At 69.1% G+C, this 112,900-nt stretch carries 103 protein-coding genes, 1 tRNA gene and 2 pseudogenes (1 of these 106 cut by a window edge); 68 read left to right on the top strand and 38 right to left on the bottom strand.

The genetic code is table 11. The features are described 5' to 3' along the window. The 3 genes from bzdO to bzdQ all read left to right on the top strand — a co-directional run. Positions 1–317, top strand: partial view of a benzoyl-CoA reductase, bzd-type, subunit O gene (gene bzdO, locus GO615_RS01615; protein WP_169125294.1) — the final stretch only. Its footprint begins 994 nt before the window's first position; only the last 317 of its 1,311 coding nucleotides appear in the window; its start codon lies off the left edge, out of view; its stop codon occupies positions 315–317. Between the two features lie 151 nt (positions 318–468). Then, positions 469–1,272 (top strand): acyl-CoA dehydratase activase, encoded by an 804-nt coding sequence (locus GO615_RS01610; protein WP_169125293.1) that lies wholly within the window; start codon positions 469–471, stop codon positions 1,270–1,272. 31 nt (positions 1,273–1,303) lie between these two features. Continuing rightward, complete coding sequence (gene bzdQ / locus GO615_RS01605; RefSeq protein ID WP_169125292.1) at positions 1,304–2,215, top strand: benzoyl-CoA reductase, bzd-type, subunit Q; 912 nt, start codon at positions 1,304–1,306, stop codon at positions 2,213–2,215. 37 nt (positions 2,216–2,252) lie between these two features. On the opposite strand, the gene GO615_RS01600 is transcribed toward bzdQ, so the two are convergent. Next, positions 2,253–3,212 carry a LysR substrate-binding domain-containing protein gene (locus GO615_RS01600; protein ID WP_211166900.1) on the bottom strand — a complete coding sequence of 320 codons (960 nt, stop codon included), beginning with the start codon at positions 3,210–3,212 and terminating at the stop codon, positions 2,253–2,255. A gap of 105 nt (positions 3,213–3,317) precedes the next feature. On the opposite strand from GO615_RS01600, the gene dsdA reads away from it, so the two are divergent. From dsdA to hbdR, 12 genes and pseudogenes are all read left to right on the top strand, one after another. Continuing rightward, positions 3,318–4,631, top strand: coding sequence for a D-serine ammonia-lyase (dsdA, locus tag GO615_RS01595; RefSeq protein ID WP_169125291.1), 1,314 nt, complete (start codon positions 3,318–3,320; stop codon positions 4,629–4,631). A 185-nt stretch (positions 4,632–4,816) separates the two neighbouring features. After that, positions 4,817–5,620, top strand: a complete 804-nt coding sequence (locus GO615_RS01590) for an SDR family NAD(P)-dependent oxidoreductase (RefSeq protein WP_169125290.1) — start codon at positions 4,817–4,819, stop codon at positions 5,618–5,620. An 89-nt stretch (positions 5,621–5,709) separates the two neighbouring features. Beyond that, positions 5,710–6,888, top strand: coding sequence for an acyl-CoA dehydrogenase family protein (locus GO615_RS01585; protein ID WP_169125289.1), 1,179 nt, complete (start codon positions 5,710–5,712; stop codon positions 6,886–6,888). Positions 6,889–7,001: 113 nt separating this feature from the next. Then, positions 7,002–7,661 carry a TRAP transporter small permease gene (locus GO615_RS01580; RefSeq protein WP_169125288.1) on the top strand — a complete coding sequence of 220 codons (660 nt, stop codon included), beginning with the start codon at positions 7,002–7,004 and terminating at the stop codon, positions 7,659–7,661. Beyond that, positions 7,658–8,989 (top strand): TRAP transporter large permease, encoded by a 1,332-nt coding sequence (locus GO615_RS01575; RefSeq protein WP_169125287.1) that lies wholly within the window; start codon positions 7,658–7,660, stop codon positions 8,987–8,989. Before GO615_RS01580 ends, GO615_RS01575 begins: the two co-directional genes overlap by 4 nt. Before the next feature lie 39 nt (positions 8,990–9,028). Further along, on the top strand, positions 9,029–10,060 hold the full coding sequence (locus GO615_RS01570; protein ID WP_169125286.1) for a TRAP transporter substrate-binding protein: 1,032 nt from the start codon (positions 9,029–9,031) through the stop codon (positions 10,058–10,060). Positions 10,061–10,127: 67 nt separating this feature from the next. Beyond that, positions 10,128–10,475 (top strand): annotated as a pseudogene (locus GO615_RS29345) (AMP-binding protein); the annotation flags it as partial. Positions 10,476–10,479: 4 nt separating this feature from the next. Next, entirely contained in the window at positions 10,480–11,697 is a 1,218-nt protein-coding gene (locus GO615_RS29160; protein ID WP_281358685.1) for an AMP-binding protein, read from the top strand. A gap of 388 nt (positions 11,698–12,085) precedes the next feature. Next, the gene (locus GO615_RS01560; protein WP_169125285.1) at positions 12,086–12,832 is read left to right on the top strand and encodes an SDR family NAD(P)-dependent oxidoreductase; all 747 of its coding nucleotides are present in this window, start codon (positions 12,086–12,088) and stop codon (positions 12,830–12,832) included. A gap of 48 nt (positions 12,833–12,880) precedes the next feature. Further along, positions 12,881–13,699: an enoyl-CoA hydratase family protein gene (locus GO615_RS01555; RefSeq protein ID WP_169125284.1), complete on the top strand. Its 819-nt coding sequence runs from the start codon at positions 12,881–12,883 to the stop codon at positions 13,697–13,699. A gap of 288 nt (positions 13,700–13,987) precedes the next feature. Beyond that, entirely contained in the window at positions 13,988–14,743 is a 756-nt protein-coding gene (locus GO615_RS01550; RefSeq protein WP_169125283.1) for an enoyl-CoA hydratase/isomerase family protein, read from the top strand. 105 nt (positions 14,744–14,848) lie between these two features. Then, on the top strand, positions 14,849–15,532 hold the full coding sequence (gene hbdR, locus GO615_RS01545; RefSeq protein ID WP_169125282.1) for an HTH-type transcriptional regulator HbdR: 684 nt from the start codon (positions 14,849–14,851) through the stop codon (positions 15,530–15,532). Positions 15,533–15,565: 33 nt separating this feature from the next. On the opposite strand, the gene GO615_RS01540 is transcribed toward hbdR, so the two are convergent. The 10 genes from GO615_RS01540 to gpmI all read right to left on the bottom strand — a co-directional run bounded on the left by GO615_RS01540 (position 15,566) and on the right by gpmI (position 25,955). Beyond that, positions 15,566–16,948 (bottom strand): alkaline phosphatase D family protein, encoded by a 1,383-nt coding sequence (locus GO615_RS01540; protein ID WP_169125281.1) that lies wholly within the window; start codon positions 16,946–16,948, stop codon positions 15,566–15,568. A 95-nt stretch (positions 16,949–17,043) separates the two neighbouring features. Beyond that, positions 17,044–18,240, bottom strand: coding sequence for an efflux RND transporter periplasmic adaptor subunit (locus tag GO615_RS01535; RefSeq protein ID WP_169125280.1), 1,197 nt, complete (start codon positions 18,238–18,240; stop codon positions 17,044–17,046). A gap of 4 nt (positions 18,241–18,244) precedes the next feature. Continuing rightward, positions 18,245–20,608, bottom strand: a complete 2,364-nt coding sequence (locus GO615_RS01530) for an ABC transporter permease (protein ID WP_169125279.1) — start codon at positions 20,606–20,608, stop codon at positions 18,245–18,247. 4 nt (positions 20,609–20,612) lie between these two features. Continuing rightward, positions 20,613–21,359 carry an ABC transporter ATP-binding protein gene (locus tag GO615_RS01525; protein WP_169125278.1) on the bottom strand — a complete coding sequence of 249 codons (747 nt, stop codon included), beginning with the start codon at positions 21,357–21,359 and terminating at the stop codon, positions 20,613–20,615. Positions 21,360–21,440: 81 nt separating this feature from the next. Then, on the bottom strand, positions 21,441–22,037 hold the full coding sequence (locus GO615_RS01520; protein ID WP_339380056.1) for a lipocalin family protein: 597 nt from the start codon (positions 22,035–22,037) through the stop codon (positions 21,441–21,443). Next, a complete protein-coding gene (tmpT, locus tag GO615_RS01515) occupies positions 22,016–22,654 on the bottom strand; it encodes a thiopurine S-methyltransferase (protein ID WP_169125277.1) in 639 nt (212 codons plus the stop codon). Before tmpT ends, GO615_RS01520 begins: the two co-directional genes overlap by 22 nt. A gap of 33 nt (positions 22,655–22,687) precedes the next feature. Beyond that, positions 22,688–23,359 (bottom strand): transglutaminase-like domain-containing protein, encoded by a 672-nt coding sequence (locus tag GO615_RS01510; protein ID WP_169125276.1) that lies wholly within the window; start codon positions 23,357–23,359, stop codon positions 22,688–22,690. 169 nt (positions 23,360–23,528) lie between these two features. Further along, on the bottom strand, positions 23,529–23,891 hold the full coding sequence (locus GO615_RS01505) for a cupin domain-containing protein (protein WP_169125275.1): 363 nt from the start codon (positions 23,889–23,891) through the stop codon (positions 23,529–23,531). Positions 23,892–23,947: 56 nt separating this feature from the next. Next, positions 23,948–24,211 carry a KTSC domain-containing protein gene (locus GO615_RS01500; protein ID WP_169125274.1) on the bottom strand — a complete coding sequence of 88 codons (264 nt, stop codon included), beginning with the start codon at positions 24,209–24,211 and terminating at the stop codon, positions 23,948–23,950. A 100-nt stretch (positions 24,212–24,311) separates the two neighbouring features. Further along, the gene (gene gpmI, locus GO615_RS01495; RefSeq protein WP_169125273.1) at positions 24,312–25,955 is read right to left on the bottom strand and encodes a 2,3-bisphosphoglycerate-independent phosphoglycerate mutase; all 1,644 of its coding nucleotides are present in this window, start codon (positions 25,953–25,955) and stop codon (positions 24,312–24,314) included. Positions 25,956–26,358: 403 nt separating this feature from the next. On the opposite strand from gpmI, the gene GO615_RS01490 reads away from it, so the two are divergent. Together GO615_RS01490 and GO615_RS01485 are read left to right on the top strand one after the other, a co-directional pair. Further along, positions 26,359–27,324, top strand: a complete 966-nt coding sequence (locus GO615_RS01490; RefSeq protein WP_339380055.1) for a DmsE family decaheme c-type cytochrome — start codon at positions 26,359–26,361, stop codon at positions 27,322–27,324. 18 nt (positions 27,325–27,342) lie between these two features. Further along, positions 27,343–29,946: an MtrB/PioB family decaheme-associated outer membrane protein gene (locus GO615_RS01485; RefSeq protein ID WP_169125271.1), complete on the top strand. Its 2,604-nt coding sequence runs from the start codon at positions 27,343–27,345 to the stop codon at positions 29,944–29,946. A gap of 9 nt (positions 29,947–29,955) precedes the next feature. On the opposite strand, the gene GO615_RS01480 is transcribed toward GO615_RS01485, so the two are convergent. Next, on the bottom strand, positions 29,956–30,858 hold the full coding sequence (locus GO615_RS01480; protein ID WP_169125270.1) for a LysR family transcriptional regulator: 903 nt from the start codon (positions 30,856–30,858) through the stop codon (positions 29,956–29,958). A gap of 228 nt (positions 30,859–31,086) precedes the next feature. On the opposite strand from GO615_RS01480, the gene GO615_RS01475 reads away from it, so the two are divergent. The 4 genes from GO615_RS01475 (at position 31,087) to GO615_RS01460 (ending at position 37,581) form a co-directional block, all read left to right on the top strand. After that, a complete protein-coding gene (locus tag GO615_RS01475) occupies positions 31,087–31,986 on the top strand; it encodes a LysR substrate-binding domain-containing protein (protein WP_169125269.1) in 900 nt (299 codons plus the stop codon). A gap of 177 nt (positions 31,987–32,163) precedes the next feature. Next, the gene (locus GO615_RS01470; RefSeq protein WP_339380054.1) at positions 32,164–33,951 is read left to right on the top strand and encodes an NADH-ubiquinone oxidoreductase-F iron-sulfur binding region domain-containing protein; all 1,788 of its coding nucleotides are present in this window, start codon (positions 32,164–32,166) and stop codon (positions 33,949–33,951) included. Further along, positions 33,948–36,755, top strand: a complete 2,808-nt coding sequence (gene fdhF, locus GO615_RS01465) for a formate dehydrogenase subunit alpha (protein WP_169125268.1) — start codon at positions 33,948–33,950, stop codon at positions 36,753–36,755. Before GO615_RS01470 ends, fdhF begins: the two co-directional genes overlap by 4 nt. A gap of 346 nt (positions 36,756–37,101) precedes the next feature. Next, entirely contained in the window at positions 37,102–37,581 is a 480-nt protein-coding gene (locus tag GO615_RS01460; protein WP_169125267.1) for a ProQ/FINO family protein, read from the top strand. Between the two features lie 40 nt (positions 37,582–37,621). On the opposite strand, the gene GO615_RS01455 is transcribed toward GO615_RS01460, so the two are convergent. Further along, the gene (locus GO615_RS01455; protein WP_169125266.1) at positions 37,622–39,259 is read right to left on the bottom strand and encodes an ATP-binding domain-containing protein; all 1,638 of its coding nucleotides are present in this window, start codon (positions 39,257–39,259) and stop codon (positions 37,622–37,624) included. A 295-nt stretch (positions 39,260–39,554) separates the two neighbouring features. Between GO615_RS01455 and GO615_RS01450 the strand changes: the two genes are divergently transcribed. The 6 genes from GO615_RS01450 to GO615_RS01425 all read left to right on the top strand — a co-directional run bounded on the left by GO615_RS01450 (position 39,555) and on the right by GO615_RS01425 (position 45,388). Further along, positions 39,555–41,162, top strand: coding sequence for a methyl-accepting chemotaxis protein (locus tag GO615_RS01450; RefSeq protein ID WP_169125265.1), 1,608 nt, complete (start codon positions 39,555–39,557; stop codon positions 41,160–41,162). A gap of 270 nt (positions 41,163–41,432) precedes the next feature. Further along, positions 41,433–41,813 carry a hypothetical protein gene (locus GO615_RS01445; protein ID WP_339380053.1) on the top strand — a complete coding sequence of 127 codons (381 nt, stop codon included), beginning with the start codon at positions 41,433–41,435 and terminating at the stop codon, positions 41,811–41,813. 224 nt (positions 41,814–42,037) lie between these two features. Then, positions 42,038–42,793 (top strand): molybdate ABC transporter substrate-binding protein, encoded by a 756-nt coding sequence (gene modA / locus GO615_RS01440; protein WP_169125264.1) that lies wholly within the window; start codon positions 42,038–42,040, stop codon positions 42,791–42,793. Between the two features lie 13 nt (positions 42,794–42,806). Beyond that, on the top strand, positions 42,807–43,478 hold the full coding sequence (gene modB / locus GO615_RS01435) for a molybdate ABC transporter permease subunit (protein WP_169125263.1): 672 nt from the start codon (positions 42,807–42,809) through the stop codon (positions 43,476–43,478). Continuing rightward, on the top strand, positions 43,475–44,581 hold the full coding sequence (gene modC, locus GO615_RS01430) for a molybdenum ABC transporter ATP-binding protein (RefSeq protein ID WP_169125262.1): 1,107 nt from the start codon (positions 43,475–43,477) through the stop codon (positions 44,579–44,581). The genes modB and modC overlap by 4 nt, the downstream gene beginning before the upstream one ends. A gap of 165 nt (positions 44,582–44,746) precedes the next feature. Further along, positions 44,747–45,388 carry an MBL fold metallo-hydrolase gene (locus GO615_RS01425; protein ID WP_169125261.1) on the top strand — a complete coding sequence of 214 codons (642 nt, stop codon included), beginning with the start codon at positions 44,747–44,749 and terminating at the stop codon, positions 45,386–45,388. Between the two features lie 154 nt (positions 45,389–45,542). Here GO615_RS01425 and mscL read toward each other — a convergent pair whose 3' ends face one another. Further along, the gene (gene mscL / locus GO615_RS01420) at positions 45,543–45,971 is read right to left on the bottom strand and encodes a large conductance mechanosensitive channel protein MscL (RefSeq protein WP_169125260.1); all 429 of its coding nucleotides are present in this window, start codon (positions 45,969–45,971) and stop codon (positions 45,543–45,545) included. Positions 45,972–46,112: 141 nt separating this feature from the next. Then, positions 46,113–46,733, bottom strand: a complete 621-nt coding sequence (locus tag GO615_RS01415; RefSeq protein WP_169125259.1) for a trimeric intracellular cation channel family protein — start codon at positions 46,731–46,733, stop codon at positions 46,113–46,115. A 163-nt stretch (positions 46,734–46,896) separates the two neighbouring features. On the opposite strand from GO615_RS01415, the gene GO615_RS01410 reads away from it, so the two are divergent. The 6 genes from GO615_RS01410 to GO615_RS01385 all read left to right on the top strand — a co-directional run bounded on the left by GO615_RS01410 (position 46,897) and on the right by GO615_RS01385 (position 54,808). Continuing rightward, complete coding sequence (locus tag GO615_RS01410; protein WP_169125258.1) at positions 46,897–47,778, top strand: branched-chain amino acid ABC transporter permease; 882 nt, start codon at positions 46,897–46,899, stop codon at positions 47,776–47,778. A gap of 74 nt (positions 47,779–47,852) precedes the next feature. Next, entirely contained in the window at positions 47,853–48,755 is a 903-nt protein-coding gene (locus tag GO615_RS01405) for a branched-chain amino acid ABC transporter permease (protein WP_211166905.1), read from the top strand. A 200-nt stretch (positions 48,756–48,955) separates the two neighbouring features. Then, positions 48,956–52,303: a bifunctional diguanylate cyclase/phosphodiesterase gene (locus GO615_RS01400; protein WP_169125257.1), complete on the top strand. Its 3,348-nt coding sequence runs from the start codon at positions 48,956–48,958 to the stop codon at positions 52,301–52,303. Between the two features lie 75 nt (positions 52,304–52,378). Further along, positions 52,379–53,539 carry an ABC transporter substrate-binding protein gene (locus GO615_RS01395; RefSeq protein ID WP_169125256.1) on the top strand — a complete coding sequence of 387 codons (1,161 nt, stop codon included), beginning with the start codon at positions 52,379–52,381 and terminating at the stop codon, positions 53,537–53,539. 13 nt (positions 53,540–53,552) lie between these two features. Next, positions 53,553–54,185 (top strand): flavin prenyltransferase UbiX, encoded by a 633-nt coding sequence (locus GO615_RS01390; protein ID WP_169125255.1) that lies wholly within the window; start codon positions 53,553–53,555, stop codon positions 54,183–54,185. Beyond that, positions 54,185–54,808 carry an LON peptidase substrate-binding domain-containing protein gene (locus GO615_RS01385; protein ID WP_169125254.1) on the top strand — a complete coding sequence of 208 codons (624 nt, stop codon included), beginning with the start codon at positions 54,185–54,187 and terminating at the stop codon, positions 54,806–54,808. Before GO615_RS01390 ends, GO615_RS01385 begins: the two co-directional genes overlap by 1 nt. A 97-nt stretch (positions 54,809–54,905) precedes the next feature. Here the strand turns inward: GO615_RS01385 and mutY are convergent, their stop codons facing one another. Then, the gene (gene mutY / locus GO615_RS01380) at positions 54,906–56,000 is read right to left on the bottom strand and encodes an A/G-specific adenine glycosylase (protein WP_169125253.1); all 1,095 of its coding nucleotides are present in this window, start codon (positions 55,998–56,000) and stop codon (positions 54,906–54,908) included. Positions 56,001–56,132: 132 nt separating this feature from the next. Here mutY and GO615_RS01375 point away from each other — a divergent pair, with 132 nt between their 5' ends. The 7 genes from GO615_RS01375 (at position 56,133) to GO615_RS01345 (ending at position 61,962) form a co-directional block, all read left to right on the top strand. Next, positions 56,133–56,633, top strand: coding sequence for a flavin reductase family protein (locus tag GO615_RS01375; RefSeq protein WP_169125252.1), 501 nt, complete (start codon positions 56,133–56,135; stop codon positions 56,631–56,633). Between the two features lie 135 nt (positions 56,634–56,768). Then, entirely contained in the window at positions 56,769–57,293 is a 525-nt protein-coding gene (locus GO615_RS01370; RefSeq protein ID WP_169125251.1) for a hypothetical protein, read from the top strand. Further along, positions 57,290–58,663, top strand: coding sequence for a GAF domain-containing protein (locus GO615_RS01365; protein WP_169125250.1), 1,374 nt, complete (start codon positions 57,290–57,292; stop codon positions 58,661–58,663). Before GO615_RS01370 ends, GO615_RS01365 begins: the two co-directional genes overlap by 4 nt. Before the next feature lie 127 nt (positions 58,664–58,790). Then, on the top strand, positions 58,791–59,756 hold the full coding sequence (locus tag GO615_RS01360) for a thiamine pyrophosphate-dependent dehydrogenase E1 component subunit alpha (RefSeq protein ID WP_169125249.1): 966 nt from the start codon (positions 58,791–58,793) through the stop codon (positions 59,754–59,756). Between the two features lie 10 nt (positions 59,757–59,766). Further along, positions 59,767–60,738, top strand: coding sequence for an alpha-ketoacid dehydrogenase subunit beta (locus tag GO615_RS01355; RefSeq protein ID WP_169125248.1), 972 nt, complete (start codon positions 59,767–59,769; stop codon positions 60,736–60,738). An 85-nt stretch (positions 60,739–60,823) separates the two neighbouring features. Further along, positions 60,824–61,327, top strand: a complete 504-nt coding sequence (locus GO615_RS01350) for a cytochrome C (protein ID WP_169125247.1) — start codon at positions 60,824–60,826, stop codon at positions 61,325–61,327. A 104-nt stretch (positions 61,328–61,431) separates the two neighbouring features. Next, positions 61,432–61,962 (top strand): superoxide dismutase family protein, encoded by a 531-nt coding sequence (locus GO615_RS01345; protein ID WP_169125246.1) that lies wholly within the window; start codon positions 61,432–61,434, stop codon positions 61,960–61,962. Positions 61,963–62,023: 61 nt separating this feature from the next. Here the strand turns inward: GO615_RS01345 and GO615_RS01340 are convergent. Further along, positions 62,024–62,097: transfer RNA gene (locus GO615_RS01340), tRNA-Gly, on the bottom strand. A 127-nt stretch (positions 62,098–62,224) separates the two neighbouring features. On the opposite strand from GO615_RS01340, the gene thiS reads away from it, so the two are divergent. The 4 genes from thiS (at position 62,225) to sppA (ending at position 66,091) form a co-directional block, all read left to right on the top strand. Further along, entirely contained in the window at positions 62,225–62,428 is a 204-nt protein-coding gene (gene thiS, locus GO615_RS01335) for a sulfur carrier protein ThiS (RefSeq protein WP_169125245.1), read from the top strand. A 60-nt stretch (positions 62,429–62,488) separates the two neighbouring features. After that, on the top strand, positions 62,489–63,274 hold the full coding sequence (locus tag GO615_RS01330; protein WP_169125244.1) for a thiazole synthase: 786 nt from the start codon (positions 62,489–62,491) through the stop codon (positions 63,272–63,274). A 113-nt stretch (positions 63,275–63,387) separates the two neighbouring features. Continuing rightward, positions 63,388–64,158 (top strand): tRNA (guanosine(46)-N7)-methyltransferase TrmB, encoded by a 771-nt coding sequence (trmB, locus tag GO615_RS01325; protein ID WP_169125243.1) that lies wholly within the window; start codon positions 63,388–63,390, stop codon positions 64,156–64,158. A gap of 121 nt (positions 64,159–64,279) precedes the next feature. Then, the gene (gene sppA, locus GO615_RS01320; protein WP_169125242.1) at positions 64,280–66,091 is read left to right on the top strand and encodes a signal peptide peptidase SppA; all 1,812 of its coding nucleotides are present in this window, start codon (positions 64,280–64,282) and stop codon (positions 66,089–66,091) included. Between the two features lie 302 nt (positions 66,092–66,393). On the opposite strand, the gene hemW is transcribed toward sppA, so the two are convergent. Genes hemW through GO615_RS01295 form a run of 5 tightly spaced genes read right to left on the bottom strand, consistent with a single transcriptional unit; the run spans position 66,394 to position 70,833 of the window. Further along, on the bottom strand, positions 66,394–67,620 hold the full coding sequence (gene hemW / locus GO615_RS01315; protein ID WP_169125241.1) for a radical SAM family heme chaperone HemW: 1,227 nt from the start codon (positions 67,618–67,620) through the stop codon (positions 66,394–66,396). After that, entirely contained in the window at positions 67,617–68,213 is a 597-nt protein-coding gene (gene rdgB / locus GO615_RS01310; protein WP_169125240.1) for an RdgB/HAM1 family non-canonical purine NTP pyrophosphatase, read from the bottom strand. Before rdgB ends, hemW begins: the two co-directional genes overlap by 4 nt. Before the next feature lie 4 nt (positions 68,214–68,217). Continuing rightward, on the bottom strand, positions 68,218–68,937 hold the full coding sequence (gene rph, locus GO615_RS01305) for a ribonuclease PH (protein ID WP_169125239.1): 720 nt from the start codon (positions 68,935–68,937) through the stop codon (positions 68,218–68,220). Between the two features lie 9 nt (positions 68,938–68,946). After that, positions 68,947–69,864, bottom strand: coding sequence for a protein phosphatase 2C domain-containing protein (locus GO615_RS01300; protein WP_169125238.1), 918 nt, complete (start codon positions 69,862–69,864; stop codon positions 68,947–68,949). Positions 69,865–69,882: 18 nt separating this feature from the next. Continuing rightward, the gene (locus tag GO615_RS01295; protein WP_169125237.1) at positions 69,883–70,833 is read right to left on the bottom strand and encodes a serine/threonine protein kinase; all 951 of its coding nucleotides are present in this window, start codon (positions 70,831–70,833) and stop codon (positions 69,883–69,885) included. 93 nt (positions 70,834–70,926) lie between these two features. On the opposite strand from GO615_RS01295, the gene GO615_RS01290 reads away from it, so the two are divergent. Further along, positions 70,927–71,793, top strand: coding sequence for a YicC/YloC family endoribonuclease (locus GO615_RS01290; protein WP_169125236.1), 867 nt, complete (start codon positions 70,927–70,929; stop codon positions 71,791–71,793). A gap of 45 nt (positions 71,794–71,838) precedes the next feature. Here the strand turns inward: GO615_RS01290 and GO615_RS01285 are convergent, their stop codons facing one another. Further along, a complete protein-coding gene (locus tag GO615_RS01285) occupies positions 71,839–72,312 on the bottom strand; it encodes a C-GCAxxG-C-C family protein (protein WP_169125235.1) in 474 nt (157 codons plus the stop codon). Positions 72,313–72,520: 208 nt separating this feature from the next. Here GO615_RS01285 and GO615_RS01280 point away from each other — a divergent pair, with 208 nt between their 5' ends. Beyond that, positions 72,521–73,660 carry a S8 family serine peptidase gene (locus GO615_RS01280; protein ID WP_169125234.1) on the top strand — a complete coding sequence of 380 codons (1,140 nt, stop codon included), beginning with the start codon at positions 72,521–72,523 and terminating at the stop codon, positions 73,658–73,660. Between the two features lie 52 nt (positions 73,661–73,712). Here GO615_RS01280 and GO615_RS01275 read toward each other — a convergent pair whose 3' ends face one another. The 3 genes from GO615_RS01275 to GO615_RS01265 all read right to left on the bottom strand — a co-directional run bounded on the left by GO615_RS01275 (position 73,713) and on the right by GO615_RS01265 (position 75,785). Next, entirely contained in the window at positions 73,713–74,138 is a 426-nt protein-coding gene (locus tag GO615_RS01275) for a DUF488 domain-containing protein (RefSeq protein ID WP_169125233.1), read from the bottom strand. A 54-nt stretch (positions 74,139–74,192) separates the two neighbouring features. Then, positions 74,193–74,984 carry an EcsC family protein gene (locus GO615_RS01270; protein WP_169125232.1) on the bottom strand — a complete coding sequence of 264 codons (792 nt, stop codon included), beginning with the start codon at positions 74,982–74,984 and terminating at the stop codon, positions 74,193–74,195. A gap of 144 nt (positions 74,985–75,128) precedes the next feature. After that, positions 75,129–75,785: a PEP-CTERM sorting domain-containing protein gene (locus tag GO615_RS01265; protein ID WP_169125231.1), complete on the bottom strand. Its 657-nt coding sequence runs from the start codon at positions 75,783–75,785 to the stop codon at positions 75,129–75,131. Between the two features lie 321 nt (positions 75,786–76,106). Here GO615_RS01265 and GO615_RS01260 point away from each other — a divergent pair, with 321 nt between their 5' ends. The 6 genes from GO615_RS01260 (at position 76,107) to GO615_RS01235 (ending at position 82,324) form a co-directional block, all read left to right on the top strand. After that, positions 76,107–77,330, top strand: coding sequence for an Eco57I restriction-modification methylase domain-containing protein (locus GO615_RS01260; protein WP_169125230.1), 1,224 nt, complete (start codon positions 76,107–76,109; stop codon positions 77,328–77,330). An 89-nt stretch (positions 77,331–77,419) separates the two neighbouring features. Further along, positions 77,420–78,712, top strand: a complete 1,293-nt coding sequence (gshA, locus tag GO615_RS01255; protein ID WP_169125229.1) for a glutamate--cysteine ligase — start codon at positions 77,420–77,422, stop codon at positions 78,710–78,712. 9 nt (positions 78,713–78,721) lie between these two features. Then, positions 78,722–79,678: a glutathione synthase gene (gene gshB, locus GO615_RS01250; RefSeq protein WP_169125228.1), complete on the top strand. Its 957-nt coding sequence runs from the start codon at positions 78,722–78,724 to the stop codon at positions 79,676–79,678. Further along, positions 79,675–80,730 carry an FAD:protein FMN transferase gene (locus tag GO615_RS01245; protein ID WP_211166899.1) on the top strand — a complete coding sequence of 352 codons (1,056 nt, stop codon included), beginning with the start codon at positions 79,675–79,677 and terminating at the stop codon, positions 80,728–80,730. Before gshB ends, GO615_RS01245 begins: the two co-directional genes overlap by 4 nt. Continuing rightward, the gene (locus tag GO615_RS01240; protein ID WP_169125227.1) at positions 80,730–81,629 is read left to right on the top strand and encodes a DMT family transporter; all 900 of its coding nucleotides are present in this window, start codon (positions 80,730–80,732) and stop codon (positions 81,627–81,629) included. Before GO615_RS01245 ends, GO615_RS01240 begins: the two co-directional genes overlap by 1 nt. 92 nt (positions 81,630–81,721) lie before the next feature. Beyond that, a complete protein-coding gene (locus GO615_RS01235; RefSeq protein WP_169125226.1) occupies positions 81,722–82,324 on the top strand; it encodes a 2-hydroxychromene-2-carboxylate isomerase in 603 nt (200 codons plus the stop codon). Positions 82,325–82,409: 85 nt separating this feature from the next. Here the strand turns inward: GO615_RS01235 and GO615_RS01230 are convergent, their stop codons facing one another. After that, positions 82,410–83,051 (bottom strand): hypothetical protein, encoded by a 642-nt coding sequence (locus GO615_RS01230; RefSeq protein ID WP_339380052.1) that lies wholly within the window; start codon positions 83,049–83,051, stop codon positions 82,410–82,412. Positions 83,052–83,116: 65 nt separating this feature from the next. Between GO615_RS01230 and GO615_RS01225 the strand changes: the two genes are divergently transcribed. Next, positions 83,117–85,048, top strand: coding sequence for an ATP-binding cassette domain-containing protein (locus GO615_RS01225; protein ID WP_169125225.1), 1,932 nt, complete (start codon positions 83,117–83,119; stop codon positions 85,046–85,048). 145 nt (positions 85,049–85,193) lie between these two features. Here the strand turns inward: GO615_RS01225 and GO615_RS01220 are convergent, their stop codons facing one another. After that, positions 85,194–86,402, bottom strand: a complete 1,209-nt coding sequence (locus GO615_RS01220; RefSeq protein ID WP_169125224.1) for an HD-GYP domain-containing protein — start codon at positions 86,400–86,402, stop codon at positions 85,194–85,196. 194 nt (positions 86,403–86,596) lie between these two features. On the opposite strand from GO615_RS01220, the gene ilvA reads away from it, so the two are divergent. From ilvA to purU, 3 genes are all read left to right on the top strand, one after another. Next, on the top strand, positions 86,597–87,835 hold the full coding sequence (ilvA, locus tag GO615_RS01215) for a threonine ammonia-lyase (protein WP_169125223.1): 1,239 nt from the start codon (positions 86,597–86,599) through the stop codon (positions 87,833–87,835). Between the two features lie 152 nt (positions 87,836–87,987). Then, positions 87,988–88,683, top strand: coding sequence for a bifunctional phosphoserine phosphatase/homoserine phosphotransferase ThrH (thrH, locus tag GO615_RS01210; RefSeq protein ID WP_339380051.1), 696 nt, complete (start codon positions 87,988–87,990; stop codon positions 88,681–88,683). A 4-nt stretch (positions 88,684–88,687) separates the two neighbouring features. Then, positions 88,688–89,575 carry a formyltetrahydrofolate deformylase gene (gene purU / locus GO615_RS01205; RefSeq protein WP_169125221.1) on the top strand — a complete coding sequence of 296 codons (888 nt, stop codon included), beginning with the start codon at positions 88,688–88,690 and terminating at the stop codon, positions 89,573–89,575. Between the two features lie 56 nt (positions 89,576–89,631). On the opposite strand, the gene GO615_RS01200 is transcribed toward purU, so the two are convergent. From GO615_RS01200 to GO615_RS01180, 5 genes are all read right to left on the bottom strand, one after another. Then, a complete protein-coding gene (locus GO615_RS01200; RefSeq protein ID WP_169125220.1) occupies positions 89,632–91,266 on the bottom strand; it encodes a methyl-accepting chemotaxis protein in 1,635 nt (544 codons plus the stop codon). A gap of 68 nt (positions 91,267–91,334) precedes the next feature. Further along, positions 91,335–91,781 carry a rhodanese-like domain-containing protein gene (locus tag GO615_RS01195; RefSeq protein WP_169125219.1) on the bottom strand — a complete coding sequence of 149 codons (447 nt, stop codon included), beginning with the start codon at positions 91,779–91,781 and terminating at the stop codon, positions 91,335–91,337. Between the two features lie 171 nt (positions 91,782–91,952). After that, positions 91,953–93,416 carry an ammonium transporter gene (locus tag GO615_RS01190; RefSeq protein ID WP_169125218.1) on the bottom strand — a complete coding sequence of 488 codons (1,464 nt, stop codon included), beginning with the start codon at positions 93,414–93,416 and terminating at the stop codon, positions 91,953–91,955. A gap of 11 nt (positions 93,417–93,427) precedes the next feature. Next, the gene (gene glnK / locus GO615_RS01185) at positions 93,428–93,766 is read right to left on the bottom strand and encodes a P-II family nitrogen regulator (RefSeq protein WP_169125217.1); all 339 of its coding nucleotides are present in this window, start codon (positions 93,764–93,766) and stop codon (positions 93,428–93,430) included. Between the two features lie 50 nt (positions 93,767–93,816). After that, positions 93,817–94,560, bottom strand: a complete 744-nt coding sequence (locus GO615_RS01180; RefSeq protein ID WP_169125216.1) for a TorF family putative porin — start codon at positions 94,558–94,560, stop codon at positions 93,817–93,819. Positions 94,561–94,890: 330 nt separating this feature from the next. Here GO615_RS01180 and GO615_RS01175 point away from each other — a divergent pair, with 330 nt between their 5' ends. From GO615_RS01175 to GO615_RS01120, 12 genes are all read left to right on the top strand, one after another. Further along, positions 94,891–95,154, top strand: a complete 264-nt coding sequence (locus tag GO615_RS01175; RefSeq protein ID WP_018988519.1) for an accessory factor UbiK family protein — start codon at positions 94,891–94,893, stop codon at positions 95,152–95,154. Between the two features lie 285 nt (positions 95,155–95,439). Continuing rightward, positions 95,440–96,939: a YifB family Mg chelatase-like AAA ATPase gene (locus GO615_RS01170; RefSeq protein ID WP_169125215.1), complete on the top strand. Its 1,500-nt coding sequence runs from the start codon at positions 95,440–95,442 to the stop codon at positions 96,937–96,939. Positions 96,940–97,013: 74 nt separating this feature from the next. Next, entirely contained in the window at positions 97,014–98,207 is a 1,194-nt protein-coding gene (locus GO615_RS01165; protein WP_169125214.1) for a multidrug effflux MFS transporter, read from the top strand. A gap of 173 nt (positions 98,208–98,380) precedes the next feature. Then, positions 98,381–99,814, top strand: coding sequence for an aminotransferase class I/II-fold pyridoxal phosphate-dependent enzyme (locus GO615_RS01160; RefSeq protein WP_169125213.1), 1,434 nt, complete (start codon positions 98,381–98,383; stop codon positions 99,812–99,814). A 13-nt stretch (positions 99,815–99,827) separates the two neighbouring features. Next, positions 99,828–100,802, top strand: coding sequence for a peptidase U32 family protein (locus tag GO615_RS01155; RefSeq protein WP_169125212.1), 975 nt, complete (start codon positions 99,828–99,830; stop codon positions 100,800–100,802). A 29-nt stretch (positions 100,803–100,831) separates the two neighbouring features. After that, a complete protein-coding gene (locus tag GO615_RS01150) occupies positions 100,832–101,779 on the top strand; it encodes a peptidase U32 family protein (RefSeq protein ID WP_169125211.1) in 948 nt (315 codons plus the stop codon). After that, a complete protein-coding gene (locus tag GO615_RS01145) occupies positions 101,776–102,735 on the top strand; it encodes a peptidase U32 family protein (protein WP_169125210.1) in 960 nt (319 codons plus the stop codon). The genes GO615_RS01150 and GO615_RS01145 overlap by 4 nt, the downstream gene beginning before the upstream one ends. 149 nt (positions 102,736–102,884) lie before the next feature. After that, entirely contained in the window at positions 102,885–103,814 is a 930-nt protein-coding gene (locus tag GO615_RS01140; protein ID WP_169125209.1) for an ABC transporter substrate-binding protein, read from the top strand. 5 nt (positions 103,815–103,819) lie between these two features. Beyond that, positions 103,820–104,800 carry a peptidase U32 family protein gene (locus GO615_RS01135; RefSeq protein WP_246262097.1) on the top strand — a complete coding sequence of 327 codons (981 nt, stop codon included), beginning with the start codon at positions 103,820–103,822 and terminating at the stop codon, positions 104,798–104,800. Next, positions 104,797–107,424, top strand: coding sequence for a PEP/pyruvate-binding domain-containing protein (locus GO615_RS01130; RefSeq protein WP_169125208.1), 2,628 nt, complete (start codon positions 104,797–104,799; stop codon positions 107,422–107,424). The genes GO615_RS01135 and GO615_RS01130 overlap by 4 nt, the downstream gene beginning before the upstream one ends. Then, positions 107,369–108,223: an SDR family NAD(P)-dependent oxidoreductase gene (locus tag GO615_RS01125; protein WP_169125207.1), complete on the top strand. Its 855-nt coding sequence runs from the start codon at positions 107,369–107,371 to the stop codon at positions 108,221–108,223. Before GO615_RS01130 ends, GO615_RS01125 begins: the two co-directional genes overlap by 56 nt. A gap of 4 nt (positions 108,224–108,227) precedes the next feature. Further along, positions 108,228–109,073: a fumarylacetoacetate hydrolase family protein gene (locus GO615_RS01120; RefSeq protein ID WP_169125206.1), complete on the top strand. Its 846-nt coding sequence runs from the start codon at positions 108,228–108,230 to the stop codon at positions 109,071–109,073. 140 nt (positions 109,074–109,213) lie between these two features. Here GO615_RS01120 and GO615_RS01115 read toward each other — a convergent pair whose 3' ends face one another. From GO615_RS01115 to GO615_RS01095, 5 genes and pseudogenes are all read right to left on the bottom strand, one after another. After that, on the bottom strand, positions 109,214–110,335 hold the full coding sequence (locus tag GO615_RS01115) for a hypothetical protein (protein WP_169125205.1): 1,122 nt from the start codon (positions 110,333–110,335) through the stop codon (positions 109,214–109,216). Between the two features lie 256 nt (positions 110,336–110,591). After that, positions 110,592–111,035 carry a GFA family protein gene (locus GO615_RS01110; RefSeq protein WP_169125204.1) on the bottom strand — a complete coding sequence of 148 codons (444 nt, stop codon included), beginning with the start codon at positions 111,033–111,035 and terminating at the stop codon, positions 110,592–110,594. 77 nt (positions 111,036–111,112) lie between these two features. Then, positions 111,113–111,850 carry an ABC transporter ATP-binding protein gene (locus GO615_RS01105; RefSeq protein WP_169125203.1) on the bottom strand — a complete coding sequence of 246 codons (738 nt, stop codon included), beginning with the start codon at positions 111,848–111,850 and terminating at the stop codon, positions 111,113–111,115. Beyond that, the gene (locus GO615_RS01100) at positions 111,840–112,616 is read right to left on the bottom strand and encodes an ABC transporter ATP-binding protein (RefSeq protein ID WP_169125202.1); all 777 of its coding nucleotides are present in this window, start codon (positions 112,614–112,616) and stop codon (positions 111,840–111,842) included. The genes GO615_RS01105 and GO615_RS01100 overlap by 11 nt, the downstream gene beginning before the upstream one ends. Further along, positions 112,613–112,831 (bottom strand): annotated as a pseudogene (locus GO615_RS01095) (ABC transporter ATP-binding protein); the annotation flags it as partial. The gene GO615_RS01100 and the pseudogene GO615_RS01095, both read right to left, overlap by 4 nt. Positions 112,832–112,900: the final 69 nt, after the last annotated feature.

Here is a 112,900-nt window from a genome sequence, read left to right as displayed (position 1 = left end):
CGCTGCGCCTGTATGCCGACTGGAACCTCTCGAAGCCGCTGTGGCAGCAGTTCTTCGACCCCTCGGTGAAGTCCCGGATGATGCTCGACATCGCGCGCGACTGGGGTGTCGACGGCTGCATGATGCACCTCAACCGCGGCTGCGAAGGCCTCTCGGTCGGCATCATGGAAAACCGCCAGGCGATGGCCAAGGCCGGCATTCCGATCATGACCTACGAGGGCAACATGGGCGACGAGCGCGAGTTCGACGAGGTGCGCACGCAGGCGCGTGTGGATGCCTTCATGGAGCAGCTGGGCTTGCGCAAGCTGGCGGCCTGATCCCCCCAAAACCAGCAGAGAGCGGCGCGGCAATCGAAGTCATGAGTCAGGCGGGGCACCTTGTTCCTCCCCTTGAAGGGGAGGGAGTTCACCCGCACCGGCGCGCCCGTACAACACGCACAAGCAGTGCCAACAAGATGAGGACAGAAACATGATCACCGCAGGAATCGACATGGGTTCGCGCAGCGTCAAGGTCGTGCTGCTCGAGGAGCTCGACATGGAAGGCAAGCCGCAGCTGGTCGTGAAGAAGGCGCACCTGATGCTGCCGGGCGACCTCGACGCGGACCAGGCGGCCGAGCAGGCCTACGACGCCGCGCTGCAGGCGGCGGGTGTGGCGCGCGGCGACGTGAAATCGGTGTTCGCCACCGGTGCCGGCCGCAACCAGGTCGCCTTCGCCACCGAAGGCGTCACCGAGATGACCGCCGGGGCGCGCGGCGCGGTGTACATGTACCCGCAGGCGCGCACCGTGGTGGACGTCGGCGCCGAGGAAGGTCGCGGCATCAAGACCGACTCGGACGGCAAGGCGATCGACTTCGCCGGCAACGAGAAGTGCGCCGCCGGCGCCGGCTCCTTCGCCGAGGCGATGAGCCGCGCGCTGCAGCTCTCGCTCAAGGAGTTCGGCGAGGCGAGCCTGCGCTCCGACAAGAGCATCCCGATGAACGCGCAATGCACGGTGTTCGCGGAGTCCGAGGTGGTGTCGCTGATCCACTCCTCGACGCCCAAGGAAGACATCGCCAAGGCGGTGCTCGATGCAGTCGCCAGCCGCGTGTGCGCGATGGTGCGTCGCGTCGGCATCGAGGGCAACGTCGTGCTGATCGGCGGCATGGGCCACAACCCCGGCTTCGTCGCTTCGCTCAAGAACGCGATGGAGGTCGACGAGGTGCTGCTGCCCGAGCTGCCCGAATTCGCCAGCGCGCTGGGCTGCGCGCTGATCGCGGCCGAGCGCCTGCACTGAACCGACCGGACATGAATCGAGGAGACATGAAATGAATGCAGGAATCGACAAGGTGAGCCTGGCCACCCCGGAGAAGAAGGAATTCTGGCGCTGGCAGGAAAACACCTGGTACGACGAGACCAGGAACTGGCAGGACGCCAAGATCATCACCTGCGGCATCGACGTCGGCTCGGTGTCCTCGCAGGCGGTGCTGGTGTGTGACGGCGAGCTGTACGGCTACAACAGCATGCGCACCGGCAACAACTCGCCGGACTCGGCCAAGAACGCCCTGCAGGGCATCATGGACAAGATCGGGATGCAGCTCGAGGACATCAACTATGTCGTCGGTACCGGCTACGGCCGTGTGAACGTGCCCTTCGCCCACAAGGCGATCACCGAGATCGCGTGCCATGCCCGCGGCGCGAACTACATGGGCGGCAACAAGGTGCGCACCATCCTCGACATGGGCGGCCAGGACTGCAAGGCCATCCACTGCGACGATAAGGGCAAGGTCACGAACTTCCTGATGAACGACAAGTGCGCAGCCGGTACCGGCCGCGGCATGGAAGTCATCTCCGACCTGATGCAGATCCCCATTGCCGAACTGGGCCCGCGCTCCTTCGAAGTCGATGAGGAGCCGGAAGCGGTGTCGTCGATCTGCGTCGTGTTCGCGAAGTCCGAGGCGCTGGCGCTGCTCAAGGCCGGCTACACCAAGAACAAGGTGATCGCCGCCTACTGCCAGGCGATGGCAGAGCGCGTGGTGAGCCTGCTCGAGCGGATCGGCGTGGAGGAGGGGTTCTTCATCACCGGCGGCATCGCCAAGAACCCGGGCGTGGTGAAGCGCATCGAGAAGCTGCTGGGCATCAAGGCCGTCGATACCAGGATCGACAGCCAGATCGCCGGTGCGCTGGGCGCGGCGCTGTTCGGCTACACGCTGATGCAGAAGCAGGCCGGCAAGGCCTGAGCTCGCGGCGACGCGCGCGCCTTGCCGCGGCGGCCGCTCATGCGCGCGAATGTCCTGCCCCGCCGGGGGAGAGCCAGGCCATTCGCGCGGCATCGAAGCGCGCGCACTCCGCCTTCAGCCAGGTCGAGAAGATCGCGACGCGCCGATCGTCGGGGCGGCGGGATAGCAGCACGTAGCGCGCCGGCGCACGCACGTGCCGGCCGAACACGTTCATCAGGCGTCCGCTCCGGATCTCGTCCTGGACCAGCGCCGAGCGGGCCATCACCACGCCCTGGTGGCTCAAGGCCGCGCCGATCGCCAGGCTCGACAGGTTGAACTGCGGCCCTTCGAGATGCGCGATCCAGGCGGGGTGAAACGCCTCGAGCCAGGTGCGCCATTCCACGAATTCGGCCGCACCGACCCACGGCGATGCGTCATGCAGCAGCACGACGCCGTCGGGCGACTCCCCGGCCGCAAACCCGGGATGCCGCGCCAGATACTCCGGCGTGGCCGCGGCGAAGAGATACTCGTCCAGCAAAACGTCGGCCTGCAGCCGGCTGTAGCGGACCGGGTCGTAACGCACCGCCACGTCGATGTCCTGGGCGTCCATCGCTTGTCGGTCGAGCGTCTCGAACTCGGCCTTCAGCCGCACGGACACGTCGGGCCGCTCGCGCTGGAACTCCGTCAGGCGCGGCATCAGCCATTGCAGCGCGAACGAGGGCAGGCAATTGACCTGCAGGGGCGCGTTCGGCTCGCCGAGGCGCCGGATCGTGTCCTGGATCTCGTTCAGCGCGCGCGCCGTGGTCTCGAACAGCGCTTCACCCTTCGCCGTCAGTTTCAGGCCGCGCGGCTGGCGCAGGAACAGCCCGTAGCCGAGGCGGTCTTCGAGATGGCGAACCTGCTGGCTCACCGCGCTTTGCGTGAGGTGCAGCGATTCGGCCGCCTTCGTGAAGCTCAGCAGGCGCCCCGCCGCTTCGAAGCAGCGCAGCGCCCCGAGGATGGATGAATCCAGCTTCATAGGTATTAGAAGGGCTAATGCACGGTCCAGAAAGTATCGCTATTTTCACACGCGGGCCAGGCATAGGATGCAGTCTATTCGAGAACCCCTGCGAGGATCCGCGACATGACCGCTCTCCCCCCGGCGCTATTAGCGCAGCTTCAATCACGCCGGCCGCTGCTGTGGTTGAATCCGCGGCTGGGCCAGCCCCTGCCGGCCTCCGCCCCGGCGACGCCGCTGATCGCCGCGGCCGAGGCGCGTCTCGCGCGCTTTGCGCCGCTCATGGCGACGCTGTTTCCGGAGCTCGCGCCAAGCGGCGGACACATCGAATCCCAGCTGATGCCCGCCGCGGCGCTCCGCGACGAACTGGCCGGCAGGGACGCTGCCGCGGGGGCGTGGTTCATCAAGCGCGACGACCAGCTGCCGGTCGCGGGCTCCATCAAGGCACGCGGCGGCTTTCACGAGGTGCTCGCTTTCGCCGAATCAGTCGCGCTCGAACACGGGTTCCTGGCCGCGGACGGCGATCCCCGCGTTCTCGCGACGCCCGCGGCACGCACGCTGTTCTCGCAATATACGGTGTCGGTCGGCAGCACCGGCAACTTGGGCCTGAGCATCGGGGTGATGGCGGCGGCGCTCGGCTTCGACGCGGTGGTACATATGTCGGCGGATGCCAAGGCGTGGAAGAAGGACCGCCTGCGCAAGCGCGGCGTGCGCGTCGTGGAACACGCAGGCGACTACGCCGAGGCCGTGGCGGCGGGGCGCGCGCTGGCCGAGGCTTCGCCGCGCTGCCACTTCGTCGATGACGAAAGCTCGGCCCTGCTCTTTTTCGGCTATGCGGCGGCGGCGCGTCACCTCGCCCGACAGCTTGCCGACGCCGGCCGTGTCGTGGACGCCGCGCATCCGCTCCTCGTCTACATCCCCTGCGGCGTCGGCGGCGCGCCCGGCGGTATCACCTACGGGCTCAAGGCCTTGTTCGGCGAGCATGTGCACTGCTTCTTCGCCGAGCCCGTCGCCTCGCCGTGCATGCTGGTGCAGCTGGCCTCGGGGGGCGACGCGCCCGTCTCGGTCTACGACATCGGTCTGGACAACCGCACCGACGCCGACGGCCTCGCCGTCGGCCAGGCGTCCCCGCTGGTCAGCCCCTTGATGGCGTCGCAGCTCGCGGGTGTGTTCACCGTTCCCGATGATCGGCTCTACGTTCACTTGCGCGCCCTCAAGCGATCGCTGGGCGTGGAAGTCGAGCCGTCCGCGGCGGCGGGCGTCGGCGGGCCGGGCTGGCTGCACGATTCGCCCGAAGGTCAGGCCTATGTGCGCGCGCACGGACTCGACCTGCGCGCCGCGACGCACGTGATCTGGGCGACGGGCGGCTCGCTCGTTCCGCCCGAGGAACTCCGGCGCTTCCTGGACTACGCGGAAACCCTGAGCGACCGTGCGCCCTGAGTGATGCAGGCCGTTCCCGGGGGCCGCGGAGCGGAGCCGGGCAACGGGAATCCGAGGCAAGGAAAGATTCCCGTTGACTGTGCGATTCAAATGAACGACTATTCCATCAGCGAGCTGCAAGGTGTATCCGGACCCCGGTGCGCGGCGGGCTCGACCGGCAAGAAAAAGCAAACGTGGAGGATGTGATGGCGGCAGATCTGGATCGCGCACTCGCTGGCAAACACGTGGTGATCACCGGCGGCGGCCGCGGCATCGGTGCCGCAATCGCCGCGGCCGCCGCCGCGCAGGGTGCGCACCTGACGCTGATGGGCCGCACCCGTGGGCAGCTCGAAGAGCGCGCCGCCGCCTTGCGGGCGGAAGCGGGGCAGGGGGACATCGAGGTGCATTGCGAGGCGGTCGACGTTGCCCGCGCGGATTCGGTCGAGGCAGCCTTTGCGGCCGCCACGCGCGCGCTCGGCCCGGTCGCGGTGCTGGTCAACAACGCGGGCCAGGCCGGCAGCGCGCCCTTCCTGCGCACCGAGCCCGCGCTGTGGCAGCAGATGCTGGAGGTGAACCTCACCGGCACCTACCTCGCCACCCGCGCCGCGCTGCCCGGCATGCTCGCCGCCGGCTGGGGCCGCGTCATCAACGTCGCCAGCACCGCGGGCGAGAAGGGCTATCCCTACGTCTCGGCCTACTGTGCGGCCAAGCATGGCGTGATCGGCCTGACGCGCGCGCTGGCGCTGGAAATGGCGCACAAGCACATCACGGTGAACGCCGTGTGCCCCGGCTACACCGACACCGACATCGTGCGCGATGCGATCGCGAACATCCGCGAGAAGACGGGCCGCAGCGAGGTCGACGCGCTCGCCGAGCTGGCGAAGCACAACCCGCAAGGCCGCCTGGTGCGCCCGGAAGAGGTCGCCAACGCGGTGCTGTGGCTGTGCCTGCCGGGCTCCGAAGCGGTCACCGGGCAGGCGATCTCGGTGTCGGGCGGCGAGGTGATGTAAGCAGACCCGTCCGAGCGGGCGCCGCACAGGACAGCAACCAAAAGGAGGGTGGACGCCGCTGGCGTACCGCCCCGAGAGGAGACGCGAAAATGAGTGATCGAAGCTATCTGGAGTGGCCCTTCTTCGACGAGCGCCACCGCGGCATGCAGGTCGAGCTGGAGGCCTGGGCAGCAGCCCACATCGACGGCCACCCGCATGGCGACCTCGACGACGCCTGCCGCGAGCTGGTGCGCAAGCTCGGCGCTGACGGCTGGCTGCGCTACATGGTCGGCGGCACGGCCTACGGCGGTCGCCACGACACGATCGACACGCGCGCCGTATGCCTGCTGCGCGAGACGCTGGCGCGCCACTCGGGCCTCGCCGATTTCGCGCTGGGCATGCAGGGGCTGGGCTCGGGCGCGATCACGCTGCACGGCAGCGACGCGCAGAAGCGCAAGTACCTGACCGAAGTCGCGGCGGGGCGCGCGATTCCGGCCTTCGCGCTGTCGGAACCCGATTCCGGTTCCGACGTCGCCGCGATGGCCTGCAGCGCGCGCCTTGACGGCAAGGACTACGTGCTCGACGGCGAGAAGACCTGGATCTCCAACGGCGGCATCGCAGATTTCTACGTGGTGTTCGCCCGCACCGGCGAAGCCCCCGGCGCACGCGGCCTGTCCGCCTTCATCGTCGAGGCGAACCTCCCGGGGTTCGAGATCGCCGAGCGCATCGACGTCATCGCCCCGCACCCGCTCGCGCGCCTGCGCTTCACGGGCTGTCGCGTGCCGGCGGCGAACCTGCTCGGCGAGCCGGGGCAGGGCTTCAAGGTCGCGATGCAGACGCTGGACATCTTCCGCACCTCGGTCGCCGCCGCCGCGCTCGGCTTCGCGCGCCGCGCGCTCGACGAAGGCCTGCGCCGCGCGACCACGCGCGACATGTTCGGCAAGAAGCTGGCCGACTTCCAGATCACCCAGGCCAAGCTCGCGCAGATGGCGACCCACGTCGATACCGCCGCGCTGCTCACCTACCGCGCCGCGTGGATGCGCGATCAGGGCAAGAACATCACCGGCGCCGCGGCGATGGCCAAGATGACCTCCACCGAGACCGCACAGCAGGTCATCGACGCGGCGGTGCAGCTGTGGGGCGGCTGCGGCGTCGTCAGCGAGCATCCGGTCGAGCGTCTGTACCGCGAGATCCGCGCCCTACGCATCTACGAGGGGGCGACCGAAGTGCAGCAACTCATCATCGCCCGCCAGACCCTCTCCGCCTGGGAGCAGGAACAGGCCGCCTGAGCCTGGCAGGGGATCACGACAGGCGTCCTGCGACGCCCGTCGCGATCTCCCATTTTCTCCGCATTTGCAATGAGTGAACGTTCAGCCAATGAACGCACGGAGGAGGACACAACATGCATACGAGCGTAGTGAGCCTGGACGCGGCCGCCGCGGCAGGATTGCGTCCCACGAAGGTGTGCGGTGCGCAAGGGGGGGAGGGCGAGGGTGCGAATGAGGACGCCGGCGTCCAGCTCGAACCCGGCTCGATCGAGCACGTCGCGCACCCCGAAGCCCTGCCGCACGGACCATGGGGCCGGCGCCTGTACGCGGCGAGCCGGGTGTCCGCGCTGATGGGCGGCACCCTCTTCATGTTGATGATAGGCATGTCGCTGGTGTCCATCGTCGGACGCAAGCTCTTCTCGCTGCCGGTGCCGGGCGATTTCGAGGTGCTGCAGATGGGCGCGGCCGTCGCGTCGGCGACCTTCTTCTCCTACTGCCAGATGGTCGACGGCCACGTGCGCGTCGACTTCTTCACCCACTGGCTGCCGCGGCGCGGGCGCGCCTTCCTCGACGGCGTTGCCGCGCTGCTGATGGGGGGCGTCGCGTTGCTCGTCGCATGGCGCACCGGCGTCGCCGCCGTGTCGTCCTACGAATCGGGCGAGGCCTCGCTGATGCTGGGCTGGCCGGGCTGGGTGCCGATCGCGCTGATCGTGCCGGCCTTCGTGCTGTTCGCGACCACCAGCCTGTACATCGCGGGCCGTCGCTTCCGTGTCGTGGCCGGAGGTGAAAAATGAGCGGCATAGCAATTGGCGCGACGATGTTCGCGATCCTGCTGGTGATGCTGGTGTTGCGCGTGCATATCGGCATCACGATGTTCATCGTCGGCGCGGGTGGCTACCTGACGATGATGGGCGGCGAAATTGCGCCCTTCCTCAACACGCTGAAGAACCTCGCCTACGCGCGGCTCTCCAACTACGATCTGGCCGTCATCCCGATGTTCCTGCTGATGGGCCAGTTCGCCACCCACGGCGGCCTGTCGCGCGTGCTGTTCCGCTGCGTGAGCTCGCTCGTCGGGCACTGGCGCGGCGGCGTCGCGATCGCCTCGACCGGCGCCTGTGCGGGCTTCGGCGCGATCTGCGGCTCCTCGCTCGCGACCGCGGCGACGATGGGCCAGGTCGCGCTGCCCGAGTTGAAGCGCTGCAACTACTCGGGCGCCCTGTCGACCGGGGCGCTGGCCGCGGGCGGCACCCTCGGCATCCTGATCCCGCCCTCGGTGCCGCTGGTGATCTACGCGGTGCTGACGCAGGAATCGATCGGCAAGCTCTTCATGGCGGCCGTGCTGCCGGGCCTGATCGCGATGATCGGTTACATGCTGGTGATCCGCATCATCGTCACCCTCAAGCCCGAGGCCGGTCCTGCCGGTCCGCGCGTGCCGCTGGCGGAGAAGCTGCGCTCGATCGCCCAGGTGACGCCGGTCGCGCTGATCTTCCTCGTCGTCATCGTCGGCATCTACGGCGGCTGGGCGAACCCGACCGAGGCGGCCTCGATCGGCGCGGCGGCCTGCGGCATCCTCGCGGTGGTCAGCGGCGGCATGCGCGCCGAAGGCATCCGCGAGAGCGTGCTCGGCGCGGCCGAGGCCACCGCGATGATCTTCCTCGTGCTGCTCGGCGCGGACATGCTCAACACCGGCCTCGCGCTCACCCAGATGCCCGCCGAGCTCGCGCACTGGGTGCGGGACAGCGGCCTGTCGCCGCTGCTGGTGCTCACCGCGATCCTGCTGATCTACGTCTTCCTCGGCTGCGTGATGGATGCGCTGGCGATGATCCTGCTCACCATCCCCATCTTCTACCCGATGGTCATGGGCCTGGAATTCTGGGGCCTGACGCCGGACGAGAAGTCGATCTGGTTCGGCATCCTGGTGCTGATGGTGGTCGAAATCGGGCTCGTGCATCCGCCGGTCGGCATGAACATCTACATCATCAACAAGGCCGCGAAGGACGTGCCCCTCACCGATACCTTCCGCGGCGTGATGCCCTTCCTGGCATCGGACCTCGCGCGCATCACGCTGCTGCTGTTCTTTCCCGCCATCACGCTGTATCTGGTCCGGACCTTCGGCGGCTGACAAGCCGAGGCCGGCCCATCATTCCAAGGAGGAGACGCGATGAATACCGGAAAACTGCTTAAGCCGCTGCTGGCGGCCCTGCTGCTCGCGGGCGGCGCCGCCCAGGCCCAGTCGGACAAGGTCGTGACGCTGCGCGTGCATCACTTCCTGCCGCCCTCGTCGAACACGCAACTCAAGTTCCTCGAACCCTGGTGCGCCAAGATCGGCGCCGAATCGGGCGGACGCCTGAAGTGCCAGATCTACCCGGCGATGCAGATGGGCGGCACCCCGGCCCAGCTCTTCGACCAGGCCAAGGACGGCGTCGCCGACATCGTGTGGGCAGTGCCCGGCTACCAGGCGGGCCGTTTCCTCGTCTCCGAGGTGTTCGAGCTCCCCTTCATGGGCAGCTCGGGCGAGAAGTCCAGCCGCGCGCTATGGACCTATGCGACGAAGAACGCCACCGCCGAATTCAAGGGCGTGCGCCCGCTGGTGTTCCACGTGATCTCGGGCATGGCGCTGCACACGACGAAGAAGCAGGTCAGGACGATGGACGACCTTGCGGGACTGAAGCTGCGCGCGCCGACGCGGCTGGCGACCAAGATGATCGCGGCGCTCGGCGCCACCCCGGTGCCGATGCCCGTGCCGATGGTCACCGAGAGCCTCGCGAAGGGCGTGATCGACGGCGCGATGATCCCGTGGGAGGTCGTGCCGGCGATGAAGGTGCAGGAGGTCGTCAAGTATCACAGCGAGACCGACCCCGCGTTGCCGCTGATGTCGACAACGACCTTCATCCTCGCCATGAACCCGGCGAAGTACGACAGCCTGCCGCCGGAGCTGAAGCAGGTCATCGACGCCAACAGCGGTCCCGAGGTGTCGGCGTGGGCCGGCCGGGTGTGGGACGAGGCGACGCTGACCGGACGCCAGGCCGGCCTCGACCGCAAGAACACCTTCTATACCGTGCCGTCCGACGAGGTGGGCAAGTGGCAGAAGGCGTCCGAGGCGGTCGCGGCGGACTGGGTCAAGGAAGTCAGCGCCAAGGGCTACGACGGCCAGAAGCTGCTGGCCGAAGCCCGGACGCTTCTTGCGAATTGAGGCGGAAGCGCCCCGCCCGAGCCCCGGCCCGCCGGCCGGGGAACCCCCTGGCTGTCCTGGAGCAGACATGAGTTTTGACAACACCGCACGTTGCGGCGCGATGAACGCCGCGGACGAAATCATCGGCCGTCCCCTCGCGCTTGGCCTCGCAGACCAGCCTGCGATCGTCGGCGCCGGCAATCCGGTCACCTATGGCGAACTCGAGGCGATGGTCAATCGCACCGGCAATGCGATGAAGGCGCATGGCGTCGCGCGCGGCGAACGCGTCCTCTTCCTGATGGACGATTCGCCCGAGATGGTGGCCGCCTACCTTGGCACGATGCGTATCGGCGCCGTTGCGGTCGCCCTCAACGTTCGTCTCGCGCCGCGCGACGTGCGCTACGTGATCGAGGACAGCGCCTGCTGCCTGCTGTTCGTCGATGCGGAATTCGCCCATCTGTACCAGGAGATCGCCGCCGAGCTCGCCGACCCGCCGCAGGTCGTCGTGCGCGGCGCCGCGCGCCGGCGGCGTGCCGCTCGAGGACTTCCTCGCCGGGCAGGCCGACACGCTGGCCTCGACGCCGGCGGCGCCCGACGACATCGCCTTCTGGGTGTATTCGTCGGGCACCACCGGGCGGCCCAAGGCAGTCATGCACACGCACGCGTGCGTGCTGATCGCCGACCGCATGGAGGCCGAATACTTCGGCGTGCGCCCGGGCGACCGCATCTTCGCGACCTCCAAGATGTTCTTCGGCTGGGCGCTGGGCCATTCGCTGATGGGCGGGCTGCGCTGCGGCGCGACGGTCGTCGTGGCACCGGGATGGCCCGACCCGGTGCGCATCCTCGGCGTGGTCGACACCCATCGTCCGGCGCTGTTCTTCAGCACGCCCGTGATGTACCGCAACCTGCTGCGCGAAGGCGCGGGCGCAAGCGAGGGCTTCCGTCACGTGCGCCACTTCCTGTCGGCGGGCGAGAAACTGCCGGAGACGCTGTACCAGTCCTGGCTCGAAGAGACGGGCAAGCCCATCGTCGACGGCATCGGGGCGTCGGAAACGATCTTCCTCTTCCTCGTCAATGAAGGCCATGCACAGCGCCCGGGCTCCTGCGGCAAGCCCGTGCCCTGGGCCGAAGTGCGACTGGTGGGCGAAGACGGCGCGGATATCACGGAACCCGATGTGCCCGGGCAGATCGCGATCCGCACGCCTTCACAGTTCAGCGGCTACTGGAAGCTGCCCGAACAGACGGCGAAGTCCCTGCGCGGCGGCTGGTACTTCCCCGGCGACATGTTCAGCTTCGACCGCGACGGCTACTGGTATCACAACGGTCGCGCCGACGACATGCTGAAAATCTCGGGGCAGTGGGTGAGCCCGTCCGAGATCGAGGCCTGTGCGATGACGACGCCGGACATCGCCGAGGCCGTCGTCGTCGGCGTGCCGCAGGAGGACGGCCTCACGCGCCTCGTGCTGGTGGCGGTGGCGAAGGATCCGTCGGCGAGCCACTCGCGACTGTCATCGCAGGTGCAGGACACCCTGATGGCGAGTCTCTCGATCTACAAATGTCCGCGCACGGTGCGCTTCGTCGACGAGCTGCCGCGCACCGCGACCGGCAAGATCCAGAAATTCCGCATTCGCGAACTGCTCCAGGCGGGGCGGCTGTAGGCCGTTCCGGCCGTGTGTCGGCCCGTGCCGCGGCCGACACGCACGGACGTAGGGCGGGAGGAGCGCAGCGTATCCCGCCATTTCACCGGACGAAGGCATTCCGCCACGCCGCATGGCGGGATACGCCTTCGGCTCCTCCCGCCCTACGAAGCCGCTCAAGGCGCGGCGGGGGCAGGGCGAAGTGAAATCCCGCCTTCTTCAATCCGTACCGCACAAGCCCCGGTCCCGACGGAATTTTGTGTAAAGGGCTTGACTAGATTTATCGAATGAACGAACATTCATTCAACTGCTGACGGAACCGGACTCGGGACGCTGCAGCAAACAGGAAACGGGGCGGCGGAAGCGAAGATGCCCCTGGCTCGAATGACTGGTGAATGAGGAGACAGACATGAACCTGCAAGGCAAAACGGCCGTCGTCACGGGCGGCGCATCGGGGATCGGCCATGCGACGGCGGAGACGCTGGCGCGGGCGGGCGCCAAGGTCGTGATCGGCGACATCGACGACGCCAAGGGCGCGGCCGCGGCCGGTCAGCTCGCAGAGCACCACCTCGACGTCGATTTCGTGCGTCTCGACGTGACCGACATCGACTCCATCCACGCCTTCCGCGACGAGATCTATCGCCGCCATGGCCAGGTGGACGTCGTCGCCAACGTCGCCGGCTGGGGCAAGATCCAGCCCTTCATGGAGAACACGCCCGATTTCTGGCGCAAGGTCATCGACCTCAACCTGCTCGGGCCGGTTGCCGTGTCGCAGGCCTTCTTGCAGCAGATGATCGAGCGCGGCTCGGGCAAGATCGTCACCGTCGCAAGCGATGCCGGCCGCGTCGGCAGCCTCGGCGAGACGGTGTATTCCGGCGCCAAGGGCGGCGCGATCGCCTTCACCAAGTCGCTCGCCCGCGAGGTCGCGCGCTACAACATCAACGTGAACTGCGTGTGCCCCGGCCCGACCGACACGCCGCTGCTGCGCGCGGTGCCGGAGAAGCACCAGGAAGCCTTCATCAAGGCCACGCCGATGCGCCGCCTCGCCAAGCCGTCCGAGCTCGCCGACGCCGTGCTGTTCTTCGCCAGCGATCGCGCCAGCTTCATCACCGGCCAGGTCATCAGCGTCAGCGGCGGTCTCACGCTTGCTGGCTGAGTGACTGTTCATTCGAATTCAAAGCGCAACCAACTCCAGGAGAATCACATGTACAAGCTCAAAGCCGCCGAATGGCGTCCGGAACACTTCAAGTTCGAAGTCGCCGACCGCGTCGCGACCATCACGCTGAACCGTCCCGAACGCAAGAACCCGCTCACCTTCGAGAGCTACGCCGAACTGCGCGACACCTTCATCAAGCTGCAGTACGCCGAGGACGTGCGCGCGGTCGTGATCACCGGCGCGGGCGGCAACTTCTGCTCCGGTGGCGACGTGCATGACATCATCGGCCCGCTGACGAAGATGGACATGAACGGCCTGCTCACCTTCACGCGCATGACCGGCAACCTCGTGAAGGAGATGCGCAACTGCCCGCAGCCCATCATCTCGGCGGTGGACGGCATCTGCGCCGGCGCCGGCGCGATCATCTCGATGGCTTCCGACCTGCGCTACGCGACGCCCAAGGCCAAGACGGCCTTCCTGTTCGTGCGCGTGGGACTGGCCGGCTGCGACATGGGCGCGTGCAGCATCCTGCCGCGCATCATCGGCCAGGGCCGTGCCTCCGAGCTGCTCTACACCGGCCGCTCGATGAGCGCGGAGGAGGGGCGCGCGTGGGGTTACTACAACGACCTCGTGCCGGCCGAGAAGGTGCTCGCGAAGGCGCAGGAGATGGCGCTGTCGCTCGCCAACGGCCCGGCCTTCGCGCACTCGATGACGAAGAAGTGCCTGCACCAGGAATGGAACCAGACCATCGAGCAGGCGCTGGAGACCGAAGCCGAAGCCCAGGCGATCTGCATGCAGACGCAGGACTTCACGCGCGCCTACAACGCCTTCGTGAACAAGCAGGTGCCGAAGTTCGAGGGCAACTGAGGTTCCGGCGTGCCGGGCGGCCGTCCCCGCGGCCCGGCACGCCTTGCCGTACGGTCGGTTCGACGCGCAGTTTCGCCGGCCGGTTTGCCAGGGGCGTCGCGTCTGCGGCCTGTGCGTTCAGCCAACGAACTCTCCTCCGATGTGCGCAGAGGCCGGCGACGCCCCGTTTTTTCGATTAGCCCGGCACCAATACCGTTCGGGCTGAGCCTGTCGAAGCCTCTCAATTGCCCTTCGACAGGCTCAGGGCGAACGGTTTCATGCCTGCCTGCAGCTCCCGAGGACATCCACATGATTTCGCTGACGATTGAAGATTCGGTCGCGACCATGACGCTGTGCCGCGCACCGGTCAATGCGATCAACGAGGAATGGATCGAGCAGCTCGACCGCATCCTCGCCGAGCTCGAGACCCTGCGCCACGTGAATGTGCTGCACATCCGCAGCGGCGAGCGCCTGTTCTGCGCCGGCGCCGACCTCGATCTGATCGGCTCGCTGTTCGCCACTGCGCCCGGGCGCGAGCGCATGATCGCGATCACCCGCCGGATGCAGGAAATCTATGCGCGCCTGGAACGCCTGCCCCAGGTTACCGTCGCCGAGATCAACGGCGCGGCGATGGGCGGCGGCTTCGAACTCGCGCTCGCGTGCGACCTGCGCGTCGTCGCCGACACCGCCAAGGTCGGACTGCCCGAGGCGCGCCTGGGCCTGCTCCCGGCCGCGGGCGGCACGCAGCGCATGACGCGCATCTGCGGCGAGGCCGTCGCCCGGCGCCTGATCCTCGGCGCCGAAGTCGTCGGCGGCGCGGACGCGGTGCAGCTCGGCTGCGCACACTGGGTCGCGCCGGCGGCCGAACTGGAAACCTTCACGCGCCAACTCGTCGCGCGCATCGCCGCCCTGCCGCCGCTGGCGCTGTCCGAATGCAAGCGCTGCATCACGGTTGCCGTGGAAGGCGCTGAAGATGGCTACGAAGTCGAACTCGCCGGCAGCGCGGCCCTGCTCGCGGACGGCGATACGCAGGAACGCGTGCGCGCCTTTCTGAACCGTCAGTAAGTCCGCGGGCAACGGCGACGCGATAACCCGGCCCCGCCGGTGGCACAATACGCGCGTCCGGCCCATGCCGGACGTCGTGGCAACGGTTCACCCGAGGGAAGGGACATGAGTTCAGCAGAAAGCGTCAAAAGCGTGGTCACGGACCCCAAGCTGGTCGAGGAGCGCCGTCACCAGATCATCAGTGCGGCCACCAAGCTCTTTTCCGAGCAGGGCTACTACACCACGACGATTCTGCAGATCGCCCGCGAAGCCAAGGTCAGCACCGGCCTGATCTACCAGTACTTCGGCGACAAGGACGACATCCTGTTCCTGACGCTGAAGAACGTGCTCGACACCTACGAGCAGGAAATCCCGCGCCAGATCGAAGGCCTGACGCATCCCGTCGAGCGCCTGTGCCGCGCCGTATGGGCCTACTGCGCGGTGGTCGACGCCCAGCGCGAGGCGACGGTGCTCGCCTACCGCTCGACCAAGTCCCTGCGCGCCGACCGGCGCGTGCTGATCAAGGACGGCGAGACGCGCACCAACCGCATGATCGAGAAGTCGATCCGCGCCTGCACCACCGGCGGCTTCATGCGGCCGGTGAACGAATATCTGCTCGGCTACCAGATCGTCAATTTCGCCCACGCCTGGGCGCTCAAGCACTGGGCCTTCGACGACCGTTTCAGCCTCGCCGAATACGTCGAGGAAGGCCTGCAGCTCCTCGTCGAGCCCTTCCTCACCGCGAAGGGCAAGACCGCGCTGGCGAAGATCGCGAAGAACGCCGACGCGCCGCAGCAGCAACCGGGCTGAGGCGGCGCGGTACCCGGCCCCCACCGGGCGCGCTCACGGCGTGCGCAGCCGCGCGGCCGGAATCTCCTTCTCCCACAGGCGCGTGCCCGCGGCGTTCCACGCGGCGACGCGCAGCAGGCGCGCGCCGGCCGGCCCGGAGAACTCCAGCGTGCAGAAGTTGCGCTGTGTCACCAGCGTCCCGGGCACCTCGCGCACCGGGAACGGGCGGGGATGCACGCGCGCGGTCAGCGGCGAGCAGGTCAGCTCGGTGAGCGGGTAGGTGCCGGGGCGCTCGCGCTCGGTCAGGTGCGTGTAGTGGATATCGCCGGAGAGGAAGAACACGCCGTCGATGCGCTCGGCCGCGAGCCAGTCGAGGAAGGCCTGGCGCTCGCGCGGGAAGTTGTGCCAGCCCTCGCCGCCGCGCGCCTCGGGCGAGGGGCGGTCGCTGAGCATGCGGCTGCCGTTGGTGACGACCTTGAAGGTGGCCTGCGAGCGGCGCAGCGCGCCCTTGAGCCATTCGAGCTGCTGCGCGCCCAGCATCGTCCGCGCCGGGTCCGTGCCGGCATCGTCGTCGCGGTGGTAACGGTCGTCGAGCAGGAACAGCTCGACATCGCCCAGCGGCACCCGGGCGAAGATGCCGGGCTCGCCGGGCAGTCCGTAACCGGGGTTCGCCCAGTAGTCCCGGAACAGCGCCAGCGCCGTCGCCTTGAGCGGGAAATCGCGGTTCGAGTTGTCGGGGCCGAAGTCGTGGTCGTCCCAGATGGCGACGTGCTGGCCGGTGCGCAGCAGCCGCTGCATGGGCGCGAAGCTGCGCGTGGCGGCCCAGCGCGCATGCATCCGCGCGGCGACCTGGTCAGGCTCGGCGAAGTCCGCGTCGCGGTAGTAGATGCTGTCGCCCAGCCACAGCATCATGTCGGGCCGCCGTGCGGCGATGGTGTCGAAGATCTCGAAGCCGGCACCGAAGGCGTTCGGCGTGGGCTCGTAAGGGCGGTCGGGGACGTAGTTGCACGAGCCGGTCGCGATCATCAGCTCGCGCGGTGCGGTGGGATCCGCGGTCGCGGTGGTGAAGACGGGCTCCTCGCCGAGCTCGGCGGGGATCCCGTCGAGCAGCACGCGGTAGGCGTAGCGCGTGGCGGCGTGCAGTCCGCCGAGCTCGACGCGCACGGTGTGGCCGCGCTGCGGGCTGGCGACGACGGGTGCGCTGCGCTGCGCGGCGTCGGGCCGCCCCAGTGGCCAGTATTCGAGCTGCACTTGCGCGGGGGCATCGGTCATCAGCCATACACCGACGTGCGTGGCCGTCGCCGGCCCGGCCATCGGGCCGCCGGCCAGGCTGGCCGCGCCGGCGACGGCTGCGTGCAGCGCCAGCAGCCAGCACAGCGCCAGGCGGCGCAGGGCGCAATCACCGAAGGGCAGTGCGCCGCATGCCGCCGAACGCATCGCCGGGATGGCCCGCTGCCCAAGCGAGCCCACAGGCTCCACCCGTCCGGGAATAAGGGGGCTGGGTCGATTCTCCCGGGGGCGATGAAGACGTTTCATCGCCCGCTCACCTCTACCCCGTCGCGCAGCCGGTCGTCCGGATGCACGACGACACGCTCGCCTTCCTTCAGCCCTGCCAGCACCTCGGCGACCAGCCCGGTGCGCTGGCCCGTGTCGATGCGCCGGCGCACCGCGCGGCCTTCCTCGACGACAAAGGCCGCCCAGCCGTCGCCGTCGCGGAACAGCGCGCTGGCCGGCACCTGAAGCACGTCCTCGCCTTCCCACAGCACGAAGCTCGCCTCGACGCGGTAGCCGTCGCCAAGGCGCTGCCAGGTCCCGGACGGCGACGCGAAATCCGCGATCACCCACACGCGCTGCTCCTCGACGCCCAGCGCCGACACCTTCGTGAAGCCCGCCGGCTCGACCACGCGCACCCTGCCTTCGAGCGCACCGTCGCCGCCCCAGCGCTCGAACAGCACGCGCGTGCCGGGGCGGATGCGCACCGCGTCCGCCGACAGCACATCCACCTCGACCTCCAGTGCGCGCGCATCGCCGATCTCGACCAGCGGCTGACCGGATTCGACCGCACCCTCGCTCTTGCGCGGGATCTTCAGCACCTGTCCCGCGACCGGCGCGCGCACCAGCACCGGCTCGCCCTTGCCGCCCGCCGCGGCGAAGCCCAGCGCCGTGCGCGCCGCCTCCAGCTCGTGGCGCGCGGTCGCGACCGTGAAGCGTGCCGAGCGCAGCTCCGACCCGGCGCGCTCGTCCTCGGCCGCCGCGCGGTCCACCGCTTCCGCCGCGACGTGGCCGGACGCGCGCAGCTTCCTCATGCGCTCCAGCTCCTTCGCCGCGAGCGCCGCGCCGGCTTCGGCCGCCTTCACGCGCTGCTCGACCGCCGCGAGGTTCGCCTGCGCCGCAGCGGCGCGCTCCCCGGCCTCCGCGTGCCGGCGCGCGTCCAGCACCGCCGAGCGCGAGGCCTCCAGCGCGACGAGGGTGTCGCCCGCCGCAACCGCGTCGCCGACGTCGAGCGTGATGCGCCGCGCGTAGCCGTCCACCGGTGCGGCCAGGACGTAGCGGTCGACGACTCGCGTGCGGCCCTCCTGCTCGACGGTGACGCGCAATGGCGCGCGTACCGCCTCGCCGAACTCCACCGCCACCGGCTGCTCGCGGAAGCCCGCGTACAGGCCCCACCCGACCGCTGCGACGATCAGCAGGAACACGATCTGCCGGCGCCACTGCACCTTGGTTTTCATGTTGTCACTCCGGAGTCTTCAATACCGCGATGAGGTCGAGCCGGTCGAGGCGGCGTCGTACCGCAAGGCCCGACAGCAGCGCGGAAACGATCACGACCGCAACCGCGAAGGCGTAGGTCTGCGGCACCAGCACCACCGGCACGCGGAACAGGTCGGTCTGCATCGTCAGCGCGATGTAGTAGCACATCGCCTCGCCCAGTTTCAGGCCGAGCGGGATCGCCACCGCCGTCAGAATGCCCAGTTCGCCGAGCAGGATGTAGCCGATCTCGCCGCGCGTGAAACCCAGCACGCGCAGGCTCGCGAGCTCGCGCCCGCGCTCGGTCAGCGCGATGCGCGCGCTGTTGTAGATCACGCCGAAGGCGATGACCACTGCGAACACCGTCGACACGTAGGTGAAGAACAGCATCGTCTCGTCCATCAGGCGGTTGAAGTTGCGGATCTCCTGGATGCGCTCGGCCACCCCCGCGACGCGCGGCAACTCCTTCAGTCGCGCGTACAGCCCCTGCAACTGCGCGTGGTCGACGGCCAGCCACGCGCCCGAGATCGTCGGCCCCTCGTGCATGAAGCGGTTGAGCGCCGCCAGATCCATGTAGGCCGCGACGCCGAGATACTCCTTCACCAAGCCCGCGACCACCGCTTCGCGCAGCGGCCGGTTGCCCTCCAGCACTTCGACGACGATGCGGTCGCCCACGCGCACGCCCAGCATCTTGCCGAGATGGTCGGTCATCAGGATCCCCTCCGAGGGCATCGCGACGGGCCGCAACTCGGTGTCGAGCAGACGCTGGAGCTCGCCGTCCGGCTCGATGCCGCGGATCGTCGTGCGATGCTCCAGGTGCCCGTGGCGCAGCCGCACCGGCACCGAGCGGAACACCTCGACATGCTCGACGCCGTGCAGCCCCGCCAGATCGAAGCGCGCGCGGTAGGCCGTCGGGTCGGTGAAGGCGACCGACAGGTCCTCGCGCTGCGCGAGGCCGTAATGCACGTTCATCATGAAGCCCACGGTGTCGCGCTGGAACAGCCCCGTCAGGATGATGCCGCATGCGAGCGCGATGCCCAGCACCGTCAGCGCCGACTTCAGCGGCTTGCGCCAGATGTGGCGCAGGATCATGCGCGTCGGCTGCGACAGCCAGCGCTTCAGGCCCAGCTGCTCGACCAGCGTCTCGCGGTAGCGCGGCGGCGGCTCCGGGCGCATCGCCTGCGCGGGACTCAGGCGCGCCGCGCGCCACACCGCGACGATGGTCCCCGCGCCCGCCGCGGCAAGGCTCGCCCCCGCGGCCTCCAGCATGGTCGCCGGCTGCAGGCTGAAGCGCAGCCAGGGGAAGTAATAGAACTCCATGTAGATCCCGGACAGCGCGTGCCCCAGCCACACCCCCAGCAGGATGCCGCCCGCGATGCCCGCGCCGGCGATCACCGCCACGAGCTTCAGGTAATGCACCGTCACCGCGCCGTTGCCGTAGCCGAAGGCCTTCAGCGTCGCGATCTGCTCGCGCTGCATCGTGACCAGCCGGCTGATCACGACGTTGAGCAGGAAGGCCGCCACCCCCATGAACATCGTCGGGAACAGGGTGGCGAGCGTGCCGAGCTGGTCCAGCTCCTGCGTGAGGAAGCGGTGCGAGAGCTGATCCTTGCGCGCATAGGCGCCGAGTCCGCCGAAGGGGGTGATCAGCGCATCGACGCGGTCGATCACGTCCTGCGCGTCGGCGCCCGGACGCAGGCTCAGCGCGAGGTCGTTGAAGGCGCCGTCGAGGTCGTAGGCCTGCCCCAGCGCCTTGCGCCCCATCCACATCACGCCGTAGCGCTTGGGATCGGGGAAGGCCGAGCCGGGCCGCAACTGCTGCACGAACTCCGGCGACAGTGCCGTGCCGACCACCGTCAGCGCCTGGCGCCGGCCGTTGAGGATGGCGTGGAAGCGGTCGCCCGGATGCAGCGTGTGCGCCTTCGCGAAGGGCGTGCTGACGACGACCTCGTCCGCGCGCCCCGGCAGCGGCAGGCGCCCCTCGCGCAGATGCAGGCCGTTGAGCCCGTGCGGCGCATCGTCGGCGAGCGACACCATGCGCGCGCTCACCGGTTCCGCGAAGTCCGGCATGTCGAGCCGCACCGCCTCGACGACGCGTGTCTCCACGCGCTCCACGCCCGGAATCGCGGCGATGCGTGCGCGCAAGGATTCCGGCGCGCGTTTCAGCGTCGCGAACACCTCGGCGAAGCGGTACTCGCGGTAGTAGTCGTCCTGCGTCGCGCGCAGCGCGCCGAGCGTCGACAGGAACATCACGTAGGTGCCGACGCCACACATCACCACCAGCGCGATCGCGACCGCCTGCCCGCGCATGTGCCACAGGTCGCGCCACAGCTTGCGGTCGATGGCGCGCATGGCGCTACCAGCTCAGCTCGGAGGCCGCCTTGCGGCTCTCGTTGCGTTCGATGCGCACGACGTGGCCGTCGCCGAAATGCACGACCCGATCCGCCATCGCCGCGATCACCGCGTTGTGCGTGATCACCACCGTCGTCGTCCCCAGCTCTTGATTCACGCGCGCGATCACCTCCAGCACCATCACGCCGGTCTGCGCATCCAGCGCGCCGGTCGGCTCGTCGCACAGCAGCACCTGCGGCCGCTTCGCCACCGCCCGCGCGATCGCCACCCGCTGCTGCTCGCCGCCCGACATCTGGCTCGGGAAATGGTCCATGCGCGGCGCGAGCCCCACCAGCGCCAACGCCTCCTCGGGCGTCATCGGATCGTGCGCGATCTCGGTCACCAGCGCGACGTTCTCGCGCGCGGTGAGGCTGGGGATCAGGTTGTAGAACTGGAACACGAAGCCGACATGCTCGCGCCGGTACTGCGTCATCGCCGCGTCGTCATCGACCGTGAGGTCGTGCTCCGCGTAGCGCACCGTCCCGCTGGTCGGTGTATCGAGCCCGCCGAGTATGTTCAAGAGCGTCGACTTGCCGCTCCCCGACGGCCCCAGCAGCACCACCAGCTCGCCCGCGTACAGGTCGAGATCTACCCCGCGCAAGGCGTCCACGCGCACCTCGCCCATCTGGTACACCTTGGTGAGGCCGCGCGCCTCGAAGATGGGGCGCGGAGCGGGGGAGCACAGCGGGGGAGGGGAGACTTGCTCCGGCATGCGAAGCTCCGGCGTCATTACGCTGGGAGCATAGCCCGGCAGGGTCTGGATGTCGCGCGCGATGTCGCTCGCGATGCGAACTTAGTCCGCCTGCCGCGTCATCTCCAGCCGCGACAGATCGAAGCCCCGCACGGCGAGGCGGGTGCGCAGCGCCTCCAGGGCTTCCGGCGCGACCTCCGGCGTGCGCGACAGGATCCACAGATACTCGCGTCGCGGTTCGCTGACCGCCGCGAGGCGGTAGTCCGGGTCGAGGTCGATCACCCAGTAGTCGCCCCACACCGCGGGAATGAAGGACAACCACGCGGGGGCGAAGCGCACCTTGAGCCGCGGCGAATCCGCCTCGCCGATCTGGCGGGCGGTGCCGATCGCCTCGTCGAGCGCACCGTCGGCCGTCCTGCAGCGGTTGGCGACGCGCACCCGTCCGTCCTCCTGCAGCCGATACTCGGCTTGCGTGAAGCCCGCGCAGTGACGCTGGAAGCGGTTCGGATACTTGGCGATTTCGTACCACGTGCCCATGTAGCGCGGGACATCCAGCGCCTCAATGCTCGTCAGCGCGGGTTGGGGCGCCTCGGCCGTGGCGGCCGGCACATGCGTGCCCAGCACGAACGCCGCAAGCAGGGCGGGGAGGGCGGACGCCATGGGCATCGCCGGGCGCATCAGGCCGCCTTCAGTAGCCACACGCTTTCCTTCGCCGGGGTCTTTCCCTTCAGGCCACCCTCCACGTCGAGGTGCGCGAGCCGGGTCAGGTGGTAGCGGCCTTCGTAATGGAGGCGCACTTCGTCGGCGTCGATCGAGAACGGCGGGCCTTCGTGCTTGCGCGGGTCGTACTCGAAGCAGATGAGGAGCTGCGGCGCGCGCTGCGTGATGTCCGCCAGATGGGCGGCATAGCGGTGGCGCATGGCATTCGGCAGGGCGACGAGGGCGGCGCGGTCGTAGACGGCATCGACCGGGCCGAGCGTCTCGCGCTTCAGGTCGAAGAAATCGCCGACGTAGACGTCGATATCCGGGGCGGCATAGTGATCGAGCGCGCCAACGCGTGTCACCGTGGGCTCGACGCCCAGTTCGGTGAAGAGCTGCGCGATCGCGAGCGGGCTCAGCTCCGCGCCGACGACGCGATACCCTTGCGCGAGCAGCCAGTGGATGTCGAGCGTCTTGCCGCACAGGGGCAGGAAGATGCGGCTGCCCGGGCCGCGTGCGAGGGCGCCGAAATGTTCGACGAGCAGGGGATTGGCGTCGCTGCCGTGGAAGCCGATCTCGTTGCGTTCCCACTTCGAATGCCAGAAATCCGGCTCCATTGCTGATGTCTCCCGAGTTGCGAGTGCGATGCGCTAGGCGGGCGGGTTTTCCCTTTCCACGTCCGCGAGGAAGTCCGCCGCCCGCATCTGCTCGGCCTGTTCCAGCCACACAGGATAATGCGTGCGGAAATCGGCGGAGATCTGCGACAGTGGTACGTCGGAATAATAGCCGCGCTGGTGCACGTACTCCATGTGCTGGTTTCCGCTGCGGTCGAACGCATGGTAGATCGAGTCGCTGCGGCCGTCGAATTCGAGCGGCAGCAGGCCGAAGCGCTCGCACAGGGCGAGGTTGAAGGCCGGCGTGGCCTTGTACCAGTCGCCGTCGATCAGGATCTCGGTATAGCCGTGCCAGCGGTAAAGGTCCGAGCCGAAGGTCTGGCGCATGCGTTCGGTGCTGAGGTGGTTGCGCACGTCGGCGTAACCGGGGCGCGCGGGAATGCCCGCGGCGCGGCACGCGGCGGCCAGCAGCGTGGCTTTCGGCACGCACCAGCCGGCCCCGGTGGCGAGGACGCTGCTCGCCTTCATGCCGGTTTCCGTCAGGTCGATGCGGTAGGGGTCGTAGCGGAAGCCGTCGCGCACCGCGTAGTACAGCGATACCGCGCGCTCGCGCACGTCCTTGCCGCGACAGTGCGTGCTCGTGAAGTCGAGGACGTCCGGGTGGTCGCTGTCGATCAGTGCGGTGGGCGAAAGGTAAGCCTGGGTCATCGAGTTGTCTCCTGCGGCGTAATTGTTTGAAGGCCACTCATTTTATGATGACACGGACTGGCGCTTTTGCGTTCCCGGGGATCCGGATGTCCCCGGCTCGCGACCTGACCGGCCCCGTGCGCCCACCGGCAGGCGGCGCAGGCAGTCGGCAGCAGCTTGCGGCCGGGCCTCAGCCGCGCTCGATCAGCACGTAGTGCTTGCGCACCGGTTCCAGTACCTCGAACAGGCCGGTGAAGCCGGCCGGGATCACGCACGCGTCGCCGGGACCGAATTCACGCGCGACGCCGGCATCGTCGATGATGCGGATGCGTCCTTCGAGCACGTGGAAGAACTCATCCTTGCCGTCCGCGAAGGCGATCCGCCACGCGCCCGGTTCGCAGCTCCACGTGCCGGCCGACATGCCCGCGTGTTCGTAGTGGTTCCACGTCGTGCGCAGCGGATTGCCGGCGACGAGGCGCTCGGGCCGCGGACGGTCATAGGCCGGCGGCGTGGTCGCGACGGTGAAGGCAGTGAGGGACTTGGGTGTGCTCATCAACGAGTATCCAGTGGTGCGTACGCGCTTGGGCAGGGGGCGACCGGGCGCAGTCCCTATTTCCGGAAAAGCTCGTCGAGCGGGTTCGCGCGCTTGACGCCGTCCCCGGCAGAGACGGCCTTGCCGGTGTATTCCTCTTCGATGTTGTCGCGGTAGTAGCTCCACGCGGCGCCCGAGTTCGACAGCCGCCGCCAGACTTCCTCGCCGACCCCGGTGTAGTCGATCAACTGTCCGTTGTCGAGTTCGACGCGCAGGCGCCGCTCGCGCGGCTCGTATCCGATCGCGCGCAGCTTGCCCGCGCTGATGCGTTTCATTTCCATCGCAGGCTCCACAAACATCCACGAGCGCTCATTTTGCCGCAGGCGGGGGGAGGCGAGGAGGGACGTCGCACGGCCGTTCCTCCTCGCAACGAGCCGCGCCTCAGCGCACGTCGAGCAGGCTCCCGTCCCAGGCGTCGTGTTTCTCGAAGCCCATCAGGTTCGCCACCGTCGCCGCGATGTTCGACAGGCCCGCGCCCTCGACGGCCTTCAGCCCTAGCCTGCCGCCGCTGACGTTGTCGTAGAGGATCAGCGGCACCGGGTTGAGCGTATGCGCCGTCTTGGCCTTGAACGAGCCGTCCGGGTTCTGCGCCGGTTGCTTGGTCTTCTTGTCGAGCTCGAACATCTCGTCGGCGTTGCCGTGGTCGGCGGTGATCAGCGCCACGCCGCCGGCCGCGTCGATGGCCGGCAGCAGGCGCGACAGCGCCAGGTCGACCGCCTCGATCGACATCGTCGCGGCGCGGAAGTGGCCCGAGTGGCCGACCATGTCGCCGTTGGCGTAGTTGCAGCGCAGGAATTTGTATTGACCGGAGCGGAGCGCGGCGATCATCGCGTCCGTGATCTCGGCAGCCTTCATCCACGGGCGCTGCTCGAAGGGCACCACGTCGCTCGGCACCTCCTGCCAGGTCTCGCCGTCGAACTTGTTCGAGCGGTTGCCGTTCCAGAAGTAGGTGACGTGGCCGAACTTCTGCGTCTCGGAGCAGGCGAACTGCGCGACGCCGCTCTTGGCCAGCCACTCGCTCATCGTGTCGCGGATCGCCGGCGGATCGACGAGGAAGCGCTTGGGCAGCTTCAGGTCGCCGTCGTACTGCAGCATGCCGGCGTAGGTGACCTTGGGCACGCGCACGCGGTCGAACTTGTCGAACTCGCCAGCTTCTTCGAAGGCACGCGTGATTTCGATCGCGCGGTCGCCACGGAAGTTGTAGAACACGACCGCGTCGCCGTCCTCGATGGTGCCGACCGGCTGGCCGTCCCTGGCGATGACGAAGGCGGGGAGGTCCTGGTCGATCGTGCCGGGGTGCTGCTCGCGCAGCGCGCGCACGGCCTGCGACGCGCTCGCGAACTGCGCGCCACGGCCCAGCACGTGCGTGTGCCAGCCCTGTTCGACCATCTTCCAGTTGGCGTCGTAGCGGTCCATGGTGATCGTCATGCGCCCGCCGCCGGAGGCGATCTGCGCATCGAAGCCGCCGGCCTGCAGCTCGGTGAGGAAGGCTTCGAAGGGTTCGACGTATTCGAGCGCGCTGGTCTCGGGCACGTCGCGGCCGTCGAGCAGCGCGTGGATGCGCACGGCCTTGAAGCCTTCGTCGCGCGCGCGCAGCACCATCGCCTTGAGGTGGTCGATGTGGCTATGCACGTTGCCGTCGGAGAAGAGCCCGATGAAATGCAGCACGCCACGCCCGGCCTTCGCGCCGGCGACGATCTGCTGCCACGCTTCGCCCTGCCAGATCGCGCCCGAGGCGATCGCGCCGGCCACCAGCGCCGCGCCCTGGGAATACACCTGGCCCGCGCCGATCGCGTTGTGGCCGACTTCCGAGTTGCCCATGTCCTCGTCCGAGGGCATGCCGACCGCCGTGCCGTGCGCGCGCAGCAGCACGTGCGGGTAGCGCGCGAACAGCGCGTCGAGGGTCGGCTTCTTCGCCGCGGCGATCGCGCTGCCCACGTCGTTCTTGGGAACGCCGTAGCCATCCATGACGATGACGACGACCGGGCCGGGGATGCCGGGGAAGGACGGGAGCTTTTGCAGCATTCTGGGAAGTCCTGCGTTGGGGTCGGAAGCCTGCCATTTTACTGCAAGCTGCCGGCTTCACCGGACAAGCAGCCATTTCGCGCGGCCCGTGCCGGAGCCACTGATCCACGGCGCACTGCCGCGTCAAGAGGGAATATCCCGGCGCAACCGAGGTAGGCGTTGTCTCCCGGTCGTCCTCGTTTCCGACGGGCGTCAGCGATCCGGGCGTCGCCTTGATCCCGGAATCCGTGGGGTACCCCTCCGCGCCGCCGCGTTTTTCCCCTCGCCGCGCTGAAACAAAATCCGCGCCGTGCTCATGGTTATGAGATGCGGGTGCGCCTTGCGCCAAGGCGCCATGTAAAGGGGAAAGGCAATGAACATTCGAGGGAGAGTCCGGGCGGGGGTTGCCCGGGCGCTGACATGCGTGCTGGTTGGCATCGCGCCGCTGATGCTTGCGGCGGGTACCGCCGGGGCGGCGGACACCGGAGCGATCGGTTTTGCAGCCGGTGCCGAATACATCGGCGAGGAGCGTTGCCTCGCCTGTCACAAGAACGAAAACGACAACTACTCGCACACGACGCATGCCAAGGCCTTCCGGCTCAATCCGCGCAACGATCTCGAACGCAAGGGCTGCGAGGCCTGCCACGGACCGGGCTCGCGGCATGCGAACGAGAACTACGCCGACAAGTCGCTGATCGTCAGCTTCACGCGCGAGGCGTCGAAGCCGGGCGAGATCCGCGGCGAGCGGGGCGACGCCGGCAACAACGGCCCGGTGCAGATCAACGCGGTGTGCCTGCAGTGCCACGACGGCAACCAGCGCATCTTCTGGCGCGCCTCCGCCCACCAGAGCAACGGGCTCGCCTGCACCGACTGCCACAACCCGATGGCGAAGTTCTCCGCGGACGGCCTGCAGAAGACCAACAGCATCTCCGAGACCTGCTACAGCTGCCATCAGCAGCAGCGCATGGAATTCCGCAAGCGCTCGCACATGCCGCTGCCGGAAGGGAAGATGTCGTGCGCGGACTGCCACAACCCGCACGGATCGCAGACCAAGCCGCTGCTCAAGGCCGACACCTTGAACCAGCTCTGCTACAGCTGCCATCAGGAAAAGCGCGGTCCCTTCCTGTGGGAGCACGCGCCGGTGCGCGAGAGCTGCGCCAACTGCCACACCCCGCACGGCTCGAACCAGGAAAAGCTGCTCACCACGCCGCGTCCCTTCCTGTGCCAGCAGTGCCACACGCACACCACCCACCAGAACAACCTGCTGACGCAAGCCAACACCGCGGGCGGCGCCGTGCCCGACGAACGCGTCATCGCACGCAGCTGCTCCACCTGCCACGCGCAGATCCACGGTTCGAACCATCCGAGCGGCGTGCGCATGCACCGCTGACGGGAACGGGAGAAAACAATGAAGAACAGGCAAACGAAATTTGCACTTCTGCCCCTGGTCGCGATGCTCGCAGTGATGGGGAGTGGGCGCGCCTATGCGGATTCGGCGGTCGGGGTCGATACCGTTCTGGGCAACGTCCTGCTGCCGGGCGGCGGCGACGCCGTGCGCGGCACCGACCCGCAGGGATTCTCGCTGGTGATGGGCGGCAAGGGGCCGTCGCACACGCCGAGCGGTCAGCTCTACCTCTACCCGATGCTGACGCCGGCGGTGAATGCCACCGACAGCGGCTGGACCTGGTCCGGCAGCATCGAGGCGGGTTACCTTGGCGGCCGCGTCGACACGCGTGCAGCGGGGTTCCGCGAATATGCCGACTGGCGCAACGGCGCACTCCTCACCGGGTTCGAGCTGAGCGCCGAGCGGCCCGACAACGCCTTGTATGTCGACGTGCAGGGCAGCGCGCCGGGGCGCGACGATCAGTTCTTCCGCGTCGAGGCGGGCCGCTACAACGGGGTGAAGTTCTCGGCCTTCTACAGCCAGACGCCGCATGTGTTCGCGACCAACGCGCGGCCGATCTGGAACGGCGTGGGGACGGGAAGCCTCACGCTGCCGGCCGGCCTCGTCGCCGGCACGCATACGCAGGCCGATGCCGCGAGCTACGCCGCGTTGCAGGCGGCGGTCGCCAACGCCGGCGAAACCACGCTGAACATCGACCGCAAGAAGGTCGGGCTGCGTGTCGACGCGCCGATGGGCGAACGGCTCAACGGCTTCTTCAGCTATACCAACGAGCGGCGCGAGGGCGAGCGGCCTTTCGGCGGCGGCTTCATCTTCGACTTCATCCGCCGCTCGGCGAGCAACCCGGTGGGCTTCAACGTGCTGGGGGCGGTGAACGAAACCGTCGAGCCGATCGACTACACGACGCATGAATTCCTGAGCGGGCTGCGTTACGTCGGCGATAAGGATCGCCTGAACCTGACCGTCGCGGCCTCACTGTTCCGCAACGACAACGCGTCGCTGACCTGGGAGAACCCGTTCTCCATCAATTTCGGTGCCGTCAATGCCAACGCCAGCACCTGGGAAACGGGGCGTTTCGCACTGAATCCCGACAACGACGCGTACAACGTCAAAGTCGACTACGCCCGCATGCTGCCGATGCAGGGCCAATTCACCGCCGTGCTGTCGACGGGACGCATGAGCCAGGATGAGCGCCTGTTGCCGCCGACCATCAACGACGGCGTGAACGCCTTCGGCGTGCCGGCGAGCTATGCGGCACTGATCAACGGCTACGACACGACGCGCGTGCTGAGCCGCCAGCGCGCCGACGCCCGCATCGACACCCGGCTAGCCGACTTCGGTCTGTCCCTGAGTCCGCTGCAGGACCTGACGGTGCGCGCCAAGTTGCGCTACTACGACGAAGACAACCGCACCCGCTACGCCGCCATCGACCCCAATACCGGCATCATCGGCTATCCCGGTCTCGACTACGGCCTGCCGGGCGTGTTCGGCGCGAACTTCGGCTTCTACAACGCCGCGCGCAGCAACAACATCCACTACATCAGCATCCCGACCAGCTATACCAAGCTCACCGGCACCCTCGGCGCCGACTACCAGCTCACGCGCCTGAGCCAGCTCGGCGCGACTTTCGAGCGCGAGGAGACCGAGCGGCCGTACCGCGAGGTCAAGGATACGGTGGAGGACCGCCTCAAGTTCGCGTTCAACACGCGTGCGTTCGATCGTTCGACCGTGCGCGCGTCCTACGAGTACGCCGACCGCCGCGGCAGCGAATACCGCTACGACATCTACGAGCAGTTCTACACCAGCTCGCGGGACGACTACACCGGCCCGACGCCGATCCACACGCTGGCGGAGCTGCGCAAGTTCGACCTCGCGGACCGTCGCCAGCAGGTGCTCAACCTGCGCTGGAACTACATGCTGCGCGAGGACATGGACGCGATGCTGTCGATGCAGCACAAGCTGAGCGACTACAGTGCTTCGGACTACGGCCGCATCGGCGAGGAGCGCCTCGATTCGCTGAACCTCGAGTGGACCTACGTCCCGGCGCCCGGCAGCTCCTTCTTCACGTGGTACTCGGTGCAGGCGGCGACGCAGAAGCAGGGCAACATCAACCAGGGGGTCGCCGGCACGCGGGTGAGCTCGCACGCAGGCGTGGACGCCATGTACCCGCTGGAGAACGCGTGGACGGCCGGCATGCGCGATCTCAACCACGCGCTGGGCCTCGGTTTCACATACGACTTCGGCTGGGCACGCGTCGAAAGCCGCTACAGCTACATGTGGTCGGTGAGCCGGCAGAGCTACGACTATGTCACGGCGGAAGCGGCGACGGTCGGCAGCGGCACCAACGAGACGCAGTCCGCGGCGATGGCCGGCACCGAGTTCGCCGACATGCGCTATCGCCAGCAGGTGCTCGAGACCAGCGTGCTGCGGCCGCTGGACAAGCACAGCGCGCTGCGTTTCTTCCATCGCTGGGAAAAGCGCAACGTCGCCGACTGGCACTACACCGGCCTCGACGGCAGCCCCCTGATCGGGCAGAAGCTCTATCTGGGCGCGACGCCGGAGGACTACAACGTCAACGTGTTCGGCGTGTTCTGGCAGTACAGCCTCTGAGTCGGCCGCTCATTGCCACAAGGGGCCGGCCGCCTGCAGCGCGTCCGCGACGAAATCCACCAGCGCGCGGACGCGGGGGCAGCCCCGGTTGATGGGGAGGTAGATCGCCTGCAACTGTGTCGGAATCGTCTCGTAATCGGGCAGCACGCGCTGCAGGCGCCCTTCGGCGAGGTCCTGCCCGACGATGAACAGCGGCTCGCAGACGATGCCGTGTCCGGCGAGTGCGGCCGTGCGGTTCATGTCGCCGCTGTTCGAGCGGAAATTGCCGGAGGTCGGAATCGTGTATTCCTGTCCGTCGCGCCGCAGCACCCAGATGTTTCCGACTGTGCGGTTGGTGTAGCCGATGCAGTTGTGCTGGCGGAGATCCTCGTGGGTGGCCGGAGTGCCCTGCCGCTGGAGGTAGGCAGGGCTCGCGCAAAGCACGGTCCGGATCACTGCCAGCGGGCGTGCGACGTACATGTCCGGCACCACGCGGGTGATGCGCAGGGCCACGTCCACGGCGTCCTCGGCGAGGTCCACCAGGCGGTCCGAGAACAGCACCTCCGTCTGGATCATCGGGTAGCTCTCGACGAAACGCGCCAGATGATGGCCGAGGAAGGCATGCGTGAAGGAGCATGGTGCGGTGAGCCGCAGCGGCCCCGCCATGACCATCGCCTCGCTCGACAGGCTCAATTCGGTCGCGGCGATGTCGTCGAGGTGCTGGCAGCATCGCCGGTAGTAGTGGCATCCCCCTTCGGTCAGGCTGATCTGGCGCGGACTGCGATGCAGCAGCTTGACCCCGATGGCCTGCTCCAGGTCATTGACGTGACGCGAGGCCGACGTCGTCGAAATGCCCAGCTTGGCCGACGCCCGCGCAAACGAGCCGCAGTCCACGACGCAGCGGAACACGCTCATCGCCACGAGTTTATCCATTTCGGACCTTTTTCCTTGCCGGCGCCCTCATCGGAGGGTGATGGCCGGCCAATGCCAGACGGGGCGCAATTCTACAAACGGCACCGCGGTGTGACGTTTCTCACAGGTGGCATCAGTGTTGCGCGAAACGTCGCAAATCCGGGGTGGGGGGCGCCCGCATTGTCATTGCCGCGCCGGCGCGGGTAGAGTGCGACGAATCCGGCCTCGCGCCGCCATTCCACGTCCCTCGTGATCGCCCGCAAATACCTCTACCTCCTGGCCCTCGCGCGCGAGCGGCATTTCGGCAAGGCCGCCGAGAGCTGTCACGTGTCGCCGTCCACGCTGTCGGCGGCGATCCGCGACCTGGAGGACGAACTGGGCGTCGCGCTGGTGGTGCGCGGGCAGCGCTTCGCGGGGCTGACGGCCGAAGGCGAATGCGTCGTCGCGCACGCGAAGCGCATCGCGGCGGGGGCGGACGACCTGCGCCACGAGCTCGGGATGCTGCGCGACGGACTGCGTGGACCTTTGCGCCTCGGCGTGATCCCGACCGCCTTGCCGGTGGTCGCGTCGCTGACCGGCGCGTTCGCCGATGCGCACCCGGCCGTCGCGATCGAAGTGGGCTCGGCGAGCACGCAGACGATCCTCAACGCGCTGCGCAATTTCGAACTGGAAGCGGGCATCGTGTACGCCCATTCGGCGGACGCACCCGACCTGAAGTATTGCCCGTTGTGGCGCGAACAGCTCGTGTTCCTGACGACGTCCGGTGCGGCATCGCGCGACGAGGCGATCACATGGGAAGCCGCCGCCCGCCAGCCGCTGTGCCTGCTGTCGCGCGACATGCAGAACCGCCAGACCATAGACCGCGTGTTCGAGTCCCTCGAATGCACGCCGCACGTCGGGCTGGAGACGAACTCCATCCTCAGCCTGCTCGCGCACGTGCGCACCGGACGCTGGGCGACGATCCTGCCGCGCAGCGTGCTCGGGCTGGTCGGCGATCCCTCGGGAATGTCCGCCCGGCCCCTCGTGAAACCTGCGGTCGCGTGGGAAACGGGACTCGTCACGCTGCGACGGGAACCGAGCTCGCCGCTCGTCGAGGCTGTGCTCGTGGCGGCGCGCACGCTCCCGGCGTCGTTCGGAAAAAGCGAATAGGCCTTCGACAGATTCCGCTTTTCATGCCCTGGGCGCTGCACTATTGTTCCCCTCGACCCGGCCGCGGCCGGTTCCCCGTCGCAGGGCGGGAGGGGCGCAGCGTATCCCGCCACTTGGCGATCGAACGGCGGAATACGCCGCGCTCCTCCCCTCTGCGCTTCGAGCGGATATGCAGTGGTGGATACGGCGAACGACATGGCGAACATCGTGGATCAGGCAGGGCAGGGCGGACGTTCCGGTAAAGGTTCAGGAGGAGGTCGTGGTGAAAAAGCCGGAAAGGGCAGCGGGGAGCGCGGTCGCCGGCGCGAGCCGCTGCCCGAATCCGCGCTTGCTGCCGCCGCCGCGGCGCTCGCGGCCGACCTCGACGCCGGCATCACGCCGCGCGCCGACCGTCTGATCGAATACCTGCACCGCCTGCAGGACGCGCACGGCGCGCTGCACGCGGACCACCTCGCGGCGCTCGCCGAGGCCCTCAAGCTCGCGCGCGCCGAGGTGTTCGAAGTCGCGACCTTCTACCACCACTTCGATTTCGTCCCGAACGGCGCGGAAGCCCCCCCGGCGCTCACCGTGCGCGTGTGCGACTCGCTCGGCTGTGCGATGGCGGGCGGCGCGGAACTCGCGGCTTCGCTCGCGAGCCGCCTCGGTGCCGACGTGCGCGTGCAGCGCGTGCCCTGTGTCGGCCGCTGCGATTCCGCGCCGGTCGCGGTCGTCGGGCAGCAGCCGGTGCTGCAGGCCGACGCCGACAAGGTCGCCGCGGTCGTCACGAGCGGCGGGCGCGACGAGGCCCTGCCGGACGCGATCCGCTTCGACGCCTATCGTGCCGCGGGCGGCTACGCGCTGTGGGAAGCGGTGCGCAGCGGCGCACGCGACACGGAATCCATCGTTGCCGCGCTTGATCACGCGGGTCTGCGCGGTCTCGGCGGTGCCGGCTTTCCGGCCGCACGCAAGTGGCGCACGGTGGCCGCCCAGCCGGCGCCGCGCAACATGGCGGTGAATATCGACGAAGGCGAACCCGGCACCTTCAAGGACCGCCACTACCTCGCGACCGATCCCCACCGCTTCATCGAAGGCATGCTGATCGCCGCGCGCGTCGTCGGCATCGCCGGCATCTGGATCTACATCCGCGACGAATATCCCGCACTGCGGCGGCTCCTCGCCGAGGAACTGGATCGCGTGCGCGCCGAGTGGCCGGAGCTGCCGCCCATCGAACTGCGCCGTGGCGCCGGCGCCTACGTGTGCGGCGAGGAGTCGGCGATGATCGAGTCGATCGAAGGCAAGCGCGGCATGCCGCGTCTGCGCCCGCCCTACGTCGCCGAGGTCGGCCTGTTCGGCCGCCCGACGCTGGAGCACAACCTCGAGACGCTGTGGTGGGTGCGCGACATCGTCGAGAAGGGTGGCGACTGGTTCGCGGGCTTCGGCCGCAACGGGCGCAAGGGCCTGCGCAGCTACTCGGTCAGCGGCCGCGTCGCGAAGCCCGGCGTGATCGTCACCGACGCCGGCATCACGTTGCGCCAGCTCGTCGATGAGCACTGCGGCGGCATGCTCCCCGGCCACGAGCTGTACGGCTATTTCCCCGGCGGCGCCTCGGGCGGGATCCTGCCGGCGAGTCTCGCCGACGTCCCGCTCGACTTCGACACCCTCGCGCCGCACGGCTGCTTCATCGGCTCCGCGGCCATCGTCGTGTTCTCGCAGCACGACCAGGCGCGCGTGCTCGCTGAGAACGCGATGGAATTCTTCGCCCACGAATCCTGCGGCCAATGCACCCCCTGTCGTGTCGGCACGGCCAAGGCGGCCGAGCTGATGAAGGCGCCGCAGTGGAACGCCGGGCTCCTCACCGAACTCGGAAAGACCATGATGGACGCCTCGATCTGCGGCCTCGGCCAGGCCGCGCCGAACCCGATGCAATCCGTGCTGCGCTTCTTTCCGCACGAGGTCGCCGCCCAGCAGCAGGAGCAAAGCGCATGAACGCCGCCGACATCATCCGTTTCGAACTGGACGGCCGCGAGATCGACGCCGTTCCCGGCGAATCCATCCTGCAGGCGGCCAGCCGCGCCGGCGTCGAGATCCCGCACCTGTGCTACACGGACGGCCTGCGCGCGGACGGCAACTGCCGCGCCTGCGTCGTAGAGATCGACGGCGAGCGCGTGCTGGCGCCCTCGTGCTGCCGCGCGCCCAAGCCCGGGATGAAGGTCAAGGCCGAAAGCGAACGCGCCCGCGCCTCGCAGCGCATGGTGCTGGAACTGCTGCGTGCCGACGTCCCGGCCGAAGCCGAGAAGACCGGCTCCGAGCTCGCGCACTGGTGCGACGAGCTGGGCGTGAAGGAGTCCCGCTTCGCGCCGCGTGAACAGCCGGCGCCCGACCGCAGCCATCCCGGCATCGCCGTGAACCTCGCCGCCTGCATCCAATGCACGCGCTGCCTGCGCGCCTGCCGCGAGGAACAGGTGAACGACGTCATCGGTCTCGCGCGCCGCGGCGCCGACACCGCCATCGTGTTCGACTTCGGCGATCCGATGGGCACCTCCACCTGTGTCGGCTGCGGCGAATGCGTGCAGGCCTGTCCGACCGGCGCGCTGCTGCCCGCGGCGCTCGCGACCGCCGCGCCCGAACCCGCCGTGGTGCTCGGCGCCTTCGCGGAACCCATCACCACGCCCGCAGCGGTCACCGAGACGAAGGCCATCGACTCGCTGTGCCCGTACTGCGGGGTCGGCTGCCAGACCACCTACCACGTCGCCGGGGAAGGCGAGCAGGCGAAGATCGTCCACGTCGTCGGCCGCGACGGCCCGGCGAATGCAGGCCGCCTGTGCGTCAAAGGCCGCTACGGCTTCGGCTACCCGCGCCATTCGCAGCGCCTCACGAAACCGTTGATCCGCAAGCCCGGCATCCCGAAGGCCGTCGACCTCGACCCGGCCAACCCGCTCGCGGCCTTCCGCGAAGCGAGCTGGGAGGAAGCGCTCGACTTCGCCGCTGCCGGCCTCGCGCGCATCAAGGCCCAGCACGGCCCGCACGCGCTTGCCGGCTTCGGCTCCGCGAAAGGCAGCAACGAGGAGGCCTACCTCTTCCAGAAGCTCGTGCGCGCGGGCTTCGGCACGCACAACGTCGACCACTGCACGCGCCTGTGCCACGCGTCCTCGGTCGCCGCACTCCTGGAAGGCATCGGCTCCGGCGCGGTGTCGAACCCGGTGCGCGACGTCGAGTTCGCCGACGTGATTGTCGTGATCGGCGCCAACCCGGCCGCGAACCACCCGGTCGCCGCGTCCTTCATCAAGAACGCGGTGGAGCGCGGTTCGAAGCTCGTGCTGATGGATCCACGCGAAACCCCGCTCGCCCGCCACGCCCACCGCTTCCTGCAGTTCCGCCCCGACGCCGACGTCACGCTGCTGCTGTCGCTCGCCTGCGTGATCATCGAGGAAGGGCTCACCGACGAGGCCTTCATCGCCGCGCGCACCGAAGGCTTCGACGCCTTCCGCGCCGCCGCGCTGCAATTCTCGCCCGAGCGCGTCGAGTCGATCACCGGCATCCCCGCGCAGACCGCGCGCGAAGTCGCCCGCCTGTACGCGAAGGGCCCCAACAGCATCATCTTCTGGGGCATGGGCGTGTCGCAGCACACCCACGGCACCGACAACTCGCGCTGCCTCATCGCGCTCGCGCTGATGACCGGCCAGATCGGCCGCCGCGGCACGGGCCTGCACCCGTTGCGCGGCCAGAACAACGTGCAGGGGGCGTCCGACGCCGGCCTGATCCCGATGATGTTCCCCGACTACCAACGCGTCGCCGATCCCGCGATCCGCGCGAAATTCGAGACGTTGTGGGAGACGCCGCTCCCGGACAAGCCGGGCCTCACGGTCGTCGAGATCATGGATGCCGCGCTCGCCGGCGAGATCCGCGGCATGTACATCGAAGGCGAGAACCCCGCGATGTCCGACCCCGACCTCGCTCACGCCCGCGCCGCCCTCGGCGGGCTCGATCACCTCGTCGTGCAGGACCTCTTCCTCACCGAGACGGCGATGCTCGCCGACGTGATCCTGCCCGCCTCCAGCCTGATGGAGAAAACCGGCAGCTTCACCAACACCGACCGCCTCGTGCAGCTCTCGCAACCCGTGCTGCCGCTGCCCGGCGACGCGCGGCCCGACTGGTGGATCATCCAGCAGATCGCGCAGCGCCTCGGTCTCCCGTGGAACTACGCCGGACCCGCCGACATCTTCGACGAACTGCGCCAGGCGCTGCCCGCCTACGCCGGCATTACCTGGGCGCAGCTCGAAGCGGAGAGCGCCGTCATCGCGCCGAAGTTCACCGAGGACGGTCCGTCCTATCCGGTGCTGTTCGAGCAGGACTTCCCGACCGCGAACGGCCGCGCGCGCTTCGTCGCCGTCACGCCGCTCCCCGCGGCGGAACTGCCCGACGCCGACTACCCGATGGTGCTCACGACCGGCCGCGTGCTCGAACACTGGCACACCGGCTCCATGACCCGCCGCGCCAACGTCCTCGACGCACTCGAACCGCAGCCGTGGTGCACCGTGCACCCCGACGACCTCGCCGCGCTTGGTGTCGATTCCGGCGCGACGATAAGCCTCGAAACCCGGCGCGGCGCGATCACGCTGGAGGCGCGCGCCGACCGCGGCATGCAGAAGGGTTCCATCTTCATGCCCTTCTGTTATGTCGAAGCCGCCGCGAACCTGCTCACGCAGCCCGCGCTGGACCCATTCGGCAAGATTCCCGAGTTCAAGTACTGCGCTGCCAGGATCACCGCGAAGGAAACCGTCGAGACCTGACCCCGCTCACCCGTCAGGGCGGGCGCACGCGGCGCGCCGGTGCGTTCGGACGGCGGGCTGTCGTGAGAGCCGGAGCGGGCGCGGTTGCGGGGGAAACAAGGCGACGCATGTCTGAGGGCGCGCAGCGCCCGAGTTTGCGTCGCCGCCCCCGCGACCGCGTCCGCTCCGGGAAGCCGAAGGCCGCGAGCGTCTGCCCGCTGGACGAATGCGCCGGGACAAGCGCCGTGTGTGTCCGCCCTGACGCCGCCATCGCCGGACTGCCCGAATCCCGCTTTCGATACGGCCTCAACGACCATTTTCATGCGATGATGCCGCTTTTCCTCAGCAGTCCCAGCGCCTTCCCGCAATGAATACCGAAACGACTCCCGAAGCCCTCAGCCCGCAGCCCCAAGCCGAGGCCAAGGAAGCAAAGCCCGCCGGCCTCGACGCCCGCGGCCTGCTGCAGAAGCTTCAGGAAATCTCGCCCACCTTCGGCGAAGTCAAACCGCTCGCGCTGCGCATCGACAAGGCCATCGCCGAGCGCTTCCCCGACGTCGACCGCAAGGTCATCCGCAGCGCGATGCGCATGCACACCGCGACCACCCGCTACCTCAAGGCCGTAGAGAAAGCGTCCGCGCGCTTCGACCTCGACGGCAAGGAAGCCGGCGAAGTCACCGAGGAACAGCGCCAGCACGCCGCGCAGACGCTCAAGGAGCGCTTTGCCGATGTCGCCAAGCGGAAGAAGGCCGCGGCAGAAGCCGAACGCGAGCGCCAGCGTGCCGAGGAAGCCGAGCGGCGCAAGGGCGAGAAGCTCGCCCAACTCGTCGGCAAGTTCGCCAAGCGCTGAGCAGCGCTCGCTGTCCGGTCGCGCGTGACGGTGGCGGACCTCAGTCCAGCCGCCGCGTCAGTACCGTCGCCGCGCGCTCCGACAGCACCATGATCAGCTTCATCCCCGCCCGCGTCGCGCCGACGAAGAGCTTGCGCACCGTCAGCGGATCCAGCGCCTCGAAATCGATCTCGGTGAAGATCACGCAGGGGGCGGCCTGGCCCTTGAAGCGGTAGACCGAGTCGATAAGGAAGTCGCCGTCCGAATACACCGGGTTGCCGAGCAGGTCGTAGGTGCCCGTGAAAGCCTTGAGACGGTGTGCCCCGAGCCGGTCGAAGGGAGTGAACACCGAATGCTCGCGCCCACGGAAGGTGATCGTCGCGATCATCTCGCGGCGAAAGCCCAGCCCGATGGCGCGGGTCATCGCGCGCTTGGTGGCGTCGACCAGCCCGGCCGTGTCGGTCCAGGTCAGGAACTCCACGTCGGAGCCGCTGAGCGGACTGCCCGCCTCGAGCGCGTGTGGCAAGGGCAGCATGCGGTTCAGCGCGGCGAGGATGTCGCCGGGGCTGCGGTAGTTCCGGTCGCTGGTGATGCGCACCCAGCCCGGCAGCTCGACGGGCGGGCGGTCGTACAGGTTCTGCAGGGGGTCTTCGAGCCACCACGCCCGGCCGGCGGGTCGCAGCAGGCGCAGCAGCGCGTCGCGCCACTCCTCGCGGAAATCCTGCCCTTCGTCGACGATCAGCTCGTCGAAGTGCCACGCCGCGCCCGGATCGAGCGAGCGGAAGCGCTGTTCGATGCGGGTGAAAGCGTCGGGCAGGCGAAAGTTCGGCACCTCGCCGTGCGTGCGCAGCACGCGGTCGCACAGCTGATGGTAGGTGGCGATTTCCCCGCCGGGCGGCGCGATCAGGGCGATGTGGTCGGCGAGCGGGCGGTTGTAGCATACGTATAGTGGTCGCCGCCCCGCCGCGAGCGCGTCGCGGAACACCGCCATCGCGAGCTGCGTCTTGCCGCTGCCGGCGGTGCCCGTGACGCGCAGGCGGAAGGGCTCCATCTCGATGCGCCGCGCCCATTCCGCCAGTCCGCCGGCCAGCCGCGTGTACAGCGCCTCGGCCTGCCCGACGATCGCGTTCACCTCCGGCACCAGTTCCAGCTCATTCGTGAGGAAGCGGTGGATGTTGTCGAGCACCACGCGGTCGCGCACCTCGTCGCGCAGCAGGCTCTGCACGACCGCGACGAGGTGCTGGCGGCGGCTTGCGTCGACGATGCGCGCCGGATCGACGCCGGCGCTGCCGGGCTGGCGCACCGTGTAGTCGGGGCAGTAGAGCAGGCTGTCGATGCGCGCCTTGTGGCCCTTCAGGAACACCCCGAGGCGCTCGCGCAGCTGGTCCGCGCTGCGTGCCATCTGCACGCCAACGTTCTTCTTCGTCTTCGCGTAGGTCTTCACCAGCCCGTCCTGCGTCTCGTCGAGGAAGCCCGACTTCTGCTCGATCAGCAGCAAGCGCCCGCTGGGGCCGACGACGACGAAGTCGATCTCGCCGAACAGCGCGTGCTCGCGGTCCACCCGCGTCCAGTGGATGCCGTGATAGACCGCATGGTCGTCCGGGAGTCCTTCCGCGAGCGTCGCGAGCGTCTCCAGCTCGCGCGCCAGCGCGCCGCTCGCGGGGATGCGTTGCCAGCCTTCGGGGTGGATGCGTGCCATCGTCGAGGTCTCCGGGAGTCGTGAAAAGCAGGCGTCGAGTGCCAATTATTGCATTGCCGGTCAGCCCGCAACGCGTGATTCAATGCCAAGTGCGTAGTCCAAGAGGATTATCCGTCGGTCGGGATCATTACAGGCTGGGGACATCGCTCGGGCGCCCCATTCTGGGTGCCTAAGTGCTTGGGCATTCGCACAAAAATACCCTCAATAAAGGCGTGGTTAAGACGTTAAGATCCCAGCACGGGGCAGAAATCGCGGTCTCGCAATAGCAACATGCAAAATGTCAGGGAGCCGAACAATGAGTGTCAAACACCGATTGCTGGTCATGGTAGCCATCGCCCTCATCATGCTCGCCACGGTGATGGGGATCGCGCTCTACCGCATGAGTCACCTCGCCGATTTCCAGGATGACGGCTTTGCGAAGACGCAGACCCAGGCGAGCGCGGCGGAGGCCTCGCACCTGGGCACCCAGTTCTATCAGATCTTCGCCGACACGATCATCAACCGTGACATCGACGCGGCCAGGAAGGAATTCGCGGCGCTTTACGCCGAGGCAGGCAGCGACCTGCAGCGGCTTGCCGAGGCTGCCGACACGCCCGAGGAGAAGGCCGCGGTGGCCGCGGCCCGCAAGGACGTCGAGACGATCGTCACGCTGTTCGAAAAGCGCCTGCTGCCGGCCCTCAACGCCGGCAACGAGGTCGATCCGGCGATCCATGCGATCGACGACGAGGCCGATGCCACGGTGAGCCGCATCCGCGAGCAGCTGGCCAAGGTCGCCGAGTCGATGGGGCGCGAGGCGCTCGACGCCGACAAACACTTCGACGAGGAGCGTAGCCGGACGCTGGTCGAGATCGCCATCATCGCCGCGGTCGCCGCGATCGCGCTGGCCGTGTATGCGGCGTTTGTACTGCGCTCCATCCTCAAGCCGCTGCAGATCGTGCAGAACGCCGCCGAGCGTATTGCGGCGGGTGATCTGACGCACGCCTTCGAAGTGGACGGCCGCGATGAGCTGGCCAAGGTGCTCGCCGCCTGTCGCACGATGCAGGGCAACCTGCGCGAGATCGCCTCGAACCTGCAGGAGCACGCCGAGGGACTCGCGTCGATGAGCGAGCAACTCGCGGCGACGACCACGCAGCTTTCCGGCTCCACCGAGCAGCAGTCGCAGGCGGCGTCCTCGATGGCGGCATCGGTCGAGGAAATGTCGGTGAGCATCTCGCAGGTCTCCGATCACGCCAAGGATGTGCGCGCCGCCGCGACCGAGTCGGGGCGCAAGTCCGCCGAAGGGCACGAGATCGTCACGCGCATGGTGGAAAGCGGACGGGTCACCGCTTCCGCAGTGACCCACACGGCCGAGCAGATCCGCATGCTCGGCGGCTTCTCCGACCAGATCTCGTCCATCGTCGCGGTGATCCGTGACATCGCGGACCAGACCAACCTGCTGGCGCTCAATGCGGCGATCGAGGCCGCGCGCGCCGGCGAGCAGGGCCGGGGCTTCGCGGTCGTCGCCGACGAGGTGCGCAAGCTCGCCGAGCGTACGGGTAAGTCGACGCAGGAGATCACCGAGATGATCTCGCAGGTGCAGAACGTCACCCGTGACGCCGTTGCCAGCATGGAAAAGGTCGTGAATCACATGGGCGACGTCGACAGCTTGTCGCGCGAAGCGGGTGCCGCGATCAGCGCGCTCACCGACCAGGCGCGCCAGGTCGTGTCCGCCGTCGAGGACATCACCAGCGCGCTGCATGAGCAGTCGACTGCGAGCAACGAGATCGCCCGGCGTGTCGAGCAGACCGCCCAGATGAGCGAGGAGAACAGCGCCGCGGTGAAGGAGACCGCGACCGCTGCCCACCAGCTCGAAGGCGTCGCGGCCCGCCTGCAGACCACCGCCGGCCGCTTCCGCCTCGCCTGAGTTCCACCCGCCGCGCTCGCCGCGCGCCTGCGTCACCCGCTCCCTGACCACCTTTCGCCCCCGCGCCGCGACCGCCACGGTCCGCGCCCGGGGGCGTGTCTTTTTCCGTCCGGTGCGACCGCTGATGCGGGATGCAGAGAAAACGCGGGTGCATGTCCGACAGGTGAGTAAATGCAAACACCATTCATCGGGTGGCGTCGCGGTATACAATGGCGGCCTGCAGCATCGCTCTCATGTCCGCCTTGCGGACCCACCAGCAGGAGTCTGTTCGTGAAGAAAATTTTCGCCCTCACCCGCGTCATCGTCGCCGCGGGAATGGTCGCTTCCATCGCCCCCGCAGCCTTTGCGGCCGATGCCGCCGTCAAGACCGTCGCCGCCGTGTATCAGGAAAAGGCCGAGCTGTCGGGCAAGGCGATCCAGGTCAGCGGCAAGGTCGTCAAGGTGAACAACGGCATCATGGGGCGCAACTTCGTCCACGTGCGCGACGGTTCGGGCGATCAGGCCACCAACAACCTCATCGTCACGAGCAAGGACACGGCCGCGGTCGGTGACGAGGTCGTCGTGACCGGCAACGTCAAGCTCGACCGCGACTTCGGCTCCGGCTACATGTACCCGCTGCTGGTCGAGGACGCGACCATCACGAAGAAGTAAGCGTCAGGTTTCCGGGGGCCGGCGGCGCAATGCGGCCGGCCGTGCCGGCGTCGGCGCCCGCCGTGGCGTCTTCCCGCCGGTTTGCGGCGCAAATGTCGCAAGCCCGACAACGCGTCACCCCGCTCTATCCCGAAAGCCGCACCCCGCGGGGCTTGCGCTCGTGGCATGCTATTCGCTCTCAGCACTCAGGGGGCGCACGCAGCCCATATCGGGAGCCCGCTTCGATGTTTTCGGTAGTCCGCAGATTCCTGGCCGCAACGGCCCTCGCACTGGGGGGCGCGCACGCGTTCGCCGCGGAGGTGCAGGTGGCGGTCGCCGCCAACTTCACCGCGCCGATGCACAGGATCGCCGCCGCGTTCGAGCGCGACACCGGCCACAAGGCCCGGCTGGCCTTCGGCGCGAGCGGCAAGTTCTACGCGCAGATCCGCAACGGCGCACCCTTCGAGCTCTTCCTGTCGGCCGACGACACGACGCCGGCGAAGCTGGAGGAGGAGGGCGCGGCGGTCGCGGGCAGTCGTTTCACCTACGCGATCGGCAGGCTGGTGCTGTGGTCGGCGCAGGCCGGCGTGGTCGACGACAAGGGCGAGGTGCTCAGGCGCGCCGCCTTCGCACATCTTGCCGTCGCGAATCCGAAGACCGCCCCCTACGGCGCGGCGGCGCTGGAGGTCATGCACAAGCTGGGGGTCGCCGACGCGCTCGCGGCGAAGCTCGTGACGGGCGAGAACATCGCGCAGACGCACCAGTTTGTCGCCAGCGGCAATGCCGAGCTCGGCTTCGTCGCGCTGTCGCAGGTGTGGGACGACGGTCGGCTCACTGGCGGGTCGGCCTGGATCGTGCCCGCCGGGCTGCATGCGCCGCTGCGCCAGGACGCCGTGATCCTCGCCCGCGGGCGCGACAATCCGGCCGCGCGGGCGCTTGCGGACTACCTGCGTGGGGCGCAGGCGGCCGCGATCATCAAGTCCTACGGTTACGGACAGTGAGACGAGCGGGGCGATGATGAGTGCGGCCGACCTTGCGGCGATCCGCCTGACGCTGGAGCTGGCGGCCGTCACCACGGCAATCCTGCTGGTGATCGGCACGCCCGTCGCGTGGTGGCTCGCACGCACGCGCTCGCGCCTGAAAGGCGTGGTCGGCGCCGTCGTCGCGCTGCCGCTGGTGCTGCCGCCGACCGTGATCGGCTTCTACCTGCTGCTGCTGATGGGCCCGCACGGCCCGGTCGGACAGCTCACCCAGGCGCTGGGAATCGGCCTGCTGCCCTTCAGTTTCGCGGGCCTCGTTGTTGGTTCCGTGTTCTATTCGCTGCCCTTCGTCGTGCAGCCGTTGCAGCAGGCCTTCGAGGCCATCGGCGAGCGGCCGCTGGAGGTCGCCGCCACGCTGCGCGCGGGCGCGCTCGACACCTTTTTCAGCGTCGTCCTGCCGCTCGCGCGCCCAGGCTTCGTCACCGCCGCGGTGCTGGGTTTCGCGCACACCGTCGGCGAGTTCGGCGTGGTGCTGATGATAGGCGGCAACATCCCGGAGAAGACGCGTGTCGTGTCGGTGCAGATCTACGACCACGTCGAAGCGCTCGAATACGCGCAGGCGCACTGGCTGTCCGCCGGCATGGTGGTGTTCAGCTTCCTCGTGCTGTTCCTGTTGCACAGCCGCAAGCGCGGGAGCGTGCGATGAACCCCGCCGCGACAGTTCAGGCTCCCGACCCTGGCATCGAGGCACGTTTCCGGCTCGTGTGGTCCGGCTTCGCGCTCGATGCGGCGCTGCAGCTGCCCGGGCGCGGCGTGAGCGCGCTGTTCGGGCATTCGGGTTCGGGCAAGACGACGCTGCTGCGCTGCCTCGCGGGCCTGGAGCGCGCGACGGACGGCTATCTCGCGGTGCGCGGCGAGCTGTGGCAGGACGACGCGCGCGGGGTGTTCGTGCCGACGCATCGCCGTCCGCTCGGCTATGTGTTCCAGGAGGCGAGCCTTTTCCCGCATCTGTCGGTGCGGCGCAACCTCGAATTCGGCCAGAAGCGCGTCGCCACGGCCGAGCGCCGCGTGTCGCTCGATTTCGCGATTGAACTGCTGGGCATAGCCCCGCTGCTCGAACGCATGCCTGAGCGGTTGTCGGGCGGCGAGCGCCAGCGCGTCGCGATCGCGCGTGCGCTGGCGACCAGCCCGCGCCTGCTGCTGATGGACGAGCCGCTCGCGGCGCTCGACGCGCAGCGCAAGGCGGAGATCCTGCCTTACCTGGAGCGCCTGCACGGCGAACTGGACATTCCGGTGGTGTACGTCAGCCATGCGCCGGAGGAGGTTGCGCGGCTCGCTGATCATGTCGTGCTGCTGCGCGACGGGCGGGTGCTGGCGTCCGGCGCGATCGAGGAGGTGATGCCGCGCCTGGATCTCCCCTTCGCCCACGACGAGGATGCCTTTGTCGTCGTCGATGCGCAGGTCGCGGAGCGCGATGAGCGATTTGCGCTGACGCGCCTCGAATTCGGCGGACTCCCGCTGTGGATCACCGGGCTGGACGCGCCGCTCGGGGCGCAGGTGCGTGCCCGCGTGCTCGCGCGCGACGTCAGCCTCGCGCTCGCGGAACGCCACGATTCGAGCATCCTCAACGTGCTGCCCGCGCGTGTGGTGTCGCTCGACGATGCGAGCCCCGGACGCACGCTGGTGCGCCTGGACGTCGCCGGCCGCGCGCTGCTCGCGCGCATCACGAAGCGCTCCGCGGTGCAAATGGGTATCGCGCCGGGCATGAGCCTGTTTGCGCAGGTCAAGGGCGTGGCGCTGCTGCGCTGATGCTGGGGGCGGCAATCCCTGCTGTGGGAGCGGCTTCAGCCGCGAATCGGCGATCCAGCTGGTGATGCCGCTCATTCGCGGCTGAAGCCGCTCCCACAAGAGGCTCCGGGGTTCCGGTTCGACGCGCTAAACTGTCAGTCCTTGCAACCCGAATCCCTGCCCGCCATGATCCAGCTGCGCATCGTCCCCGTGACCCCCTTCGAGCAGAACTGCAGCATCGTGTGGTGCGACAAGACGATGCGGGGGGCGGTCGTCGATCCGGGCGGCGACCTGGAGCGCATCCGCGCCATGGCCGACAAGCTGGGGGTAACGATCGAGAAGCTGCTGATCACGCACGGCCATATCGACCATGCCGGTGGCACGGCGAAGCTCGCGCGCGAGCTGGGCGTGCCGGTCGAGGGGCCGCAGGAGGAAGACCGCTTCTGGATCGCCGGCATGCCGCAACAGAGCAAGATGTTCGGCTTTCCGGACGTCGAGTCCTTCGAGCCGGACCGCTGGCTGCACGACGGCGACACCGTGACTGTCGGCGAGGAGACGCTGCGCGTGATCCATACGCCCGGCCACACGCCCGGCCACGTCGTGTTCTTCCATGCCGACGCGCGGCTCGCGATCGTCGGTGACGTGCTGTTCGCGGGCTCGATCGGCCGCACGGACTTCCCCAAGGGCGACCAGGCGACGCTGATCCACTCGATCCGCGAGAAGCTCTTCCCGCTCGGCGACGACATCACCTTCGTGCCGGGCCACGGCCCGACCTCGACTTTCGGCGACGAGCGCAAGAACAACCCCTACGTCGGCGACTACGCGTAAGAGCCTGGACGACCGGGGCGAAGGGCGGGAGTTCACCCGCCCTTCGCCCCGACTACCGCTATGGGAGCGGCTTCAGCCGCGAATCGGCCGGCGGTGCCTGCTCATGCGCCGATTCGCGGCTGAAGCCGCTCCCACTGAGGGGCGGACGCCGGTTCTAGCCGCGCTGCTTCAGCGCGTCACGGATCTCGCGCAGCAGCTTGACGTCTTCCGGTTCGGGTGCGGGCTCGGGCGGCGGTGCCGGCGGCTCGGCGCGCTTGAGACGGTTCATGGCCTTGATGGCGACGAAGATCGCGAAGGCGATGATGATGAAGTCGATGGTCGTATTGATGAAGGCGCCGTACTTCACCAGCGGCGCGCCGGCCTTTTCCGCCGCTTCCATCGTTTCGAAGGTCTTGTCGCCGAGGTTGACGTAGAGGTGCTTGAAATCGACGCCGCCGAGCATGCGGCCGACGATGGGCATGATCACGTCCTTGACCAGCGAATCGACGATCTTGCCGAAGGCGCCGCCGATGACCACGCCGACCGCCAGGTCGACGACGTTGCCGCGCATGGCGAACTCTTTGAACTCGCGCAGGAAACTCATTCTCGATAACCTCCCCGGGTGGTGGAATTGCGACGGTTCGGCCCGCTGGCCGTGCCGATGCGGCTAGTGTGCCATCTTTTGTGGCTGTCGCGCGCAGGCCGCGATTTTCATCCGGGATAGTCGCGTGTGCTGCGCGATGCCTTACATGCGCGCGCGGAACACGGGCAGGCGCCAGCCGAAGCGCATCGCCGAGAGGCGGATGCCGAGCACGACCGAGCCGGCGATGAGGGCCGCCCAGGCATGCGCGACCTCGAATTCGGACAGCGCGACCAGCAGCAGCGCGCCGGCCCAGGACGCGGTGGCATAGAGTTCGCCACTGAACACCAGCGGCACCTCGTTGCATAGCACGTCGCGCACGATACCGCCGAAGGCGCCGGTGACGACGCCCATCAGGCTGGCGACGAGCCAGGGGGCGTCGAGGGCGAGCGCGGCCTGGGTGCCGCTCACCGTGAACAGCGCGAGGCCGATCGCGTCGGGCAGCAGGAACAGGCGTGCGGGCAGGCGCGTCACGCGCGCCAGCGCGAAGGCCGCAAGGCCCGCGAGTAGGGCGGTGACGAGGTAGCTCTGGTCGGCGATCCAGAAAACCTGGCGGTCGAGCAGCATGTCGCGCAGCGAGCCGCCGCCAAGCGCCGCCGCGAGGGCGACGACGATCATGCCGAAGAGGTCGAAGCGTTTGTTGCCGGCTTCCAGCACGCCTGCGGCGGCCTGCGCGGCGACACCGGCGAGGCCGATGCCATAAACGAGGGTGTCGATGGGACGCATCGGGCGAGCATAGCATTGCAGTGCCGCAAATCGCATCGGGCACGCGCAGCGTGCAAGGCACGGCCGGCTTGGCATAATCGCGCTTTGCCCCAGCCGCGGCAGCCCCTCCTGCCGGGAAACGCATGTCCTTTTCACCACCAGACACCAGCTCGCCGCGGCATCGATGACTACAGTAACCCTGATCCAGGTGTTCGCGAGCGGCGTCGCGACCGGCTGCGTGTACGGATTGGTCGCGCTGTCCTTCGTGCTGATCTACAAGGCGACCGGCGCGGTGAGCTTCATGCAGGGCGAGCTCCTCATGCTCGGGGCCTTCGTGGTGCTGGCCTTGCACGAAGCGGCCGGGCTGCCGCTCGGCGCCGCGGTCACGCTCGGGGTCGCCGCGCTGGCGGCCTGCGGGGCGCTGCTCGAACGCACGGTGCTGCGCCGCACGCTGGGGCCGGCGCACCTGACGGCGCTGCTGTTGACCTTCGGGCTGGGGATGGTGATGCGTGGCACGGTCGGCGCGGTGCCCGCGGCCAGCCACGCGATGCATCGCCTGCCGCTGCCTTTCGCCGGCGCGAGCGTGCGACTGGGCGGCGCGACGCTGGCGGCCGAGCACCTCGTCGTGATCGCCGCGACGGCGCTGCTCGCCGGTGCGCTGACGCTGTTCTTCCGCCGTACGCGCGCGGGCCTGGCTTTGCGCGCGTGTTCGGAGAACGCCGGCGTCGCCGCGCTGATGGGGGTGTCGGTGGCCGGGATGCACACGCTGGCGTGGGCGCTCGGCGCCGGGCTCGCCGCGGTCGCCGGGGTGCTGCTGGCGCCGGTCACCTTCATCCATCCGAACATGGGGCTGGTGGCGCTGAAGGCGTTTCCCGCCGCGGTGCTGGGCGGCATGACGAGCCTGCCGGGGGCGCTCGCGGGCGGGGTGTTCATTGGCGTGGTCGAGGCGCTCGCGGGGCTGGCGCTGCCCGAAGGGATGAAGGACGTCGTGCCCTACCTGCTGATGCTGGCGGTGCTGCTGCTGTTCCCGGGCGGCTTCGCGGCCGGCCTGCGGGGGCGGCCGTGAGTCGGGGGGCGGGCGGCATGGACGGCGCGCATGGCTCCCCGAGCCGGCCCGGGTTCGCGGCGTGGGCCGTGATCATGGCGCTTGCCGCCCTCGCAGTGTGGGTGCTGGGCGTGGACTATGCGCTTGCGCAGGCAGCCTTCGTGGCGACGTGGGCGATTGCCGGGCTGGGGGTGGTCCTCGTCGTGGGGCAGTGCGGCCAGGTTTCGCTGGGGCAGGGCGCGCTGCTCGGGCTGGGGGCGTACGCGCAGGCGGTGTTCGCGTTGCGCGGGGTGCCGGCGCAGCTGTCCTTGCCGCTTGCGATCGCCCTCGGCGCGGGTGGCGGGTGGCTGGCGAGCCTGCCGGCGCGGCGCTTGGGCGGGCTGTATTTCGCGATGAGCACGCTGGCCTTCGCGCTGGTGGTCGAGGAGGCGCTGGTGCGCTGGGAGTCGCTGACCCGCGGCGCGGCGGGCCTCGCGGTGCCGCCGCTGGCGTTGGGCGGATGGGTGGCGGAGACGCCGCTCGCCCAGGCGCTGGTCGCTTGCGTGGCGCTGGCGCTGGCGTGGCTGGCCTGCCGGCGCTGGGCGGCGTCGCGGCTGGGGCGGGCGTGGCGTGCGGTGCGCGAGGACGAGATCGCGGCGGCGGCGGCCGGCATCGACGTCGCGCGCGCCAAGACGCTCGCCTTCGTGCTGGGCGGCGGGCTATCCGGGCTGGGCGGCGCGCTGTATGCGCACTGGATCGGGTTCGTGAGCCCGGAGCAGTTCGGGCTGATGCTGTCGTTCGAGCTGCTGATGCTGGCCTTCATCGGTGGCGCCCGGCACTTGTCCGGCGCGCTGTGGGGCGCGCTGGTGGTCGTCGCCCTGCCGCAGGGGGTGTCGCTCGCGGTCGAGCGCCTGCCGCCGGGGCTGGCGGGGGCCGCGGGGATCGAGATGGCCTTGTTCGGTGCCGTGCTGGTGATCCTGGTGTTGCTGCGCCCGGGCGGCCTGGCCGGTTCGCGTTGAGCGGCCGGGGCCTTCCGGCGCAGCGCCCGTGCAGCCGTTCACTGGCGGACGACGCGCGCTGGCGTTAGCATTTGCTTACATTCCAGCCGCCGCGTGAGGCTTGCAAGCATGTTTGATGTTCGGGGCAGGCGTCGTCCTGCGTCAGCGAGTCTTGCCCCGCAGATGGCCTGCGGGCGGACACGGGCGGGATCGAGGCGGCGATGATCGATCCGTGGGCGTTCGTACGCAGGCGGCGCCCGCTGCTGGTCGGCCTGCTCGTCTTCGTCGTGACGGCGCTCGTTGCAGGCGTGCTGATCGCGCATTTCGAGCGTCAACGCATCCAGGTCCGCCGCGCCGAGGTGGCCGACGAGCTGTTCGACAAGGCGCAGGATCTGCGCAGCAACGTCGAGCATGCGCTGGCAGTGACCTACGCGCTCGCGGCGCTGGTGCGTCAGGGGGGCGGCAGCATCCCGAATTTCGACACCCTGGCCGAGCAGATGCTGCCTTTCTATCAGGGCGCTTCCGCACTCGCCCTGGCGCCGGGCGGCGTGGTGCGGCAGATCGTGCCGCTGGCCGAGAACAGCGGTGTGATCGGACACGACCTGCTGGCCGATCCGGCGCGCAACCGTGAGGCCTTTCTTGCCCGCGATACCGGCAAGCTGACGCTGGCCGGACCCTTTCCCTTGCGCCAGGGCGGCGTCGGCGCAGTCGGGCGCCTGCCGGTGTACCTGCCGGACGAGAGCGGGCGTCAGGCGTTCTGGGGCTTTGTCGCGGTCGTGATCCGTTTCCCTGACGTGCTGGAGACGGCCTTGTTGCCGTCGGTCGAGAAATACCGCTTCGACTACGAGTTGTGGCGCACCCATCCGGACACGGGGGCGCGGCAGGTCATCGCCGCCTCTTCCGACCGCCCGCTGGAGCAGCCGGTGGAGCATGACGTCGTGGTTCCCAATGGCGTGTGGACGTTGGGCGTGGTGCCCGTCGACGGGTGGGGCGACGATTCGCCGCTTCCGTTCGAACTCGCCGCGGCGGCGCTGCTGTGCTCCGCGCTGGCTTGGCTGGCGATGAGCCTGATGCAACTGCGCGAGCACCGCCGCGCCTTGCAGGGCGTGGTGGCCGAGCGGACGGCGGAACTGACGGCGCGCGAGGCGCGGTTGGCGGCCCTGATCACGTCCTTGCCCGACAAGATGCTGCTGATCGACGCCGACAGGCGGATCACGGAGTGCCATGCGCCGGAACCGGCGCTGCTTGCCGCCCCCGTCGATCAGCTGCTCGGACGCCCCTATGCGGAGACGGTCCCGCCCGAGGTCGCGGCGAAGTTCGATGCGACCATCGACGCGATCGCGGCAGACGGCGTGCCGCGGCAGACCGAATATGCGCTGGAACTGGCCGACGGCGTGCATCACTTCAGCGCCTCGATCAGCCGGCTGGCCGGCGCCGAGGGCTCCGGCGGGTACATCGCGCTGGCGCGCGACATCTCCGAGCGGGTGCGCATGGAGCGGGCCTTGGCCGAGAGCGAGATGCGCTATCGGGCCTTGTTCGCCAACAGCCGGGTGGTGATGCTGGTGATCGATCCGGCGACCGGCGCCATCGTCGACGCGAACGACAAGGCCTGTGCGTATTACGGCTACGGGCACGCGGTACTGACGCGCATGTCGATCTCCGACATCAACGTGCTGTCGCGCGAGGAGGTGCTGCAGGAGATGGCACGGGCGCGGGCGCGCGCGGCGGACTTCTTCCAGTTCCGTCACCGCCTCGCGAGTGGAGAGGTGCGCGATGTGGAGGTGGCGAGCGGCCCGATCGAAATCGAGGGCCGCAGCCTGCTGTATTCGATCGTGCAGGACGTCACCGAGCGGCGCCGCTACGAGAAGCTCATGCGCGAGGCGATGGTCGTGTTCAATGCGTCGAGCCAGGCGATCATGACGACCGACGCCGACGGCGTGATCACGTCGGTGAACCCGGCTTTCTGTGCGATCACCGGCTATGCGCCCGAGGAAGTGATCGGCCATCGCTCGTCGATGTTCAAGTCCGGCCGCCACGACCAGGCCTTCTTCGAGTCGATGTGGTCGCGCCTCGCGGAGGCGGGCGCCTGGGAAGGCGAGATCTGGAATCGCCGCAAGAATGGCGAAACCTATCCGCAATGGCTCACCATCACCTCCGTGCGCGATGCCGACGGCAAGGTTTCAGAGTACGTCTCCCTGTTCAGCGACATCACCGAGCGCAAGCAGCAGGAGGAGGCGATGTGGCGACAGGCGAACTACGACCCGCTGACCGGGCTGGCGAACCGCAGCCTGCTGCAGGACCGCCTGGAGCGCGCCCTCGCGCAGGGGCGGCGGCACGGCAGCAAGGTCGGGCTGGTCTTCCTCGACCTCGACGGCTTCAAGTGGATCAACGATTCGCTCGGTCACGATGTCGGCGACCAGTTGCTGATCGACGTGGCGAACCGCCTGCAGCGTTGCGTGCGCAATCAGGACACGGTCGCGCGCCTGGGGGGTGACGAGTTCACGGTCGTCGTGAACGACCTGCACGACCAGCGCGACCTGGAGGATCTCCGCGCCATCTCGGAGAAGCTCGTCGCGGTGCTGCGCGAGCCCTTCCAGCTGCGCAACGCGCCGCATTACATCTCGGGCAGCGTCGGCATCACGGTGTTTCCCGACGACGGCGATGACGTGCAGAGCCTGCTGCGCAACGCCGACATCGCGATGTACAAGGCGAAGCAGGCGGGGAAGAACCGCGCCCAGTTCTATGCGCCGCACATGCAGGCCGACGCGCTGGCGCGCATCCAGCTGGAAACGGACCTGCGGACCGCCCTCGAGCAGGAGCAGTTCGTGCTGCATTACCAGCCCATCGTCGCGGCGACGAGCGGGCGGGTGGTCGGCGCCGAGGCGCTGATCCGCTGGAACCACCCGCGCCGCGGCATGGTTGCGCCCGGCGAGTTCATCCAGGTGGCGGAAGACTGCGGCCTGATCGTGCCCATCGGGGAATGGGCGTTGCGCGAGGCGGTGCGACAGTCGTGCGCCTGGCGCGAGGCGGGGCAGTCGCCGCTGCGCATCGCGGTCAACGTCTCGGGGGTGCAGTTCCGCGAACCCGGCCTGCCCGAGATCGTGCGCACGCTGTTGCCCGAAGGCGAAGGCCGGGCGCAATTGATGCTCGAGATCACCGAGTCCGTGCTGATGGACGGCAGCGAGGAGGCCGAATCGCGCATGCGCGAGATCAGGGACTACGGCATCGCCTATGCGCTGGACGACTTCGGCACGGGCTTCTCCTCGCTGTCCTACCTCAAGCGTTTCCCGGTCGATGTGGTGAAGATCGACCGCAGCTTCGTGCGGGATTGCCCCGACGACCACAGCGACGCGAGCCTCGTCGAGGCGATCATCAACATGGCGCACAGCCTGGACCTGAGCGTCACCGCCGAAGGCGTGGAGTCGGTGGAGCAGCGCGATTTCCTGCGGGATCTGGGCTGCGATTTCCTGCAGGGCTACCTCATCGGGAAACCGCTCTCGCCCCTCGAGTTCGCCGCCTTCGCGCGCGCCAATGCCCCCTTCGTGCAGGATGCCGCGTTCGCGGGCTGAGGGCGGTGCATGGCGCCGAGGCAGCGGCTTCGCGGATAATCGCGGGGTGGCGCCGCAGGGGCGCCGGGAGCCTTCATGAATCTCTTCCATCGCCTCTTCTGCGCGCTGGGCATCGCCGCCGCGTCCGCCGCCGCCGCGCAGGCGCCGGGTGTCAGCGAGCGCGAGATCGTCGTCGGCAGCATCCAGGACCTGTCGGGGCCGATCGCGCTGCTGGGCGTGCCGGTGCGCGACGGCATGCAGATGCGCTTCGACGACGCCAACGCCGCCGGCGGTGTGCATGGGCGCAAGCTGCGCCTGGTCGTCGAGGATGCCGGCTACGACCCGAAGAAGGGCGTGCTCGCCGCGCGCAAGCTCGTCCAGCGCGACCGCGTCTTCGCCTTCCTCGCCAACCTCGGCACGCCGGTGGTGATGGCGACCATGCCGCCGATCGTGGACGCCGGCCGGCCGCATCTCTTCCCCTTCTCGCCGCACGAATCGACTTACGCGCCGCGCCACCCGCTGAAGTTCCAGATGTTCGCGCCCTACCAGGACTACATGGACGCGGCGACGCGCCACATGGTGCAGACGCACGGTTACCGCAAGACCTGTCTGCTGTACCAGGACGACGACTACGGCCTGGAGGTGATGAAGGGCGTCGAGGCGGGCCTGGCGAAGCTGCAGCGGCCGCTCGCCGAGAAGACCAGCTACAAGCGCGGCGCGACCGACTTTTCCAGCCAGGTCGCGCGCCTGCGCGGCGCGGGTTGCGATTTCGTGGTGCTGGCGACGGTCGTGCGCGAGACCGTCGCGGCCGTGTCCGAGGCGCGCCGCACCGGCTGGAACGTCGACATGCTGGTGACCGCGTCGGGCTATTCGGCGCAGACGCACGAGCTCGGTGGCAAGGCGGTCGAGGGGCTGTACGGCGTCACCGTGCTGCCGCACCCCTATGAGGCGGGCGCGAACGGCCAGCTCGCCGACTGGATCCGCCGCTATCGCGAGCGCTTCGGCGTTGCGCCCAACGTGTGGAGCGCGATGGGCTACACGGTCGCGGACCTCTTCGTGAAGGCCGCGGACAAGGTCGGGCGCGATCTCACCGTCGAGCGCTTCACCGCGGCGCTGGAGACGCTGCATACCCCGCGCGACTTCTTCGGCGGCCCGGAGTATCGTTTCAGTCGCGACGAGCACCTCGGCAACCGCCACGGCCGCATCGCGCAGATCCGGGATGGCCGCTGGGCGATCCTGACCGACTACCTGAAGTGAGAATCCCTCCCCGATGAGCCCCGCCGTCCCGCAGACCGTCGCCGTCGCCTTCACCGGCGCCTCGGGCATGCCCTACGGGCTGCGTCTCGTCGAATGCGTGCTCGCGGCCGGCTGCAAGGTGTGGCTGCTGTATTCGCAGGTCGCGCAGATCGTCGCGCGCCAGGAGATGAACCTCGAGCTACCCTCGCGCCCGGCCGAGGTCGAGGCGCAGCTCGCCGCGCGCTTCGGGGCCGCGGAAGGGCAGCTGCGCGTGTTCGGCCGCGAGGAATGGTTCGCGCCGCTCGCCTCCGGCTCCAACCCCGCCGACGCGATGGTGGTGTGTCCGTGCACCATGGGCACGCTCGCTGCGATCGCCGCCGGACTGTCGCAGAACCTCATCGAGCGCGCCGCCGACGTCGCCATCAAGGAAGGGCGCAAGCTCGTGCTGGTGCCGCGCGAGACGCCCTTCTCGGCGATCCACCTCGAGAACATGCTCAAGCTCGCGCGCCTGGGCGTCGTGATCCTGCCGCCCAGCCCGGGCTTCTACAACCACCCGCAGACGGTCGGCGAGATGGTCGACTTCGTCGTCGCACGCGTGCTCGACCAGATCCGCGTGCCGCACCGCCTGATGCAGCGCTGGGGCGAGACGGAAGGGGAGGACGCGTGATGGAGCATGCGGACCTGCTGCCCCTCTTTCCGCTGCAGACGGTGCTCTTCCCCGGCGCGCTGCTGCCGCTGCACGTGTTCGAGGCGCGCTACATGGACCTCGCGACGCGCTGCCTGAAGGAAGGCACGGTGTTCGGCGTGAACCTGATCGCGGAAGGCCACGAGGTCGGCGCTCCGGCCCGGCCCTACGAGGTCGGCGTGAGCGCGCGCATCGTCGAATGGGACGTCGCCAGACCCGGCACGCTGGATATCGTCACGCGCGGCGAACGCCGCTACCGTGTCCTGCGCTCCGAGCACGGCGCCAACGGCCTGCTGCTCGGCGAGGTGGAATGGCTCGCCGAGGCGCCGCACCGGGCCATTCCCGACAATTGCCAGCCCCTGGTCGAGCTGCTGCGCGCGATCGTCGACGACGCGGGCCGCGCGCGCCTGCCCGAGCCGCACGATTTCGGCGACGCCGGCTGGGTCGGCCTGCGCTTCGCGGAGGTGCTGCCGATCCCGGCGCAGGCCAAGCAGGCCCTGCTGGAACTGGACGACCCGCTCGACCGGCTCGAGATCATCCGCCAGTTCCTCGACCAGCGCGGGCTGCTCGGGGAGCGCATGGCGAAGTCCGGCAAAGGTGGCTGAAGCCCAACCCCCCCTGCGTCCCTGTGGGAGCGGCTTTAGCCGCGAATTGGCGCCCGTTCGCGGCTGAAGCCGCTCCCACGGAACCGAACTCGCAAGCTCAACCCGCCCCGCGCGGGCTCAACAGATCACCACCGGATCCCGCGAGCTTCGCAAGGATGCGGCGCACGGGGGTGGGCAGGCCGGCGTCGGCGAGGCTGTTGAGCGCGAGCCAGCGGTGGTCGGCGTCCGCCGCCATGCGCCCGTGGCCGTCGACTTCGAGCAGCAGCGGCGTGATCTCCAGGCGGAAATGCGTGAAGACGTGATTCAGCGGCGGCAGCGGGCGTTTCGCCTGCGCCGCGAGGCCGTAGCGCGTTTCGACCCAGAGCGCGGGGTCGGTCTCGTCACCGGGAATCTCCGGCAGCGCCAGCAAGCCCCCCCAGATGCCGGTCGGCGGCCGCCGTTCGAGCAGCACCGTCCCGTCGGCCACGATCACCGCGACCCGCGCATGGCGCTGCGGCACGGCCTTCTTCGGGCGCGCCGCGGGCAGTTCGGCGACGCGCTCTTCGCGCAGCGCGACGCAGATATCCGCCATCGGGCAGCGTCCGCAGGCGGGTTTGCCGCGCGTGCACAGCGTCGCGCCAAGGTCCATCTGCGCCTGGATGTAGGTGCCGATTCCGGTGTGCGGCAGCAGCTCCTCCGCCAGCGCCCACAGGCGCTGTTCGACCGCGCGTTCGCCCGGAAAACCGTCGATGCCGAATACGCGGCACAGCACGCGCTTGACGTTGCCGTCGAGGATCGCAGCGCGCTCGTCGAAGGCGAAGGCGGCGATCGCCGCGGCGGTCGAGCGGCCGATGCCCGGCAGCTCGGCGATCTCGGCGGCGCTGCGCGGAAACCCGCCGCCGTGCCGTGCGACGACCACCTGTGCCGCCTTGTGCAGGTTGCGCGCACGGGCGTAGTAGCCCAGCCCGCTCCACAGCGCGAGCACGTCATCGACGGGGGCCGCGGCGAGGCTGGCGACGTCCGGGAAGCGCGCGAGGAAGCGCGCGTAGTAAGGGATCACCGTGTCGACCTGGGTCTGCTGCAGCATGATCTCCGACAGCCAGATGCGGTACGGGTCGCGCGTGTTCTGCCACGGCAGGTCGTGCCGCCCGTGCCCGCCGTGCCACGCGATCAGCCGCGTCGCGAAGTCGCCATTCCTCGTCGTCCGTTCCATTCCTTGCCTTGTTCCATTCGGTTCATGCCCGCGCCGCGTTGCCCTGCGCGGTGTGCGCAGCGATAATCGCCGGTTCCATCCCATTTTCGCGCCTGCTCCGTGCGGGGCAAGCGCCGATCACAAGAACCGACCATGTCCCAGCCGCCCGTCACCCATCAGGATTTCACCCGCGCGTTCCGCGACGCCCTCGGCATGTTCGCGACCGGCATCGCCGTCGTCACGACGCGCGCCCCCAGCGGCGAGGCGATCGGCCTGACGGTCAATTCCTTCAACTCCGTGTCGCTCGACCCGCCGCTCATCGTCTGGAGCCTGTCGCGCAATCTCGCCAGCCTGCCGGTGTTCGAAGCCTGCGAATACTACGCGGTGAACGTGCTCGCGGAGGATCAGCAGCACCTGTCGCAGCTTTTCGCGACGCGCTCGGACGACAAGTTCGCCGGGCTCGACATCGACGACGGCCTGTACGGCGTGCCGCTGCTGAAGAACTGCTGCGCGCGCTTCGAATGCCGCAACACTGCGCGCCACGATGGCGGCGACCATCTCGTGTTCCTCTCCGAAGTCGTGCGTTTCGACCGCGAGGACCGCGCGCCGCTGGTGTACCATGGCGGAGCCTATCGCCGCCTCGCCGCGGGCTGACGTCCCGACCTGTTCTCCGGGCGGCGCGCGGGGGCGGGCGAACTATACTGTGTTGAGAGCCGGCGTACGACCGGCGACGCCGTTCCCGCAGCGGAGCGGTCCCGACCCCCAACCGCCACGATCGCCTGCGACCGGATGCTCGATCAGCCGTCTTCCGTTCCGTCCGCCGTTCCCGAATCCCCGATCGACGCCGAGCTCGCGGCCTTCATCACGACGGCGGGCGTGTCGATCAGCGTCGGCTCGTCCGGTGCGGGGCTGCTGCCCAGCATCACGCGCGGCATTGGCTGCCGCGTCGCCACGGACCAGCGGCGCGTGAGCGTGTTCGTCGTGGCCGAGCAGTCGCGCGAAGTCCTCGACGACGTGCGCGACACGCGGCGCATCGCCGCGGTGTTCAGCCAGCCGTGCAACCATCGCACGCTGCAGCTCAAGGGCCGCGATGCGGTCGTCGAGGCGCTCGAGGCGGGCGACCGCGAGCGCATCGAGCGCTACCGCGGGGCCTTCTCCGCCGAACTCGGGGCGATCGGTTTCGGCCCGCTGTTCACGCACGCGCTGATCGACAGCGGCGGGGGCGAGATCGTCGCGATCGCCTTCACACCCTGCGCGGCCTTCGACCAGACGCCCGGCCCGCGCGCCGGCGAGCCGCTCGCGCACGCGAAATGACGCCGCGGCTCGACGCGATCCGCGAATGCCTGGAAGGCGCGGTGCCGGGCATCATGGCGACCTGCGCGGCCGACGGCACGCCCAACGTCGCCTACCTGTCGCAGACCGAGTATGTCGACGGCCAGCACATCGCGCTGTCCTACCAGTTCTTCAACACCACGCGCCGCAACATCCTCGCGAACCCCGAGGCGCGCCTGATCGTCACGCATCCGCACACCGGCGAACGCTTCCGCCTGCGCCTGCGCTACCTGCGCACCGAAACCGCGGGGCCGCTGTTCGAGCGCATGAAGGCCAAGCTCGCCGGCATCGCATCGCACACCGGCATGAGCGGCGTGTTCCGCCTGCTCGGTTCGGACATCTATCGCGTTTCCGCGATAGAGCGCATCCCCGGCGCCGCGCTCGCGCCGCCGCCCCCCCGCGCGAGCCTGCTCGCCGCGCTGCGGGCCGTGTCGGCGCGCATCGCCGGCTGTCGCGAGCTGGACCTGCTGTTCAGCGACACGCTCGACGGGCTGGAGGCGCAGTTCGACATCCGCCACGCGATGGTGCTCCTGCTCGACGGGGCGGGCACGCGCCTGTACACGATCGCGAGCCGCGGCTACGAGGCCTCCGGCGTCGGCTCCGAGATCCCGCTCGGCCAGGGGGTGATCGGCGTCGCCGCACGCGAAGGCACGCCGATCCGCATCGGCTATGCGACGCTCGAATACGCCTACGGCCGCGCGATCCGCGCCGCGGCGGAGGCGAACGGGCTCGCGGCCGCGTTGGAAACCGAGATTCCGCTGCCCGGGCTCGCCGACTCCGCCAGCCAGCTCGCGGTGCCGATCCGCGCCGCCGGGCGCCTGCTCGGCGTGCTCTACGTCGAGAGTCCGCACAACCTGCGTTTCGGCTACGACGACGAGGATGCGCTCGTCGCGCTCGCCGGCCAGCTCGGCGCGACCATGCTGTCGTTGCAGCAGGCGAGCGAGCTCCAGGAGGAGGTGGTCGTGCCCGAGCCGCCCCCGCAGCCCTCCGAAGGCCGCCCGGTGCTCGTGCGCCACTACGCCGAGGACGACAGCGTCTTCCTCGATGACGACTACCTCATCAAGGGCGTGGCCGGCTCGATCTTCTGGGCGCTGGTGCGCGACCACGTCGAATCCGGCCGCAGCACCTTTAGTAACCGCGAGCTGCGCCTCGACCCGCGCATCCGCCTGCCGGACCTCTCCGACAACCTCGAGGCGCGCCTGATCCTCCTGCGTCGCCGCCTCAACGAGCGGCAGGCCTGCGTGCGCCTGGAAAAGGCCGGTCGCGGGCGCCTGCTGCTTACCGCGTGGCGTCCGCTGACCCTCGTCGAGGTCGGGCAGGGCGGCGCGCGCCCCGACAGCGCGTGCTGCTGAGCCGGCTTCCTAAATCTTCCCTCAGCGAATCCTAAGAGTCCCTTAAGCCCCGTACACGGCAGGCTTCGCACGCCTAGAGTGCCTCCAGACGGTCCCGTTCGGACCGCCAGACATCTGGAGGCGACACATGCATCACAGCGACCAAGCCCCGTCCCCGCTCGCGCTGCTGGAGACGATGATGCTGATCCGGGCCTACGAGGAAGCCCTCGTCGGCATCGCCGCGGGCGGCAACGCGCCCGGCACCTGCACCTCGGTCGGCCAGGAGGCCGCCGCCGCGGGCGTCGTGCGCGCGCTCGCGCCGCAGGACCGCATCCTCACCAACCACCGTAGCGCCGGCCACCTCCTCGCGCGCGGCGCCGATCCGGGGCGCATGATCGCCGAGGTGCTCGGCAAGCGCACCGGCTACTGCAAGGGCAAGAGCGGCTCGCTGCACATCTCCGCGGCCGAGCTGGGGGTAGTGCTCACCTCCACCATCGTCGGCGGCGAACTCTCGCTCGCGCCGGGCGTGGCGCTCGCGCGCACGATGACGCCCGGCGACGACGGCATCGTCGCGACCTTCTTCGGCGACGGCGCCGCCTGCGAAGGCGTGTTCCACGAATCGCTCAACCTCGCCGTGGTGTGGAAGCTGCCCATCCTCTACGTGTGCGAGAACAACGAATGGCAGGCCTTCGTGCATCGGCGCGAGACCATGCCGATGGCGCACGTGCGCGACTGGGCCGCCGCGCACGGTCTCGTCGCCGAAACCGTGGACGGCAACGACGCCGAAGCCGTGCACGCCGCGGCGGCACGCCTGGTCGCGCGCATCCGCGAAACCGGCGAACCGGCCTTCCTCGAGACGCTCACCTACCGCACGCGCGGCCACTACGAGCCCGACGACCAGTTCTACGTCGACCGCGCCGAACTCGCGGCGTGGCAGGCGCGCGACCCGATCGAACTGCTCGCCAAGCGCCTGCGCGCCGCCGGCCGCCTCGACGACGCGCGCCTCGCGCAGATCCGCGCGCGCGTCGCCGCCGTGATCGACGAGGCCGTCGCCTTCGCGAACGCCTCGCCCTGGCCCGAAACCGCCGAACTCTTCACCGACGTCTACGCCTGAGGAACCCGCCATGCCCCGGATCACCGTCAATGAAGCGATTGCCCAGGCGATCGCCGAGGAAATGCGCCGCGACCCCGCCGTGCTGATGTTCGGCGAAGGCGTCGCGACCAAGCGCGGCGAGCTCGTCGCCGAATTCGGCACTGCACGCGTGCGCAACACCCCGCTCGCCGAAGGCATCATCGCCGGCACCGCCGCGGGCGCTGCGGCGAGCGGGCTGCGCCCCGTCGTCGACCTGCTGTTCGCGCCCTTCCTGTGCTTCGCAATGGACGAGATCGTCAACAGCGCCGGCAAGCTGCGCTACATGTCGGGCGGCCAGTTCAAGTTCCCGATGGTCGTGCTGGCGCAGAGCGGCGCCGGCTGGACGGTCGGTGCGCAGCACAACCACAACCTCGAGGCCTGGTTCGTGCACAGCCCCGGGCTCAAGGTCGTGATGCCGTCCTCGCCGGCCGATTTCAAGGGCCTCCTGAAGGCCGCGATCCGCGACGACAACCCGGTTTTGTTTTTCATGGATCTCGCGCTCGGCTTCCAGGCCGGCGAGGTGCCCGCAGGCGAGCACGTCGTGCCGCTGGGCCGCGCCGCGACGCTGCGTGAAGGGCGTGACGTCACGCTCGTGAGCTACGCGAAGACCGTGCACCACTGCGTCGCCGCCGCCGAGATGCTGGCCGGGCAGGGCATCTCCGCCGAGGTCATCGACCTGCGCTCGCTCAAGCCCCTCGACGAGGCCGCGATCCTCGCCTCGGTGCGCCGCACCGGCCGCATCGTCGTCGTGCATGAGGCGAGCCGCCTGTGCGGCGTCGGCGCCGAAGTCGCCGCGCTGGTCGCCGAACACGCCTTCGACGCGCTGAAGGCGCCGATCCGTCGCCTCACCGGCCCGGACACCCCCGCGCCCTCGTCGTGGCCGCTCGAGCAGGCCTTCGTGCCGCAGGCCGACGCGATCGCCGCGGCGGCGCGCGAACTGGTCGGCGCGCGCGTCTGCGCCTGAGGGCGCGACCGCCCTCCGGAGTCTTCCTAAAACAATGCTAAGGGCGCGCCGCGCGAGGCGCTCCCGCCCCAACGAGAGGATCGTCATGAATACCCAGCTTGCCCGTCTCGTCCTGTCCCTGCTCGCGGGCCTCGCGGCCCATCCGGCGTCGGCCGGGGACGACCGCGCCGTCGATCGCGGCCGTTACCTCGTCTCGATCGCCGGCTGCAACGACTGCCATACCGACGGCTACATCGAGACCGACGGCAAGGTGCCCGAGTCGCGCTGGCTCACCGGCTCCGCCGTCGGCTTCAGCGGCCCGTGGGGCGTGAGCTATCCCGCCAACCTGCGGCTTGTCGCCGCGAAGCTCGACGAGCCCGGCTGGCTCGCGCGCGTGCGCCAGGGTGGTCTGCCGCCGATGCCGTGGCCGTCGCTGCGCGCGATGAGCGAGGCCGACCTGGTCGCGATCTACCGCTACCTGCGCCACCTCGGCGCGGCCGGCGAGCCCGCGCCGCAGGCGGTCGCACCGGGGCAGCCGATCGCGACGCCGCACTTCGTGTTCGTCCCGCAGCCGCCGCAGCCGCTCAAGACCGGGGCGCTCGCGCGCTGAGGGGGGCGCCTATTCCTTTCTGCGTATCAATGGTCCATGATGAACCGCGGCCGGCCGAGCAGTCGGCCGCACGACATCCTCCATTCGAGAAAGGATAGTAGAACATGAATTTCCGCTCTCTCATCCCCACACTGCCCGCAACCCTCCTCATCGCCGCCTGCAGCAACCTCGGCCTCGGCGGACCGATCACCGCCGAAGCGCCCCTGGCCCCGACCAAGGGCAATGCGGCCGCCGGTACCGTCAAGTTCACCGAGGTCGATGGCGGCGTGCTCATCGACGCCCACGTCACCGGCCTCGCCCCGGGCAAGCACGGCTTCCACATCCACGAGAAGGGGGACTGCTCCGCGCCCGACGCCACCAGCGCCGGCGGCCACTTCAACCCGACCGGCAAGCCGCACGGTGACCCGGCGAAAGGCGACCGCCACCTCGGCGACATGCCGATGCTGGTCGCCGATGCGAACGGCAACGCAAAGCTGGGCACGATCCTCGAAGGACTCACGATCAGCGGCAAGGGGAGCGGCAACATCGTCGGTCGCGGCGTGATCGTGCACGCCGCCCCCGACGACTTCACGACGCAGCCGACCGGCAATTCCGGCGCACGGGTCGCTTGCGGCGTGATCGCGCGCCTGAAGTAGGCGAAGAGCGGGCCGAAAATGACGAAGGGCCCGGCAGACGCTGGGCCCTTCCTGGGGAATCTGGAGCGGGCGATGGGAATCGAACCCACGGCTCTAGCTTGGGAAGCTAGGGTATTACCATTATACGACGCCCGCTCGGCGGCCCGCTTTGCGTCGGGCAGGGCGCCATTCTAATGACTGGCGCAGTGCGACGCAATGCGTGGGCGGGGTGGTACCGCAGGCCGTGGTAAGATTTTCGTTCGATGCTTCAGACAGTTTCCCCATGATCCAGCTCATCATCAACGGCCAGCCGGAACGCCTCGAACAGGCGTTGACCGTGCATGCCCTGCTCGAGGCGCGCCAGCTCGCCGGCAAGCGGCTGGCGGTCGAGCGCAACGGCGAGATCGTCCCGAAGGGCCGGCATGCCGAAACCCTGCTCGCGGACGGCGACCGGCTCGAGATAGTCGTCGCAGTCGGCGGCGGCTGAGTGCTGTTCCCCGGCGTTGACGCCGATTCTCTTCCAACCCCGAATCCCCGCAGGTCGAACATGAACGACTCCCTGGTCATCGCCGGCAAGTCCTACGGCTCCCGCCTCCTCGTCGGCACCGGCAAGTACAAGGATTTCGACGAGACGCGCGCGGCGATCGACGCGAGCGGCGCCGAGATCGTCACCGTCGCGATCCGCCGCACCAACATCGGCCAGAACCCCGGCGAGCCCAACCTGCTCGACGTGCTGCCGCCGGAGAAATTCACGATCCTGCCCAACACCGCCGGCTGCTACACGGCCGACGACGCGGTGCGCACCCTGCGCCTCGCGCGCGAGTTGCTCGACGGCCACGCGCTGGTGAAGCTCGAGGTGCTGGGCGACCCGAAGACGCTGTTCCCGAATATGCCCGAAACGCTCAAGGCCGCCGAGGTCCTCGTGAAGGACGGCTTCGACGTGATGGTGTACTGCGCCGACGACCCCATCCAGGCGAAGATGCTCGAGGACATGGGCTGCGCCGCGGTGATGCCGCTCGCGTCGCTGATCGGCTCCGGCATGGGCATCCTGAATCCGTGGAACCTGCGCCTCATCATCGACCAGGCCAATGTGCCCGTGCTCGTCGATGCCGGCGTCGGCACCGCCTCGGACGCCGCGATCGCGATGGAGCTCGGCTGCGACGGCGTGCTGATGAACACCGCGATCGCGCACGCGCAGAACCCCGTGCTGATGGCCAGCGCGATGAAGAAGGCGGTCGAGTGCGGCCGCGAAGCCTTCCTCGCCGGCCGCATGCCGCGCAAGTTCTATACCGCCGACCCGAGCTCGCCGACGAGCGGCCTGATCGGCTCGTAAGCCGCATCGCAGCGGCGCGCCCGCCGCGGGCCGCTGCGATCTCCGCATTCCCATTTCCGTTCCGCCTGCGCGGCGCGACCGCTTACGAGTCCGTCGCCGCCCGCCCATACATGATGACCGCAACGACTCCCGACCAGCCGGATTCCGATCCGTCCGCCTCCGCAAGCCCCGCCGAGGCTCCCCAAACGCCGTCCGGCGACCCCGAGGCGCGCTTCTCCAGCCGCTCGATCCGCAGCTTCGTGCTGCGTCAGGGGCGCATGTCGGTCGCGCAGCAGCGCCACATGGAGGAGACCTTCCCCAAGGTCTCCATTCCCTACCGTCTCGCGCCGCTCGACCTCGACGCCGCCTTCGGCCGCGCTGCGCCGAAAATCGTCGAGATCGGCTTCGGCATGGGCGAGACCACCGCGAAGATCGCCGCCGCGCTGCCCGACAAGGACTTCCTCGGCATCGAGGTGCACGGCCCCGGCGTCGGCAGCCTGTGCAAGCTGATCGCCGACAACGGCCTCGCCAACCTGCGCATCATGCAGCACGACGCGGTCGAGGTGCTGCGCGACATGATCCCGGAAGGCGCGCTCGCCGGCGTGCATGTGTTCTTCCCCGATCCCTGGCACAAGAAGCGCCACCACAAGCGGCGCATCATCCAGCCCGACTTCGTCGCGCTGATCGCCTCGCGCCTCGCCCCGGGCGGCTACCTGCACTGCGCGACGGACTGGGAGGAATACGCGCAGTGGATGATGGAGATCCTCTCCGCCGAGCCCGCGCTGGAAAACACCGCCGACGGCTTCGCGCCGCGCCCGGACTACCGGCCGCTGACCAAGTTCGAGAACCGCGGCCTGAAACTCGGCCACGGCGTGTGGGACCTGGTGTTCCGCAAGCGCGGCTGAACGCCCGGAATTCGCTTGAGGACGGAAGTGGGAGCGGCTTCAGCCGCGAATCGGTTAGCATTCCGCATACCGCTCGTTCGCGGCTGAAGCCGCTCCCACCGGATGAACCGAGGTAAGGCGTATGTTTGGGTTTCTGGGCAGGATGTTCGCATGGATCTGGCGTGCGCTCGACCTGCTGCGGCGCGTCGTCGTCACGCTCGCGTTCCTGCTGGCGTTCGCCCTGGTCATCGCGTTCGCGCTGCATCCGGGGCCGTCCGTGCCCGACGGCGCGGCGCTGCTGCTGCGGCCCGCGGGAACCCTGGTCGAGCGCGTGCGCGTCGATGATCCGCTGGGCATCATCCGCTCGGGCGGCGCGCCGGTCGCGCAGACCTCGCTGCCCGACCTGCTCGAGGCGGTGCGCGCCGCGCGCGAGGACGATCGGATCAAGGCGCTGGTCATCGAGACCGATCAGCTCGGCCAGGGCGGACTGTCCAAGCTCGCCGAACTGCGCGAGGCGGTCCTCGCCTTCAAGAGCGGCGGCAAGCCGGTCTATGCGCGCGGCGAGCGCTTCACGCAGGGGCAGTACTTCCTCGCCAGCATTGCCGACGAGGTCCATCTCGCGCCCGACGGCTTCCTGCTGCTGCCCGGGCTCGCCCGCAACGTCAGCTATTTCAAGGGCGCGCTCGACGCGCTGGGCGTGAAGGTGCATGTGTTCCGCGTCGGCGAGTACAAGTCCTTCAGCGAACCCTTCACGCGCACCGACATGTCCGACGAGGACCGCCAATCCTCGCGCGAGCTGCTCGACACGCTGTGGGCGGGCATGCGCGAGCGCGTTGCCGGCAGCCGCAAGCTCTCTCCGGAAGCGCTCGACCGCTACGTCGAGGACTACGCCGGGCTGCTCCAGGCCACCGGCGGCGACGCGGCCCGTGCCGCGCGTGAGGCCGGCCTGGTCGATGCGCTGAGCCAGCGCGACGAATGGCACCAGCTGCTGAAGGCGCGCGTGGGCGAGAGTGCCGACGGCAAGGACTATCGGCGCATCGACGCCGACGACTACCTCGCCGCGGTGCGCGCCGCCCGCTCGCACGAGGACGCCCGCGTTGCGGTGCTGGTCGCCCAGGGATCCATCGTCGACGGTGCCGCGGACGAGGATTCCGTCGGCGGAGACAGCCTGGCGGCACAGATCCGCGCGGCACGCGAGGACGAGCGCGTGAAGGCGGTGGTGCTGCGCATCGACAGTCCCGGCGGCAGCGCCTGGGCGTCGGAGGTGATCCGCCGCGAGCTGGAGCTCACGCGCCGTGAGGGCAAGCCGGTCGTCGCGTCGATGAGCTCGGTCGCCGCCTCGGGCGGCTACTGGGTCGCCGCCGGCGCCGACGAGATCTGGGCGCGGCGGGAGACGCTTACCGGGTCGATCGGCGTGTTCGCGATGTTCCCCGAATTCACCGAACCGCTGGCCCGGCTGGGCGTCACCACCGATCGTGTTGCCACGGGGCCGCTGGCCGGTACGCTCGACCCGCGCCGCCCGCTGGAGCCTGCGCTGGCGCAGGCGATGCAGCTGGGCGTCGAGCACAGCTACCGGCGCTTCCTCGAGATCGTCGCCACGGCACGCCGGAAGGACATCGCCGAGATCGATGCCGTGGCCCGCGGCCGCGTATGGACCGGCGAGGCCGCCTTGCGCCTGGGGCTCGTCGACAAGCTCGGCGGCATCGAGGATGCGGTCGCGGCCGCGGCGAAGCGCGCGCAGCTCGAACGTTACGAGACGGTATGGCCGACCGGCGAGATCAACATCCGCAACCTGCTGCTGCGCCGCCTGATGTCGGTGGTCGGCCCCGTGGGGATCACCACCGAATCGCCGCTCGCGCGCCTCCTCGGCAGCCTGCAGGCCCAGGCCGCCGACCTGCTGCGCTGGAACGACCCGCAGCACCTGTACGGCCACTGCCTGTGCGACGCGCCCTGACGCGGGTGCGCGCGCGTCGCGGGCCTCGGCACGTGGGAGCGGCTTCAGCCGCGAATGGGCGCCGATTCGCGGCTGAAGCCGCTCCCACCGCGAAGTCGGGCATCGCGGGCTTGATCTCGGTGGGCACAGGATGATCAGCTGCAGGCGTCATCCGCCGGATGTCGGTTTCCGTAGGGCGGGAGGAGCGCAGCGCATCCCGCCGCGCAGCGTTGAAGCAGGCGACGCGGGGCCCCCCCCGGCAAGGACGGCGCGATTCCACCCCGCCCCACTCCCCTTCGGCAGACGTCCTCCGTCGCCGGAGGTCAGTCGCGCAGGAACAGCGTCAGCAGATCGTTGAGGAAGCGCCGCCCCTGCTCGGTGGGGCGGATCTCCTCGCCGTCGGTTTCCACCAGTCCGCGGCGCCGCGCCTCGATCAGCTCCGCCTCGATCGCCGCGAAGGGCAGGCCCGTGCGCTCGGCGAACAGCCGGCGCGGGAAGCCGCCGGTGAGCCGCAGCGCGTTCATCATGAACTCGAAGGGCAGCTCCGCGACGCCGACCTCGCGGCGCTCCTGCACGAACTCGCGCCGTTGCGCCCCGTCGAGGTAGCGCGTGGGGTGCTTGTGGCGCATCTCGCGCACGATGCCCTCGTGGCTCGAGAGCTTGCCGTGCGCGCCGGCGCCGATGCCGAGGTAGTCGCCGAAGGTCCAGTAGTTGAGATTGTGCCGGCACTCCTGGCCGGGCTTCGCGAAGGCGGAGGTCTCGTAATGGCGGAAACCCGCGCCGGCGAGCCGCGCCTCGATCGCCTCCTGCATGTCCGCCGAGAGATCGTCGTCGGGCAGCGGCGGCGGGTTGTGCGCGAAGGGCGTGTTGGGCTCCAGCGTCAGGTGGTAGCACGACAGGTGCGTGACGCCGAAACCGAGCGCGGTGTCGAGGTCGGCGAGCGCCTCGGCGAGCGTCTGCCGGGGCAGCGCGTACATCAGGTCGAGATTCACGCGCTCGAAGTGCGAGAGCGCCGTGTCGATCGCGCGGCGTGCCTCGTCGCCGCCGTGGATGCGACCCAGCTGCGCGAGCTGGCGGTCGTCGAAGCTCTGGATGCCCAGCGACAGGCGGTTCACGCCCGCCGCGCGATAGTCGCGGAAGCGGCCTGCCTCGACGGTGCCGGGGTTGGCCTCCAGCGTGACCTCGGCCAGCGGGTCGAGCGGCAGCAGCGTGCGGATGCCGGTCAGCAGCCGGTCCAGCCCCTGCGCGGACATCAGGCTCGGGGTGCCGCCGCCGAAGAAGATCGAATGCACACGCCGCCCCCACACCTGGGGCAGGGCCGATTCCAGGTCGGCGAGCAGGGCGTCGATGTAGGCCGCCTCGGGGATCTCGCCACCGCGCTGTGCGTGGGAGTTGAAGTCGCAGTACGGGCACTTCTTCACGCACCACGGGTAATGCACATACAGCGCGAGCGGCGGCGGGGACGTCAGTTGCGCGCGCTCCGGCAGTTCGCCGGGCGCCTGGCCCGCGGCCGGCGCGACCGCGAGCGGGATGATGCGGCGTTCGGTCACAGCGGGTCGGTTTCCAGCCTCGACAACAGGTGGCGCATCGCTGCGCCGCGGTGGCTCAGCGTGTTCTTCAGCTTCGCGTCGAGCTCGGCGGCGGTCTGGCCCAGCTGCGGCACGTAGAACAGCGGGTCGTAGCCGAAGCCGGCCTCGCCGCGCGGCGCGTCGAGGATCGCGCCGTGCCACTCGCCGTCGGCGATCAGCGGGCGCGGGTCCTCGGCGTGGCGCACCAGCACGACCACCGAGTAGAAGAAGGCGCGCCGGTCGCTGACGCCGGCGAGGCGCTCGATCAGCAGCGCGTTGTTGCGCGCGTCGGACTTGGGTTCGCCGGCATAGCGTGCGGACTGCACGCCCGGCGCGCCCCCCAGCGCCATCACGCACAGGCCCGAGTCGTCGGCGATGGCCGGCAGCCCGCTCAGCTTCGCCGCATGGCGCGCCTTCGCGAGCGCGTTTTCGACGAAGGTGTTGTGCGGCTCATCCGCTTCGGGGATGTCGAAGGCCGACTGCGGCACCACCTCGATGCCGAGGGGGGCGAGGAGGGTCGCCATCTCGGCGGCCTTCTTGGCGTTGTTGCTGGCGAGTACGAGTCGTTTGCTCATCGTGTCACTGCTCCGCAATGGCCGCGCGCTGTGCGGCGAACAGCTGGCGAATGCCTCCTTCTGCGAGTGCCAGCAGCGCGTCGAGTTCCTCGCGCGTGAAGGGCGTGCCCTCGGCCGTGCCCTGCACCTCGACGAAGCCGCCGGCGCCGGTCATCACGACGTTCATGTCGGTGTCGCAGTCCGAATCCTCCGCGTAGTCGAGGTCCAGCACCGGCACGCCCTGGTGGATGCCCACCGACACCGCGGCGACGAAGTCGCGCAGCGGGCTCGCCTTGAGCTTGCCGGTCGCGACCAGCTTCGCGATCGCGTCATGCACGGCGACGCAGGCGCCGGTGATGGCCGCGGTGCGCGTGCCGCCGTCGGCCTGCAGCACGTCGCAGTCGACGATGATCTGGCGCTCGCCAAGCGCGGCGAGATCGGTCACCGCGCGCAGGCTGCGCCCGATCAGGCGCTGGATCTCCTGCGTGCGTCCGCTCTGCTTGCCCTTGGCGGCTTCGCGCGCGCTCCTCGTGTGGGTCGAGCGCGGCAGCATGCCGTACTCGGCGGTCACCCAGCCCTGGCCCTTGCCGCGCAGGAAGGGCGGCACGTTCTCCTCGACGCTCGCCGTGCACAGCACGCGCGTCGCGCCGAACTCGACCAGCACCGATCCCTCGGCGTGGCAGGTGAAGTTGCGGGTGATGCGGACGATACGCAGTTCGTCGGGGTGGCGATGGCTCGGGCGCATGTGCGGTTCCTATTTGCTGAATTTCTGGATGGCGGCGTTGATTTCGGCAATCGCCTTTTCGATGTCGTCGTCGCTGATGTCGAAGCGCGAGGCGGGTGCGCGCGAGGTGTCGAAGCTTTCGAGCTGCGTCGTGAAGTTGTCCAGCGCCATGGTCTGCGTCGATACCGCGTCGCCGTGCGGCTCGGTGGTGTCGTCGTGCCAGCGCATCGCGATCATCGACAGGTTGTCGCAGCTCGGCCCCGCGAGCTCCTCGGCGCGGTTCATCAGCGCAGGCACCGCCTGCATGATATCGGGTGCCGACAGCCCGGCGGTCAGTGCGGTGTCGCCGAGCGGCCCCCACACGCCGTCGGTGCATAGTGCCAGGACGTCGCCGTCGCGCAGCGGCAGGCGCTTGGAGAATTCGACCTGCGGCGCGTGGTTGCCGCCGAGGCAGCTGTACACGCGGTTGCGCCCCGGATGGTGGGCGGCCTCCTCGGCGTTGAGCAGGCCCTGGTCCATCATCAGTTGCACGCGCGAATGGTCGCGCGTGTGCATCGCGATCCTGCCCTGGCGCAGCACGTACAGGCGCGAATCGCCCGCGTGCGCCCAGTAGGCGAAGCCGTCCTGGACGATGCACGCGACCACGGTCGTGCGCGGCGCCTCCTCGAGGTTCTTGTCGAAAGCGTAGTCGAGGATCGCGTTGTGCGCATTGGTCAGTGCGCGCGACAGGAACATGGAGGGGTCGCGCAGCACCGGGCGCGCGTCGCGCTGGAAAGCCTCGGTGATGAACTGCACGCAGATGTGCGAGGCGACCTCGCCGTGCAGGTGCCCGCCCATGCCGTCGGCCACCACCATCAGCAGCGCATCGCGCGAATAGCTGTAGGCGAGCCGGTCCTGGTTGTTCTTGCGCCGGCCGATGCGGCTTTCCTGGTAGATCGTGAACTTCACGCTCGCTTCCTTGTGTCTTTAGGTACGTCCGATGAACGACTTCAGTCGTGCACCGAGGTCACCGAACAGGCCCGCATGCACGGCGTCGCCGTCCTCGTCGCGCCGGATCAGCGCCTTCTGCAGCGAATACACGCTTTGCGGGCGCGCCAGCGGGTCGAGCTTCAGGCACCAGTCGACGGTGTCGAGCAGGTGCACGGAATACCGCGCGCCGTACGTCTTGCGTAGCGGCACGAGCGTGTCGTCCTTGAGGCGCTCGTCCGATCGCTGCGGGGGATTGCCGGTGACGCACGCGTACAGGCTCGCCCCTACGCTGTAGATGTCGCTCCACGGCCCCAGCGCGTCGCGGTGCTCGAATTGTTCGGGCGACGCGAAGCCGGGCGTGTACATCGGCTTCAGTATGGGCTGGTCGCTCAGCAGCGTCTGCCGCGCCGCGCCGAAGTCCAGCAGCACCGGCGTGCCGTCGTTGCGCAGGTAGATGTTCGACGGCTTGATGTCCAGGTGCAGCAGCTTGTGCGCATGCACCTCGCGCAGGCCGTTGAGCATGCGAGTGAACACCACGCGGATGAAGCGCTCGCTCACCTCGCCGCGGTGTTTCTGGATATAGTCGTGCAAGGTGCGTCCGCGCTCGAACTTCATCACCATGTAAACTGTGCCGTTGGCGCGAAAGAAATTCAGCACCTGCACGACGTTGGGGTGCATCAGCTTCGCGAGCGAGCGGCCCTCTTCGAAGAAGCATTTCATCCCGTAGCGGAATGCGGGCATGTGCTCCTCGGAGACCTGCGGCTCGAATTCGCCGTCCTTGCGCAGGGCGAGCGAGTTGGGCAGGTACTCCTTGATCGCGACCGGCGTGCCTTCGGCGTCGTTGGCGAGATAGACGATGGAGAAGCCGCCCAGCGAAAGCTGCCGCTCGATCCGGTACTGGTCCAGCTGGAAGCCGGCGGGAAGTGGGCAGTTCGTTTGCGCAGGCATTTGGAGGAAGGCTGGGACCCGGCTTTCCGCGGCATATTCTTGTTTGGAACCCGCAGTGTACAGGATCGCGGCGGGTTCCCGGAGACACTACCGATGATCCACAGCATGACCGGCTTTGCCGTGCAGACCCGCGACCTGGGTCGCGTCAGCATCCACCTCGAGCTGCGCAGCGTGAATTCGCGCTACCTCGACCTGTTTTTCCGCATCGGTGACGAGCTGCGCCAGGCCGAACCGGCCATCCGCGAGCTGATCTCCGCGCGCCTGACCCGCGGCAAGGTCGAATGCCGGCTCAACCTCCAGACCAACGGCGCCGCGCCGCGCAGCCTCGCCCTCAACGCCGCGCTGCTCGAGCAGCTGGGCGACGCGGAAGCGCGCGTGCGCGACCGCCTGCCGTCCGCCGCCCACCTGTCGGTGGCCGAGGTCCTGCGCTGGCCCGGCATGCTCGCCGACGACAGCGTGGGGTTCGACGAAGTGCAGCCGGCCGTGCTCGAACTCGCGAAGGCCGCGCTCGACGAACTCGTCGCAACGCGCCGCCGCGAAGGCGACAAGCTCGCGGCGATGATCCGCGAGCGCCTCGACCGCATGCGCGAGCTCGTCGCCCAGGCCCAGCCGCGCGTGCCCGCGCTGGTCGCGGAGTATCAGGAAAAGCTCACGACGCGCCTGCGCGAGGCGGTCGCCTCGCTCGACGAGGACCGCATCCGCCAGGAAGTCGCCCTCTTCGCCCAGCGAATCGACGTCGCCGAGGAGCTGTCGCGCCTGATCGCCCACATCGACGAGGTGCAGCGCATCCTCAAGGCCGGCGGGGCCGCCGGCAAGCGCCTCGACTTCCTGATGCAGGAACTCAATCGCGAGGCCAACACGCTCGCATCGAAGTCTGCCGCGACCGAAGTCACCGGCATCGCGATGGAGATGAAGGTGCTGATCGAGCAGATGCGCGAACAGGTGCAGAACATCGAGTGAACGTACTGCGGCCCGCGTAGCGGGCCGTCCGCCGCCTGGCCGCCGTCAGCGTCCGGACGCTTCCGCTGGCTGCAGGTGGCGGGCGATCGCGGCGGTCGCCAGTTCGGCCGCGCGCGCGGTGAATTCCCGGCAGCGCCGGTGCAGCTGCCGCTCGCGGAACATCGCCTGACCCTCGGCGCTGCCCAGGTCGCAGCCGAGCAGCCGGTCGCAGTCGCGCGCGCCGAAGATGCGCTCGAATTCCACGACCAGGTCCTGCACCGCGCCGTAGGCGGCGGCGACCGGGCGGTCGGCGTGTGCGCGGCCCAGCACGTGGCCGATGCCGATGATGCCGCCGCTCAGTGCGCCGCAGGGCCCGCAGGTGCGCGCCACGCCGCTGCAGAATCCGGTGGCGGCGCGCGTCAACAGGTCCGCCTCCTCGGCCGTGCCGACGAGGGCCCGCACCACGCTTTCGGCGCAATACAGCCCGCCGTCGAAAGCCGCTTCCGCCTTGCTCTGTGCCGAGTCGATAGGTCGCTCCATATATGCTCCCGTGAGCGCGGTCGGGATGCCGCGTCATGCATACAAATTATGACATTAAAATGTTTGCGCGATCGTGCCGAACGCCGCAAGATTCCCGGCGTTTTGCTCGCGCAAGGGGGTGTTTGCGAGCATGAGTGGAACACTATGGACGTCTGCGGACGTGCCTTGCGGAGCGGCGACCCCGCCCAGCTTTCGAACGGAGCAGAAAATGAGGAACGGAATACTTGCAGCGACCGTGGTATGCAGCCTCGCCGGCTTGCCTGCCGGCGTCGCGGCGCAGATGCAGCCGGAGAATCTCGGCGTGTCGGTGGAGGTGCGCGAGGAGGTGCACAACAGCTTCATTTTCGTGCTGCGCGACGACATTCCCGCGAACGAAGTGACGCGCCACGCCAATGCGCTCGCAGCCGGAGCCGGTGGGCGGATCACCCACACCTACACGACGGCGCTCAAGGGCTTCGCGGCGAAGCTGCCCGACGAGGCGGCGGCGCGCATGCTCGCGTCCAATCCGCTGATCGCGTCCTACGAGCCCGACGCCATCGCCTACGCCTTCGCCCGGCCGGGCACGGCCGTGACCTATCCCTGCACGGCCCCGCAGACGCCGTGGGGCGTCACGCGCGTCGGTGGAGCCGGTGACGGCACGGGCCGCACCGCGTGGGTCATCGACACCGGCATCGATTTCGAGCACCCCGACCTGAACGTCGATATCGCACGCAGCAAGAGCTTCCTCGTGCGCGGCAAGACGACGGCCGACGACGGCAACGGCCACGGCACGCACGTCGCCGGGACGATCGCGGCGAAGAACGACACCTGCGACGTCGTCGGCGTCGCAGCCGGGGCGACCGTCGTCGCCGTGCGCGTGCTCGACAACAGCGGCTCCGGCAGCTACTCCGGCGTGATCAAGGGGATCGACTATGTCGCGCAAGTCGCGAAGGCGGGCGATGTCGCCAACATGAGCCTGGGCGGCGGATACAGCGCGTCGCTCAATGCGGCGGTCGAAAACGCAGCGGGCAAGGGCATCTTCTTCTCCCTCGCGGCCGGCAACGAGAGCGACGACGCCGCCCGGTACTCGCCGGCCAGCGCGAGCGGCGCGAACATCTACACGGTGTCGGCGATCGACGGGGCCGACAACTTCGCGTCATTCTCCAACTACGGCAATCCGCCGGTCGACTGCGCCGCGCCGGGCGTAAACGTCGTGTCGACGAAGAATGGCGGCGGCGTCACGAGCTATTCCGGCACCTCGATGGCCGCCCCGCACGTCGCCGGCATCCTGCTGTTGGGCACGCCGACCACCAGCGGCACCGTCAAAGGCGATCGCGACAGCAATCCGGACCCGATCTGCCACCGCTGATTGCGGCCTGAGCCCCGCCGCAGCGTGCGCGGTGGGGCATCGCCATTGTCGTTCAGGGCGCGTCGCACCTTTCAGCTGCGGCTGGTGCGATCTCCGCGCCGCGCTCCGCGAGCAGCGCGCGCAGCACCGAGCGGTGGCAGTGCGCCTCGTCGGCGCAGTAGCAGCCCACCGAGAAGTTCGTCTGGTGCGACAGCGCGGCCAGCACGTCGAGCGAGCGGCTGTTGTCGGGTGAGTTCATCTCGGCGCGGTAGCGCTTCACGAAGGCCTGCCACTCGCCCGGGGCCTGTCGCTGCTGCGCCTGTTGCGCGAGCTTCATCGTCTCGACGCTCGGGGCGAGGTTGGGATACCACACGTCGTACCAGTCCTGCGTCGCGAACTCGGTCTTCGGTACACCGCGTGGCGGACGGCGTACCGTGCCGATGCGCAGGCCTTCGTCGGCCGCTCGCGGCGTGCCCAGGCGGACGATGCGCAGGACCATGACCATCCCTCCTTTCTTCATTCCCCGCAGGGGGCGTGGCCGCCCGCGCGGACCTCAGCGGTGGCTGGGAATCCCCTTATACACCCGCCATACCTCTTCCGCACCATGGCGCCGTTCCAGCCGGCGCACGATGAAGTGCCCGCGCGCCATGTCCTGGAAGTGGCCGATGAAGACGGTGTTGATCACCGCGCCGCCGACGGCGCCCAGCACCGGCACCGCCTGTGCGGCGACCTTCTGCGACACGTTGATCGAGAAGCGCGAGGCGAGCTGCGCGATGAGCCGGACGACGACGGGGGCGCCGTGCTGCACCGCGCCCTGCTGTGCGAGGAAGCGCGCGGCCTCCGACACGGCCTTTGCCATTGCGGCGCGGGCGGCGAAGTAGGCGGTTTCGGCCGCATCGTCGCCTGCGGCGCGGCCGCCCAGCGCGAGCACCTGCAGGCATTGCAGGCGCGCGTCGAGGCTGCGCAGGTCCTCGCCTTCGCTGCGCGCGATGTCGGCGATCGAGCGCAGCATGATCGTCGTCGATACGGGCAGCTCGATCGCCAGCGCCGCCAGCCCGAAGGCGCCGCCGGCCGCTCCGGTGGTGCCCACCGCGAGCTTGTGCCAGCGGTTCGCGGGCGTCTCTGCGCGCTCGTGGTCCAGCGTGCGCAGCGCGACGTCGAGCGCGGTTTCGATCGCCTTGCGCGTCGCCCCCATCACGGCGGCGTTCCAGCGCTTCGGCAGCATTTCGAAGCCGCGCTCGATCGGCGAGCCGAGGGCCTCGCTGATGCGTGCGGCGAGGCCGGGGTTCTCAAGGAGGGCGCGCGCCTGCTGGAGTTCTGCGACCTCGGCGGGGGAAAGAGGCATCGTGGCGATCCGGACGAAGGGGCGTTGGGGCTGCGAGCGTTGTGGCCCCATGATCCGCCATTCGACGCCTTGCCGCACGGGAAGGTTCGTTCGGCAGCGGTACGTGCCGGAACACTTGCCGACGATCCGGTAGTGCCGTTGCGGTCAGCGGCGGCGCAGGCTGATCCCGATGCCGAGCAGGCCGATGCCGACGAGGGCAAGTACGCCCGGCTCCGGTACGGCCGCGGCGACAGCGTCTGCGCTGCCCGGGAGATCCGCGGCCAGGAGGCCGGTCGGTACGTCGAACAGCATCAGGCGGTAATGGGCGGCGAAGATCCCCTGGGTTGCGCTGCCCGTCCACGCGGAGCGTTGGCTGTCTGCGTCGATCAGCGCGAGGAGTTCATCGAACTCGCCGGTCGCGGGGCCGTCGAGATCGAGTTCGTCCAGATCGAACGCGGCGGTGGGCTGCGACAGGTCGAACACATATCGGCCCAGGCTGGTCGGTGCGCTGCCGGGCAGTACCGCGCCCAGATCGACCGCATAGAGCGGCAGACCGCCCAGTTCGGCGAGCGAATATCCGAGGTTTCCGCTGCCCGGAAGCCAGGCAATCGAAAAGCTCGTCGTGCCGCTGATGCCGGCGACCGTTCCCGATCCGGTCGAGGGCGCGGTGGGCCCGGCGCGCGTGATCGTGAGCGTCGCGATGCCGCCATAGCTCGCGACACTCTGCGCATCGATGCCGAGCGCTGTCCACGCCGGGGACGACACTGTCGTGCCAAGCACAGCAGCAAGTGCGCAGCGCGTGATCAAGGTGCGCGACGGCATGGCGGCATGACCTCCTTCCGCGTCGACAATGGAGTTGCACCAATTCGGTGCAAGAACTGCGCCAAACTTTGCAAGTTACGGAATTTAAGCAGGTATTTTATGCAATGACGTAGGCATTACGACCGCAGTGTAAAATGTGCCGACAGTGGCCGACATTTTGCGGACGGGGGATCGCGCCGGGATTGCCGATTTGCGCGCCGGGCGTCCCCGGTTTATCTTCCGCAGGCCGCTCCTCAATCGATTCCGCTCCTCCATGACGACTCGCTTTAACCTCGCCGGCTCCAGGTTCGCCCGTCCGCTCCGTTTCGCGTGGCGACTGGCATGAATGCGCCGGTGCGCGCCCGCGACGTCGCCGCGCTCGGCCAGGTGTTCACGCCGGAGGCGGTCGTGCGCGCGATGCTTGCCCTGCGCCGCAATCGCGGCCGCGTGCTGGAGCCGTCTTGCGGCGACGGCGCTTTCCTGCGCCATCTGCCGGGCGCGGTCGGGATCGAGTACGACGCCGTGCACTGCCCGCCCGGCGCGACGCGGATGGACTTCTTCGCCTACCCGGAAAGCGAGCGCTTCGACACCATCATCGGCAATCCGCCCTACGTGCGCTTCCAGGACATCCCGGCCGCGACGCGGGAACTGCTGCACGACGAGCACTTCGACGGGCGCTCCAACCTGTACCTGTTCTTCATCGAGAAGTGCCTGCGCCACCTCGCGCCGGGCGGCGAGCTGATCTTCATCACGCCGCGCGACTTCCTCAAGGTGACCTCGGCGGTGAAGCTCAACCGCCTGATGATGGCGAGCGGCACGATTACCGACGCGATCGAGCTCGGGGATGCGCGCGTGTTCGACGACGCGGTGCCCAACTGCCTGATCTGGCGCTTCGAGAAGGACAACTTCGAGCGCAGCGTGCGCCATGCGGAAATCGGCGCGGCCGATCGCCTCGCGGATGCGCTCGCAGCGCCGGCGTGGCAGACGCGCCACCTCGTCGAGTGCGCCGGCCACCTGATGTTCGCGCGCGGCGACTACCCATTGCGGTTGTCCGACGTCGCCTTCGTCAAGGTCGGAGCGGTGTCCGGCGCCGACGACATCTATGCGGACGCGACCGCGGGAAACCGCGACTTCGTGTGCTCGGCGACGGTGAAAAGCGGCGCCACGCGGCGCATGCTGTGGGTGGATCCCGAAGATCCGCCGCCCGCGGCGCTGCTGCCGCACAAGGCGCGCCTGATCGCGCGCCGCGTGAACAATTTTGACGAGCGCAACTGGTGGCATTGGGGGCGCGGGTATTTCCAGTCGGCGCGCCCGCGCGTGTATGTGAATGGACGCACGCGCCGGCCGCAGCCCTTCTTCCTGCACGACTGCCCGCACTACGACGGCGCGGTGCTGGCGGTGTTTCCGCGGCGCGAGGACGTCGAGCTCGCGGCCTTCCGTGACGCCTTGAATGCCGTCGATTGGGGCGATCTCGGCTTCGTCTGCGACGGGCGTTACATCTTCACCCAGCGCAGCCTCGAGAACGCGCCGCTGCCCGAGCACTTTCGCGTCTTCGCCGCGGTCTGAATCCCTGCAGGGCTGGGTGTTGTAGTATTCGTGCAAAACCATCGCCGCCGGCGCACCTCGCCGGCGGCATCCATTACGGGAAAAATTCCATGGTTCCTCACCTTACGACGGCCCTCACCGGCCCGCTGCTGGAGCTGGAGAAGCACTTCCTCGGCCATGCCACGGAGATCGAGCGCTGGATGCGCGTGCAGTGGCAGGACCATATGCCGCCCTTCTACGCCTCGACCGACCTGCGCAATTCGGGCTTCAAGCTCGCGCCGGTCGACCTCAACCTGTTCCCCGGCGGCTGGAACAACATCAACGACGTGTTCATGCCGCTTTGCGTGCAGGCCGCGCAGGACGCGATCGAGCGCATCTGCCCGGACGCGCGCCAGCTGCTGCTGATCCCCGAGAACCACACGCGCAACCAGTTCTACCTGCAGAACGTCGCCAAGCTCGTGTCGGTGCTGCAACTCACCGGCCTCGAGGTGCGTGTGGGCTCGCTGCTGCCCGAGATCACCGCGCCGACGACGTTGGACCTCGCCAACGGCGGCACGCTGACGCTGGAGCCGCTGCTGCGCACCGGCAACCGCGTCGGGCTCGCCGGCTTCAACCCCTGCGCGATCCTGCTCAACAACGACCTGTCGGGCGGCGTGCCGGCGATCCTCAAGGGGCTCGACGAGCAGTGGCTGATCCCGCCGCTGCACGCGGGCTGGCACGCGCGGCGCAAGTCGATCCATGCCGCCGCCTACGATCGCGTCGCACGCGAGTTCGCCGAGGTGATCGGCATCGACCCGTGGCGCATCAACCCCGAGTTCGGCGTGTGCGGCCAGATCAACTTCCAGGAGCGCACCGGCGAGGAATGCCTCGCCGCCGAGGTCGACAGCCTGCTCACGCGCATCCGCGGCAAGTACAAGGAATACGGCGTCGACGAGACGCCCTTCGTCGTCGTCAAGGCCGACGCCGGCACCTACGGCATGGGCGTGATGACGGTGCGCGACGCCTCCGAGGTCGTCGGCCTCAACCGGCGCCAGCGCAACAAGATGAGCGTCGTGAAGGAAGGCCTGCAGGTGCAGGAGGTCATCATTCAGGAAGGCGTGCATACCTTCGAGACGGTCGATGACGCGGTCGCCGAGCCGGTCGTGTACATGATGGACCGCTTCGTCGTCGGCGGCTTCTACCGCGTGCATACCGAGCGCGGCCGCGACGAGAACCTCAACGCGCCGGGCATGCACTTCAAACCGCTGGCCTTCCAGACCTGCTGCTCGCTGCCCGACTGCCGCCAGGCGCCGGACGCCGCGCCGAACCGCTTCTACGCCTACGGCGTGGTCGCGCGCCTCGCGCTGCTCGCAGCCTCGGTCGAGATCGAAGAGACCGAGCCGGCCGAAGCGGACGTGGCGTAAAGGGCGGTCATGGGAAAGAGCCTGAAGATCGCCTTCATCGTCGATCCCCTCGACAAGCTGAAGGCCTACAAGGATTCCAGCATCGCGATGATGCGCGCGGCACATGCGCGCGGGCATGAGGTGTTCGCGATCCAGCGCCCGGCGCTGAGCTGGTGCGAGGGCGTGGTGTCGGCGCGCGCGCTGGCGCTCGAGCCCCTGGCGGACGACCACGACTGGTACCGGCCGGGCACCGAAGCCCTGCTGCCGCTGACCGCCTTCGACGCCGTGCTGATGCGCCAGGACCCGCCCTTCGACTTCGAGTACGTGACCGCGACCTGGATGCTCGAACGCGCGGTCGCCGCCGGTGCGCGCATCTTCAACGACCCGCGCGCGATCCGCGATCATTCCGAGAAGCTCGCGATCTGCGAGTTTCCGGACCTGATCCCGACGACGCTGGTCGCGCGCGACGCGGTCGACGTCAACGCCTTCATCGACCAGTTCGGCGACGTGATCCTGAAGCCGCTCGACGGCATGGGCGGTACGCAGATCTTCCGCGTGCGCGCGGACGACCCGAACCGCAACGTGATCATCGAGACGCTCACGCACGAAGGCACGCGCACGATGATGGCGCAGCGCTTCCTGCCCGAGATCGCCGAGGGCGACAAGCGCGTGCTGATCATCGGCGGCGAGGTCGTGCCGTATTCGCTCGCGCGCATCCCCAAGGCGGGCGAGACGCGTGGCAACCTCGCGGTCGGCGGGCGCGGCGTCGCGATGCCGCTGACCGAGCGCGAGCACGAGATCGCCGCCTTCCTCGCGCCCATCCTCCATGCGCGCGGCCTGCTGATCGTGGGTCTGGACGTGATCGGCGGGCGGCTGACCGAGATCAACGTCACGAGCCCCACCTGCTTCGTCGAGATCGCGGAGCAGACCGGCTACGATGTGGCCGCGCTGTTCGTCGACCAGCTCGAGAAGGCCTGCACGCGATGAACCTGCGCGAGGCGCTGCGGCGGGCTGCCGCGCTCCTGCTACCCCTGCTGTGTGCGGCGTTGCTCGCGGCGTGCTCCAACTCCGAGCTGCACAAGCAGGAGGCCTACGTGTTCGGCACGCGCGTCGATGTCACCGTGTATGGCGAGACGCGCGAGACGGCCGAGGCGGCGATGGCGGAGGTATTGCGCGAGTTCGACCGCCTGCATCGTGCCTACCACGCGTGGCAGCCGTCCGAGCTGACCGCGCTGAACGACGCGATCGCGCGCGGCGAGGTCGCGACCGTGTCGACCGAGCTGGCGACCATGCTCACGGACGCGGGCCGGCTGGCGGACCTGGGCGACAACCTGTTCAACCCGGCAATGGGTGCGCTGATCGAGATGTGGGGTTTCCAGGCCGACGAGTTCGTGCCGCGCCGCCCAGACGCTGCTGCGCTGCAGGCGGTGCTGGAAGCCGCTCCGCGCATGTCCGACCTCGTCATCAGCGGCAACAAGGTCGAAAGCCGCAATCCGGCCGTGAAGCTCGACCTCGGCGGCTACGCCAAGGGCTACGCGCTCGACCGTGCGGCGGCGATCCTGCGCGCGAAGGGCATCGAGAACGCACTCATCAACATCGGCGGCAACATCCTGGCGCTGGGCAAGAAGGGCGACAGCCCGTGGCGCATCGGCCTGCAGCACCCGCGCGAACCGCAGCCGCTCGCGACCCTGCCGCTGTACGACGGCGAGGCGATCGGCACCTCGGGCGATTACCAGCGCTACTTCGAGCTCGACGGCAAGCGCTACTCGCATCTGCTCGACCCGCGCAGCGGCGGGCCGGCGGAGGCCACGCAGTCCCTGACCGTGCTCGTGACCCCGCGCGAGGCGGCGGGTACGCTCTCGGACGCCGCGAGCAAGCCGCCCTTCATCGCCGGCGACAACTGGCGTCCATATACGCGCCGCTACGGCATCGACCATGCGCTGCGCGTGGCGGCCAACGGGCACATCGAGGTCACGCGCGAGCTGCGCGCGCGCCTGCAGTTCCCGTCCGGCAGCGCGCCTGTCACCGTCGTCGACTGATGCCGCCGCTGCGCGCGCACCTCGATCGCCTGGCGATCTCCATGATGATGCTCTTGTGCACCATCTGGGGAATGCAGCAGGCGGCGATCAAGATCACCAACGCCGGCATCTCGCCGCTGTGGCAGGCGGGCTGGCGCTCGGTCGGCGCGACGCTGCTGATCCTGCTGTGGGCGCGCCTGCGCGGGGTGAAGCTCGGCGAGCCGGACGGCACGCTGGCGCCGGGCGTGATCGCCGGCCTGCTGTTCGCCGCCGAGTTCGCGCTGATCTTCGCGGCGCTGCAGTACACCACCGCCTCGCGCGGCGTGATCTTCCTGTACACCGCCCCCTTCATGGTCGCCCTCGGGGCGGTGTGGCTGCTGCCGCACGAGCACATGCGTCGCGCGCAGTGGGGCGGCATGGGCCTGGCCTTCGCCGGGGTGCTGGTGCTGTTCGGCGAGGGCCTGCTGGAGCCTTCGGGGAAGGCGTGGATCGGCGACCTGATGATGCTCGGCGCGGCCGTGGCTTGGGCGGCGACGACGCTCACCATCAAGCTGAGTCCGCTCGCGCGCGCCTCGGCGGAAAAGACGCTGCTGTACCAGCTCGGCGTGTCGGCCCTGTCGCTGACATTGCTCTCGCTCGCCTTCGGCGAGCCCGGCGTGTTCGCGGCCGATGCGCGCGTGTGGACGGCCTTCGCGTTCCAGACCGTGATCGTCGCCGCGGCGAGCTACCTCGCGTGGTTCTGGCTGATCTCGCAGTACCCGGCGACGCGCCTGTCCTCGTTCTCCTTCCTCACCCCGGTGATGGGCGTGCTCGCGGGCGTGGTGGTGCTCGGCGAGCCGATGACGCCGGCGATCTGGCTCGCGCTGGCGCTCGTCGGGGTCGGCATCTGGATCGCCAACCGTCCGCCGCGGGACGCCTGAGCGCACTCGTGCGCGGATGCGCCGGCGCGCGCATCGTGCCGCCGGATCGGCTACAGTGATCGTTCATCCGCCTTTCCACGGGAGGCCGCCGCATGTCGGAGCCGAAGATCGAGTTCTGGTACGAGTTCGCGAGCTCGTATTCCTACCTGTCGGTGATGCGCATCGAGGCCCTGGCGCGCGACGCCGGCGTCGCCGTGGAGTGGAAACCCTTCCTGCTCGGCCCGGTGTTCCTCGCGATGGGCTGGAACGATTCGCCGTTCAACATCTACCCGCCCAAGGGGCGCTACATGTGGCGCGACCTCGCACGGCTCGCGGACAAGTACGGACTGCCTTTCCGCATGCCCAGCCGCTTTCCGCGCAGCGGCCTGCTCGCGGCACGGCTCGCGCTGCTGGGCGTGGAGCAGGGCTGGGTCGCGGAGTTCTCGCGCAAGGTGATGCTCGCGAACTTCGCCGAGGACCGCGAGATCGGCGAGCCGGAGGTGATCGGGGCGATCCTTGCGGAACTCGGTCTGCCGGTCGACGAACTGCTCGCCGCCGCGGTCACGGAGGACAACAAGCGTGCGCTGCGCCGCCAGACCGAGCGTGCGGCCGAACTGGGGATGTTCGGCGCGCCGAGCTTCCGCGTCGGTGAGGAGCTGTTCTGGGGCAACGATCGGCTGGAAGACGCACTCGCGTGGGCGCGGCGCCCGTCGTAGGGCGGGAGCAGCGCAGCGAATCCCGCCGCGCCGGCGCCGCAGGTTTCGTTTCTCCGCCCTGAGACCTGCGCGGGCCCTCCAGTCCTCAATTGGCCGGCTTGGCTGCGTCCTTCGCCTTCTCCGCCTCGCGCTGGCGGATGCGTTCCTCGTAGCGCGCGCGGTCGCGCGCCGCCGCTTCGGCGCGGCCGGCCGCTTCGGCTTCGGCCTGCGCGCGCGCCTTGGCCTTTTCCGCGTCCTTCTGCTTGCGTTCGGCCTGCTGCGCTTCCTTCGCGCGGACCGCATCGGCCTCGCGCTGGCGGCGCGTGCTGTCCGCCATCGGGTCGGGCTGGATCTCGAACACGCCTTCCGCGGCGGGCGCGGCCGGTTCTGTCGGCGCGTCGGTCTGCGTGCGCCCGCTTTCCGCGGCGGCGCGCCGCTTCTGCGCGAGTTCGGTGCGGCTCGCCTCAGCCTCCAGCGCGCGCGCCTTGCCGACGGTCTCCAGGTGCGCGTCCTTCGCGTTGGCGATGCAGCGATTGAAGAGGAAACGCTCGTAGCACTGCGGCAGTTCCGCGGCGAGCGCGTCGTCGGCCTGCCGGCGCAGCGCCTTGGCCTCGTCGCGCAGCTTGGCGGCGCGCTCCAGCTCGGGGTTGGCCTCAGGGGCGGCGTCGGCGGCAAGGGCGCCGCCGCAGGCGAGGGCGAGCAGCAGGGGCAGGAACGCTGGCAGGTGAGGTGTTAGGCGAGGGGGCACGATGTCCGGCGTCGGTCGGGTTCGGGGATGCGTAGAATAACGCCTTTGCCCGAAGATGCGCTGACGTGATCCAGTTTCGCAACCTCCGCCTCGCCCGGGGCGCCAAAGTCCTCGTCGAATCCGCCTCCCTGCAGATCCACCCCGGCTGGCGGGTCGGCCTCACCGGCGCCAACGGTACCGGCAAGTCCAGCCTGTTCGCGCTGCTGCGCGGGCTGCTGCACCAGGACCAGGGCGACCTCGACATCCCCGCGGGCTGGCAGATCGCGCACGTCGCGCAGGAAACGCCTGCGCTGGCGAAGCCTGCGATCGAATACGTGCTCGACGGCGACGCCGAGCTGCGCGCGGTCGAGGCGAAGCTCGCCGCGGCCGAAGCGGCGCACGATGGCGCGCATATCGGAGAACTGCACGCGCGCCTGCACGAGATCGGCGGCTACGCATCGCGCGCCCGCGCCGCTGCGCTGCTCGACGGCCTGGGTTTCGTCGGCAACGACCCCGAGCGCCCCGTGTCGGACTTCTCCGGCGGCTGGCGCATGCGCCTGAACCTCGCGCAGGCGCTGATGTGCCGCTCCGACCTGCTGCTGCTCGACGAGCCGACCAACCACCTCGACCTCGACGCCGTGATCTGGCTGGAGCAGTGGCTGCGCGACTACCGCGGCACGCTGCTGCTGATCTCGCACGACCGCGAGTTCCTCGACGCCTGCATCACCCACATCGCCCACATCGAGCAGCAGCGCCTGACCCTCTACTCCGGCGGCTACTCGGACTTCGAGCGCCAGCGCGCCGAGCGCCTGGCGCAGCAGCAGGCGCTGTTCGAGAAGCAGCAGCGCGAGGTCGCGCACATCGAGAACTACATCCGCCGCTTCCGCGCCCAGGCCACCAAGGCCCGCCAGGCGCAGAGCCGCATCAAGGCGCTCGAGCGCATGGAGCGCATCGCCGCGGCGCACATCGACACCCCGTTCTCGTTCAGCTTCCGCGAAGGCCCGGCTGCGCCCGACCCGCTACTGCAGATCGAGGATGGCGCGGTGGCCTATGGCGAGCGCACCGTGCTCGACCGCATCCGTCTGACGCTTCGGCCGGGCGAGCGCGTGGGCCTGCTCGGGCGCAACGGCGCCGGCAAGTCCACGCTGATCAAGCTGCTGTCCGGTGAACTCCAACTCGCCGCGGGCAGCCGCAGCGAAGGCAAGGGCCTGGCGATCGGCTACTTCGCCCAGCACCAGCTCGAAACCCTGCGCCCGGAGGAATCCCCGCTGCAACACATGGTCCGCCTCGATCCGCGCGCCCGCGAGCAGGAGCTGCGCGACTACCTCGGAGGCTTCGACTTCCGCGGCGACGGCGTCGGCGGCACCTCGACGCCGGCGACCACGCCCTGCGGCCCGTTCTCTGGCGGCGAGAAGTCGCGCCTCGCGCTCGCGCTGATGATCTGGCAGCGCCCCAACCTGATGCTGCTCGACGAGCCGACCAACCACCTCGACCTCGAGATGCGCCACGCGCTCACGCTCGCGCTGCAGGACTACGAGGGCGGCATGGTGCTGGTGTCGCACGACCGGGCGCTCTTGCGTGCGACCTGCGACCGCTTCCTGCTCGTCGACGACCGCCGCATCCAGCCCTTCGACGGCGACCTCGACGACTACCGCGACTGGCTCGCGACGCGCCGCGCGCAGGCCGCCGAGGCCGCGAAGTGCCCCGACCGCGAGGCCGACAAGGCCGCACGCAAGGCCGACCGCGCGCAGTCCGCCGCGGAGCGCCAGGCACGGCTCGCGGCGCGCCGCCCGCTGGTGAAGGAGATCGACCAGATCGAGAAGAAGCTCGCCGGCTGGCAGGGCGAGAAGAAACTGCTCGACGCGCGCCTGTCGGACCCGACCCTGTATGCCGGCGGCGATTCCGCCCAGCTGCAGACCCTCCTCAAGCGCCAGGCGGAACTCGCCGGCTGGATCGACGAGGCGGAAATGCGCTGGCTGGAGATCTCGGAGGCGCTGGAGGCGCTGCCGGCGGATTGAACTGCCGCGTATCCGGCGTAGGGCGGGAGGAGCGCAGCGCATCCCGCCGGTCCGGGCGTCGGGGCATGATCGAGCGCCGCGTGGCGGGATACGCCTTCGGCTCCTCCCGCCCTACGGTTCGTTGCCGACAGGATTTGATCGCGTCCTACGCCACCGCGACCCAGCGCGCCGGGTCGATCTGCCACTGCGCGAAATCCTCGTGCTCGACCACCGCATCGCACGAGTCCGCGAGGTTCAGCTCGCGCGGCGTCGTGTAGCAGCGCTGCTTGAGGTCGAAGATCACCAGCACCCGCGGCTTGAGCAGATTGTCCGGGTTCTGCTCCTGCACCACGGCGAGCGCCCCGCTCTGCAGGCTCACGAGCGAGCCGGTCGGGTAGATGCCGATCGAGCGGATGAAGGCATGCACGAGCTTCGGTGCGAAGTGGAACTTGCTCCATTCGAGGAGCTTCCGCAACGCCAGCGTCGGCGGCATGCCCTTGTGGTACACGCGGTTCGAGGTGATCGCGTCATAGACGTCGACGATCGCGGCCATCTGCCCGTACAGGCTGATGCCGTCGCCCGCGAGGCGGTTGGGGTAGCCGCTGCCGTCGAAGCGTTCGTGGTGCTGCGCGGCGACCTCCAGCGCGATCTCGCTGATGCCGGGCGTGTCCTGCAAAATGATCTTGCTCTGTACGACGTGCGACTTCATCGCGTCAAACTCGGCGTCGGTGAGCTTGCCCGGCTTGTTGAGAATGTTCTCGGGCACCTTGGCCTTGCCGACGTCGTGCAGCAGCGCGCCGATCGAGATCTCGCGGATCACCTCGCGCGGCAGCTCCAGCGTGCGCGCGAAGCACGTCATCAGCGCGCATACCGACACCGAATGCATGAAGGTGTAGTCGTCGTGGTCCTTCAGGTGCAGCAGCGGCAGCAGCGCGTCCGACTTGCGGAACACCGACGCGACGATGTTCTCGACCAGCGGTTCGATCTGCTCCACCTCGATCTGCTTGCCCAGCCGGATGTCGCCCATCATGTCGCGCACGATGCGCCGCGCTTCCCCATGCAGCCGCCGCGCGCGGTAACGCTCGGCCTCGGGCGAGATCGCCAGCTCCTCCGCCGGCCGCGTCGTCGCGATGCGGTCCAGCGTCGCGTCGACTTCGCGCGCGGCTTCCTCCGCACTCGGCGCATCGGCCACGTCGCCGCCGCGCGCCGTGTCGATGTAGATCTCGCGCACGCCGGTCGCACGCACGCGCGCCAGCGTCGCCGCGTCCTTGACGAGGAAGCGGCTGAGCACGAAGTCGTGGTCGATCCAGTCGCAGTTCAGGTCGTGGATGAACATGCCCCGCGCGAGCTGGTCGATGCGAATGAGTTTGATCATTGGCGGGATGCGCGGCGCGACTGCGCGTGGTTGGTCGGGCAGATGCCATTTATACCGCATATCGGCGGCGCCGCGCGACCGCGGCTGTGCGACGCTTCGTCCGCAGCCGGGTCCCGAATGCGGGCTTTTTGCGGCTAAAGTGGCGCATGGGAGCCCGTCGTGCCCCCGCACAACCCTTGTCCCGAGGATTCCGCATGCCCGCTGCCCTGCCGCTCGACCTGCCGGCCCTGCTCGCCGCGCGCGAGCGCATCCGCGACGCCATCCTGCGCACCGTGCAGTGGCAGAACGACCCGCTCTCCGAGGAGCTGGGCGTGCCGCTGCGCCTCAAGCTCGAGAACCTGCAGCGCACCGGCTCGTTCAAGCTACGCGGCGCCACGCACAAGATCGGCCGCCTGCTGGCCGGCAAGAATCCGCCTATCGGCGTCGTCGCCGCCTCTGCCGGCAACCACGCGCAGGGGGTGGCACGCGCGGCGGCGCAGAGCGGGCTGCGCGCCGTCGTGTTCATGCCGGTGAACGCGCCGCTGACGAAGATCCTGTCCTGCCGCAAGCTCGGCGCCGACGTGCGCCTGGTCGGCGAGACGCTGGAAGCGGCGACGGACGAGGCGACGAAACTCGCCAAGGCCGAAGGCCTCGCCTTCCTCCATCCCTACGACGACTGGGACGTGATCGCCGGGCAGGCGAGCTGCGGCCTGGAGATGCTGGAGGACGCGCCGGACACGACAGTCGCGATCGTGCCGCTGGGCGGCGGCGGCCTGATCTCGGGCATCGCCTTGGCGCTCAAGCTGCAGAACCCGGCGATCCGCGTGATCGGGGTGCAGACCGAGGCGGTCGCGCCGTGGCGCAGCTACCTGCGCGACGGTGCGTTGGAGGAGGTGCCGCCGGGCGCGCACACGATCGCCGACGGCATCAAGGTGAAGCGCCCCGGCAAGCTCACGCGCCAGGTCATCGCACGCTACGTCGATGAGATCGTGACCGTGGACGACAACGCGATCGCCGAGGCCATCGTGACGCTGCTCGAACGCACGCGCACGATAGGCGAAGGGGCAGGCGTCGTCGGGCTCGCCGCGCTGATGCAGAAGAAGATCGCGCTGCGCGCGGACGACCGCGCTGTGGTCGTGATCTCCGGCGGCAACGTCGACATGACGCTGGTGGGGCGCTCGATCGACTACGGCCTCGCGTCGAGCGGACGGCTGATGTGCGTCGCGGTGACGATCTCCGACGCGCCGGGCCAGCTGCTCTCGGTGCTCAAGACGGTCGCCGACCTGGGGATGAACGTGCGCCACGTCGAACATCGGCGCGGCGAACTGCACGTGCCCGTGGGCATGACCGAGGTGATCCTGCAGATGGAGACGCGCGACTTCGAGCATCAGGACGAACTGCGCGCGCATTTCGCGCAGCAGGGCCTGCGCGTGCGCAACCTGCTGGCCGGCTGAGCGGAAAAGAAAAACGGGACGACCGGAGGCCGTCCCGCCAAATGGCCTCCATCGGGGCCAAGGGTTACGCATTTAGCCCTGCCATTATAGGGCCATATCACCCAGACCGCTGGCCTTCTAATAGGTTCCCGGTAGATTAAATTTTTTGAACGATGACGGTTCCGCGTGCGGCGGCAGGGTGGTCGGCGACTGCTAGAATCCGGGGTTCATTTATTCGCCGAAACAGGAAGCTTGCCGTGCAGATCGTCTGTCTCGACCTCGAAGGTGTGCTGGTCCCCGAAATCTGGATCGAATTCGCCGAGCGTACCGGCATCCCGGAGCTGCGCCGCACGACGCGCGACGAGCCGAACTACGACACGCTCATGAAGTACCGGCTCAACATCCTTGCCGAGCGCAAACTGGGCCTGCCCGACATCCAGGACGTGATCGCCAGCATGGGCCCGATGGCCGGTGCGCGCGACTTCCTCGACGACCTGCGCGAGAGCTACCAGGTCGTGATCCTCTCCGACACCTTCCAGGAATTCGCCAAGCCGCTGATGAAGCAGCTCGGCTGGCCGACCCTGCTGTGCCACCGCCTCGAGGCCGACGCGAACGGCGTGCTGGTGAACTACCACCTGCGCATGCCCGACCAGAAGCGCGAGGCCGTCAAGCGCTTCAAGGAGCTGAACCTCAAGGTCGTCGCCGCGGGCGACTCGTACAACGACACCGCGATGCTCGGCGAGGCGCACGGCGGCATCCTGTTCCATCCGCCCGAGAACGTGATCCGCGAATTCCCGCAGTTCCCGGTGACGCGCAGCTATGCCGAGCTGCGCCGCGAGATCGACAAGGCGTTCGCGCGCGTCGCGTAATCCGATGCATCGCGACCGCTTCTACACCCTGTCGGCGTCCTGCCCCGACCGCGTCGGCATCGTCGCGCGCGTGTCCGGCTTCATCGCCGAGCACCGCGGCTGGATCCTCGAGACCTCGCTGCACGCCGAGCCGCCGGAAGTTGATGCAGCCGGGGGCGATGCGGTCGGTCGCTACTTCATGCGCATCGAGATCAAGGCCGACTCGCTGCCCTTCCACCTCGCCGAGTTCCGCGAGCGCTTCCGCCCGCTCGCCGAGGAGCTGGAGATGGAATGGAGCATCACCGACTCGGCGGTGAAGAAGCGCGTCGTCGTGCTGGTGTCGAAGCAGGAGCACTGCCTTTACGATCTGCTCGCGCGCTGGCAGTCGAAGGAGCTGGACATCGAGATCCCGTGCGTGATCTCCAACCACGACACCTTCCGCGGCTTCGTCGAGTGGCACGGCATCCCCTTCCATCACGTGCCGGTCACCCCGGACAACAAGGTCTCGGCGTATGCGGAGGTGCGGCGCATCGTCGAGGAGGTGCGCGGCGACACCATCGTGCTCGCGCGCTACATGCAGGTGCTGTCGCCGGAGCTGTGCGCCGCGTACCCGGGGCGCATCATCAACATCCACCACAGCTTCCTGCCCAGCTTCGTCGGGGCCAAGCCCTATCACCAGGCCTGGAAGAAGGGTGTGAAGCTGATCGGTGCGACCTGCCACTATGTCACCTCGGAACTCGATCAGGGGCCGATCATCGAGCAGGACGTGATCCGCATCGACCACTCCGACTCGGTCGAGGACATGGTGCGCTACGGCAAGGACATCGAGAAGACCGTGCTCGCGCGCGGGCTGCGCTACCACCTCGAAGGGCGGGTACTGTTGCACGGCAACAAGACGGTGGTGTTCCGCTGATTGCGGCCGGACGGCGGCGGGGTGCCTGCCGGCGTCCCTCCGCTGCAAGGCGCGCCTCAGGCGGTGCGGAAGTTGCCCACGACCTGACGCAGCGAATCCGCGGTGTGCGCCGAATCTTCGGCCGCCGCGGCCATCTCGGCGATCGTCGCGCTGGTGTGCTCGACCGCCTGCGAGATGGCTTCCATGCCGTTGGCGGTCTGCTCGGCGACGATGCGCTGCTCCCTCGTGGAGTGCGCGATGTCTTCCGACAGCGCCGAGACGCGCCCCGCCGCGTCGACGATCTGCATGAACGCTTCCTCGAGCCGGCCGATCTTGTCGGCGTCCTCGGCGACGTCCGCATCGACTGCGCGCATGGCCTGCACCGCGCTCGTCGCCTGCTGTTCCACGGCCTGCACGATGTTCGCGATCTCGGCCGTGCTGTGGCCGGTGCGCTCGGCGAGCTTGCGCACTTCGTCGGCGACCACCGCGAAGCCGCGCCCGGCCTCGCCCGCGCGCGCCGCCTCGATCGCCGCATTGAGCGCGAGGAGGTTCGTCTGGTCGGCAATCTCGCGGATCACGGTGGAGATGGCGTTGATCTGCTGGATGGACGAGGACAGCGCGTTCACCGCCTGCGTCGCTTCGACCGAGGCATGCCGGGCGCGGTCGGTGGCGACGCGGCTCTCGCGCATCAGCCGGCCGCCGCGCTCGGCGGCCTCGTTGGCGCGGGTCGCCGCGTCGGACACCTGCGCCGAACCGGTCGAGATTTCGCCGACTGAGACCGTCAACTGCTGCATCGCGGCGGTCATCTTCATGACCTCGTCGGACTGAACCTGCGCGCGGTCGTGGATGTCGCGCGCGCTCGCGCGCACGTTCTCGGACGCTTCGGCGACGCGGTCGGAACCCTGGCGAACCTGGGCCAGCGTCCGGCACAGGGTTTCGAGCGAAGCATTGATGGCGCGCGCCATTTCCCCCAGCTCGTCGCCGCTGTGCACGGTGCTCTTGGCCGTCAGGTCTCCCCGGGCGACCTGCGCCAGGGCGTGCTGCACGTCGGCGACGGGGCGGGTGATGGCGCGGATGATCAGCGTGGTGAAGATCGCGAGCAGAACGACGGCACTGCCGACGAGGATCGTGGCATAGCGGTTCAGTTCGCGCTCCATGCGCGCGGCTTCATGATAGACCTGCTCCACCTCCTGGGTGCGCAGGGCGAGGAGTTCCGCGAGCGGTTTGGAGACGCTGGTGATGACCGGCGGCCAGTCGTCCTCGAGGATGCCGGTGAGCAGTTCCTTGTCGTTGCTCGCCGAGTAGGCCGCGTCGAGCTTGGCGAAGAGTGCGGGCAGGGTTGCGAGGCCCTGTTCGAGCTTCTCGGTCAGCGCGAGTTCGGCCGTTTCGTCGGCGCCTGTCGCGGACATCTGGCGGTATTCGGCCCACAATCCGGGCAGCGACTCGCGTACTTCGGCGAGATGGCGGCGCGAGCCGGGCGCGGGCATCTGGTCGGTGATCACCCCGGCGATGCGGAAGCGCACCTCGCCGAGCTGGTCGCTCACCGCCTGGATCTTGCGCAGCGGGAGGGCGTTTTCTTCATACACCCGGCGCAGTGCCTCGGTCGAGGACGCGTTGCCGTAGAAGAGCATGGCCGCGATGGCGACGATCATCGCGAGTGCGAAGGCCGCCAGGGCGTAGAGTTTCGCTTTCAGCGAGAGGGTGGTGCGCATCGGTATTCCTTGCAAAGCCGCAGGTTGCGCCGCGACGGGCGCAGCCTGCGCTTCGCCCGTGCTGCGCCTTACTTGACCGGGAGGCCCTTGGCCTTCCAGCCGGGCAGGCCGTCGCGCAGCCAGTTCACCTTGGTGTGGCCGGCCTTCATCGCGGCAATCGACAGCTTGTAGCTCTTCCAGCAGTCGTGGCCGTTGCAGTAGGTGACGATGGGCTTGGCCTTGTCGCCCGGCAGCTTGGCCAGGTCTACGCTGTCGGCGGAGGAGTCGAAGTCCGGCTTCTTCTCGCTCTTTTCCTTGTACGGCACGTTGATGGCGCCGTCGATATGGCCTTCGGCATATTCGGCCGCCGAGCGCGCGTCGATGACGACCGCGCCCTTCGATTGCAGATCGCGGGCCTGCTCGGGCGTGACGACCGTTGCGCCGGCCAAGCTGGTCGGGTTGTCGACGGCATGCGCGGCAACGGCCGTGAAGGAGAGCAGCGTGGCGGCGGCGATGCGTGAAAGGATGCGGATCATGGAACCCTCGGCGTGTGTAAGAAAAAGTAAGCAACTAAGCATATTCGAATAGTAATACCTATTTCGCGGTAGTGGCAATGCTGGGCCCGGTGTTTGCCGGGGTGAACGAAAACGGGCGCCCCCGAAAGGGCGCCCGTTGCAGGACCGGACGAGGGAGCGATCCGGAGATGCTCAGATGTGGTAGGCCGTTTCGCCGTGGGCCGTGATGTCGAGGCCTTCGCGTTCCTCTTCTTCCGGCACGCGCAGGCCGATCAGCACATCGACGATCTTGTAGGCGACCACCGACACGACGCCCGACCACACGATCGCGACCACCACGCCCCAGATCTGGCTGGTGACCTGCGCCGAGGTCGAGAACGGCGCGACCGCATTGGCGACGTAGTCATACACGCCGACGCCGCCGAGGTCCGGGTTGGCGAACACGCCGGTCAGGATCGCGCCGAGGATGCCGCCCACGCCATGCACGCCGAACACGTCGAGCGCGTCGTCGGCGCCGAGCATGCGCTTGAGGCCATTCACACCCCACAGGCAGATCACGCCGGCGAGCAGACCGATCACCAGCGCGCCCATCGGGCCGACCCAGCCGCAGGCCGGGGTGATCGCCACCAGGCCCGACACCGCGCCCGAGGCCGCACCCAGCAGCGAGGGCTTGCCCTTCATCAGCCATTCCGCAACCATCCAGGACATCGCCGCCATGCCGGTCGCGACCATCGTGTTGAGGAAGGCGAGCGCGGTGAGGCCGTTGGCTTCGAGGTTGGAGCCGGCGTTGAAGCCGAACCAGCCGATCCACAGCATCGAGGCCCCGACCATGGTCAGCGTCAGCGAGTGCGGGGCCATCGATTCGCGGCCGTAGCCGATGCGCTTGCCGATCATGAAGGCGCCCACGAGACCCGCGATCGCCGCGTTGATGTGCACCACGGTGCCGCCGGCGAAGTCGAGCGCGCCCTTCTGGAACAGGAAGCCTGCGGTCGCAGCGGCGGCTTCACCCGCGGCGGCATCCACGTAGGCATCCGGGCCCGCCCAGTACCACACCATGTGGGCCATCGGCAGGTAGGAGAAGGTGAACCACAGCACCATGAACAGCAGCACCGCGGAGAACTTCATGCGCTCGGCGAAGGCGCCGACGATCAGCGCCGGGGTGATCGCCGCGAAGGTCGCCTGGAAGATGATGTAGGCGAACTCGGGGATCGCGACGCCCTTGCTGAAGGTCGCGGCGACCGAGTCGACCGTCACGCCGCTGAGGAAGGCCTTCGATAGCCCGCCGATGAAGGCGTTGCCCTCGGTGAAGGCGAGGCTGTAGCCGTATACGAACCACAGCACGATCATCAGCGAGAAGATCACGAACACCTGCATCAGCACCGACAGCATGTTCTTCGAGCGCACCAGGCCGCCGTAGAACAGCGCGAGGCCCGGGATCACCATGAAGGCGACCAGCGCGGTGGAGGTCAGCATCCAGGCGGTGTCGCCCTTGTTGACCGTGGGGGCGGGCGCCGCGGCAGCTTCCGGTGCGGCTGCAGCGGCTGCGTCGGCGACCGCGGTGACGGCCTCGGCCGCAGCCGGGGCATCCTCGGCGCTGGCGAGCCCGGCGAAGCCGAGCGCCAGGACCGCAAGCAGGACAGCAAACAGTTTTTTCATGGTGTTCTCCCTTACAGCGCTTCGGCGCCCGTTTCGCCGGTGCGGATGCGGATGGCCTGCTCGAGGTCGAAGACGAAGATCTTGCCGTCGCCGATCTTGCCGGTGGCGGCGGACTTCTCGATCGCCTCGATCACCTGATCGAGCAGCTCGGTGCGCACGGCGGCCTCGATCTTCACCTTGGGCAGGAAGTCGACGACGTACTCGGCGCCGCGGTAGAGCTCGGTGTGACCCTTCTGCCGGCCGAAACCCTTGACCTCGGTGACGGTGATGCCCTGCACGCCGATCGCCGAGAGGGCCTCGCGCACTTCGTCGAGCTTGAAGGGCTTGATGATGGCGGTGACGAATTTCATGATGCTTTCCTTTCAGTGTTGCGGGGCCGGAGCCCCGCGGCGTTGCAGGCTCAGAAGGTCTTGCTGAGGCTTACGACGTAGCGGCCGTCGGCGTCGAAGTCGCTCTTGTCCTTCATGTTGGTATCCACGTAGTGCAGGCCGAGCGTGACGCCCGCGACGGCCTGGCTCACGCCGACCTTCCAGTCGGAGTAGGACTCGGCCGGGCCGGCGATCATCTGGTGGCCGACGTGGGCGTTGAGCGTCGTGCCCGGGATCACCTCGTAGGCGGCCGACAGGTCGAAGTACTGGCTGCCCTTGGAGTCCGGCGCGCCAAACAGGTTGGTGAAGGAGTTCGAGTACTTGAAGGACAGGAACTGCCACGACAGGCCGACGTAGCCTTCCAGCGTGTTCGGGTTCTTCAGGCCGATCGTGTTGCGCCAGCTCGAGTCGAATTCGCCCGGATAGACATACTGCAGCAGGCCGACGTCGTAGCCGATGTCGCCGATCGTGCCCTTGTAGCCGCCGTAGACGTCCAGCTCGAGGCTGTTGCCCGAGTTCTCGCCGGTGCCGCGCTCGAGGTCGCTCAGCCAGGACACGTTCGAGCCCCACACGCCGATGTAAAGGCCGCTCGAATGCGCATAATCGAAGCCGCCCTGCAGCGCCGGCTTCTCGTCGGTCTGGCTGATGCCGCGGTAGGCATAGTCGGAGACGAGGGCGACGTTTGCGGCGATCGGGCTGTCGCCGGCGGCGGCCGTGCCGGAGGCGATTAGCGGGAGGGCTGCTGCAACGGCCAGGGCGATGATGCGCTTGTGCATGGTGTTGCTCCTTGATGGTTGGTGTTTGATTGCTGGCGAGTCCTCCTTTGCACGCGGCGTGCCAAGTTGCGTAAACGGTTGCAAAAGAGATTGTTTATAAAGGGGAAATGCTTTTTTGGGGCGGCGCTGCGCACGGGGTTTTGTGCACTTGCAGCAGAGTGCCTGCGCACGAAATGCACCTCCATGGTGCGTTCTAGTCGATTTCGTGGTGCGTGACGTCCCAGGCGGCCGGGCCGCTCACCGGAATGGGGCGCGGCGGGCGTCCGTCCGTACTCGCTCCCGCGCCCGTGCTAGACTTTTGCCCTTCGCTTACGCACCAGAGGTATCTACATGGCAGGCCCCCGCTTCCTCGACGAGATCGGTGCCAAGTTGTCCGAACTCGCCGCCAGCAATCCCGCCCGCGACTTCGAAAAGAACGCCAAGGCCCTGCTTGGCAGCGCCTTCGGCAAGCTCGATCTGGTCACGCGCGAGGAGTTCGACGTGCAGCGCGAGGTGCTCGCGCACGCGCGCCAGAAGCTCGCCGAACTGGAAGACCGCGTCGCCACGCTGGAATCCGAACTCGCACGCGCTCGCGCCGACCGCGACGAGGAGTGAGAGCCTTCCCCATGGCTTGAGCATGCCTTGGCTTGCCCGGCGCTCAATCTCACGAGCAGCCGAACCGTGCTTTTCGTGGGAGCAACTGTGTGGGAGCGGCTTCAGCCGCGAAGCAGCGGTGTTGCGCAGTGATCCGCCGATTCGCGGCTGAAGCCGCTCCCACATCGGCCCACTGCGCCCGACAGACGTGTGCCGTGTTGCACGACTGGACGTGATGCCGCTGCCCTGCTTAGCTATTTGTCATCGCCTCCGGTAGACTGCGTGCAGTCCATTCCGGAGGTACCGATGTCGCTGGCTCTCGTACGCACCAGGGCGCTCGCGGGCATGGGCGCGCCCGAGGTGACGGTGGAAGTCCATCTCGCCAACGGCCTGCCCGCATTCAACCTGGTCGGCCTGCCCGACACCGAAGTCCGCGAGGCGCGCGAACGCGTGCGCGCCGCGATCGCGACTTCGCAGTTCGAATTCCCGCAACGCCGCATCACCGTCAATCTCGCACCCGCCGACCTGCCCAAGGAGGGCGGGCGCTTCGACCTGCCGATCGCGCTGGGCATTCTCGTTGCGTCGGGCCAGGTCGATGCGGCGGGGCTCGCGAAGCATGAGTTCGTCGGTGAGCTATCGCTCGACGGCAGCCTGCGCGCGGTGCGCGGCGGCCTCGCGATGGCGCTGGAGAGTGGCCGCAGCGGCCGCGCGCTGGTGCTGCCCGCCGCGAACGCAGACGAGGCGGCGCTCGCACGCGGCGCCAGCGTGCTGCCCGCGACGAGCCTGCTGGCGGTGTGCGCGCATCTCAACGGCCATACGCCGCTCGCGCGCCGGCTGCCGCCACCCCTCGCGGAAGGGCGCGAGGACGAACCCGATCTCGCCGAGGTGAAGGGGCAGCTGCAAGCCCGGCGCGCCCTCGAGGTTGCCGCGGCCGGGGCGCATTCGCTGTTGATGTTCGGCCCGCCCGGCACCGGCAAGTCCATGCTCGCGCGTCGCCTGCCGAGCCTGTTGCCGCCGCTCGACGAGGGGGAGGCGATCGAGAGTGCGTCGATCCAGTCGCTGGAAGGCGGTTTCGATGCCCGCCGCTGGGGCCGTCGGCCGTACCGCGCGCCGCACCACTCGGCGTCCGCGCCGGCGCTCGTGGGCGGCGGCGCGAACCCGAAGCCGGGCGAGATCAGCCTCGCCCACCATGGCGTGCTGTTCCTCGATGAACTTCCGGAATTCGACCGCCGCGTGCTCGAGGCGCTGCGCGAGCCGCTGGAGACCGGCACCGTGACGGTGTCGCGCGCACGGCAGCGGGCCGAGTTTCCCGCGCGCTTCCAACTCGTCGCGGCGATGAATCCCTGCCCCTGCGGCCACGCGGGGGACAAGGGCGGACGCTGCCGCTGCACGCCCGACCAGGTCGCGCGTTACCGCGGGCGCTTGTCCGGCCCGCTGCTCGACCGCATGGACCTCGTCATCGAGGTCCCGCTGCTCGACCATGCGGACATGACCGCGCAACCGGCCGGCGAACCCAGCGCGACCGTGCGCGAGCGCGTCGTGCAGGCCCGGGCGGTGCAACGGGAACGGCAGGGCGGGGCAAACAGCCACCTCGCGCCGGGGCGCGTCGATGCGCTGTGTGCGCCCGACTCTCAGGGCAAGGCGCTGCTCGATCAGGCGATCCGGCGGCTGAACCTGTCCGCACGCGGGTATCATCGCATCCTGAAGGTCGCCCGCACGATCGCGGACCTGGCCGGCGCCGAGCGCGTCGGCCCCGCGCATCTGGCCGAGGCGATCCAGTACCGGCGCGGCCTCGATCCCCGCTGACGCGGCCCCGCGGGGACGCAGACGCGGCAGGGGCGCACGGTAGCCAATAACAAGACGCCCCAGAGATTCCCCTGATGCCCGCCACTTCGCCCTGGCTAGCGTTTGTCCTTGCCGCGCTCGCCGCCATCGGGCCGTTTTCCATCGACACCTACCTGCCGGCCTTCGGCGCGATGGGCGCAGAGCTCGGCGCATCGCAGCTGCAGATCCAGCAGACGCTGACCGCCTACATGGCGACTTTTGCCTTCATGGTGCTGTGGCATGGTGCGCTCGCCGACCATTTCGGCCGCCGCCACGTGCTCATCGCCGGCAGCGTGCTGTTCGCGCTGGCCTCGCTGGTGTGTGCGCTGGCGCCGTCGATCGAATGGCTGTGGGTGGGCCGCGCGCTGCAGGGCATGGTGGGCGGCGCGGGCATGGTGGTGGGGCGCGCGGTGATCCGCGACCTGTTCGACGGCGCGCACGCGCAGCGCCTCATGTCGCGCGTGATGCTGATCTTCGGCGTCGCCCCGGCGATCGCGCCCATCATCGGCGGCTTGCTGCTGGCCGTGGCAGGCTGGCGCGCGATCTTCTTCTTCCTCGCCTTCTTCGGCGCGCTGCTGGCCTTCCTCACCTGGCGTTTCCTGCCCGAGACGCTGCTCGCCGAGCACCGCCATCCGCTGCATCCGGTGCTGCTCGCCCGCGCCTATCGGCGGGTGCTGGGAAGCGGTGCCTTCGTGCTGCTCAGCGCGGCGGCGGCGTTCAACTTCAACGGCTTCTTCCTCTACGTGCTGTCGGCGCCGGCCTTCCTGATGCAGCACCTGGGCCTCAGCGCCCAGCAGTTCGGCTGGTTGTTCGTCCCCTCGGTCATCGGCATGAGCGCCGGTTCCGCGCTGTCGGAGCGGGTGGCCGGACGCTGGCAGGTGCGCCGCACCGTGGTGGTCGGCGTGGCCATCATGGCGACGGCGGCGCTCGCCAACCTGCTGGTCGCGACCTTGCTGCCGCCCGGCCTGCCGCAGTCGGTGCTGCCCATCATGCTGTACACCTTCGGCATGGCGCTGTCGATGCCGAGCATGACGCTGCTGGCGCTGGAGCTGTTTCCCTCGCATCGCGGCCTGGCGTCGAGCTGCCAGAGCTTCCTGCAGGTCGGGATCAATTCGAGCATCGCCGGCATCTTCGCGCCCATGCTGTGGCATTCGCCGCTGACGCTGGCTGCGGGCATGGCGGGCTTCCTGACGCTGGGCGGCGTCGGCTTCGTCGCATGGTGCCGGCGCGCAGGCGGCTGCATGCGCTGAGGCGTCGTGTGCTGCGCGACAGCACGCCGGGCCGGCTGCAGGTACATAACCATAATGACGAGATGGAATTGCAGAAAATCATGATCTCCGCTTCATGATCCTGCCGTGTCGCGCCGGGGCGCACGTGTCGATGATGTCGACATGTTCGCAGGCGTGGCCCGGAGGGGAATGGAATGGATTTCGTGATGCCGCAGCTGGCCGTGGGAAGCCGCGCCGATGCCGCCGACGGCGCCGCGCTGCGGACGGCAGGCATCGACACGCTGCTGTCGCTGGCGCCGCTGGCGCGCCCGGCGGAGGTGGCGCTGCAGCTGGGGCTGGCAGTGGCCGACCGCGTCGCGCTGCCCGCCGCGACGATCCGCGAGGCCGCGGCCTTCCTCGCTGGCCGTATCGCCGCAGGGCACCGGGTGCTGATGCACTGCGAGCAGGGTATCTCGCGCTCGCCGGCGCTGGCCGCCTGTTTCCTGCACGAATACCTCGGCCTGCCGCTCGACGAGTCCTTCGCGAGGGTGCGCGCAGCGCGGCCGCAGGCCGAACCCCATCCTGCGCTGGTCGCGTCGATCCGTGCGCATTACGCCGGCGCGGACCTGCCCGGCGTGGATCTCTCCGGCAACGAGAATCCTGCCGGACCCTCGCCCGCGGCGCGCGCCGCGATCCTCCGTGCGAGCGCGGGCCTGCATCGCTATCCGGCGGCCGACAGCGGCGTATTGCGCGACGCGCTGGCCCGCCGGCTGGGACTTTCGGCCGCGCAGATCGTCATCGGCAACGGCGCGTGCGACCTGATCGACCTCGCGCTGCGCGCCTTCGCCGGTGCCGGCGGCGAGGTGCTGATCCCCGATCCGGCCTTTCCCGCCTACCGCTCGGCCGCCGCTCGCGCCGGTGCGCGTGTCGTCACGGTCCCGCTCGCGGGAAGCTGCTACGCGGTCGCGGAATACCTCGCGCGCCTGACGCCCGCGACCCGCCTCGTGATCGTCGCATCGCCGCACAACCCGACTGGAACGCTGATGGCGCCCGCCGACTGGGCGCACCTGCGTGATGCCTTGCCCGACGGGGCCGTGCTGCTGCTCGACGAGGCCTACCGTGACTACGCCGAGGGGCATGATCTGATCGATGCGGCGGCGGACGTGCGGCGCGGCGCACCGGTGCTGGCGCTGCGCTCGTTGTCAAAGGTCGAGGGGCTCGCGGGCCTGCGCGTCGGCTACGGCTTCGCGCCCGAGGCGCTGGTGCGGCGGCTGGCCGCACTGTGTCCGCAGTACCACGTTGGGTCGCTGGCGCAGGCCGCGGCGCTCGCGGCGCTGGCGGACGACGCGCACCGCCGTGCCAGCGTCGCCGCCAATGCGCGCGGGCGGGCGGTGCTGATGGCGGGACTCAGGCGCCTGGGTGTCGAGTTCGTGCCTTCGGCGGCGAACTTCGTATTGCTGCGCGCGCCGCGCGAGGCGCTCGCCCGCCTGGCGCAACGCGGCGTCGCGGTGAAGTGCATGGCCCGCTACGGCCTGCCGGACCACATCCGCGTGAGCGTCGGCCTGCCTGCCGAGAACGCGCGTTTCCTCGCCGCGCTGGGCGAGTTGCTGCGCGAAGACCACGAATGCCGGGCAGCGATCCCGGCCTGAAGGAGACGTGAAGATGGTGATGATGATGGCCCCCGGCGGCACGCTGGAGATGGCGAAGACGGTGCTCGACGAGGGCGCGGACGCGGTGTATGTCGGCGTGGTCGGCTGGAGCCGGCGCGGTGCGCAGGACGAGCTCAACGACGACGAGATCCGCCACACGATCGACTACGCGCTCGCGCGCGGCAAGGAGGTGCGTGTGGTCGTGAACACGCTGCCGAGCTCGACCGAGCTGCCGATGTTCGTCGAGCGCGTCGAGCGCTATGCGGGCTGGGGCGCGCAGGGCTTCATGATCAGCGACCTCGGCGCGATGCGGCTGGTGAAGGAGCGCCTGCCGCACGTGAACGTGCATACCAGCGTCGGTTGCGGCATCACCAACTACGAGGACGTGCGCTTCCTGCGCGAACTCGGCGCGGACTACGTCGTGCTGCCGTATCGCCTGTCGGTGGAGGAGATCCGCCAGATCAAGGGCGCGGGCAAGGTCGGCATCGAGGTCTTCCTGTTCAAGACCCCCTCGGGCGGCAAGATCTGTCCGGGGAAATGCAACATGAGCAGCTATTTCAGCTTCCGCCGCTGGCTCGACACCGAGGGCAAGGACCACTTCTTCGGCTCGGCCTCGCGCGGCGGCGACTGCCTGCGGGTGTGCCAGACGGAGTGGAACTTCAACGTCGACGACATCGATTACCGCATGCCGATGACGATCAAGACCAACCCCGCGCTGTGGCTGGAGGAGCTGCCGGACTACCTCGCCGCCGGTGTCGATTGCCTGAAGGTGCCCGGGCGCGACCGTTCGACGGTGCTGGTGCGCGACATCGTGCGCGTGTACCGGCGCGCGGTCGACACGATCCTCGAATCGGACCGCCCGGATCTTTCCGTATTCGCGTCCGAGCTCGAGATCCTGCGCGGGCGCTGGATGACCGAGCGCGCCAAGCGCGACAACCGCCTGCTGCGCCAGGCGATCGACGAATCCCGGCGCGTCGCCGCCGCTTAAGCCAATAGCCCCCTGCGAGGAGACCACACATGTTCGAACTATCCACCGACGTCGGCAACCTGAAGGAACTGCGCGAGGGCGATTTCTCGGCCTACGACGCGATCTACCTCGGCGATTTCTCCTGCCCCGAGTATCCGAACAACTTCAGCTCGCACGCGGAGCTGCTCGAAGCCGGGTTGCAGCACGTCCATGCGAACGGCCAGAAGGCCTACCTGCGTCTCTATGCAGTGCCCGGCAACGACGATCTCGACTGGGTCGGCGACGTCATCGACACCGCACTCCAGCTGCCCTTCGACGCGCTGGAGGTGCATAACCTCGGCGTGCTGCGCATGCTGCGCGAGCGCGGCTGCACGGCGCCGATCCACCTTGGGGTGTTCGGCAACCTGTACACGCACGAGACCGCGAAGGTGCTCAAGGACCACGGCGTGACGCGGGTGTATCCCAACCCGGAACTGTCGCTCGACGAGGTACGCTACATCGCCGAGCACGCCGACATCGAGGTGCTGGTGCCGGTGCACGGCAAGATCCCGCTGGTGATCTCGGAGACCTGCTTCATCCTCGAGCACAGCGAGGAGGGTGCCGAGGGCGGCTGCGGCGAGGGCAGCTGTTCCTACCAATGCACGCAGGAGCACTGGCTCAAGCGCGGCCGCGACGACGGCAGCCGCGCCGACTGGTCGCTCAAGGACACCGGGCGCATGACGCTGTCGGGCAAGGACCTGTGCATGGTCGAGCATGGCGAGCGGCTTGCTGGCATGGGCTTGAAGCACTTCTACGTGCATAACAAGGGCGAGGCGCCGGGCTATGCGGCGGCCGTCGGGCACATCTATCGCGACGCGCTGGCGCGTGCCTTCGCCGGCGAGGCCGCGGGGGATTTCGCGCCGGCGCTGGATACGCTCGCCGGCCTCGCGCGCGAAGGCCTGTGCAACGGCTATTACTTCGAAGGCGCGGGCCAGCGCTACATCGGACGCGACAGATGATCGCCAGGCTGCTCGCCCCGGCCGGTTCGCTCGAGATGGCGCAAGCGGCGGTCGACCAGGGCGCCGACATCATCTACGTCGGCCCGCTCGGTTTCTCGCGCCGGCCCTACGAATCCGAGATGAGCGACGACGCGATCCGCGAGGCCGCCACCTACGCCCGCAGCCGCGGCGCGGAGCTGCGGGTGGTGCTCAACACCTTCCCGACGCCGTACGACTTCGGACGCTTCGTCGACAAGGCGCTGCGCTACGCGGCCGACGGCGCTTCCGGCTTCATCGTCACCGACGTGGGCCTGATGTGTGCGCTGCGCCGCGAGATCCCGGACACGGTGCTGCACGTGAGCATCGGCAGCGGCATCAGCAACCTTGCCGATGCGGCCTTCTACCGCGACGCCGGCGCCGACGTGATCATCCTCCCCTACCGCTGGGACGTCGCCGAGATCGAATCCGTGCGCCGCGCGAGCGACATCGGGCTGGAGACCTTCCTGTTCGAGACGGTGCAGACCGGCAAGCTGTGCCCCGGCAAATGCATCATGAGCAGCTACCTGCGCTTTCGCGACTGGAAGGAGGTCGAGGGCAGCCGCGACTTCCACGGCAGCGCGAACCGCGGCGCCAAGGAGTGCTATCGCGTGTGCCAGGCCAACTGGGAATTCGGCGCGGTGGGCGCGGACCCGGTCGAGATCAAGCTGCGCCGCGACGCGCGCCTGATGCTCGCCCAGCTGCCGGCCTTCGTCGCGGCCGGCGTCAGCTGCTTCAAGCTCTCCGGGCGCGAGCGGCCGGTCGGCATGATCCGCGATCTCGTGCGCTTCTACCGTCGGGCGATCGACGAGGTCGCCGCCGGCGCGACCGATCTCGGCCACCACGCCGCCGAGCTCGCCGAACTGCGCGGGCGCTGGGTGCGCGAAAAGGCGAAGCGTGTCGATACCCTGATGGATCGGGCGGCGAGCTATGTGGCCTGAGCCGGCATTCGCGGCCGACCACGTAGGGCGGGAGGAGCCGCAGGCGTATCCCGCCACGCGGCGATCGGAAGGATTCCGGCGATCGGATTGGCGGGATGCGCTGCGCTCCTCCCGCCCTACGGTGCGCGGTATTCTCGGCGGGGTGTCGGATGTTCGCTGTTAGCACCCTGCCCACCCTGCGCGCGGCCTTCGAGGCGACCGGCAGCGGCGCGTGGCTGATGCGCGCGATCGTCGCCTGCGGCCTCGACGAGGCCAACGGCTATCGCCTCGCGCTGCAACTGGGCGACGACCGCATACGCGGCGAACGCCACGCGACCGAGGCGCGGCTGATCGACGGCGAGGTCGAGCTCATCGACACCGACTGGCTGTCGCTCGCGCGCCATCGCGCCGCCGGCCTGCCGCTGGTCGCGGCCGCCCCGTACGGCGCGATCTTCGGCGGTCTCGTCGCCCCGCGCGGTGGCGCGCTGCGCAGCCTCGCGGACCTGCCGGGCAAGCGCATCGGCCTCGTCCATGCGCAGGACAAGAACTGGCTGTTGCTGCGCGCCGCGTGCCGGCTGCGCCACGGCTTCGATCCGGCGGAGGTGTCGCATTGCATCGCTGCCGGCTCGAAGAGCGCCCTGCACGACGCCCTGTGCGGCGGCGGGCTCGATGCGGCGCTGCTGTACTGGCACCAGGTGCCCGGACTCGTCGCGGGCGGAGCCTTCCGGGAGGTCTGCGACCTGGCCGGGCTGCTCGCGACCTTTCCCGTTCCGCGGCCGCAGGTGCCGACGAGTTTTTTCGTGTGTCACGAGGACTTGCCGCGCTCGGCGCCCGCCCTGCTGCAGGGCTTCGCACGCTCGGTGAGCGCCGCGGCGGCCCGCCTGCGCGCGGATCCCGGCCTGTGGTCGCGCGTTTCCGGCGTGCCCGTGGGCAGCTGGGCCGGTGCAGCGCTGCGCCGCAAGTGGCTCGCGCGCGTCGGCCTCGCGTGGGCGCCGGAGATGGCCGCGCGGCTGCAGGAGCTCGCCGACCTGATGGCGCCGCCCGGCGCTCCCCGACATGCACTGCCGGCCGGCTGCCTCGCCGCCGGCCTCCTTCTGTGAGGTGAATGATGACGATCCTGATGGCCCCCGGTGGCAGCCTCGAAATGGCCTACGCGTCGCTCGCGCGCGGCGCCGATTCGGTCTATGTCGGCCCGCGCGGCTGGAGCCGCCGCCCCGCCACCGACGAGCTCGACGACGGTGCGATCGCCGAACTGGTCGCCGAGGCCGCGCGGGATGGCAAGGACGTGCGCGTCGCGATCAATGTGATGCCGGCGCCCGACGAGGTCGGCCTGTTCCTCGACCGCGTCGCGAGCTTCGCGAAGATCGGCGTCAGCGGTGTGATGGTCTGCGACCCCGGCCTGATCCCGCTGGTGCGCCGCGCGCATCCCGCGCTCGACATCCACGTCAGCGTCACCGCCGGCGTGTTCAACGTCGAGGACGTGCGCTTCTACGATGAGCTGGGGGCCGACTACGTCGTGCTGCCCTACCGCTGGGGTGTGGACGAGGCGGCGCAGATCCGCGCCGCGAGCCCGATGAAGCTCGAAGCCTTCCTGTTCCAGAACCCGCATCGCGGCCGCATCTGCCCCGGGCGCTGCTATTCGAGCAGCTACTTCCACGTGAAGCACCTGCGCGGCGACGACGACAAGGATCTCTACCTCGGCTCCGCGGCGCGTGGCGGGAGCTGCTACCGCATCTGCCGCGGCGAGTGGTCGCTCACCGCCGGGGAGCGCCGCCATCCCGATTCGCCGCGCCTGAAGAGCAGCCCCGAGCTGCTGCTGTGGGAAGTGCCGGAATACGTCGCGATGGGCGTCGAGCGCTTCAAGATCCCCGGTCGCGAGCGCTCCGCGCCGCTCGTCGCGGATATCGTCGGCTTCTACCGGCGCGTGCTCGACGCGGCGCTGCGTGGCGAGCGCGTCGAAGGCTTCGCGCCGGAATGGCTGGAACTCAAGGACCGCTGGAGCGGGGAGCGCGACAACCGCGACGATTCCCGCATCCGCGGCGCGGAGCGGGCGGGCCGCGCGCTCCATGCCGGAGTTGCGGCGTGAGCAAGGAGGAGGGCGCCCCGACGGCGTCCGCCTGGATCCGCGACCTCGCCGCGCTCACGCCGGCCGACGCCCGTGCGGTTGGCAACAAGGCGCTGCGCCAGGGCCTGCTGCTCGCAGCCGGCTTCCCCGTGAGCGCCGGCTTCTGCGTCACCGCGGCGGCCGTCGCGGCCTGGCGCGCGGGCGGGCCTGCCCGCGAGGACGTGCGCGCCGCGTTGCTGGCGGCCTATCGCGACCTCGGTGGGCGCGTAGCGGTGCGCAGCTCGGCGATCGAGGAGGATGGCGAGGGCGCGAGCTACGCCGGCGTCTACGCCACCGAACTGGGCGTGCACGGCGAGGCGGCGCTGCTCGCCGCGCTGGAACGCTGCATTGCGTCATGGGCGGAACCGGCCGCAATAGAGTACCGCGCCCGGCTTGGTCACGCCGATGCGGCGCTGGCGGTGCTCGTGCAGCGCCTCGTGCCGGCCGTCGCCGCCGGCATCGCCTACACGCGCGCGCCGCTCGACCCGAAGCGCCGCGAGGTGCACGTCGATGCCGTATGGGGGCTGGCGGAACCGCTCGCCGCGGGCAGCCATGTCGGCGACAGCTTCGTCCTGTCCCACGCCGGCCGCCTGCTGAGGAAGCGCATCGGCCACAAGCGCGAGGCGCTCGCTGTTGATGGAACGCATGCGGTGCGCCCGCAGCGCGCCCGCGCCGCCTGCCTGACACCCGCCGAGGCACGCGAAGTCGCCCGGCTCGCGCTGCGCGCGGAGGCCTTCTTCGGCGGACCGCAGGATGTCGAATTCGCCGTCGACCTGTGCGGCGTGTGGCTGCTGCAGGCACGCCCGCTCGTCGCCGCGAGCACGGCAGGCGGTGGCGGGCTGGAACAATATCTTGCCCGCGAGCGGCGGCGCCTCGGGCGCAAGTTCACCAACCTGCGCCGGCGCGGCGTGCTGCATGGCAGCGAACTGGTGCTCAGCAACGGCAACGTCGGCGAACTGCTGCCGACACCGACGGGGATGAGTTTCGGCCTGTTCCGCGACATCTTCGCCGGCCGTCGCGGCGCGATCGTCACCGGGCGCCGCCGCCTCGGCTATCGCTTCGATCCGCGCTGCGTCGATCACCTGTACGAGCTCGTCGCCGGACAGCTGTGCTTCAACCTCGAAGTCGACGCCGCCACTTTCGGCGACGGCGCGGAGCCCCCCGTCGACGACTATCTCGCCCGTGTCGCCGCCGACCCCTCGCTCGCCAACTATCCCGAAGTGCGCCTGTACGGTCGGCTGCCTGCCGACGCGCCGGCCGCAGCGGTGCGCGCGCGCTTCGGGCAGGGCATGCGCGCAGCGGCCCGCGACTACCGCGCCCGCTACGAAACGCAGGTCGAGCCGCGCCTTGGCGTTCCCGCCGCGCTCGCCGACGCCGTCACGGCCGGCGATCCCCGCCGTGTCGTTGCCGCCGTGTCGGAGCTCGTGCGCTTCCTGCGCACCGGGCCCTGCGTCGAATTCGTGATCGCCGCGCGGCTCGGTTTTCATTTCGCGACCGAAGTCCGCCACACGCTCGAAGCCCGTTTCGGAACGGACAGCGAAGCGCTGTGCGCGCGTCTGTTGTCCGGACTGTCCGGTAGCCTGATCACGCGCCAGGCGCTGTGGCTGGAAGAGGTCGCCGAGGGGCGCCGCAGCCGCGCGGACTACCTCGCCGCCTACGGCCACTGTGCCGACAACGAACTCGAACTCGCCGAGGCGCGCCTGGCCGAGAATCCCGACCGCCTCGACGAGCTGCTCGCGAACCTGCGCGCGAGCGGCCGCCGGCCGGCGGCGGAGTTCGCGCACCAGCAGGCGGTGCGTCGCACGGCCGAGGCGGAACTCGCCCGGCGGCTCGCTGCAGCCGGCGCCGACGATGCCGCGCGCGCGGCCCTCTTCGAGGCGCTCGCCTTCGCGCAGCATTTCCTGCCGCTGCGCGAGACGATCAAGCACCACTACACCGTCGTCCATGCCCTTGTCCGCCGTGCCGCGCTGCGCCTCGGCGCGCACCTCGGCTGGCCCGACGAACTGATCTTCCATCTCCACTCGCGCGAACTGCCCGCCGCGCTGCGCGACCCCTCGGCCTTGCGCCGGCGCGCCGAGCGTCGTGCCGCCGAGCACGCGCTGGCGCGTCTCGCCGCACGCCTCCACTGTGTTCCGGCTGTCGTGTTCGGCTCGCGCGTCGATGCCATCGGCGTGCCCACGACCCGCGCCGGTGCTGGGGAAGGCGCAAGCGCCTGGAGCGGCACGCCGCTGTCGCCCGGCAAGGTCTGCGGCGTCGCGCGCGTCTTTGCCCCCGGCGAGCCGGTGCCGACCGAAGGCTGGCGTGGCGACGAGATCCTCGTCCTGCGCGCCGCCAACCTCGGCGTCACGCCCTTGTTCCGCATCGTCGCGGGGCTCGTCGTCGAAGTCGGCGGGCTTCTCGCCCACAGCGCCTGCCAGGCGCGCGAAGCCGGCATCCCCGCGGTCGCGCTGCCCGACGCGACGCGCCTGATCACCGACGGCGAGCGTGTCGTCCTCGACGGCGCCAGCGGCCGCATCGCCCTGCTCGAATCCGCCCACGGAGACCCTGCCGATGAATCCGTCCACAAACCCGCCGCACCACTCGCCACCCACCTCGCCACGGTTTGACCTCGACGGCCGCATCGCGCTGGTCACCGGCGCCGGCGCCAACGGCGGCATCGGCCACGCCCTCGCACTGGGCCTCGCGCGTGCCGGCGCCCGCGTGGCGATCGCCGACATCGACGCCGACGGCCTCGCGCAGACCGCGCGCGAACTTGCCGACTTCGGCCCCGCACCGTTTGCGCGCCTCGCCGACATCGCGATCGCCGACGAGGTCGAGGCCGTGTTCGCCGGCATCGACCGGGAGCTGGGCCGACTCGACATCCTCGTCAACGTCCCTTTCGCCTTCCCCTCCCGCGTGCGTCCGCACGAACTCGCCGCCGCCGATTGGGACCGCATGCTCGCCGTGAACCTCACCGGCTACTTCCTGTGCTGCCAGGCCGCGCTGCGCCGCATGCTGCCGGCGGGGCAGGGCAGCATCATCAACATCGGCTCCAACGCCGGCGAAAGCGCCCTCGGGCGCGGCGCGCTGCCCTACGGCTGCACCAAGGCCGCCGTGCACCAGATGACGCGCGAACTCGCCGTCGAATATGCCGGCGCCGGCATCCGCGTGAACGCCATCCTGCCCGCCCAGACCCTCACGCCGGGCCTGCGCGCCCACCTCGACACCCCGCGCTTCCGCGACCACGTCCTGCCGCGTATCCTCGCCGGCCTGCCGCAGGGGCGCCTCCTCGATCCCGAGGACTACGTCGGCCCGGCCGTCTTCCTCGCCTCCGATGCCGCGCGTGCCGTCAATGGCGTGCTCCTGCCCGTCGACGGCGGCAACCTCGCGATGAACGCCGGCGGCAGCCACACCTGGCCGGCCTGAGCCCGTGAAACTCGTCCGCTACGGCTCGCGCGGCCGCGAACGGCCCGGCCTGATCGATGCCAACGGCGTGCTGCGTGACCTCTCCGCCCACGTCCCCGACATCGACGGCGCCGCGCTCGCCCCGGCGCGCCTCGCCGCGCTGCGCCGCCTTGACCCAAGGGCGCTGCCCGCCGTGTCCGGTCGCCCGCGCCTGGGCGTGCCCGTCGCCGGCGTCGGCAAGATCGTCGCCGCCGGCCTCAACTACCGCGCCCATGCCGCTGGCGGCCACACCCTGCCGTCCGAACCCATCCTGTTCCTGAAAGCGCCGTCCTCGCTGTGCGGCGCACGCGACGCCGTGCGCCTGCCGCCCGGCGCCACCCGCGGCGATTGGGAAGTCGAACTCGCGCTGGTGATCGGCCGTCGCGCGAGCCGGGTGTCACCCGAACGTGCGCTCGAGCACGTTGCCGGCTACTGCATCGCCAACGACGTCTCCGAGAGGAGTTTCCAGTTCGACCGCGGCCCCACCTGGGACAAGGGCAAGAGCTGCGACACCTTCTGCCCGCTCGGTCCCTGGCTAGTTACCCGCGACGAATTGCCAGACCCGCAGGCGCTGGACCTGTGGCTAACTCTCGACGGCGAGACGATGCAGGTGGCAAACACCGCCGACATGCTGTTCACCTGCGCCGAACTCGTCGCCTGCGCGAGCCGCTACATGACCCTGCACCCCGGCGACGTGCTCCTCACCGGCACGCCGCCCGGCAGCGGCTTCCTTCGCTCCCCGCCGCGCTACCTGCGCCACGGAGACACGATGCGCCTGGGTATCGCCGGGCTGGGGGAGCAATGTTCGCGGGTGATCACGCTGAACGCCTGAAAACGCATTCGTCGCGGAGAAAACAAGGGCAGAGCCGCGGAAGCCGCGCGCGGGAACGCCGATTTCTGGATGGCAGCAGACGACCCAGCACGGTCATTCACCTCACAAAATTCGATGCCCGGAAGCGGACGCTAAGCCGATCAAGCCCAGGCGGTCCCGCGATAGAAGTCCTGCCACGGGTAGCCGACACTGCTCTTCGAGATGGCGTCGCCGTTCTCCATAAACCCCTGATAGTGGACGATGCCGAATCGAGCGAGGTCGATCCTCGGGCGAAAAGGTGCGCCGTCTCCGTCTCGTTCGTTGGCTCGCCGAGCAATGTTGTCCGCCACGGCAAAGCTGACGATGTCCGCAAACTCCAGATACTCGCTGGAGATCGGCAGCACGAACTCGGGCGACTTCACTGGCAGCGTGTTAGTGATGAAGGGCCACATGAGCGTGAGCCTGCCGCCCGCGAACAAGTCCTTGGCCCAGCCGTCATCGTTGGTGCGCTCGAAGAAGAAATGCGGGCAGAGGCCCTGCTTGGTCATCTGCTCGATAGCGAACTGGACAAGCGGCCCGAACACCCGGGCTTTGCAGGCGGCTTGCTCTCTTTTTTTGAACGTCTGCGGCTTGAAGACCACCCCTGCGCAGTTCAGGATGACCAACCTGCCGGCCCGGCTTGCGAGGAGATCCGCTACCTCACCCAGGAACGCGGACACTTGCTCTGTCGGCAGTCTCACCGCACTCCTGCTGCCGTCATGAAAGAGTGTCTTGCAGTGGACGACGGTATCCGCGCCTAGGCGCGCGCTCTTCAGTGCTCGATACGCTTCCAGCAACTCCTGATCCTCGGCGGCGACCCGTGGCCTCGAAATCAGGGAGTAGGTCACGCAGTAGCGATTGTCGCAGCCTGGGGTGACGATGTCGCGCATGGCTTCATCGCCGTAGAGTAAAACGTCATCTTCCTTGGGGACGCTTGGCAGTCGGACCTCGAAGCGAGTCGCGCAACTCGGACATACCACTTCTCCCGTTCCCGGACGGAAAAGCTTGCCTTCCGACATGAAGGGCATCAGTGGCGGACGCTTGGCAAGCCAGTCCGGGATGAAGGTGTGGCCGTTGGGGCATACAAACGACTGCCGGAGTAGCCATTCAGGGCAGTAGCCTATGTTCTGTGGCGTTCGCTCAATCCCACCTTGTCTCAGGAATCTGGAATGCTCCGCGTTGACCCAGTCTTTCGGGTCAAGTCGTAAATCGCGCCTAACGTGGTTGAAGGATTCGAAAGCCATTGTCACGCGCCGATTGTCAGTAGGTCGTCGGGGCCGGGAACTGGCGTTTCCTGACCGCATGAAGTCATCGCAAATAAGAGTTTGTGACCGCGCCAGAAATTTTGCATATATATCGCGGGTGTGTCGCCGCGCGTGAGCAGCCGTTCACGACCGACGCCTTCTGGCCGCCTTCAGCCCATCCGCGCCGCGCGAGAATTGGCGCCGCCTTGCCACATTCCATGTGACCGATGCCGTCACCCATTTCCGTCGGTCCGCCTTACCCCGGACTGCCGTTCGCCCCAATCGTCACATCCCCGAACCACACCGCCTTCCAGCGCGCGACCTTGTCGTCCGCGTCCAGGGTCCGCGGCGACACCGGCGTCGCGTCGGGAAAGCCCGGATCGCCCTCGATGACGCGGCTATTCACCGTAGCATAGAGGCGGGCACCCTCCGCGTAGGTCACGGCGACGAGCACGCCGCAGTTCCTGCACAGCAGGAAGTCCGCCCGTCCATCCCCTTGTCGGTAGCGTCCGAGGGCGGTCGGGTCGCGGACCTCGATGTGCAGGCGTCCGGCCGGGTCCGAAACGTAGGCGGCGCCGTGCTTGCGGCAGTAGTCACAGTCGCAGGCGCGTGGAGGGTAAGTCGCCGCGGGGCGGGGCAGTTCGATGTCGAGGCGGAGGCTGCCGCAATGGCAAGCTCCCTTCAGCTTGGATGGGGGCACCGGGGCTCCTGCGGAAAAGAAAACGGGCGCCGAGCTTCGCGCCCGGCGCCCGTTCGGCGCTGCGTGGGTTGGCCGCGTCAGGCCGCTTCTTCGCCCAGATACGCCGCGCGCACCTTGGGATTGGTCAGCAACTCCGCGCCCGAGCCGGTCAGCGTGATCTTGCCCGATTCCATCACGTAGGCGCGCTGCGAGAACTCCAGCGCGAGGTTGGCGTTCTGCTCGACGAGCAGGACCGTGACGCCTTCCTTGGCGACCGACTGCACGACCTCGAAGATCTTCTCCACGACCAGCGGCGCGAGGCCCATCGACGGTTCGTCGAGCAGCAGCAGCTTGGGACGCGACAGCAGCGCGCGGCCGATGGCGACCATCTGCTGTTCGCCGCCCGACAGCGTGCCGGCGACCTGTGCGAGGCGTTCCTTCACGCGCGGCAGCATGGTGTACACGCGCTCCAGATCCTGCTCGATGGCCGCCGTGTCGTTGCGCGTGTAGGCGCCCATGCGCAGATTCTCTTCCACCGTCAGGCGCGTGAAGATGCCGCGGCCTTCCGGCACCAGCGCGATGCCGCGACGCAGGCGCTTGTGCGCCGGCAGCACGTGGACCTTCTCGCCCTCGTAGTGGATCTCGCCGCCGGCGATCTTCAGGCTGCCCGCGATCGCGTTCAGCGTGGTGGTCTTGCCGGCGCCGTTGGCGCCGATCAGGCTCACCAGTTCGCCGCGGTACAGTTCGAGGTCGATGCCCTTGACGGCCTTGATGCCGCCGTACGCGACCTGCATGCCGGAGAGCTGCAGCAGGGGGGAGATGGGATTAGTGTGCATGCTTGTGGCCTCCGCCCAGGTAGGCGCCGATCACGGCTTCGTTCTTCTGTACCTCGGCCGGCACGTCCTCGGCGATCTTGCGCCCGAAATCGAGCACGGCGACACGGTCGCACAGGCCCATCACGAGCTTCACGTCGTGCTCGATCAGCAGCACGGTAATGCCGTCGCCGCGGATCTGCTCGATGAGATTCTTCAGCTGCACCGTCTCCGTCGCGTTCATGCCCGCGGCCGGTTCATCCAGCGCCAGGAGTTGCGGCTCGGTCGCCAGTGCGCGCGCGATTTCCAGGCGACGCTGGTCGCCGTAGGAGAGGTTCTTCGCCGTTGCGGTGGCGAAACGCTCGATGCCGACGTACTTGAGCAGCTCGTAGGCGCGCTCGGTGGTGAGGCGTTCCTCTTCGACGGTGTGTTTGTTCTGCGTGAGGATGCCCCACACGCCCGCAGTGGTGCGGATGTGGTGGCCGGCCATCACGTTCTCGAGCGCCGAGAGCTCGCGGAACAGGCGGATGTTCTGGAAGGTGCGTGCGATGCCCTGTGCCACCACCAGATGCGGCTTGCCCGAGGGCAGGGGCGTGCCGTTGAACACGAACTCGCCGCCGTCGGGCGTGTAGGCGCCCGTCAGCACGTTGAAGAAGGTCGTCTTGCCGGCGCCGTTGGGTCCGATCAGGCCGTACACCTCGCCCTTGCGGATCGTCAGCGACACGTCCGAGAGCGCCTGCAGGCCGCCGAAGCGCTTGCCGATGTTGCGGGCTTCGAGGAGGGTGATCATTCGGTCACCCCCTTGCTCTTCAGGTGGCGGATGTGGGAGTACTTGGCGTTGGCCGGGATCAGGCCCGCCGGGCGGAGCAGCATCATCAGGATCATCGCGAGCGACAGCAGCAGCATGCGGAGCACTTCGGGGTCGAGGATCACATGGCCGAACAGGGCGTTCTGCACCGGGGCGGCAATGTGGCGAAGTATTTCGGGCAGCGCGGACAGGATGATCGTGAGAGGGGGCACGATAAATCCCGGGGGAAGGTGAAGATAAATCCGGGATGGGGCGGGACCAAGGGG

This window comes from Aromatoleum evansii (genome assembly GCF_012910805.1).
Taxonomy (GTDB): Bacteria; Pseudomonadota; Gammaproteobacteria; order Burkholderiales; family Rhodocyclaceae; genus Aromatoleum; species Aromatoleum evansii.
Note: the sequence above shows the minus strand (reverse complement) of the source record. Positions and strands in the feature narration are given on the sequence as shown.

Bases quoted from the DNA above. Each gene is read 5' to 3' on its own strand.
- GO615_RS01115 (WP_169125205.1), bottom strand. From the start codon at position 110,335: ATGGCTTTCGAATCCTTCAACCACGTTAGGCGCGATTTACGACTTGAC.
- GO615_RS01275 (WP_169125233.1), bottom strand. From the start codon at position 74,138: ATGGTCCTGCGCATCGTCCGCCTGGGCACGCCGCGAGCGGCCGACGAA.
- GO615_RS01580 (WP_169125288.1), top strand. From the start codon at position 7,002: ATGCATACGAGCGTAGTGAGCCTGGACGCGGCCGCCGCGGCAGGATTG.
- GO615_RS01385 (WP_169125254.1), top strand. From the start codon at position 54,185: ATGGAGCATGCGGACCTGCTGCCCCTCTTTCCGCTGCAGACGGTGCTC.
- GO615_RS01610 (WP_169125293.1), top strand. From the start codon at position 469: ATGATCACCGCAGGAATCGACATGGGTTCGCGCAGCGTCAAGGTCGTG.
- GO615_RS01460 (WP_169125267.1), top strand. From the start codon at position 37,102: ATGAATACCGAAACGACTCCCGAAGCCCTCAGCCCGCAGCCCCAAGCC.
- modA (WP_169125264.1), top strand. From the start codon at position 42,038: ATGTTTTCGGTAGTCCGCAGATTCCTGGCCGCAACGGCCCTCGCACTG.
- GO615_RS01450 (WP_169125265.1), top strand. From the start codon at position 39,555: ATGAGTGTCAAACACCGATTGCTGGTCATGGTAGCCATCGCCCTCATC.
- GO615_RS01555 (WP_169125284.1), top strand. From the start codon at position 12,881: ATGTACAAGCTCAAAGCCGCCGAATGGCGTCCGGAACACTTCAAGTTC.
- glnK (WP_169125217.1), bottom strand. From the start codon at position 93,766: ATGAAATTCGTCACCGCCATCATCAAGCCCTTCAAGCTCGACGAAGTG.
- GO615_RS01400 (WP_169125257.1), top strand. From the start codon at position 48,956: ATGATCGATCCGTGGGCGTTCGTACGCAGGCGGCGCCCGCTGCTGGTC.
- GO615_RS01540 (WP_169125281.1), bottom strand. From the start codon at position 16,948: ATGCGTTCGGCGGCATGCGGCGCACTGCCCTTCGGTGATTGCGCCCTG.
- GO615_RS01265 (WP_169125231.1), bottom strand. From the start codon at position 75,785: ATGCCGTCGCGCACCTTGATCACGCGCTGCGCACTTGCTGCTGTGCTT.
- GO615_RS01285 (WP_169125235.1), bottom strand. From the start codon at position 72,312: ATGGAGCGACCTATCGACTCGGCACAGAGCAAGGCGGAAGCGGCTTTC.
- GO615_RS01415 (WP_169125259.1), bottom strand. From the start codon at position 46,733: ATGCGTCCCATCGACACCCTCGTTTATGGCATCGGCCTCGCCGGTGTC.
- GO615_RS01425 (WP_169125261.1), top strand. From the start codon at position 44,747: ATGATCCAGCTGCGCATCGTCCCCGTGACCCCCTTCGAGCAGAACTGC.
- GO615_RS01410 (WP_169125258.1), top strand. From the start codon at position 46,897: ATGACTACAGTAACCCTGATCCAGGTGTTCGCGAGCGGCGTCGCGACC.
- GO615_RS01280 (WP_169125234.1), top strand. From the start codon at position 72,521: ATGAGGAACGGAATACTTGCAGCGACCGTGGTATGCAGCCTCGCCGGC.
- GO615_RS01260 (WP_169125230.1), top strand. From the start codon at position 76,107: ATGAATGCGCCGGTGCGCGCCCGCGACGTCGCCGCGCTCGGCCAGGTG.
- GO615_RS01390 (WP_169125255.1), top strand. From the start codon at position 53,553: ATGAGCCCCGCCGTCCCGCAGACCGTCGCCGTCGCCTTCACCGGCGCC.
- GO615_RS01245 (WP_211166899.1), top strand. From the start codon at position 79,675: ATGAACCTGCGCGAGGCGCTGCGGCGGGCTGCCGCGCTCCTGCTACCC.
- sppA (WP_169125242.1), top strand. From the start codon at position 64,280: ATGTTTGGGTTTCTGGGCAGGATGTTCGCATGGATCTGGCGTGCGCTC.
- GO615_RS01150 (WP_169125211.1), top strand. From the start codon at position 100,832: ATGTTCGAACTATCCACCGACGTCGGCAACCTGAAGGAACTGCGCGAG.
- GO615_RS01140 (WP_169125209.1), top strand. From the start codon at position 102,885: ATGTTCGCTGTTAGCACCCTGCCCACCCTGCGCGCGGCCTTCGAGGCG.
- bzdQ (WP_169125292.1), top strand. From the start codon at position 1,304: ATGAATGCAGGAATCGACAAGGTGAGCCTGGCCACCCCGGAGAAGAAG.
- mutY (WP_169125253.1), bottom strand. From the start codon at position 56,000: ATGGAACGGACGACGAGGAATGGCGACTTCGCGACGCGGCTGATCGCG.
- GO615_RS01395 (WP_169125256.1), top strand. From the start codon at position 52,379: ATGAATCTCTTCCATCGCCTCTTCTGCGCGCTGGGCATCGCCGCCGCG.
- gshA (WP_169125229.1), top strand. From the start codon at position 77,420: ATGGTTCCTCACCTTACGACGGCCCTCACCGGCCCGCTGCTGGAGCTG.
- dsdA (WP_169125291.1), top strand. From the start codon at position 3,318: ATGACCGCTCTCCCCCCGGCGCTATTAGCGCAGCTTCAATCACGCCGG.
- GO615_RS01135 (WP_246262097.1), top strand. From the start codon at position 103,820: ATGATGACGATCCTGATGGCCCCCGGTGGCAGCCTCGAAATGGCCTAC.
- GO615_RS01510 (WP_169125276.1), bottom strand. From the start codon at position 23,359: ATGACCCAGGCTTACCTTTCGCCCACCGCACTGATCGACAGCGACCAC.
- GO615_RS01505 (WP_169125275.1), bottom strand. From the start codon at position 23,891: ATGAGCACACCCAAGTCCCTCACTGCCTTCACCGTCGCGACCACGCCG.
- GO615_RS01295 (WP_169125237.1), bottom strand. From the start codon at position 70,833: ATGCCTGCGCAAACGAACTGCCCACTTCCCGCCGGCTTCCAGCTGGAC.
- GO615_RS01480 (WP_169125270.1), bottom strand. From the start codon at position 30,858: ATGGATAAACTCGTGGCGATGAGCGTGTTCCGCTGCGTCGTGGACTGC.
- GO615_RS01195 (WP_169125219.1), bottom strand. From the start codon at position 91,781: ATGATCCGCATCCTTTCACGCATCGCCGCCGCCACGCTGCTCTCCTTC.
- GO615_RS01525 (WP_169125278.1), bottom strand. From the start codon at position 21,359: ATGCCGGAGCAAGTCTCCCCTCCCCCGCTGTGCTCCCCCGCTCCGCGC.
- GO615_RS01535 (WP_169125280.1), bottom strand. From the start codon at position 18,240: ATGAAAACCAAGGTGCAGTGGCGCCGGCAGATCGTGTTCCTGCTGATC.
- GO615_RS01330 (WP_169125244.1), top strand. From the start codon at position 62,489: ATGAACGACTCCCTGGTCATCGCCGGCAAGTCCTACGGCTCCCGCCTC.
- GO615_RS01530 (WP_169125279.1), bottom strand. From the start codon at position 20,608: ATGCGCGCCATCGACCGCAAGCTGTGGCGCGACCTGTGGCACATGCGC.
- GO615_RS01290 (WP_169125236.1), top strand. From the start codon at position 70,927: ATGATCCACAGCATGACCGGCTTTGCCGTGCAGACCCGCGACCTGGGT.
- GO615_RS01570 (WP_169125286.1), top strand. From the start codon at position 9,029: ATGAATACCGGAAAACTGCTTAAGCCGCTGCTGGCGGCCCTGCTGCTC.
- modC (WP_169125262.1), top strand. From the start codon at position 43,475: ATGAACCCCGCCGCGACAGTTCAGGCTCCCGACCCTGGCATCGAGGCA.
- GO615_RS01365 (WP_169125250.1), top strand. From the start codon at position 57,290: ATGACGCCGCGGCTCGACGCGATCCGCGAATGCCTGGAAGGCGCGGTG.
- gpmI (WP_169125273.1), bottom strand. From the start codon at position 25,955: ATGCTGCAAAAGCTCCCGTCCTTCCCCGGCATCCCCGGCCCGGTCGTC.
- trmB (WP_169125243.1), top strand. From the start codon at position 63,388: ATGACCGCAACGACTCCCGACCAGCCGGATTCCGATCCGTCCGCCTCC.
- GO615_RS01170 (WP_169125215.1), top strand. From the start codon at position 95,440: ATGTCGCTGGCTCTCGTACGCACCAGGGCGCTCGCGGGCATGGGCGCG.
- hbdR (WP_169125282.1), top strand. From the start codon at position 14,849: ATGAGTTCAGCAGAAAGCGTCAAAAGCGTGGTCACGGACCCCAAGCTG.
- thrH (WP_339380051.1), top strand. From the start codon at position 87,988: ATGACGGTTCCGCGTGCGGCGGCAGGGTGGTCGGCGACTGCTAGAATC.
- GO615_RS01575 (WP_169125287.1), top strand. From the start codon at position 7,658: ATGAGCGGCATAGCAATTGGCGCGACGATGTTCGCGATCCTGCTGGTG.
- GO615_RS01220 (WP_169125224.1), bottom strand. From the start codon at position 86,402: ATGATCAAACTCATTCGCATCGACCAGCTCGCGCGGGGCATGTTCATC.
- gshB (WP_169125228.1), top strand. From the start codon at position 78,722: ATGGGAAAGAGCCTGAAGATCGCCTTCATCGTCGATCCCCTCGACAAG.
- GO615_RS01240 (WP_169125227.1), top strand. From the start codon at position 80,730: ATGCCGCCGCTGCGCGCGCACCTCGATCGCCTGGCGATCTCCATGATG.
- GO615_RS01590 (WP_169125290.1), top strand. From the start codon at position 4,817: ATGGCGGCAGATCTGGATCGCGCACTCGCTGGCAAACACGTGGTGATC.
- GO615_RS01100 (WP_169125202.1), bottom strand. From the start codon at position 112,616: ATGATCACCCTCCTCGAAGCCCGCAACATCGGCAAGCGCTTCGGCGGC.
- GO615_RS01345 (WP_169125246.1), top strand. From the start codon at position 61,432: ATGAATTTCCGCTCTCTCATCCCCACACTGCCCGCAACCCTCCTCATC.
- GO615_RS01485 (WP_169125271.1), top strand. From the start codon at position 27,343: ATGAAGAACAGGCAAACGAAATTTGCACTTCTGCCCCTGGTCGCGATG.
- GO615_RS01375 (WP_169125252.1), top strand. From the start codon at position 56,133: ATGTCCCAGCCGCCCGTCACCCATCAGGATTTCACCCGCGCGTTCCGC.
- purU (WP_169125221.1), top strand. From the start codon at position 88,688: ATGCATCGCGACCGCTTCTACACCCTGTCGGCGTCCTGCCCCGACCGC.
- GO615_RS01200 (WP_169125220.1), bottom strand. From the start codon at position 91,266: ATGCGCACCACCCTCTCGCTGAAAGCGAAACTCTACGCCCTGGCGGCC.
- fdhF (WP_169125268.1), top strand. From the start codon at position 33,948: ATGAACGCCGCCGACATCATCCGTTTCGAACTGGACGGCCGCGAGATC.
- ilvA (WP_169125223.1), top strand. From the start codon at position 86,597: ATGCCCGCTGCCCTGCCGCTCGACCTGCCGGCCCTGCTCGCCGCGCGC.
- GO615_RS01550 (WP_169125283.1), top strand. From the start codon at position 13,988: ATGATTTCGCTGACGATTGAAGATTCGGTCGCGACCATGACGCTGTGC.
- GO615_RS01560 (WP_169125285.1), top strand. From the start codon at position 12,086: ATGAACCTGCAAGGCAAAACGGCCGTCGTCACGGGCGGCGCATCGGGG.
- GO615_RS01270 (WP_169125232.1), bottom strand. From the start codon at position 74,984: ATGCCTCTTTCCCCCGCCGAGGTCGCAGAACTCCAGCAGGCGCGCGCC.
- GO615_RS01235 (WP_169125226.1), top strand. From the start codon at position 81,722: ATGTCGGAGCCGAAGATCGAGTTCTGGTACGAGTTCGCGAGCTCGTAT.
- GO615_RS01190 (WP_169125218.1), bottom strand. From the start codon at position 93,416: ATGAAAAAACTGTTTGCTGTCCTGCTTGCGGTCCTGGCGCTCGGCTTC.
- modB (WP_169125263.1), top strand. From the start codon at position 42,807: ATGATGAGTGCGGCCGACCTTGCGGCGATCCGCCTGACGCTGGAGCTG.
- GO615_RS01145 (WP_169125210.1), top strand. From the start codon at position 101,776: ATGATCGCCAGGCTGCTCGCCCCGGCCGGTTCGCTCGAGATGGCGCAA.
- GO615_RS01405 (WP_211166905.1), top strand. From the start codon at position 47,853: ATGGCGCTTGCCGCCCTCGCAGTGTGGGTGCTGGGCGTGGACTATGCG.
- tmpT (WP_169125277.1), bottom strand. From the start codon at position 22,654: ATGGAGCCGGATTTCTGGCATTCGAAGTGGGAACGCAACGAGATCGGC.
- GO615_RS01500 (WP_169125274.1), bottom strand. From the start codon at position 24,211: ATGGAAATGAAACGCATCAGCGCGGGCAAGCTGCGCGCGATCGGATAC.
- GO615_RS01355 (WP_169125248.1), top strand. From the start codon at position 59,767: ATGCCCCGGATCACCGTCAATGAAGCGATTGCCCAGGCGATCGCCGAG.
- GO615_RS01175 (WP_018988519.1), top strand. From the start codon at position 94,891: ATGGCAGGCCCCCGCTTCCTCGACGAGATCGGTGCCAAGTTGTCCGAA.
- GO615_RS01105 (WP_169125203.1), bottom strand. From the start codon at position 111,850: ATGCACACTAATCCCATCTCCCCCCTGCTGCAGCTCTCCGGCATGCAG.
- thiS (WP_169125245.1), top strand. From the start codon at position 62,225: ATGATCCAGCTCATCATCAACGGCCAGCCGGAACGCCTCGAACAGGCG.
- GO615_RS01165 (WP_169125214.1), top strand. From the start codon at position 97,014: ATGCCCGCCACTTCGCCCTGGCTAGCGTTTGTCCTTGCCGCGCTCGCC.
- GO615_RS01350 (WP_169125247.1), top strand. From the start codon at position 60,824: ATGAATACCCAGCTTGCCCGTCTCGTCCTGTCCCTGCTCGCGGGCCTC.
- mscL (WP_169125260.1), bottom strand. From the start codon at position 45,971: ATGAGTTTCCTGCGCGAGTTCAAAGAGTTCGCCATGCGCGGCAACGTC.
- GO615_RS01370 (WP_169125251.1), top strand. From the start codon at position 56,769: ATGCTCGATCAGCCGTCTTCCGTTCCGTCCGCCGTTCCCGAATCCCCG.
- rph (WP_169125239.1), bottom strand. From the start codon at position 68,937: ATGCGCCCGAGCCATCGCCACCCCGACGAACTGCGTATCGTCCGCATC.
- GO615_RS01455 (WP_169125266.1), bottom strand. From the start codon at position 39,259: ATGGCACGCATCCACCCCGAAGGCTGGCAACGCATCCCCGCGAGCGGC.
- rdgB (WP_169125240.1), bottom strand. From the start codon at position 68,213: ATGAGCAAACGACTCGTACTCGCCAGCAACAACGCCAAGAAGGCCGCC.
- GO615_RS29160 (WP_281358685.1), top strand. From the start codon at position 10,480: ATGCGGAATTCGCCCATCTGTACCAGGAGATCGCCGCCGAGCTCGCCG.
- GO615_RS01160 (WP_169125213.1), top strand. From the start codon at position 98,381: ATGGATTTCGTGATGCCGCAGCTGGCCGTGGGAAGCCGCGCCGATGCC.
- GO615_RS01155 (WP_169125212.1), top strand. From the start codon at position 99,828: ATGGTGATGATGATGGCCCCCGGCGGCACGCTGGAGATGGCGAAGACG.
- GO615_RS01600 (WP_211166900.1), bottom strand. From the start codon at position 3,212: ATGAAGCTGGATTCATCCATCCTCGGGGCGCTGCGCTGCTTCGAAGCG.
- GO615_RS01180 (WP_169125216.1), bottom strand. From the start codon at position 94,560: ATGCACAAGCGCATCATCGCCCTGGCCGTTGCAGCAGCCCTCCCGCTA.
- GO615_RS01585 (WP_169125289.1), top strand. From the start codon at position 5,710: ATGAGTGATCGAAGCTATCTGGAGTGGCCCTTCTTCGACGAGCGCCAC.
- GO615_RS01125 (WP_169125207.1), top strand. From the start codon at position 107,369: ATGAATCCGTCCACAAACCCGCCGCACCACTCGCCACCCACCTCGCCA.
- GO615_RS01360 (WP_169125249.1), top strand. From the start codon at position 58,791: ATGCATCACAGCGACCAAGCCCCGTCCCCGCTCGCGCTGCTGGAGACG.